This window comes from Glycomyces sp. MUSA5-2, assembly GCF_037034145.1.
Taxonomy (GTDB): Bacteria; Actinomycetota; Actinomycetes; order Mycobacteriales; family Micromonosporaceae; genus Glycomyces; species Glycomyces artemisiae.
This window is the reverse complement of sequence record NZ_JBAGKG010000007.1, coordinates 115344-227352: the sequence shown is the minus strand read 5'-3', so window position 1 is coordinate 227352 and position 112009 is coordinate 115344. Positions and strand designations below refer to the sequence as shown.

Annotated in this window: 104 protein-coding genes and 1 pseudogene (1 of these 105 running past the window's edge); 43 read left to right on the top strand and 62 right to left on the bottom strand. The window is 72.8% G+C overall.

All coding sequences use genetic code 11. From position 1 onward, the window contains the following. Both WA640_RS22040 and WA640_RS22035 read right to left on the bottom strand, forming a co-directional pair. A protein-coding gene (locus WA640_RS22040; RefSeq protein ID WP_335990573.1) for an aldo/keto reductase crosses the window boundary here: on the bottom strand, window positions 1–827 show its 5' portion. Its footprint begins 160 nt before the window's first position; 827 of the gene's 987 nt are visible here — the first part of the coding sequence; its start codon is at window positions 825–827; its stop codon lies off the left edge, out of view. Between the two features lie 45 nt (window positions 828–872). Then, window positions 873–1889, bottom strand: a complete 1017-nt coding sequence (locus WA640_RS22035) for a zinc-dependent alcohol dehydrogenase family protein (RefSeq protein ID WP_335990572.1) — start codon at window positions 1887–1889, stop codon at window positions 873–875. A gap of 151 nt (window positions 1890–2040) precedes the next feature. Between WA640_RS22035 and WA640_RS22030 the strand changes: the two genes are divergently transcribed. Beyond that, a complete protein-coding gene (locus tag WA640_RS22030; protein WP_335990570.1) occupies window positions 2041–3036 on the top strand; it encodes a helix-turn-helix transcriptional regulator in 996 nt (331 codons plus the stop codon). Here WA640_RS22030 and WA640_RS22025 read toward each other — a convergent pair. Then, a complete protein-coding gene (locus WA640_RS22025; protein WP_335990567.1) occupies window positions 2920–3588 on the bottom strand; it encodes a TetR/AcrR family transcriptional regulator in 669 nt (222 codons plus the stop codon). The genes WA640_RS22030 and WA640_RS22025 overlap by 117 nt on opposite strands. Before the next feature lie 85 nt (window positions 3589–3673). Between WA640_RS22025 and WA640_RS22020 the strand changes: the two genes are divergently transcribed. Genes WA640_RS22020 through WA640_RS22005 form a run of 4 tightly spaced genes read left to right on the top strand, consistent with a single transcriptional unit; the run spans window position 3674 to window position 8335 of the window. Beyond that, the gene (locus WA640_RS22020; protein ID WP_335990566.1) at window positions 3674–4633 is read left to right on the top strand and encodes an alpha/beta fold hydrolase; all 960 of its coding nucleotides are present in this window, start codon (window positions 3674–3676) and stop codon (window positions 4631–4633) included. Continuing rightward, entirely contained in the window at window positions 4630–6381 is a 1752-nt protein-coding gene (locus WA640_RS22015; protein WP_335990564.1) for a hypothetical protein, read from the top strand. Before WA640_RS22020 ends, WA640_RS22015 begins: the two co-directional genes overlap by 4 nt. 48 nt (window positions 6382–6429) lie before the next feature. Then, window positions 6430–7272: a class I SAM-dependent methyltransferase gene (locus tag WA640_RS22010; protein WP_335990563.1), complete on the top strand. Its 843-nt coding sequence runs from the start codon at window positions 6430–6432 to the stop codon at window positions 7270–7272. Between the two features lie 10 nt (window positions 7273–7282). Further along, window positions 7283–8335 (top strand): hypothetical protein, encoded by a 1053-nt coding sequence (locus tag WA640_RS22005; RefSeq protein ID WP_335990562.1) that lies wholly within the window; start codon window positions 7283–7285, stop codon window positions 8333–8335. Here WA640_RS22005 and WA640_RS22000 read toward each other — a convergent pair. Genes WA640_RS22000 through WA640_RS21985 form a run of 4 tightly spaced genes read right to left on the bottom strand, consistent with a single transcriptional unit; the run spans window position 8332 to window position 12581 of the window. Further along, a complete protein-coding gene (locus WA640_RS22000) occupies window positions 8332–9363 on the bottom strand; it encodes an SDR family NAD(P)-dependent oxidoreductase (protein ID WP_335990560.1) in 1032 nt (343 codons plus the stop codon). The two genes, WA640_RS22005 and WA640_RS22000, sit on opposite strands and share 4 nt — an antisense overlap. A 19-nt stretch (window positions 9364–9382) precedes the next feature. Next, window positions 9383–10660 (bottom strand): hypothetical protein, encoded by a 1278-nt coding sequence (locus WA640_RS21995; protein WP_335990559.1) that lies wholly within the window; start codon window positions 10658–10660, stop codon window positions 9383–9385. Beyond that, window positions 10657–11892: a sensor histidine kinase gene (locus WA640_RS21990; protein ID WP_335990556.1), complete on the bottom strand. Its 1236-nt coding sequence runs from the start codon at window positions 11890–11892 to the stop codon at window positions 10657–10659. Before WA640_RS21990 ends, WA640_RS21995 begins: the two co-directional genes overlap by 4 nt. Next, window positions 11892–12581, bottom strand: a complete 690-nt coding sequence (locus tag WA640_RS21985; protein WP_335990553.1) for a response regulator transcription factor — start codon at window positions 12579–12581, stop codon at window positions 11892–11894. The genes WA640_RS21990 and WA640_RS21985 overlap by 1 nt, the downstream gene beginning before the upstream one ends. A gap of 113 nt (window positions 12582–12694) precedes the next feature. Here WA640_RS21985 and WA640_RS21980 point away from each other — a divergent pair, with 113 nt between their 5' ends. From WA640_RS21980 to WA640_RS21965, 4 genes are read left to right on the top strand one after another with little or no spacing between them, the layout of a single operon-like run. Continuing rightward, window positions 12695–14002, top strand: a complete 1308-nt coding sequence (locus tag WA640_RS21980) for a DUF2064 domain-containing protein (RefSeq protein WP_335990551.1) — start codon at window positions 12695–12697, stop codon at window positions 14000–14002. Then, a complete protein-coding gene (locus tag WA640_RS21975) occupies window positions 13999–14778 on the top strand; it encodes an MTAP family purine nucleoside phosphorylase (RefSeq protein WP_335990549.1) in 780 nt (259 codons plus the stop codon). Before WA640_RS21980 ends, WA640_RS21975 begins: the two co-directional genes overlap by 4 nt. 47 nt (window positions 14779–14825) lie before the next feature. Then, the gene (locus WA640_RS21970; RefSeq protein ID WP_335990548.1) at window positions 14826–15971 is read left to right on the top strand and encodes a trans-sulfuration enzyme family protein; all 1146 of its coding nucleotides are present in this window, start codon (window positions 14826–14828) and stop codon (window positions 15969–15971) included. A 56-nt stretch (window positions 15972–16027) separates the two neighbouring features. Continuing rightward, window positions 16028–17530, top strand: coding sequence for a molybdopterin-dependent oxidoreductase (locus tag WA640_RS21965; protein ID WP_335990547.1), 1503 nt, complete (start codon window positions 16028–16030; stop codon window positions 17528–17530). A 64-nt stretch (window positions 17531–17594) separates the two neighbouring features. Here the strand turns inward: WA640_RS21965 and WA640_RS21960 are convergent, their stop codons facing one another. Then, window positions 17595–18266 carry an SRPBCC family protein gene (locus WA640_RS21960; protein ID WP_335990544.1) on the bottom strand — a complete coding sequence of 224 codons (672 nt, stop codon included), beginning with the start codon at window positions 18264–18266 and terminating at the stop codon, window positions 17595–17597. 82 nt (window positions 18267–18348) lie between these two features. Here WA640_RS21960 and WA640_RS21955 point away from each other — a divergent pair, with 82 nt between their 5' ends. Next, window positions 18349–19089 (top strand): TetR/AcrR family transcriptional regulator C-terminal domain-containing protein, encoded by a 741-nt coding sequence (locus WA640_RS21955; protein WP_335990542.1) that lies wholly within the window; start codon window positions 18349–18351, stop codon window positions 19087–19089. Between the two features lie 37 nt (window positions 19090–19126). Here the strand turns inward: WA640_RS21955 and WA640_RS21950 are convergent. From WA640_RS21950 to WA640_RS21915, 8 genes and pseudogenes are all read right to left on the bottom strand, one after another. Further along, a pseudogene (locus WA640_RS21950) lies at window positions 19127–19441 on the bottom strand (DoxX family protein); the annotation flags it as partial. A gap of 12 nt (window positions 19442–19453) precedes the next feature. Beyond that, window positions 19454–20338: an RNA polymerase sigma factor SigJ gene (gene sigJ / locus WA640_RS21945; RefSeq protein WP_335990540.1), complete on the bottom strand. Its 885-nt coding sequence runs from the start codon at window positions 20336–20338 to the stop codon at window positions 19454–19456. A gap of 141 nt (window positions 20339–20479) precedes the next feature. Beyond that, complete coding sequence (locus tag WA640_RS21940; RefSeq protein WP_335990539.1) at window positions 20480–23008, bottom strand: glycoside hydrolase family 2 protein; 2529 nt, start codon at window positions 23006–23008, stop codon at window positions 20480–20482. A 55-nt stretch (window positions 23009–23063) separates the two neighbouring features. Next, window positions 23064–23975, bottom strand: a complete 912-nt coding sequence (locus WA640_RS21935) for an ABC transporter ATP-binding protein (protein WP_335990536.1) — start codon at window positions 23973–23975, stop codon at window positions 23064–23066. Further along, a complete protein-coding gene (locus tag WA640_RS21930; RefSeq protein WP_335990534.1) occupies window positions 23972–24850 on the bottom strand; it encodes an ABC transporter ATP-binding protein in 879 nt (292 codons plus the stop codon). Before WA640_RS21930 ends, WA640_RS21935 begins: the two co-directional genes overlap by 4 nt. Beyond that, window positions 24847–25851 (bottom strand): ABC transporter permease, encoded by a 1005-nt coding sequence (locus WA640_RS21925; RefSeq protein WP_335990532.1) that lies wholly within the window; start codon window positions 25849–25851, stop codon window positions 24847–24849. The genes WA640_RS21930 and WA640_RS21925 overlap by 4 nt, the downstream gene beginning before the upstream one ends. 12 nt (window positions 25852–25863) lie before the next feature. Then, on the bottom strand, window positions 25864–26853 hold the full coding sequence (locus WA640_RS21920; RefSeq protein WP_106365507.1) for an ABC transporter permease: 990 nt from the start codon (window positions 26851–26853) through the stop codon (window positions 25864–25866). A 34-nt stretch (window positions 26854–26887) separates the two neighbouring features. Then, window positions 26888–28564: an ABC transporter substrate-binding protein gene (locus WA640_RS21915; protein WP_335990530.1), complete on the bottom strand. Its 1677-nt coding sequence runs from the start codon at window positions 28562–28564 to the stop codon at window positions 26888–26890. A gap of 139 nt (window positions 28565–28703) precedes the next feature. Between WA640_RS21915 and WA640_RS21910 the strand changes: the two genes are divergently transcribed. Together WA640_RS21910 and WA640_RS21905 are read left to right on the top strand one after the other, a co-directional pair. Further along, window positions 28704–29945, top strand: coding sequence for an ROK family transcriptional regulator (locus WA640_RS21910; RefSeq protein WP_335990528.1), 1242 nt, complete (start codon window positions 28704–28706; stop codon window positions 29943–29945). 39 nt (window positions 29946–29984) lie between these two features. After that, window positions 29985–31205 (top strand): ROK family transcriptional regulator, encoded by a 1221-nt coding sequence (locus WA640_RS21905; RefSeq protein WP_335990525.1) that lies wholly within the window; start codon window positions 29985–29987, stop codon window positions 31203–31205. Here WA640_RS21905 and WA640_RS21900 read toward each other — a convergent pair. The 6 genes from WA640_RS21900 to WA640_RS21875 all read right to left on the bottom strand — a co-directional run bounded on the left by WA640_RS21900 (window position 31187) and on the right by WA640_RS21875 (window position 38411). Beyond that, window positions 31187–32878, bottom strand: a complete 1692-nt coding sequence (locus WA640_RS21900) for a DUF2264 domain-containing protein (RefSeq protein ID WP_335990523.1) — start codon at window positions 32876–32878, stop codon at window positions 31187–31189. The genes WA640_RS21905 and WA640_RS21900 overlap by 19 nt on opposite strands. Before the next feature lie 45 nt (window positions 32879–32923). Continuing rightward, complete coding sequence (locus tag WA640_RS21895; RefSeq protein ID WP_335990522.1) at window positions 32924–33412, bottom strand: MarR family winged helix-turn-helix transcriptional regulator; 489 nt, start codon at window positions 33410–33412, stop codon at window positions 32924–32926. A gap of 108 nt (window positions 33413–33520) precedes the next feature. Then, on the bottom strand, window positions 33521–34228 hold the full coding sequence (locus WA640_RS21890; RefSeq protein ID WP_335990521.1) for a DedA family protein: 708 nt from the start codon (window positions 34226–34228) through the stop codon (window positions 33521–33523). Between the two features lie 71 nt (window positions 34229–34299). Beyond that, window positions 34300–36540, bottom strand: coding sequence for an MMPL family transporter (locus tag WA640_RS21885; RefSeq protein WP_335990519.1), 2241 nt, complete (start codon window positions 36538–36540; stop codon window positions 34300–34302). Between the two features lie 156 nt (window positions 36541–36696). After that, the gene (locus WA640_RS21880; RefSeq protein ID WP_335990517.1) at window positions 36697–37311 is read right to left on the bottom strand and encodes an acyl-CoA-like ligand-binding transcription factor; all 615 of its coding nucleotides are present in this window, start codon (window positions 37309–37311) and stop codon (window positions 36697–36699) included. Between the two features lie 71 nt (window positions 37312–37382). Further along, window positions 37383–38411, bottom strand: coding sequence for a lactonase family protein (locus WA640_RS21875; protein ID WP_335990514.1), 1029 nt, complete (start codon window positions 38409–38411; stop codon window positions 37383–37385). Between the two features lie 102 nt (window positions 38412–38513). On the opposite strand from WA640_RS21875, the gene msrB reads away from it, so the two are divergent. From msrB to hrpB, 3 genes are all read left to right on the top strand, one after another. Then, window positions 38514–38918, top strand: a complete 405-nt coding sequence (msrB, locus tag WA640_RS21870) for a peptide-methionine (R)-S-oxide reductase MsrB (protein WP_106365497.1) — start codon at window positions 38514–38516, stop codon at window positions 38916–38918. Window positions 38919–39051: 133 nt separating this feature from the next. Continuing rightward, on the top strand, window positions 39052–40617 hold the full coding sequence (locus WA640_RS21865; RefSeq protein WP_335990512.1) for a serine/threonine protein kinase: 1566 nt from the start codon (window positions 39052–39054) through the stop codon (window positions 40615–40617). Window positions 40618–40904: 287 nt separating this feature from the next. Continuing rightward, window positions 40905–43376, top strand: coding sequence for an ATP-dependent helicase HrpB (gene hrpB, locus WA640_RS21860; protein WP_335990510.1), 2472 nt, complete (start codon window positions 40905–40907; stop codon window positions 43374–43376). Here hrpB and WA640_RS21855 read toward each other — a convergent pair. After that, window positions 43373–44098: a M50 family metallopeptidase gene (locus tag WA640_RS21855; RefSeq protein WP_335990508.1), complete on the bottom strand. Its 726-nt coding sequence runs from the start codon at window positions 44096–44098 to the stop codon at window positions 43373–43375. The two genes, hrpB and WA640_RS21855, sit on opposite strands and share 4 nt — an antisense overlap. A 104-nt stretch (window positions 44099–44202) precedes the next feature. On the opposite strand from WA640_RS21855, the gene WA640_RS21850 reads away from it, so the two are divergent. The 6 genes from WA640_RS21850 (at window position 44203) to WA640_RS21825 (ending at window position 50626) form a co-directional block, all read left to right on the top strand. After that, a complete protein-coding gene (locus WA640_RS21850; RefSeq protein WP_335990507.1) occupies window positions 44203–44667 on the top strand; it encodes a hypothetical protein in 465 nt (154 codons plus the stop codon). Window positions 44668–44869: 202 nt separating this feature from the next. Beyond that, the gene (locus tag WA640_RS21845; protein ID WP_335990506.1) at window positions 44870–46285 is read left to right on the top strand and encodes a glycoside hydrolase family 16 protein; all 1416 of its coding nucleotides are present in this window, start codon (window positions 44870–44872) and stop codon (window positions 46283–46285) included. A 74-nt stretch (window positions 46286–46359) separates the two neighbouring features. After that, window positions 46360–47619, top strand: coding sequence for an ABC transporter substrate-binding protein (locus tag WA640_RS21840; protein ID WP_335990504.1), 1260 nt, complete (start codon window positions 46360–46362; stop codon window positions 47617–47619). A 72-nt stretch (window positions 47620–47691) separates the two neighbouring features. Beyond that, the gene (locus WA640_RS21835) at window positions 47692–48645 is read left to right on the top strand and encodes a carbohydrate ABC transporter permease (RefSeq protein ID WP_335990503.1); all 954 of its coding nucleotides are present in this window, start codon (window positions 47692–47694) and stop codon (window positions 48643–48645) included. Then, window positions 48642–49577, top strand: coding sequence for a carbohydrate ABC transporter permease (locus tag WA640_RS21830; RefSeq protein ID WP_245889064.1), 936 nt, complete (start codon window positions 48642–48644; stop codon window positions 49575–49577). The genes WA640_RS21835 and WA640_RS21830 overlap by 4 nt, the downstream gene beginning before the upstream one ends. A gap of 17 nt (window positions 49578–49594) precedes the next feature. Then, entirely contained in the window at window positions 49595–50626 is a 1032-nt protein-coding gene (locus tag WA640_RS21825) for a LacI family DNA-binding transcriptional regulator (protein WP_106366009.1), read from the top strand. Between the two features lies 1 nt (window position 50627). Here WA640_RS21825 and WA640_RS21820 read toward each other — a convergent pair whose 3' ends face one another. Then, window positions 50628–50771 carry a GPGG-motif small membrane protein gene (locus WA640_RS21820; protein ID WP_176953224.1) on the bottom strand — a complete coding sequence of 48 codons (144 nt, stop codon included), beginning with the start codon at window positions 50769–50771 and terminating at the stop codon, window positions 50628–50630. 89 nt (window positions 50772–50860) lie between these two features. Between WA640_RS21820 and WA640_RS21815 the strand changes: the two genes are divergently transcribed. After that, the gene (locus WA640_RS21815; RefSeq protein WP_335990501.1) at window positions 50861–52456 is read left to right on the top strand and encodes a bifunctional 3'-5' exonuclease/DNA polymerase; all 1596 of its coding nucleotides are present in this window, start codon (window positions 50861–50863) and stop codon (window positions 52454–52456) included. Between the two features lie 42 nt (window positions 52457–52498). Here WA640_RS21815 and WA640_RS21810 read toward each other — a convergent pair whose 3' ends face one another. Next, on the bottom strand, window positions 52499–54379 hold the full coding sequence (locus tag WA640_RS21810; RefSeq protein WP_335990498.1) for an N-acetylmuramoyl-L-alanine amidase: 1881 nt from the start codon (window positions 54377–54379) through the stop codon (window positions 52499–52501). Window positions 54380–54623: 244 nt separating this feature from the next. On the opposite strand from WA640_RS21810, the gene WA640_RS21805 reads away from it, so the two are divergent. From WA640_RS21805 to WA640_RS21790, 4 genes are read left to right on the top strand one after another with little or no spacing between them, the layout of a single operon-like run. Then, a complete protein-coding gene (locus WA640_RS21805; protein ID WP_106366007.1) occupies window positions 54624–55541 on the top strand; it encodes an ABC transporter ATP-binding protein in 918 nt (305 codons plus the stop codon). Further along, window positions 55541–56359, top strand: coding sequence for an ABC transporter permease subunit (locus WA640_RS21800; protein WP_335990495.1), 819 nt, complete (start codon window positions 55541–55543; stop codon window positions 56357–56359). The genes WA640_RS21805 and WA640_RS21800 overlap by 1 nt, the downstream gene beginning before the upstream one ends. Before the next feature lie 25 nt (window positions 56360–56384). Then, complete coding sequence (locus WA640_RS21795; protein WP_335990492.1) at window positions 56385–57587, top strand: sensor histidine kinase; 1203 nt, start codon at window positions 56385–56387, stop codon at window positions 57585–57587. Further along, entirely contained in the window at window positions 57584–58255 is a 672-nt protein-coding gene (locus WA640_RS21790) for a response regulator (protein ID WP_106366004.1), read from the top strand. Before WA640_RS21795 ends, WA640_RS21790 begins: the two co-directional genes overlap by 4 nt. Before the next feature lies 1 nt (window position 58256). Here WA640_RS21790 and WA640_RS21785 read toward each other — a convergent pair whose 3' ends face one another. Next, entirely contained in the window at window positions 58257–59024 is a 768-nt protein-coding gene (locus WA640_RS21785; RefSeq protein ID WP_335990488.1) for a class I SAM-dependent methyltransferase, read from the bottom strand. A gap of 28 nt (window positions 59025–59052) precedes the next feature. Next, window positions 59053–59577, bottom strand: coding sequence for a GNAT family N-acetyltransferase (locus WA640_RS21780; RefSeq protein ID WP_335990487.1), 525 nt, complete (start codon window positions 59575–59577; stop codon window positions 59053–59055). A gap of 142 nt (window positions 59578–59719) precedes the next feature. Here WA640_RS21780 and WA640_RS21775 point away from each other — a divergent pair, with 142 nt between their 5' ends. Beyond that, on the top strand, window positions 59720–60370 hold the full coding sequence (locus tag WA640_RS21775) for an HAD-IA family hydrolase (RefSeq protein ID WP_335990486.1): 651 nt from the start codon (window positions 59720–59722) through the stop codon (window positions 60368–60370). On the opposite strand, the gene WA640_RS21770 is transcribed toward WA640_RS21775, so the two are convergent. The 4 genes from WA640_RS21770 to WA640_RS21755 form a co-directional block, all read right to left on the bottom strand. Next, window positions 60347–61303 carry a serine hydrolase gene (locus tag WA640_RS21770; protein WP_335990485.1) on the bottom strand — a complete coding sequence of 319 codons (957 nt, stop codon included), beginning with the start codon at window positions 61301–61303 and terminating at the stop codon, window positions 60347–60349. The two genes, WA640_RS21775 and WA640_RS21770, sit on opposite strands and share 24 nt — an antisense overlap. 69 nt (window positions 61304–61372) lie before the next feature. Beyond that, the gene (locus WA640_RS21765; RefSeq protein WP_106366000.1) at window positions 61373–61948 is read right to left on the bottom strand and encodes an SWIM zinc finger family protein; all 576 of its coding nucleotides are present in this window, start codon (window positions 61946–61948) and stop codon (window positions 61373–61375) included. Next, entirely contained in the window at window positions 61945–63849 is a 1905-nt protein-coding gene (locus WA640_RS21760; protein ID WP_219926914.1) for a DEAD/DEAH box helicase, read from the bottom strand. The genes WA640_RS21765 and WA640_RS21760 overlap by 4 nt, the downstream gene beginning before the upstream one ends. A 362-nt stretch (window positions 63850–64211) precedes the next feature. Next, entirely contained in the window at window positions 64212–64613 is a 402-nt protein-coding gene (locus WA640_RS21755; RefSeq protein ID WP_335990483.1) for a hypothetical protein, read from the bottom strand. A gap of 122 nt (window positions 64614–64735) precedes the next feature. Here WA640_RS21755 and WA640_RS21750 point away from each other — a divergent pair, with 122 nt between their 5' ends. Continuing rightward, window positions 64736–65650: a sugar kinase gene (locus WA640_RS21750; protein WP_335990481.1), complete on the top strand. Its 915-nt coding sequence runs from the start codon at window positions 64736–64738 to the stop codon at window positions 65648–65650. Next, window positions 65647–66246, top strand: coding sequence for a bifunctional 4-hydroxy-2-oxoglutarate aldolase/2-dehydro-3-deoxy-phosphogluconate aldolase (locus WA640_RS21745; RefSeq protein ID WP_335990479.1), 600 nt, complete (start codon window positions 65647–65649; stop codon window positions 66244–66246). The genes WA640_RS21750 and WA640_RS21745 overlap by 4 nt, the downstream gene beginning before the upstream one ends. Before the next feature lie 115 nt (window positions 66247–66361). On the opposite strand, the gene WA640_RS21740 is transcribed toward WA640_RS21745, so the two are convergent. The 5 genes from WA640_RS21740 to WA640_RS21720 all read right to left on the bottom strand — a co-directional run bounded on the left by WA640_RS21740 (window position 66362) and on the right by WA640_RS21720 (window position 71524). Beyond that, the gene (locus tag WA640_RS21740) at window positions 66362–66877 is read right to left on the bottom strand and encodes an adenine phosphoribosyltransferase (RefSeq protein WP_335990477.1); all 516 of its coding nucleotides are present in this window, start codon (window positions 66875–66877) and stop codon (window positions 66362–66364) included. A gap of 65 nt (window positions 66878–66942) precedes the next feature. Then, window positions 66943–67818: a carbohydrate ABC transporter permease gene (locus WA640_RS21735; protein WP_335990475.1), complete on the bottom strand. Its 876-nt coding sequence runs from the start codon at window positions 67816–67818 to the stop codon at window positions 66943–66945. 2 nt (window positions 67819–67820) lie between these two features. Then, the gene (locus WA640_RS21730) at window positions 67821–68792 is read right to left on the bottom strand and encodes a carbohydrate ABC transporter permease (RefSeq protein WP_335990473.1); all 972 of its coding nucleotides are present in this window, start codon (window positions 68790–68792) and stop codon (window positions 67821–67823) included. An 11-nt stretch (window positions 68793–68803) separates the two neighbouring features. Then, the gene (locus WA640_RS21725) at window positions 68804–70102 is read right to left on the bottom strand and encodes an ABC transporter substrate-binding protein (protein ID WP_335990471.1); all 1299 of its coding nucleotides are present in this window, start codon (window positions 70100–70102) and stop codon (window positions 68804–68806) included. A gap of 216 nt (window positions 70103–70318) precedes the next feature. Beyond that, window positions 70319–71524 carry an ROK family transcriptional regulator gene (locus WA640_RS21720; protein ID WP_335990469.1) on the bottom strand — a complete coding sequence of 402 codons (1206 nt, stop codon included), beginning with the start codon at window positions 71522–71524 and terminating at the stop codon, window positions 70319–70321. Window positions 71525–71585: 61 nt separating this feature from the next. Between WA640_RS21720 and WA640_RS21715 the strand changes: the two genes are divergently transcribed. Continuing rightward, window positions 71586–72563: an aldo/keto reductase gene (locus WA640_RS21715; protein WP_335990468.1), complete on the top strand. Its 978-nt coding sequence runs from the start codon at window positions 71586–71588 to the stop codon at window positions 72561–72563. On the opposite strand, the gene WA640_RS21710 is transcribed toward WA640_RS21715, so the two are convergent. The 4 genes from WA640_RS21710 to pfkB all read right to left on the bottom strand — a co-directional run bounded on the left by WA640_RS21710 (window position 72535) and on the right by pfkB (window position 78054). Continuing rightward, the gene (locus WA640_RS21710) at window positions 72535–75828 is read right to left on the bottom strand and encodes a DUF4132 domain-containing protein (protein WP_335990467.1); all 3294 of its coding nucleotides are present in this window, start codon (window positions 75826–75828) and stop codon (window positions 72535–72537) included. The two genes, WA640_RS21715 and WA640_RS21710, sit on opposite strands and share 29 nt — an antisense overlap. A gap of 81 nt (window positions 75829–75909) precedes the next feature. Beyond that, entirely contained in the window at window positions 75910–76155 is a 246-nt protein-coding gene (locus WA640_RS21705) for a ribosomal protein L7/L12 (protein ID WP_335990466.1), read from the bottom strand. 33 nt (window positions 76156–76188) lie between these two features. Next, window positions 76189–77049 carry a GNAT family N-acetyltransferase gene (locus tag WA640_RS21700; protein ID WP_335990465.1) on the bottom strand — a complete coding sequence of 287 codons (861 nt, stop codon included), beginning with the start codon at window positions 77047–77049 and terminating at the stop codon, window positions 76189–76191. Window positions 77050–77109: 60 nt separating this feature from the next. Further along, complete coding sequence (gene pfkB, locus WA640_RS21695) at window positions 77110–78054, bottom strand: 1-phosphofructokinase (RefSeq protein WP_335990463.1); 945 nt, start codon at window positions 78052–78054, stop codon at window positions 77110–77112. A 69-nt stretch (window positions 78055–78123) separates the two neighbouring features. Between pfkB and WA640_RS21690 the strand changes: the two genes are divergently transcribed. Together WA640_RS21690 and WA640_RS21685 are read left to right on the top strand one after the other, a co-directional pair. Beyond that, window positions 78124–78630, top strand: coding sequence for an O-acetyl-ADP-ribose deacetylase (locus tag WA640_RS21690; protein ID WP_106365986.1), 507 nt, complete (start codon window positions 78124–78126; stop codon window positions 78628–78630). Window positions 78631–78685: 55 nt separating this feature from the next. After that, complete coding sequence (locus tag WA640_RS21685; RefSeq protein WP_335990461.1) at window positions 78686–79564, top strand: hypothetical protein; 879 nt, start codon at window positions 78686–78688, stop codon at window positions 79562–79564. Window positions 79565–79601: 37 nt separating this feature from the next. Here WA640_RS21685 and WA640_RS21680 read toward each other — a convergent pair whose 3' ends face one another. The 4 genes from WA640_RS21680 to WA640_RS21665 all read right to left on the bottom strand — a co-directional run bounded on the left by WA640_RS21680 (window position 79602) and on the right by WA640_RS21665 (window position 83546). Continuing rightward, window positions 79602–80240, bottom strand: coding sequence for a class I SAM-dependent methyltransferase (locus WA640_RS21680; protein ID WP_106365984.1), 639 nt, complete (start codon window positions 80238–80240; stop codon window positions 79602–79604). Between the two features lie 2 nt (window positions 80241–80242). Continuing rightward, entirely contained in the window at window positions 80243–80431 is a 189-nt protein-coding gene (locus WA640_RS21675) for a hypothetical protein (protein WP_106365983.1), read from the bottom strand. Window positions 80432–80459: 28 nt separating this feature from the next. Next, the gene (locus WA640_RS21670; RefSeq protein ID WP_335990460.1) at window positions 80460–82409 is read right to left on the bottom strand and encodes a hypothetical protein; all 1950 of its coding nucleotides are present in this window, start codon (window positions 82407–82409) and stop codon (window positions 80460–80462) included. Window positions 82410–82592: 183 nt separating this feature from the next. Next, window positions 82593–83546, bottom strand: a complete 954-nt coding sequence (locus WA640_RS21665) for a sulfite exporter TauE/SafE family protein (RefSeq protein WP_335990457.1) — start codon at window positions 83544–83546, stop codon at window positions 82593–82595. Window positions 83547–83807: 261 nt separating this feature from the next. Between WA640_RS21665 and WA640_RS21660 the strand changes: the two genes are divergently transcribed. Both WA640_RS21660 and WA640_RS21655 read left to right on the top strand, forming a co-directional pair. Further along, a complete protein-coding gene (locus WA640_RS21660) occupies window positions 83808–84311 on the top strand; it encodes a DUF1269 domain-containing protein (protein WP_106365980.1) in 504 nt (167 codons plus the stop codon). A 100-nt stretch (window positions 84312–84411) separates the two neighbouring features. Continuing rightward, window positions 84412–85581 carry a PP2C family protein-serine/threonine phosphatase gene (locus tag WA640_RS21655; protein ID WP_335990454.1) on the top strand — a complete coding sequence of 390 codons (1170 nt, stop codon included), beginning with the start codon at window positions 84412–84414 and terminating at the stop codon, window positions 85579–85581. 58 nt (window positions 85582–85639) lie between these two features. Here the strand turns inward: WA640_RS21655 and WA640_RS21650 are convergent, their stop codons facing one another. Together WA640_RS21650 and WA640_RS21645 are read right to left on the bottom strand one after the other, a co-directional pair. Next, complete coding sequence (locus tag WA640_RS21650; protein ID WP_335990452.1) at window positions 85640–86347, bottom strand: hypothetical protein; 708 nt, start codon at window positions 86345–86347, stop codon at window positions 85640–85642. 61 nt (window positions 86348–86408) lie between these two features. After that, window positions 86409–87995 carry a cation:proton antiporter gene (locus WA640_RS21645; RefSeq protein WP_335990450.1) on the bottom strand — a complete coding sequence of 529 codons (1587 nt, stop codon included), beginning with the start codon at window positions 87993–87995 and terminating at the stop codon, window positions 86409–86411. Between the two features lie 97 nt (window positions 87996–88092). Here WA640_RS21645 and WA640_RS21640 point away from each other — a divergent pair, with 97 nt between their 5' ends. Continuing rightward, window positions 88093–90159 carry an MDR family MFS transporter gene (locus tag WA640_RS21640; protein WP_335990449.1) on the top strand — a complete coding sequence of 689 codons (2067 nt, stop codon included), beginning with the start codon at window positions 88093–88095 and terminating at the stop codon, window positions 90157–90159. Window positions 90160–90218: 59 nt separating this feature from the next. Here WA640_RS21640 and WA640_RS21635 read toward each other — a convergent pair whose 3' ends face one another. Both WA640_RS21635 and WA640_RS21630 read right to left on the bottom strand, forming a co-directional pair. Continuing rightward, window positions 90219–92339 (bottom strand): alpha/beta hydrolase-fold protein, encoded by a 2121-nt coding sequence (locus WA640_RS21635; protein ID WP_335990447.1) that lies wholly within the window; start codon window positions 92337–92339, stop codon window positions 90219–90221. Window positions 92340–92473: 134 nt separating this feature from the next. After that, on the bottom strand, window positions 92474–93382 hold the full coding sequence (locus WA640_RS21630; protein WP_335990446.1) for an erythromycin esterase family protein: 909 nt from the start codon (window positions 93380–93382) through the stop codon (window positions 92474–92476). Window positions 93383–93462: 80 nt separating this feature from the next. Between WA640_RS21630 and WA640_RS21625 the strand changes: the two genes are divergently transcribed. Beyond that, on the top strand, window positions 93463–94155 hold the full coding sequence (locus WA640_RS21625; protein WP_335990444.1) for a TioE family transcriptional regulator: 693 nt from the start codon (window positions 93463–93465) through the stop codon (window positions 94153–94155). A 133-nt stretch (window positions 94156–94288) separates the two neighbouring features. Here the strand turns inward: WA640_RS21625 and WA640_RS21620 are convergent, their stop codons facing one another. From WA640_RS21620 to WA640_RS21600, 5 genes are all read right to left on the bottom strand, one after another. Next, the gene (locus tag WA640_RS21620) at window positions 94289–94945 is read right to left on the bottom strand and encodes an HAD family hydrolase (RefSeq protein WP_335990443.1); all 657 of its coding nucleotides are present in this window, start codon (window positions 94943–94945) and stop codon (window positions 94289–94291) included. After that, window positions 94942–96807 carry a glycoside hydrolase family 15 protein gene (locus WA640_RS21615; protein WP_335990441.1) on the bottom strand — a complete coding sequence of 622 codons (1866 nt, stop codon included), beginning with the start codon at window positions 96805–96807 and terminating at the stop codon, window positions 94942–94944. The genes WA640_RS21620 and WA640_RS21615 overlap by 4 nt, the downstream gene beginning before the upstream one ends. 226 nt (window positions 96808–97033) lie before the next feature. Beyond that, a complete protein-coding gene (locus tag WA640_RS21610; RefSeq protein ID WP_335990439.1) occupies window positions 97034–98113 on the bottom strand; it encodes an NADH:flavin oxidoreductase/NADH oxidase in 1080 nt (359 codons plus the stop codon). Window positions 98114–98195: 82 nt separating this feature from the next. Next, window positions 98196–98891, bottom strand: a complete 696-nt coding sequence (locus tag WA640_RS21605; RefSeq protein WP_335990438.1) for a type 1 glutamine amidotransferase domain-containing protein — start codon at window positions 98889–98891, stop codon at window positions 98196–98198. Window positions 98892–98918: 27 nt separating this feature from the next. Further along, window positions 98919–99794 carry an NAD(P)-dependent oxidoreductase gene (locus tag WA640_RS21600; RefSeq protein ID WP_335990437.1) on the bottom strand — a complete coding sequence of 292 codons (876 nt, stop codon included), beginning with the start codon at window positions 99792–99794 and terminating at the stop codon, window positions 98919–98921. A gap of 171 nt (window positions 99795–99965) precedes the next feature. Here WA640_RS21600 and WA640_RS21595 point away from each other — a divergent pair, with 171 nt between their 5' ends. Further along, window positions 99966–100415 (top strand): MarR family winged helix-turn-helix transcriptional regulator, encoded by a 450-nt coding sequence (locus WA640_RS21595; protein WP_442904798.1) that lies wholly within the window; start codon window positions 99966–99968, stop codon window positions 100413–100415. A 5-nt stretch (window positions 100416–100420) separates the two neighbouring features. On the opposite strand, the gene WA640_RS21590 is transcribed toward WA640_RS21595, so the two are convergent. After that, the gene (locus WA640_RS21590) at window positions 100421–101086 is read right to left on the bottom strand and encodes a TetR/AcrR family transcriptional regulator (protein ID WP_335990433.1); all 666 of its coding nucleotides are present in this window, start codon (window positions 101084–101086) and stop codon (window positions 100421–100423) included. A gap of 10 nt (window positions 101087–101096) precedes the next feature. Beyond that, on the bottom strand, window positions 101097–101399 hold the full coding sequence (locus WA640_RS21585; protein WP_335990431.1) for a hypothetical protein: 303 nt from the start codon (window positions 101397–101399) through the stop codon (window positions 101097–101099). A 230-nt stretch (window positions 101400–101629) separates the two neighbouring features. Between WA640_RS21585 and WA640_RS21580 the strand changes: the two genes are divergently transcribed. Beyond that, complete coding sequence (locus WA640_RS21580; RefSeq protein ID WP_335990429.1) at window positions 101630–101878, top strand: SCO4848 family membrane protein; 249 nt, start codon at window positions 101630–101632, stop codon at window positions 101876–101878. Between the two features lie 136 nt (window positions 101879–102014). Here WA640_RS21580 and WA640_RS21575 read toward each other — a convergent pair whose 3' ends face one another. Together WA640_RS21575 and WA640_RS21570 are read right to left on the bottom strand one after the other, a co-directional pair. Beyond that, window positions 102015–102929: an aminoglycoside phosphotransferase family protein gene (locus tag WA640_RS21575; RefSeq protein WP_335990427.1), complete on the bottom strand. Its 915-nt coding sequence runs from the start codon at window positions 102927–102929 to the stop codon at window positions 102015–102017. Window positions 102930–103023: 94 nt separating this feature from the next. After that, window positions 103024–103698, bottom strand: coding sequence for an NAD(P)-binding oxidoreductase (locus WA640_RS21570; RefSeq protein ID WP_335990425.1), 675 nt, complete (start codon window positions 103696–103698; stop codon window positions 103024–103026). Window positions 103699–103795: 97 nt separating this feature from the next. On the opposite strand from WA640_RS21570, the gene WA640_RS21565 reads away from it, so the two are divergent. Together WA640_RS21565 and WA640_RS21560 are read left to right on the top strand one after the other, a co-directional pair. Continuing rightward, entirely contained in the window at window positions 103796–104575 is a 780-nt protein-coding gene (locus tag WA640_RS21565; RefSeq protein ID WP_335990423.1) for a class I SAM-dependent methyltransferase, read from the top strand. Between the two features lie 9 nt (window positions 104576–104584). Beyond that, window positions 104585–105127: an AAA family ATPase gene (locus tag WA640_RS21560; RefSeq protein WP_335990421.1), complete on the top strand. Its 543-nt coding sequence runs from the start codon at window positions 104585–104587 to the stop codon at window positions 105125–105127. On the opposite strand, the gene WA640_RS21555 is transcribed toward WA640_RS21560, so the two are convergent. From WA640_RS21555 to WA640_RS21545, 3 genes are all read right to left on the bottom strand, one after another. Continuing rightward, window positions 105124–105357, bottom strand: coding sequence for a hypothetical protein (locus WA640_RS21555; RefSeq protein ID WP_335990420.1), 234 nt, complete (start codon window positions 105355–105357; stop codon window positions 105124–105126). The genes WA640_RS21560 and WA640_RS21555 overlap by 4 nt on opposite strands. 116 nt (window positions 105358–105473) lie before the next feature. Next, window positions 105474–106808 (bottom strand): M14 family zinc carboxypeptidase, encoded by a 1335-nt coding sequence (locus tag WA640_RS21550; protein WP_335990418.1) that lies wholly within the window; start codon window positions 106806–106808, stop codon window positions 105474–105476. Between the two features lie 144 nt (window positions 106809–106952). Beyond that, on the bottom strand, window positions 106953–107840 hold the full coding sequence (locus WA640_RS21545; RefSeq protein WP_335990417.1) for an HAD family hydrolase: 888 nt from the start codon (window positions 107838–107840) through the stop codon (window positions 106953–106955). Between the two features lie 100 nt (window positions 107841–107940). On the opposite strand from WA640_RS21545, the gene WA640_RS21540 reads away from it, so the two are divergent. The 3 genes from WA640_RS21540 to WA640_RS21530 all read left to right on the top strand — a co-directional run bounded on the left by WA640_RS21540 (window position 107941) and on the right by WA640_RS21530 (window position 110162). After that, complete coding sequence (locus WA640_RS21540) at window positions 107941–108516, top strand: TetR/AcrR family transcriptional regulator (protein WP_335990416.1); 576 nt, start codon at window positions 107941–107943, stop codon at window positions 108514–108516. Between the two features lie 91 nt (window positions 108517–108607). Then, complete coding sequence (locus tag WA640_RS21535; RefSeq protein WP_335990415.1) at window positions 108608–109396, top strand: oxidoreductase; 789 nt, start codon at window positions 108608–108610, stop codon at window positions 109394–109396. A 205-nt stretch (window positions 109397–109601) separates the two neighbouring features. Then, a complete protein-coding gene (locus tag WA640_RS21530; RefSeq protein ID WP_335990414.1) occupies window positions 109602–110162 on the top strand; it encodes a hypothetical protein in 561 nt (186 codons plus the stop codon). 20 nt (window positions 110163–110182) lie between these two features. On the opposite strand, the gene WA640_RS21525 is transcribed toward WA640_RS21530, so the two are convergent. Then, a complete protein-coding gene (locus tag WA640_RS21525; protein WP_335990413.1) occupies window positions 110183–111349 on the bottom strand; it encodes an NUDIX hydrolase in 1167 nt (388 codons plus the stop codon). Between the two features lie 30 nt (window positions 111350–111379). Next, window positions 111380–111916: a tetratricopeptide repeat protein gene (locus WA640_RS21520; RefSeq protein ID WP_335990412.1), complete on the bottom strand. Its 537-nt coding sequence runs from the start codon at window positions 111914–111916 to the stop codon at window positions 111380–111382. Window positions 111917–112009: the final 93 nt, after the last annotated feature.

The following is a 112009-nucleotide window of genomic DNA, read 5'->3' as shown; positions in this document are numbered from 1 at the left end:
ATCGGGGCGAGCGCTTCGCGCTGGGCGAGGAGCCAGGCGAGGGCGATCTGCGCGGTGGTCGCGCCCTTGGAGGCGGCGATCCCGGCGAGGAGGTCCACGAGGGCCCGGTTCGCTTCGCGCGCTTCGGCGCCGAAGCGCGGGATGGTGTTGCGGATGTCCCCTTCGGTGAAGGCCGTGCCCGCGTCGATGGCACCGGTGAGGAAGCCCTTGCCGAGCGGGCTGTAGGGCACGAGGCCGATGCCGAGCTCGTCGAGGACCGGCAGGACCTCGTCCTCGGGACGGCGCCACCACAGCGAGTACTCGCTCTGGACGGCGGCGACGGGCTGCACGGCGTGGGCGCGGCGGATCGTCGCCGCGGACGCCTCCGAGAGTCCGAAGTGGAGGACCTTGCCTGCGGCGATGAGGTCCTTGACGGCCCCGGCGACGTCCTCGATGGGGACGTCTGGGTCGACGCGGTGCTGGTAGTACAGGTCGATCCGGTCGGTGCCGAGCCGCCGCAGCGAGCCCTCGACGGCCTCGCGGATGTACTCGGGGCGCGAGTCGGTGCCGCGCCAGCCGCCTGCGGGGTCGATGTCGAACCCGAACTTGGTGGCGAGGACGACCCGGTCGCGCAGCGGCGCCAGCGCCTCGCCGACCAGCTCCTCGTTGACGTAGGGGCCGTAGACCTCGGCCGTGTCGAAGAAGGTCACGCCCTGGTCGACCGCGCTGCGGATGAGCGCGATGTGGTCCTCCCGGGTCCCCGAGGGGCCGTAGCTCTGGCTCATGCCCATGCAGCCCAGGCCGATCGCCGAGACCGTCAGGCCGTCGCCGAGTGCGCGCTCGTGCATCGCGGTTCCTTTCCGTTGCGGTTGTTCATCAGTCTTCGTCTCCGGCTATGGCTGGAGGAGGACCTTGATGGCGCGGCGCTCGTCCATGGCCTTGTAGCCCTCGGCGATCTGAGCGAGCGGGAGCGTGAGGTCGAAGACCTTGCCGGGCTCGATCTCGCGGCGCCAGATCAGGTCGATGAGGTCGGGCAGGTAGCGGCGCACCGGGGCGGGGCCGCCGTGGAGGTGGACGCCGGAGAAGAACAGCTCGTCGCCGGGCAGGGCGACGCCGTGGGCGACGCCCACGTAGCCGACGTGCCCGCCCGCGCGGGTCGCGTGGATGGCCTGCATCATCGACTCCTGCGTGCCCACGGCCTCGATGGTCGAGTGGGCGCCCAGGCCCCCAGTGAGCTCCTTGACCCGGGCGATGCCCTCCTCGCCGCGCTCGGTGACGATATCGGTGGCGCCGAATTCGAGCGCGAGCTTCTGGCGGTCGGCGTGGCGCGACATGGCGATGATCCGCTCGGCGCCCATCTGCTTCGCGGAGAGCACGCCGAGGAGCCCGACGGCGCCGTCGCCGACCACGGCCACGGTCTTCCCCGGTCCCGCCTGGGCGGCGTCGGCGGCGAACCAGCCGGTGCCGAGCACGTCGGAGGCGGCCAGCAGGTGCGGGATCAGGTCCGGGTCGGGCGTCCCGGGTGTGGCGACGAGCGTGCCGTCGGCGTTCGGGACGCGCGTCAGCTCGGCCTGGGCGGTGCCCATGAACTCGCGGTGCACGCAGTGGGACTGGTATCCGGCCTGGCAGATCTCGCAGGTGTTGTCGGAGGTGGCGAAGGAGCCGACGACGAAGTCGCCCACTGCCACATTCCGCACGTCCGCGCCGACCTGCTCGACGACGCCGACGTACTCGTGGCCCATCGGGTGCGGCTCGGCGACCGGCTCGACGCCCCGGTAGGGCCACAGGTCGGAGCCGCAGACGCAGGTCGCGGCCAGGCGGATCACGGCGTCGGTGGGCGCGGTGAGCGCGGCGTCGGGGCGCTCCTCGAAGCGGACGTCGCCGGGCGCGTGGATGACGGTGCCGTACATGTTCGATCTCCTCGGGTCTCGGATCGGGTCGGCCGCGGCCGACCCGCACATCATCGATCAAAGCGCGGCTGCGCGCCTGGTGGAACGCACTATCGAGAGGTGTACTGAGAGGGCACCTCTCGGCGGCGCGGGGCGGCGTAGCGTCGATCCCGTGGACTACCGGGACGAAGTGCGCGAGTTCCTGACCTCGCGGCGAGCGAAGCTCACCCCAGAGCAGGCGGGCCTGCCCGCCGGGTCGAACCGCCGCGTGCCCGGACTGCGGCGCGCCGAGGTCGCGGTGCTGGCGAACGTGAGCGTCGAGTACTACGCGCGCCTCGAACGCGGCGGCCTCGCCGGTGCTTCGGACACCGTCCTCGACTCGCTGGCGCGGGCGCTGCGGCTCGACGAGGCCGAGCGCTCGTACCTGTTCGACCTCGCGAAAGCGGCCGGGCGCGCCCCGCAGGCGCGGCCGCGGCGACGCGCGACCAAGAACTGGACGCCGCGGCAGAGCCTGGTCCAGCTGCTCGACACGATCGGGTCCCCGGCGATCGTCCGCAACGGACGGCTCGACATCGTCGCCGCCAATCGGCTCGGGCGGGCCTTCTACGACGACGTCTTCGCGAGCGCCGAGCACCCGCCGAACTTCGCGCGGTTCTGCTACCTCGACACCGAGCGGTCCCAGCGGTTCTATCCCGACTGGACGACCGCGGCGGACATCAACGTCGCGATGCTCCGCACTGAGGCGGGCCGCGACCCGCACGACAAGGGCCTCCAGGACCTCATCGGCGAACTGTCCACCCGCTCCGAGGAGTTCCGGACCCGCTGGGCCGCAAGGAACGTGCGCATCCACGGCAGCGGCCGCAAGCGCGTCCACCACGCCGTGGCGGGCGACCTCGACATGACGTACGAGGAGCTCGAAGTCATCGCCGAACCCGGCCTGGTGCTGCTCGTCTACACCGCCGAGCCCGCCTCGCCCTCGTACGAGCGACTGCAACTCCTCGCGAGCTGGACCGGCACCGAGGCGGAGCAGCAGGTGGAGGAGCAGGCCTCCTTAGTCGACCAGTCCGGAGAGGAGCTTGGCGAGCGCCGCGGTCCGCCGCTCCTCGGCGGACCCGGGGGGCTCGGCCAGGTCGCCCAGCAGCTGGGTGATGCGCGGGCGCTCCCCTGACGCGGCGACGTGCCCCAGGTAGGCGGCCGCGTGCCGGGCCCGGTTGCCGGCTGCGCGCTCGTTCATCGCGAAGGTGGCCACGACTGCGTTGAGCAGCGCGTAGACCTCCAGTTTGGCGCGGCCGTCTCCCGGCCGGTCGGCGAGCAGTCCGAGCACGTGGTCCAGGACCGCGACCGCGTTCGGGCCGAGCGAGGGGCGGGTGAGCACCAGCTCGGGCAGCCATTCGTGTCGGGTCATCACCTCGTGCAGGCCCTCCCCCACGGCCACGAGGTCGTCGACGAGGTTCCCGGTGGGCTCGGGCAGCTCGATCCCGGCGGCGGTGGCGTCGACCATGAGGTCGAGGAGGTCGTCGCGGCCGGAGACGTAGCGGTACAGCGAGGCCGCGCCGGTGCCCAGCTCCTCGGCGACGTTGCGCATCGAGACCGCGTCGAGCCCGCCCCGGTCGGCCACCGCCAGCGCGGCGGCGGTGATCTCCGGGCGGCTGCGCACGGCGGGCCGGCCGGTGGCGGCCCGTTCGGGACGGAGCCAGATCGGCTCGTCGTAGTCGGCCACATCACTCCTTCATCGTTTGCGAACAGTGTACCCGAAGGCTAGACTTTGGGAACACCGTTCGCGAACTCCACATCCAGGAGGAGCCATGAACCAGTCCCAGTCCCCCGCCCCCACCGGATACGCCGACAACGGCGGCGTCCGGATCGCCTACGAGGACCTCGGAGGGGCGGGCGGCGAGCCGCTCCTCCTCGTCATGGGCTCGGCGGTCACCAGGTTCTGGTGGCCCGAGGGCCTGGTGCGGGCCTTCATCGACCGCGGCTTCCACGTGGCGGCCTTCGACAACCGCGACTCGGGCCAGTCCACCCACTTCCCGGCCGCGAAGGCGAAGCCGGTGACCGCCCTGTTCCGCAAGGAGGTCCCGGCCTACACGGGCGAGGACGTGGCCGACGACGCCGCGGCGGTCCTCGACGCCCTCGGCTGGGACAGCGCGCACCTGTTCGGCCACTCCAACGGCGGCCTGCGCGCCCAGCGGATCGCCCTGCGCCACCCGGCCCGGGTCCGCAGCCTCGCCCTGTCGGCGAGCGTGTCCTCCGACGCGGGTAACCTGAAGCTCCTGCGCTACATCCACTTCGGGTTCGTCGCCAAGATGTCCAAGCTCAAGTTCCCCGACACTCCAGAGGGCGACCTCGCCCTGAGCATGGCCGTCTCCCGCGCCCTCGCCTCCCCCGGCTACCCCTTCGACGAGGCCGAGGCCCGCTCCCGCGTCGAGAAGGACACGGGCAGCCCCGTCCGCGACCCGAACTCGATGGGCCGCCAACTCGGCGCTCACTGGTCCGGGCCCGGGCTCGACGCGATCCACGTGCCCACAGTGGTCCTCCACGGGGACAGCGACCAGCTCCTGCGAACCAGCGCCGCGCGGGACCTCGCCGCATCGATCCCGCACGCCCGCCTGGTCCTGACCCCGGGAGTCGGCCACGACATCCCCGGCCCTATGTACGGCCGCTACGCGGAGGAGGTGAAGAAAAACGCGGATGAGGCCCGGTTGCATGCGGCGTTATACTCTGCGGCTATGGGATACAACGAAACGAGCCCCACCATCCGATGACGGCGACCGGCGAGCGCAATGCGCTCGACCCCGAGCCCATCCAGAGCCGCCTGCGGGCGCTGCTCGATCACCACCCCGACGGACCGCTCCCTGATGCGGCACTCCGCCAGATCCGCACCGAGGCGACCTTCAAACGGTCGCGACCGACGCAGACCGGCACACCGGAGGAACGGGCCCGACAGCGCGAAGCCGAGCGCACCGCTGCCCGAGCCGAACTCCTTCACCTGATCCGGACCGCCGACCCGAGTCCGAAGGGCCTGCGGGAGTTCAGCAGGCGTGTCAGGGCATCCGCAGTCTCACGCCTCCGAGTCTCCGAAATAGAGACGGCCGAGTTCGGAATGCCTGCAAGCGCCGTCAGAGCAGTCGCCGAGCACCTGCTCGACACCGGCATCATCGATGCTGAAATCCTCATCGGTCTGAACCTGCTCTCGCTCGTGCCTCGCGACGGGGACGGCGAACGCATCCGGATCTTCGCCCCGCTTGGTCGCAGGATCGAAGGGGCCGCGTTCAGGGTACTGGAGCGCATCGGACCTGCCGGGTCTCACCTGGTCTGGGCGGCTGAGCGCACACCGGCGTATCGCCGCTTGGGCGCGGTGCAGGCGATCCGGAAATTGCCGGAGCACGAATTCAGCAAGCTGCTCTGTGCTCTGCCGGTGAAGCAGTCCGCGGACCTGGTGCAGATGTTCAGCGCGCTCGACAGCAGACCCGAAGGGTTCCAAGGCGACCGGCAGTTCGCCCGCATCCTGCGCGACGCGGCCCGGCCGGGTGCACTCGGGGTCGAGCCGGAGGCGCTCGCGCTCGCGGCGCAGCTGTGGGACGAGGTGCGGTACGGCCGCTGCGCGCTGCTCGGGTTCGCGCCCGGGGAGCGGGAAGCGACTGCCGCGGGATTCCAGGCGCTGCTGGCGTCGCCGGAGGCGTCAGCTTCGGTCGATGCCGCACTGGCCGCCGAGCCGGAGGACCCTGACCTGGTCTGGTTGCGTACGCAGCTCAACCGGGCGGGGCACAGCGACCTGCCGCTGCCCCGGGGGTTGGCGGTGCGAGTGAGCGTGCCGCGGCCGAACACTACTGCCGAGCTGCGGACACACCTGCTGCTCGATGCCGTGCCGCTCGTGGAGGCGCACTTCCAGCGCGGTCACTCGGACAGGCCGGAGACGGTCCTGCACGACGGGCGCGGTCTGGAGGCGCTCGCGGAGCCGCGGGAGGTGAAGATCGGCGACACGGGCTGCGTCGAGGAGTGCTGTGGGGCATTCCGGGCGGTGATCAGTCGCCGTGGCGGCCTGGTGGAGTGGGAAGTCCGCGACACCGGATTGAAGGATCCACCGACGACCCGGTTCACCTTCGACGCAGACCAGTACGACGCCGAAGTCGCCAGGGCCACAGCTGATTTCGACTGGGAGTGGCCCGCGCGCCGCGCCGCCAGGCTCCTGCGTGAGCGGATCGAGGTCGAGCCGGAGCTGATGTCGCGCTGGCATTGCGAACTGGCGTGGACCGCTTCGTGGTCGCCGGACCGCTCCGCGATGTACTACTCGTTCTACTACCCGAAGCGGCCCTCAGGAGACGACGCCTATGTTCAGTTCTCGGCGGAGTGCGAGGTCCCGTATGTTCCGGTGCTGGACGACGCGGCGGTGACGGCGGTCGTGGACCGCATCATCGCGGACCTGAGAGCCACGGATCCGAAGTCGACGGCCCGCCTCTCCGGCGGCTCGAAGGAGTACGCCGAGGCGCTCGGCCTCCCTTGGCCGCCTTAGCGCCCTAATGCGATTGCCGCCGGGCCGGTGCCCGAGCAGACTGGCCCGGTGACGATCGCCTACGACCCGCCCGCGCTCGACGGGGAGACCCTCGACGCGCTGCTCTACGACCACCTCAACGAATGGGGCCCGAGCGACCAGTTCTACCTCGACCTGGTCATGGCCGCCGAACGCGTGCTCGACGTCGGGTGCGGCACGGAGACGATCCTGCGCCGCGCCCGCGCCGAGGGCCACACTGGCCGGTTGTGCGGGCTCGACCCCGACCCGGCGATGCTCGGGCAGGCGCAGGAGTCCGATGCCGCGGAGTGGGTCCTCTCGCCCGCTTCGGCGGCCGCCTGGGATGCGGAGTTCGATCTGGCGATCATGAGCGGCAACGCGTTCCAGTGCCTGCTGGACGACCGGGAGACGGTCGCGTCGCTGACCGCGGTCCGCCGGGCCCTCTCGGACGGCGGCCGGTTCGTCTTCGACACCCGCAACCCGGCGGCGAAGGCGTGGCGGACCTGGACGAGCGCCGAGCCGTACCGGTTCACCGATCTGCTCGGGGAGCCGATGAGCGTCGTGCAGGAGGCGGGCGAGCCCGACGGCGAGGGCGTGGTCCGGCTCGACGCGTACTTCAGCGCCTCATATTGGGATGAGCCGTTGCAAGCGAGCTGCGGCCTGCGGTTCACCGCCCCGGACCACCTCGACCGGCTCTTGGAGGCGGCGGGTCTCGCGGTCGAGGACCGCTTCGGGACCTTCAGCGGGGCCGCCTTCGACCCGGACTCCTCGGGTTCGATCATCACCGTGGCGACACCGTTCGGCCGCAAGGGGTTACGACTGCGGGCGGGCGCTGGCGGCGGGGCACTCGAAGTACGCTCAAGTCGGTCGAATCGCCCCACCGACACCCCTTGAGAGGGAAGCCTTGTCGCAGCAGCAGCTCCTCCCGCCCCCGGTCGACTGGATGCAGCTCAGGTACGGCGCCGTACCCGTGCCCGCAGGGCCGGGCGGCGCGTACGCACCGCCGGTGCCCGGCGGGTCGCCGCCGATGGCGTTCACCATGCGCAAGCCGCGCAACGTCGCGTGGGTGCAGACGCTCCTGTGGGTATTCGCGGCCGTCACCGCCGTCGTGGACCTCTTGACGGCGATCGTGATGACCCGCGACTTCCACCCGCTGAGCCTCGCCGGACTCGCCTACGCCCTGTACGCCACCATCCAATCGCTGGTCACCCCCATGCAGATCGGCCGCGGCAAGCGCTGGGCCTGGGTCTGGGCCCTCACCAGCGCCGTCATCGGATTCGTGCTGGCGGTCGGGACCACGATGGCGGGGATGACGCTGGTCCGCATGGCGCCGGGTGTGGTGCCGTTCGCGGCGGTCGTCGGCGTGCTCTACCTGGTGCTCATCCTGCTGCTGTGCTCGAAGCCGTTGCGCGAGTGGATGCTCATGCACCGCGCGCAGCGCGGTCAGGCCCGGATGGAGGGCGCGCCCGGGCCGGGCATGGCGCTCAGTGCCGTGTACCGGAGTCCTCGAAGGTCGGTCGAGCGGCCGCGCTCGCTCGGATGGGCGCAGGTCGTGTTCTGGATGGTCGCGCTCATGCCGCTGGCCTGGGCCGTGATGGGCATGTGGGCGGTCGCTGCGACCGCCGCGCTCGCGGCACTGGCGCTGACGTCGTCGATCGGCTTGAACCGGGGCCGGTTCTGGGCGCGCGTGTTCACGCTGATGTGGCTCAGCGCAGTAGGGATAGCGAGCGGCGGCGCGATCGTGCCGGGGGTGCTGCTGGCGACCGGCACGTTCGGAGTCGGCGGGGTCGAGATGCAGGCGGGCATGGCGGTGGCGCTGTCGTTCGGACTCGGGTTCGTGCTGGCGTGCATCGCGTTCGGGCTCATGTTCACGACCGGGGTGCGGCGCTGGACGCCGCCCGCGGAACTGGTACTGGTCTTCCGCGAGGCGGCGGTGCCGCAGCAGGCCGCGCGTTAGCGGAGCGGGGCGTGCGCGAAGGCGGCCATGCCTTCCGCGAAGCCGGTCTCGGCGCGGAAGCCGAGGCGGTCGGCGGCGAGGTCGGGTGAGGCGACGATGTGGCGGACGTCGCCGAGGCGGTAGTCGCCGGTCACGACAGGGGCCGGGGCGTCGGGGAAGCCCGCGGTGAGGGCGGCGGCCATGTCGGCGATGGTGTGGGGCTCGCCGGAGGCGATGTTGCAGGCGCCGGTCCAGTCGGAGTCGAGGGCGGCGAGGTTGGCGCGGGCGACGTCGTCGACGTGGACGAAGTCGCGGGTCTGGGCGCCGTCCTCGAAGACGCGCGGAGCCCGGCCGGATTCGAGGGCGCTGCGGAAGATGCTGGCGACCCCCGCGTAGGGGGTGTCGCGGGGCATGTGGGGTCCGTAGACGTTGTGGTAGCGCAGGGCGCAGACGGTGGCGCCCGATTCGCGGCCGTACAGGGTGGACAGGTGCTCGGTGTGGACCTTGGTGGCGGCGTAGACGTTCCGGGGGTCGAGCGGGGCGTCCTCGGTGACCGGGGCCCAGGCGAGGGCGGCGCCGCAGGCGGGGCAGCGGGGGTCGAAGCGGCCCGCGTCGAGGTCGGCGGCAGTACGGGGTGCGGCGCGGACGTCGCCGTGCGCGGGGCAGCGGTAGCGGCCCTCGCCGTAGACGACCATCGAGGAGGCGACGACGAGGCGGCCGGCGAAGGAGCGCCGCCACAGGGCCCGCAGGAGGTTCGCGGTGCCGCCGTCGTTGTCGGCGACGTAGGCGGCGACGTCGTCGAAGTCGACGCCGAGGCCGACGCGGGCGGCCTGGTGGCAGACCGCGTCGACGCCCTCGACGGCACGGCGGACGGCGTCCTCGTCGGCGAGGTCGCCGACGATCAGCTCCGCCGAGTCGGGCAGGTAGTCGGGGGTGTGCTTGTGGGCCGCAAGGGAATCGAGGACGACCACGTCGTCGCCGCGGGCGGCGAGGTGGCGGCAGACCGCTCCGCCGATGAATCCGGCGCCGCCGGTGACCAGTACGCGCATTGATGAGCCTTTCGGTGGTTCACCACTGCACGCGCAGTGCGGCGGCGAGGACGACGGCGACCCCGAGCTGGACCGCCAGCCACGCGCGGGGGCGCGGGAGGGCGCACCCGGCGAGGAGGACGAGGGGCATGAACGGCTGCCAGATCCGCTCGGTCTCGGCCGAGGACATGCCCGAGAGGTCCGCGACCGCGACGGCCGCGAGGCACGAGCCGACGACGATCCACATGCGGCGGTCGCGCAGCCGCGACAAGGCCACTGCGATTGCCGGGCCCAGCGCCAGCGCGAAGACCGCGAGGTTTGCGAGCAGGAAGTACCAGTACCCGCGGATCGCGGCCACGCCCGCGTAGTAGCGGACGCGCGTCGTCTGGAGCCCTTCGAGCCACCAGTACCCCCACAGCAGCGGCGCGAGGACCACTGCGGCCGCGAGCGCGCCGCCGCCGAGGAGCACGCCCCAGCGGCGGCGCCGGATGGCGACGACCAGGACCGGGAAGGCGAGCAGCGCGGCGGAGAACGACAGCATGAGGGCGGCTCCCGCGAGGAGCCCTCCGGCCGCGGTCAGGGCGGCGGCGCGGGGGCCGGTGCGGTTCGTGGCGAGGATCAGGCAGGCGACGGCGGCGAGCGTGACGCCCGCGAAGATGAGGTCGGCGGTGTTGTGCCAGTAGGCGGCCGGGGCGATGACGAGGAACGGGGCGGCGCGGCGGGCGAGGCGCTCGCCTGCGACGTCGCGGCCGATCGCCAGCGCGGCGAGGACCGCGGCGGCGACGCCGAGCTGGATCACGGTGTTCTGGAACAGAAGCCCGGAGAGGCCGAGTTTCTCTGCGCCCCAGAAGAAGAGGACGAGCCCGGGCGGGTGGGACTGGAGGTGGACCGGGTAGACGCCGTCGAGCTGGAGCTGCGTGTAGTGCGCGAGGAACGCGCCGGGGCCGCCCGCGTCGTCCACCAAGCGCGTGTTGCTCGCGTAGTGGTGGTCGAGGTCGGTCCAGGTGCGGGGGTGGGAGTGGGCGACGGTCAGGGAGAGGCTGAAGGCGACCGCGGCGAGGGCGGTCGCAAGCGCGGTCCACCGCCAGCGCCAGCGGGCCGCGGCGGCCGGGAGGAATGCGATGAGCAGGGCGCCCACGATGATCGGGGCGAGGAGGGTGGCGTCGAGGTGGGGTTCCCAGCTGCCGAACAGGGGCATCGCGCCGAGCTGGTGGCGGCCTTCGGTGACGTCGAGTTTCACTTGGCCGAGGACCCAGGCGAGGGCGAGGAGCAGGGCCCAGCCGGTGAGGACGGCGGCGGTCCGGGTCTTGGCCGTCACCGGCGCGCCCCGGCGGGGAGGCTGATCGTGAAGCGGCAGCCGCCCGAGGTGTTGGCGACGGTGACGGTGCCCGCGTGGGCTTCGATGAGGCCGCGGCTGATCGCGAGGCCGAGTCCGCCGCCGCGTTCGTCGCGGCGGCGGGCCTCGTCGCCGCGGAACGCGATGTCGAAGACGCGGGGCAGGTCGGCGTCGGGGATGCCGCCGCACTGGTCCTGGATGGACAGGACGGCGGCGCCGGGAGCGGCGGCGGCTTCGATGAGGATCGTCCCTCCGGCGGGGGTGTGGCGGATGGCGTTGTCGAAGAGGTTGTCGAGGGCGCGGCAGCATTCGCGGGCCGAGACCTCGGCGGCCGGGAGGGCCGCGAGGCGTTCGACGACGCGCACGCCTTTGAGGTCGGCGGCGGCGCTGGCCCCGGCGAGGGTGTCGGCGACGGCGTCGCGCAGGTCGACCTGCTCGCGGCCGAGCCGCAGGGAGCCGCTGTTGATGCGGGAGAGCTCGAAGAGGTCGTCGACGAGCGCGGAGAGCCGTTCGGCGTCGGTGCGGATCTGGGCGTGGTAGCGCTTGACGGCGGCGTCGTCGTCGACCACGCCGTCGTCGAGGGCCTCGGCCATGGCGCGGATGGTCGCGAGCGGGGCGCGCAGGTCGTGGGAGACCCAGGCGATGAGTTCGCGCCGTGAGGATTCGAGCGCGCGTTCGCGCCGCTGGGACTCGTCGAGGCGCCGGGAGACGTCGGCGAGTTCTCCTGCGAGCGCGGCGAGTTCGCCGGGGCCGGTGACCGCGGGGGCGAGGGCGGCGGCGGCGTGCCCGTCGCCGTCGACCATGGTGCGCGCGTAGGCGCCGACCTGCTCGGCGCCCGCGCCGATGTCGTCGCCGAGCTGCCAGGCGGCGCCGAACGCGACGCCGGAGGCGACGATGAGGACCACGAACAGCAGCACGAGGTCGTGGTAGGAGATGAACATCGCGAGCGCGGCGGTGACGACGCCGGTGGCGGCGACCAGGACCGAGGAGAGCGCGACGGTCATGGTCTGGACGCGGGCGCCCCGGCCGCGGAGCGCGCGGAGGACGACGCCGCCGACGGCCCCGGCGACCGCTGAGGCGACCGCGGCAGTGGCGACGAGGACGGCGATGTCGCGCGGCGGGAAGTCGAAGGCGACCGCGAGGGCGGTCGCGGCGGCGAGCGCCACCGCGAGGATCAGCAGCGAGCCCGCGCGCCGGTTCGTCAAGCGCCGCATCAGGGCTCCCACCGGTAGCCGACGCCGCGGACGGTGGTGAGGTGGCGGGGCGCGGAGGCGTCGTCCTCGATCTTCTCGCGCAGGCGCCGCACGTGGACGGTGACGGTGGAGGTGTCGCCGATGCTCCAGCCCCACACGGTTTCGAGCAGTTCCTCGCGGCGGAAGGCCCGCCCCGGGTTGGTCAGGAAGCACACGAGCAGGTCGTACTCCTTCGCGGTGAGGTCGAGTTCGGCGCCGCCGCGGACGGCGCGGTGGGCGACGGTGTCGACGGCGACGCCGCCGCCGGTGAGGACCGCGGGGGCCGGGGCCTGGGGCGCGGCGCGGCGCAGGACGGCGCGGACGCGGGCGGCGAGCTCGCCCGGGGAGAACGGCTTGGTCACGTAGTCGTCGGCGCCGAGGTCGAGGCCGGTGATGCGGTCGGTCTCCTCGCCGCGGGCGGTCAGCATGACCACGGGGATCGCGGTGGCCTCGCGCAGGCGCTTGCACACCTCGAAGCCGTCCATGCCCGGCATCATCAGGTCGAGGACGACCAGGTCGGGGAGGGTGGCGAGGGCCCGTTCGAGGCCGGTGGCGCCGTCGGGTGCGTAGTCGACGTCGAAGCCGTCGCGGCGCAGGTAGCGGGCGACGACCTCCGCGAGGGCGGGGTCGTCGTCGACGACGAGGACGCGCGGGTCCGCTCGGGAGGTCATGGTGCAACGATGCCCGATCGCGCGGCGGTCCGTCATGCGACCGGCCGAGACTTTCGCGAACCGTAAGGATCGAGCGGGCCTGGGAGGGCCCGCGCGCCACTAGCATCGGCCCCATGCAGCGGACCCATCTCCTCGTCGTGGCGAAGTCCCCGGTCCCGGGCCGGTCGAAGACCCGGCTTACGCCGCCGTTGACCCCCGAGGGGGCCGCGGAGGTGGCGGAGGCCGCGCTCGCGGACACGCTGGAGGCCGCCGCGGGGTGCGGGGCCGACCGGCTGCTGCTCGCGCTCGACGGCGGGCCCGGCCCGTGGCTGCCGCCGGGGTTCGAGGTGTTCGCGCAGGTCGACGGCACGTTCAACGAGCGGCTGGCGGCGGCGTGGGCGCACGTGGAGGGGCCGGGGCTCCAGATCGGCATGGACACCCCGCAGGTGACGCCGGATCTCCTGGACGCGGCGCTCGCGGTGGTCGCCGAGGGCGCGGACGCGGCGCTGGGCCTCGCGGAGGACGGCGGGTGGTGGGCGCTGGGCCTGGCCCGGCCGCACCCGGAGGCGTTCGCGGACGTGCCGATGAGCACCGGCGACACGGGCCGGCTCCAGCGCAAGCAGTTGGAGGCGCTCGGCCTGGAGGTCGCCGACCTGCCGGTGCTGCGCGACCTCGACGACGCCGGGGACGCCCGCGCGGTCGCCGCGCTCGCGCCGCGGACGCGCACGGCCGGGCGCGTCCGGGACCTGCTGGGCGCCAACGCAGTCGATGTGGTCCTGCCGGTCCTGGACGAACGGGACGCGATCCCGTGGGTGCTGGAGCGGATGCCCGAGGGGTACCGGCCGATCGTGGTCGACAACGGCTCGACGGACGGGTCCGCGGAGGTCGCCGCGAAGCTCGGCGCGCGGGTGGTGTCCGAGCCGCGCCGCGGCTTCGGCGCCGCGTGCTTCGCCGGACTCAATGCCGCGACCGCGCCGGTCGTGGCGTTCATGGACTGCGACGCGTCGCTGGACCCGAGGGACCTGCCCGCGGTGTGCGGGCCCGTCCTCAAGGGCGACGCCGACCTGGCATTGGGCGCAAGGAAAGCCAGCAGAGGCGCGATGCCCCTGCACGGGCGCCTCGCCAACCGGTACCTCGCGCGGCAGGTCCGGCGCACCTGCGGTGCCGCCGTCACCGACATCGGGCCGATGCGCGCGGCCCGCAGAGAAGACCTCCTCGCGCTCGGCACCGCCGACCGCCGCTCCGGCTGGCCCCTCGAAATGGTCCTGCGGGCCGGGCTCGACGGGTGGCGGATCGCCGAACTGCCGGTCCCGTACCGGCCCCGCACCGGCCGCAGCAAGGTCACCGGCACCGTCGGCGGGACCCTCCGCGCCGTCAGGGACATGCGCGCGCAACTGGCACGGGCCAGAGCCGCCGCGAACCCGAAGAGGAGTCACCAGTGAACGACCTGCCCCGCGCCGACATCGGCGTCTTCGGCGGATCCGGCTTCTACACCCTTGCGGCGCAGGCCGAGACGTGGGACATCGCGACCGACTGGGGCCCGCCCTCGGCCCCCGTCGCCATCGCGGAGACAGCCGGGGTCCGCGTCGCGTTCCTCCCCCGCCACGGCGCCGGGCACCGCCTCCCGCCCCACAAGGTCAACTACCGGGCTAATGTGGACGCCATGCGGCAGCTCGGCGTGCGGGCCCTCGTCTCGCCGTTCGCGGCCGGGTCGCTGCGGCCCGAGATCCGCCCCGGCGACTTCGTCGTCTGCGACCAGATCGTGGACCGCACCTGGGGGCGCGAGTCCACCTTCCATGACGAGTTCACGGACGGGCCCGTGCACATCCCGTTCGCCGAGCCGTACGACCCGCGCCTGCGCCGCGTCGTCCTCGACGCCGCCGCAGAGGTGGGCGTGACCGCGCACGACGGCGGCACCGTCGTGGTCGTCAACGGCCCGCGGTTCTCCAGCCGCGCCGAGTCGCGCTGGCACCGCGAGTCCGGCTGGCACGTCGTCAACATGACCCAGTGCCCCGAAGCGCCGCTCGCGATGGAGGCGGGCATCCCGTTCGTGGGGATCGCCCTGGTCACCGACTACGACGCCGGACTGGACGAGGACCCGGACATCGAGCCGGTCAGCCAGGACGCCGTGTTCGCGGTGTTCGAGGCGAACCTGCACAAGGTGAAGGAACTGCTCGACGCCGCGATCCCGGCGCTGGCGGACGTAAGCGAAACGTAAGGACGAATCGTGGAACTCAGGACGCCCGCGGCCGTAGCCTCAGCCGCATGAGCGACACACGAAGGTTCGCGACCCTCGCCGTCCACGGCGGCGAGCCGCGGCCCGCCGCGGGCGGTTCGGTGGTCTTCCCGGTCTTCCAGGGCACGGTCTTCGAGACCGACCCGGGCGGCGGCGTCGGCGACGCGCCCTATTCCAGGCTCGGCACCAACCCGACCCAGCGGCACCTGCACCGCAGGCTCGCCGCCCTCGAAGGCGCGGAGGCGGCCGTCGCGACCGCCTCGGGCATGGGCGCCATCACGACCGCGCTCCACAGCGTCCTCGCCACGGGCGACCACCTCATCGCCGCGGGCGACTTCTACGGCGGCACGCTCCAGTTCCTCACCGAGCACGCCGCGCGCCTCGGCTGGTCGTTCGACCTCGTCGACCCCGGCGACCCGGACGCGTGGCGCCGGGCCCTGCGCCCGTCCACGAAGGCGCTCCTCACCGAGTCGATCACCAACCCGCTCACCGCGGTCGGCGACCTCGCCGGGGCCGCCCGGTTCGCGCGCGAGCACGGCCTGACGTCCCTCATCGACAACACGCTCGCCACGCCGGTCGTGTTCCGGCCGCACGCGGTCGGCTTCGACCTGGTGTGCCACTCGGCGACCAAGGCGCTCAACGGCCACTCCGACCTCACCGCGGGCGCGGTCACCGGCTCGCGCGAGCGGATCGCGCACGTCGCCGCCGTGCTCGGCTCCTACGGCGCGAGCCTCGACCCGCACGCCGCGTTCCTCCTCGCGCGCGGCCTCAAGACGCTCGCGCTGCGCGTGAGCCGCCAGAACGAGAACGCCCAGGCCGTCGCCGAGCTCCTCGCCGCTCATGACGCGGTCGCCGCGGTCCGCTACCCGGGCCTGCCGCAGCACCCCGACCACCGCCGCGCGGCCGCGCTGTTCGACGGATTCGGGTCGGTCGTCACGTTCCGCCCGGTCGGCGGCGCGCCCGCCGCCGAGGCCATCGTCAAAGCGCTGCGGCTGCCGTACGCGGCGCCGAGCCTCGGCGGCGTCGAGTCGCTCGTGACCCGGCTCCGCCTCGACGGCGCGGCGCACGGCATGTCGGGCGAGGTCGTGCGCTTCTCCGCGGGGATCGAGGCCGCCGAGGACCTCGTGGAGGACTTCGCGCAGGCGCTCGCGCAGTCGCCCGCGGCCCTTGTTTAGCGGAACGTAAGCACCGCCGCCGGGCATCCGGGCCCGAAGCGGTTCAAGATGGAGGGGTGAACACCACGCATCACGCACCGCCGCGCTCCTGGGCCGCCGCCGGACTGCTCGCCACCGTCGCGGGCCTCGCAATCGGGCACCTCGCCGCCGCGCTCTACGAGCCGCGGTCGGCGCCCCTGTCGGCCCTGTCGGACGCGGTGGTCGCCGTGGTCCCCCTCGAAGTCTCGCACTGGTTCATCGAGCTGGTCGGCACCCTCGACAAGCCGCTGCTCATCGCCGGGCTGCTCGTCGGCATCGCCGTCGTCGGCGCGGGCGTCGGGGTCCTGTGGCGCACGCGCCCGTGGCCCGCGCGGATCGCGGTCGCCGTGCTCGCGCTCGTCGGCGCCGCGGCCGCGTTCACGCGGCCCGGCCTCGGGGTCGAAGCGGTCGTGCCGTCGCTGCTCGCCGGGGCCGTGACGATCCTCGGACTCCAGTTGTGGGGCGGCAGGTCCCAGGCCGAGGAGTCGGGGCGGCGCGGGTTCCTCATGGTGCTCGGGGGCGTGGCCGCGGCCGGGTTCGCGGCCTCGTGGTGGGCCGGGCGGTCCGGGCCCGCCGGGGTCGAGGCGCAGCGCGACGCCGTGAGGCTCCCCGAAGCCGACGTGCCCGCGGTCGAGCCGGGGCCGGTCGCCGACTTCAAAGTGGACGGACTCGCGCCGTACCGGGTCCCCAACGGCGACTTCTACCGCATCGACACCGCGATCACCGTCCCGCAAGTCGACGTCGACACCTGGACGCTGCGCGTCCACGGCATGGTCGACAAGGAGCTCACGTTCACGTTCGACGACCTCCTCGGCCGCGAGCTCATCGAACGGGACGTCACGCTCGCGTGCGTCTCGAACCCCGTGGGCGGCGACCTCGTCGGCAACGCCCGCTGGCTCGGCGTGTCCCTCGCCGACCTCCTCGCCGAGGCCGGGCCCGACCCCGCCGCCGACCAGCTCGTGTCCCGGTCCACCGACGGGTGGACCGCCGGGTCGCCGACGCAGCTCGTGTTCGACGGCCGCGACGCGATGATCGCCGTCGGCATGAACGGCCAGCCGCTTCCCCTCGACCACGGCTGGCCCGCGCGCCTGGTCATCCCCGGCCTGTACGGGTACGTCTCGGCCACCAAGTGGCTCACCGAACTCGAACTCACCACCTTCGACAGCTACGACGCGTACTGGATCACCCGCGGCTGGTCCGAGCCGCGCCCGATCAAGACCCAGTCGCGCATCGACACGCCCAAGAGCAAGGCGGGGACGGGCACCGTGGCCGTCGCCGGGGTCGCGTGGGCGCAGCACCGCGGCATCAGCGCCGTCGAGCTGAGGATCGACGGCGGCGAGTGGCTGCCGTGCGAGCTGTCCGACGTCGCCACCGGCGACACGTGGCGCCAGTGGCGCTACGAATGGGACGCGCCCGAAGGCGACCACACCCTCACCGTCAGGGCCACCGACGGCGAGGGCGAGGTCCAGACCAGCACCGTGCAGGGCGTCATACCCGACGGCGCCACCGGCCTCCACACCGTCGACGTCACGATCGGCTGAGCGGGGAGGCCGTCTCCCGCTCCGCGGCCGCGGTCCACGCGATCGCCGGGGCCCTCGACCCGGTCTAGCGGGACTCCGCGGCGGCCTTGAGGCCCGCGAGCCAGGAGTCCACGCCCGCTTGGAGGGCTGCGCTCGGCAGGAGCGCGGCGACGACCGGGCCGGAGAGGGTCTCCTTGCAGGACAGCAGGGTGCCGCCTACGGCGGGTTCGGTGCGGTAGACGTGCGTGAAGTGCGCGCCCGCGCTGGTGCTCACATAGGTGAGGAGCCGCCCGGGTTCGACGGCGCCGAACGTAGAGGTCACGCGGTTGGGTCCGGCGCTCCACGTGAAGGTCGCGCCGGGCGCCGCGGGACCGTCCGCTCGGACGTCGCCGACGTCGCCGCGGACCTGGGGCCAGCGCTCGACGTCGGCGAGGACGGACCAGACGGTCTCCGGCGCCGCGTCGACGTGGATCTCCCCCGCGGCCCGGGTCGGGGCGAGGTCGTCGGTACGGCCTTCGGCCACGGCGGCGAGGAGGTCGTCGGGGCCCGGTCCGGTGTAGAGGAGGGCGCCGAGCGGGACCGCGCCGGAGTCGAGCCAGCCCGCGGGGGCGTCGAGGAGGGCGATCCCGGCGGCGCCGGGGACGGCCGCGTCATCCGGGGCGGGGGTCTCGGTGAGGCGGGGCGCGGGGCCGGGCTCGATGGTGAGGACGCTGCGGCGGCCGTCGGCGCTCCAGCGCAGGAATCTGATGGCGGACATGGGGTTTCCCTTCGTTGCCGTACGTTGTACCGTACAAGGTACGTCAGCCGTACCGGGTACGGCAAGGCATTAGAATCGGCGCGTGAACTCGCAACGATGGCCTGATCCCGGTGCCGTACTGCCGCTGCTGTGGCGCACGGCGGAGCGTCCGAGCCGCGGGAGCGGGCTGACGGTGGGCGCCATCGCCGAGGCGGCGGTGGCTATTGCGGACGCCGACGGGATCGGGGCGGTGACGATGCGGAGCGTCGCCGAGCGGCTCGGGGCGGGCACGATGTCGCTGTACACGCATGTGCCGGGGAAGCGGGAGCTGTACGCGCTCATGCTCGACCACGTGTTCGCCGATGCGGCGCAGGCGCCTGCGGCGGAAGGCGACTGGCGGGAGCGGTGCGCGGCGATCGCGCGGCAGGACCGGGAGCGGTACCTGCGGCACCCGTGGCTGCTGGAGCTGCCCGCGGCGCGGCCCGCGTTCGGGCCCAACGTGACCGCGAAGTACGACCGGGACCTGGCGGCCCTGGAGGGGACGGGGCTCAGCGCCGCGGAGATGAACGCGGCGGTAATGGCGCTGACGAGCTTCGTCTCGGGCGCGGCGCGGTTCCAGCGGCAGGCCGAGAGCGACGAGCGGGCGGGGCGCACCGAGGAGCGGTTCTGGCAGGCGCACGAGCCGTTCCTGCACCTGGTGCTGGACCCGGAGCGGTTCCCGACCGCGCACCGGGTGGCCGAGGAGGCGCGGCACCACGGGGACGCCGACCACGACTCCTCGTTCGAGTTCGGGCTCGAACGGCTCCTCGTCGGGATCGGCGACCTCGTCGCGCGGAAGGGCTAGAGGGCGCCAGGCCGAGTGCGAGCGTGGCGGCGGCGAGGCCGAGGAACGAGAACGTCCCGACGGTCTCCTTGGGCCAGAAGTTCGCGAGGACGTGGGTGTGGACCGCGCAGGTCCAGAACAGGACCAGGCCCGCGGCGGAGGCGATGCCGAGCGGCGGGTAGGCGAGCCCGGCGATGAGGCCGAGGCCGCCCGCGATCTTGAGGACGCCGATCGGGAAGACGAGCATGGACTGCGGGACGTGCGCGCCGTCCATGAGCGGCAGGATGACCTTGAGGCGGGCGACGGCGCCGAGGCCGGAGCCGAGGTTGGCGAGGCCGCCGACGAGGACCAGGACGAGGTAGAGCGTGGACATTGCGGGCTCCGTTCAGTGGAGGCGGGTGAGTTTCTCGGGGTTGGTGACGGCGTAGACGCCGGTGACGGCCTCGCCGTGGAGGTCGAGCATGAGGACGCCGACGACGGCGCCGCCGCGGACCATGAGGGCCGAGGGGGAGCCGTTGACGGGCTGGAAGCCGACGGTCAGCCCCTCGCCGCGGCGGTAGAAGCGCCCGGCCAGGAACTCGGCGATGCGCTCGGGCCCGTGCATGGGGCGCGGCCCGGCCGCGGGGGCGAGGCCGCCGCCGTCGCAGGTGAGGACCACGTCGGGGGCCATCAGAGCGATGAGCGCATCGAGGTCGCCGCCGGAGACGGCGGCCATGAACCGCTCGGTGACCTGGCGGTGGACGGCCGGGTCGACCTCGTATTTCGGGCGGCGGGCCCGCACGTGGCCGCGGGCGCGGTGCGCGGTCTGGCGGACGGCCGCGGGGGTGCGCCCGAGCATCGCGGCGATCTCGTTGTGTCCGTAGCCGAAGACGTCGGCGAGCACGAACACGGCGCGCTCGGCGGGGGTCAGCGATTCGAGGACCACCATGAGCGCCAGGGACACCGATTCGGCGCGGACGGCGCGGTCGGCGCCGTCCGCTTCGGCGGGCCCGGTCGGGACGGGTTCGGGCAGCCACGGGCCGATGTAGGTCTCGCGGCGGCGGCGCACCGCGTCCTGGCGGGCCAGCGCGGCGTTGACGGCGACGCGCACGAGGTAGGCGCGGGGGTGCTCGATCGGGTCGCCGTGCGAGCGGGCCTCCCAGGAGAGCCAGGTCTCCTGGAGGACGTCCTCGGTGTCGGCGACGGTGCCGAGCATCGCGTAGACGATGCCGAAGAGCAGTTCGCGGTGGTCGGTGAACACCGCGGTGGCGGTGTCGGCGCCGGGGTCCATGGGGCCTCCTCGGTCGGCGGGTGCTGTTGCCGATCTGAGAGCCGGACGGGCACCTGTGGTGTGACAACCGTAGGAGGATTGTGACCGAAACCGCAGTAGAGGCGCGCCGCCCGGCCGCGAGGCCGGGCGGCGAGTCGTCGGCTAGAGCAGGTCGTTGGCGCAGCGCAGGGCGGCGGCGAACGCCTCGGGGGCGCCCCCTGCGGGGGTCTCGACGCGGATCACGGCGGTCTCCCCCGCGCGGAGGGTGACCATGCCCCGGTCGGCGCGGGCGTGCGGGTCGACGGTGTCGGCGTGGCAGAACACGTCCCGCGCCAGGGAGACGGCGGTGACGCGCAGTTCCACGATTCCTTCTGCCGCAGCGGCTTCGACGCGCAGCGGGTTCGGGTCGAGGCGCTGGTCGACGACCTCGGCGCCGTACCGGAACGCGGGCGCGAAGGCCCCGTCGTCGCAGGCGGCGACCACGGCTTCGGCGGCCGGGTCGCCGAAGGCGGCGACCTCGGCGGGCACGGTGACGGTGGCCGCGCCGCGCGCGGGCACTGCGACGTCCACGGCGGCCTTGGCGAGGACGGTCCCGTCGAAGGACTCGCGGACGAGCGTGAACGCGCCCTCGTAGTCCTCGCCGGTGTCGTTGACCAGGACCAGCGCGAGCGTGTCGAACTCGGGCACCAGGCCCTCCCACGCCTCGGCGAAGGCCTGCTCGGACGGGCGGGGCTGGAGCGTCGCCAGGCGCGGGGCGTACATGTCGCGCAGGGCGTGCCACAGCGGCTTGCGGTGCCCGGCGAAGTCGACCGCGGCCCAGGAGACCACGGGCCAGTTGTCGTTGAGCTGCCACAGGATCGTGCCGGTGTTGTGGGGCGTGAGGGACCGGAAGTGCTCGACGCCGAAGCGGATCGCGTGCGCCTGGTTCAGCTGCGTCGTCCAGTGCCAGTCCTCGATGGACCGCGGATCGGGCAGGTGGCCCTGCCAGCCGCGCTGGAGCTTCGCGTTGCCCTGGTTCGCCTTCTGGTGCACCAGCATCTGGTGGCCGAAGGGGTCCATGGGCTCGTCGTGGACGACCCCGGCGAGGGTGGACCACGCGGGCGGGGCCTGGAAGCCGAACTCGGAGACGAAGCGCGGCCGGTAGTCGGCGTACACGGTGTAGTCGACGCGGTTCCACACGTCCCAGATGTGCATCGTGCCGTAGCGCTCGTCGTTGGGGTGGCGGTAGTCGCCGAAGGAGTACGGGCTCGCGGGCGAGTACGGGCGGGTCGGGTCCAGTTCGGACACGATCGCGGGGAGGAGCTCCGTGTAGTAGGCGTCGCCCCAGCCGCGGCCGCCGAGGCGGTGCGCCCAGGACCAGTCGACCGAGCCCCACGTGTTCTCGTTGTTGCCGTTCCACAGCACCAGCGAGGGGTGCGGGGTCAGGCGGGCCACGTTCTCGCGGACCTCGGCCTCGACCTCCGAGCGCAGCGGGTCCTCCTCGCTGTAGGCGGCGCAGGCGAACAGGAAGTCCTGCCACATGAGCAGGCCGGTCTCGTCGGCGAGGTCGTAGAGGTCGTCGGACTCGTAGATCCCGCCGCCCCACACGCGCAGGAGGTTGACGTTCGCGTCGAGCGCGTCGGCCACGCGCCGGGCGTACCGGTCGCGGTCGATCTGGGTGAGGAACGCGTGGTCGGGGATCCAGTTGGCGCCGCGCACGAGGACGCGTTCGCCGTTGACGCGCAGGTCGAACGGGGCTCCGGCGGCGTCGGGGGCCGTGTCGAGCGCGACGGTGCGGAAGCCGACGCGGCCCCGCCAGGCGCCCTGGCCCGCCGCCACGTCGACGCCGTACAGCGGCTGGTCGCCGTGGCCGACGGGCCACCAGCGGCGCACGTCCTCGACCGTCATGTCGATGACCGCCGAAGTCGATCCGGCGGGGACGGTGGCGGCCGCTTCCAGCGGGAAGTCGTCGGGGTCGGTGACGACGGCGAGGACGTCCACGTCGCCGTCCCCTTGGGCGCGTTCGATGTCCACGTGGACGCGGAGGAGCCCGTCGTGGCCGCCGTCCTCGCGGGCGACGACGTCGACCAGGGGCCGCACGCCCGCGATGCGGGTCCCCGACCACGAGTCGAGGCCGATGGGCTTCCAGATCCCGGCGCCGGCCACGTCGATACCCCAGTCCCACCCGAAGGAGCAGGCCATCTTGCGCAGCTGGTTGTACGCGTGGTGGTTCGTGTGCGGCAGGGCCCCGTCGCGCTCGGCGCGCGCGGCGGCCTCGGGCACCGGGGCGGCGAAGACCACCGCGAGGGTGTTCTCCCCCTCGCGCAGCAGCCCGCGCACGTCCCAGCGGTAGGACCGGAACTGGTTCTGCGTGCGGCCCACCTCGGTTCCGTTCAGCTCCACCGCCGCCACGGTGTCGAGGCCGAGCGCCACCAGGTCTTGGCGCTCCGACCCGTCGTCCGTCCACGTGAACGCGGTCTCGTACCGCCAGGACGTGTCGCCGATCCACTGCTGCGCGGCCTCGTTGTCCCCGTCGAAGGGGTCGGCGATGAGCCCGGCGCGGCGCAGGTCCAGGTGCGCCTCGCCCGGGACGGCGGCCGGGACGCCCGCGGCCAGCGCCGCGGTGTCGACGGGCGCGTCCGCGGGGAGCGCGGCGGCGGTCAGGGTCCAGCCCTCGTGGAGCGGGCGGAACGTGTCGGGAAGGAAGGTCATATGGGTCCTCAATGGTCGGTGGTGGTCTCGCGGGAGCGCCGGTCCCGCGCGGTCGTCAGGTGCGGGCGACCGGCTTCGCGTCGGCGGCGGGGACGCCCGCTTCGCGCCATTCGCCCGCGAAGTGGTCGTAGCAGGCGGTGTTGTCGATCGCGTCGCGGTCGACCGGGGCGTCGGCGGTGACGCGGCCGGGCCGCTCGGGGTCGGGCGCGGCGGCGGCGAGGAGCTTCGTGTACTCGTGGTGCGGGTCGAGGATGACCGCGTCGGCGGGGCCGCGTTCGACGACGCGGCCGCGGTAGAGCACGGTGATCTCGTCGGAGAAGTGGCGGGCCGTGGCGAGGTCGTGGGTGATGTACAGGACCGCGAGCTCGTCCTCGCGCTGGAGGCGGCCCAGGAGGTTGAGCACGCCGAGGCGGATCGAGACATCCAGCATGGACACGGGCTCGTCGGCGATGAGCACTTTGGCGCCGGGGGCGAGCGCGCGGGCGATGGCGACGCGCTGGCGCTGCCCGCCCGAGAGCTCGTGGGGGCGCCGGGGCGCGATGCTCTCGGCGGGCGTGAGGTTGACGCGTTCGAGCATCTCCAGCACGCGCTGCCGGGTCTCCTCGCCTGCGGCCGTGCGGTTGTGGATGCGCAGGGGCCGCGCGATGTGGTGCTCGATGGAGTGGAACGGGTTGAGGGAGGCGAAGGGGTCCTGGAAGACCATCTGGACCTCGCGCCGGTAGGCGGCCTTCTCCACGTGCGTGCCGTCGTCGCGGACGACCTCGACCGCGCCGGAGGTCGGGGACTCCATGCGGGTGAGGATCTTCGCGATCGTGGACTTGCCGGACCCGGACTCGCCGACGAGGGCGACGGTGCGCCCGGGGGTGAGGTCGAGGCTGACGTGGTCGACGGCGCGCAGACGGGTCCGCTTGAGGCCGTTGCGGATGGTGTAGTCCTTCACCAGGTCGGTGACGTGCACGCCGGTCATGCCGGTTCTCCCGTCTGCGTGGTCTGGTCGACGCCGGTGCGGATGAAGGCGCCGCGGTCGCCCGAGAGGCTCGGGAAGGAGCCCAGGAGCTTCTGCGTGTACGGGTGCTTCGCGTCGCGGTAGAGCGAGGCGGCGGTGTCGAGCTCGACGATCTCGCCTTCGAGCATCACGGCGATGCGGTCGCTGATCTCCAGCAGCAGCGGCAGGTCGTGGGTGATGAAGACGACCGCGAAGTCGAGCTCGTCCCGCAGGCGCACGATCTCGCGGAGGATGTCGCGCTGCACGACCACGTCGAGCGCGGTGGTCGGCTCGTCCATGATCATGATCTGGGGTTCCAGGAGCATGGCCATGGCGATCATGACGCGCTGGCGCATGCCGCCGGACAGCTCGTGCGGGTAGGAGCCGAGGCGGCGGGGGTCGACGCCGACGCGGCGGAGCACGTCCTCGGAGCGGTCGCGGATCTCCTTGCGTCCCATCTGGGGCCGGTGCGCGCGGAGGGTGTCGGCGAGCTGGGCGCGGACGGTGCCGACCGGGTTGAGGGCGTTCATGGCGCCCTGGAAGACCATGGAGAGCTTGTCCCAGCGGAACGCGCGCAGTTCGCGGTCTTCGAGGGCGAGGATGTCGACGTCCTCGCCGCTGCGGTCGTGGAAGGTGATGCGGCCCGAGGCGATGCGCGCCGGGGGCCGGTGGAGCCGGTTGACGGCGTACGCGAGCGTGGTCTTGCCGCAGCCGGACTCGCCCGCGAGGCCGAGGATCTCGCCGCGGTGCAGCGTGAGGTCGGCGTTGCGCACCGCCGTGACGGGTTCGTCCACTTCGTACACGACGGTGAGGTCTTCGACGGTGAGCACCGGCGGCGCGGTCGGGGCGGTCGTCATCGGTCGGTCTCCTTGGTGCGGCGCGCGAGCTCCCGCTCCAGGCGCAGGGCCCGGCGGGCGCGCTTGCGGTGCTGGCGCAGGTTCTTCAGCTTGGGGTTGATGACCTCGTCGATCGAGAAGTTCACGAGCGACAGGCCCATGCCGAACAGGGCGATCATCAGGCCCGGCGGCACGAACCACCACCAGGCGCCGAGCGAGAGCGCGAACCCGTTCTGCGCGTAGAAGAGCATCGTGCCGAGCGTCGCGGAGTTGGAGGCGCCCAGGCCGATGTAGGAGAGCCCGGCCTCGCCGAGGATCGCGGCGATCACGGCGAACACGAACTGGGAGGCGATGACCGGCAGCAGGTTCGGGAGGATCTCCACCACGATGACCCGCCACGGGCGCTCGCCCGAGACCTGGGAGGCGGCCACGTAGTCGCGCTGGCGCACCGAGAGGGTCTGGGCGTGGAGGACGCGCGCGGAGGCGGCCCAGCCGGTCACGGCCAGGACCACCGCGATCGTCCACAGTCCGCGGCTCTCGCGGGGCACGAACCCGGAGATGACGATGACCAGCGGCAGGCCCGGGATCACCAGGAACACGTTGGTGAACAAGGAGAACGCGTCGTCGAGGAACTTGCCGCGGTAGGCGCCGTAGATCCCGAAGAACGCCGAGAGCACGGTGGCGAGGACGCCCACGAGCAGGCCGATCTGGAGGGAGCCGCGGGTCGCGTAGGCGAGCTGCGCGAGCACGTCCTGCCCGGTCTGGGTGGTGCCGAGCCAGAACTCCGCCGACGGCGGGGTCAGGCCCTGGTCGCGGATCTGCTGCGGGTCGCCCACGAACAGGGGCCCGAGGAGCCCGAACAGGCCGATCCCGGCGACGAGGACGAGGCCGATCGCGAGCCACGGGGTCATGGTCGGCAGGAGGGAGCGCCAGCCGGAGCGGGCGCGGGCGGCGGGGGCCGCCGGGTCCGCGGCCGCGGCGTCGGCGACGGGGGTGGTGTTGGCGGGCTTGAGGTTCGTCATGGTCGCCGCTCCTTACGTCCGCGCCCGGGTGCGGGGGTCGATGAGGCCGTAGAGGAGGTCGACCAGGAGGTTCGCGCCCAGCACGGCGAGGGTGATGAACAGGAACACGCCCTGCATGAGCGCGTAGTCGTTGTTGGTGACCGCGCCCAGGAGGCGCCCGCCGATCCCGGGGTAGGAGAAGACCTGCTCGGTGATGACCGAGCCGGAGACGACGAACCCGAGGGAGATCGCGAAGCCCGCCACGGACGGCAGCACGGCGTTGCGGGAGGCGTAGGAGCGCAGGATCTTCCGCGGCGACAGACCCTTGGCCTCGGCGGTGAGGATGTAGTCCTCCGAGAGCGTCGAGACCATCATGTTGCGCATGCCCAGGAGCCAGCCGCCGACCGAGGCGAGCACGATCGTCAGCGCCGGCAGGAACCCGTACTGGATCGCCGAGCCGATGAACTCGGCGTTCCAGCCGGGGGTGAGGACCACGTCGTAGCCGCCCTGGAGCGGGAACCAGCCGAGGACGCGGGCCAGCAGGTAGGCGAGGATGAGCGCCAGCCAGAAGTACGGGACGGCCGCCAGGAGCGTGGTCGACGGGACGAGCGAGTCCAGCCACGTCCCGGGCTTCCAGCCGACGACCGCGCCGAGCAGGACCCCGAGGACCGCCGCGAGGATCGTGGCGATCCCGACCAGCACCACCGTCCAGGGCAGCGACGTGAGGATCACGTCGGAGACCTTGGCCGGGTAGTAGCTGACCGAGACGCCCAGATCGCCCTTGGCGAGGTTCTTCAGGTAGTCCCAGTACTGGATCCACAGGGGATCGGACGAGTCGCCCCCGAGGAGGAGCGCGTACGCCTTGCGGGTCTCCGGGGTCACCGTCTCGCCGCGCTGCTGGAGCTTGGCCAGCAGGATGTCGACGGGGTTGCCCGGCAGCAGCCGCGGAATGGCGAAGTTCAGCGTCAGCGCCGCCCACAGGGCCACGGCGTAGAAGCTCAGTTTGCGCAGGAAGTAGTTCACTGTGTCTCGACTCCTCCTCGGGGGCGAAGGCCCGCTAGCCCTTCGGTTCGAGGTGCTTGAAGATCTCGGCGCAGTCCCAGGCGGACCAGACCGCCGGGAACGCGTAGAGGTCCTCGTCCGAGGGCCAGCCGGTGAACTCGGCGGTGTTCCACACGCTCGTGGTGCCGCCGGTCATGATCGGCACGTACGGCATGTCCTCCCAGATCGCGGCCTGGATGGTGTCGAAGTACGGCTGGCGGGCTGCCACGTCGTCGAGCGGCAGCGAGGAGAGCGAGGCGAGCGCGGCGTCCACCTCGGGGTCGCTGAAGCGGGCGTAGTTGTTGCCCGCGGACTCCCCGACCTGCGTGGTCGCGGTGGAGACGAAGAAGTAGTTGTACAGGTAGTACGGGTCGGCCGTCGGGCCCTGCCACAGCGAGTCGATCGCGAGCTGGAACTCGCCCTTGAGGCGCTGGTCGGTCCACTCGTTCCAGGAGGACTGGGCGGCGGTGAGCTCGATGCCGGCCTCCTTGGCCTGCGAGGCCATGGTGTCGACGGCGGTGATGTAGTCGGTCCAGCCGGTGACGACCTCGATCGTGAGCGAGAGGCGCTCGCCGTCCTTCTCGTAGATGCCGTCCGAGCCCTTCACCCAGCCGGCCTCCTCCAGGATCTGGGTGGCGGTGTCGGCCTGCGCGGTCTGCGGCGCGGTCTTCTCCTCGATCGAGGCGGAGACGAACTGGTCCTGGCTCGGGGTCAGGGTGAACACCGGCGAGACCTCGTTCGCGGTGTCCATGAACGCCAGCGAGTTCAGCTGGTCGCGGTCGATCGCGTAGTACAGGGCCTTGCGCACCGCCGGGTCGGTCTGCGGGCCCTCGCAGCCGAGGTCCGGGTTGGAGCAGGTCCCGAGGACCATCTGGTTCTGCCACTGCGTGTACGCGTCGTAGTTCGGGAAGTTCTGGTGCGTGTTCTGGATGTCGGGGATCGGCCCGGTCTGCCAGTCGATGGTCCCCGCGGCGATGGCGTCGGCCCCGGCCTGGTTGCCCGACAGGGACAGGTACCGGATCTCCTTGATCTTCGGCTCGCCGCCCCAGTAGTCGGGGTTGGCCGCGAGCGTGTACGCCTGCGGCTTGAACTCCTTGAGCGTGAACGCGCCGGTGCCCACGGGCTCCTCGACGACGTCGGCGGTCGGGTCGACGTCGGCCCACAGGTGCTCGGGCACGATCGGGGTGCTCAGCAGGTCGGGGCCCTTGGTGAACATCGGGGTCTCGAAGGTGAGGGTGACGTGCGTGTCGTCGACGGCCGCGGCCGTGCCGTCGTAGCCGCCGCCGTTGATCGCGGGGGTGGCCTTGAGCAGGTCGAAGGTGAAGACCACGTCGTCGGCGGTGAACGCCTCGCCGTCGCTCCACGTGACGTCGTCGCGGAGGGTCACGGACAGGACGGTGCCGTCCTCGTTCCAGGCCTCCTCGGTGCCCAGCAGCGGGACCGGGTCCTGGACCTGGGCCTTGTTGAAGAAGAAGAGGGATTCGTAGATCGTCCCCATGCCGCCGATCTTGGTGGGCGAGAAGGGGTTGAAGTTGATCTGGTAGTCGCCGGCCTGTCCGGTGTAGACCACGAGGGTGTCGCTGGAGGAGGAGCTGCCGGAGCCCCCTGAGCAAGCGGTGAGCGCGAGGCCGAGCACGGCCGCGCCCGCGAGGGCGGCGGCGGCGCGGCGCCGCAGTCCGTTGTTGGGTGACATCGTCGTCCTTTCGGGTCCGGGGCGCCGTCGCCCGCGGAACTGGAGGGGGTGCGCCCGCTCGGGCATCGGGCTAATTATTAACCTGTTAAATTTAAGGTGTCAAGAATAAGATCCGATGAACTTCCGAGGGAGGCCGCCGATGCTCCACCGGGGCGGAGCCCGCGCGAACGCGGCCCGACGCGTCCTCGACCTCCTGCGGACCGAGGGCACGATCAGCCGCGTCGAGCTCGCCGAGCGGACCGGGCTCACCGCCGCCACCATCACGAACACCGTGCGGCCGCTCATCGCCGACGGGCTCGTGCGCGAGAGCGGGCGCGACCCGCAGCCCGGCCGCGGCCAGCCCCGGCGGCTCCTCCAGCTCGTCGCCGACGCCTGGTACGCCGTCGGCGTCCAGATCGACCGCACCACCACCACGATCGAGGTCCTCGACTTCGCCGGGGGCCGCATCGCCGCAGCGGACCTCCCGGGCACCGGCGGCAGCGGCCCCGACGAGACGATCGCGGCGCTCGCCGGGCACGTCGGCGCGCTGCTCGACCGCGCCGGGGTGCCGCGCGAGCGCGTCCTGGGCACCGGGCTGGTGACCCACGGGCCGCAGGACCTCGACCGGGGCGTGCTGCTCACCGCCCAGCCCGGCCCCGACTGGCTGGAGTACCCGCTCACCGGCGCGCTCGCCGACCGGCTCGGCCTGCCGGTGCTGCTGGAGAACGACGCGACCGCCGCGGCGGTCGGCGAGCTGTGGGCGGGCGAGGCGCGGACCGACACGTTCGGCCTGGTGTACATGGCCGCGGGGATCGGCGGCGGCGTCATCGTCGACGGCGAGGTCTACCGGGGCCGGGCCTCGAACGCCGTCGAGATCGGGCACGTGCCGCTCGCGGGCGGGGCGACGCCGTGCGTGTGCGGCGGCGCGGGCTGCGTGCAGGCCGAGGCCGCGCCCCAGGCGGTCGTCGCGCGGGCCCTCGACGACCCCGATCTGGCCGAGCGGTTCGGACTGGTCGGGGCGCGGGACGGCGCGCTCGCGGACTTCGACCGGATCGCCCGCGCCTGGCGCGCGGGCGATCCCGAGGCCGCGGCGATCCTGGAGCGGTCGGCGTCCTGGATCGGCCGGGCCGCGGTCACGCTCGTGAACCTGTTCGACCTCGACACCGTGGTCCTCGCGGGACCGGCGTTCACCGTGGCCGGGGCCCTCTACCGCGACCGGGTCGCGGCCGAGTTGGAGCGGCTCGCACTGAGCCGGACCCTGAGCCGCCCCGAGGTGCTCGTCTCGGCCGACACCGGGACGGCGGCGGCGCTCGGCGGGGCCCTCCACGTGCTGCGGACCATGCAGGGGGCGCCCGCACCGCCCGTCGTTTTCTCCGCGTCCCCGGCCGGACCTGTCCAGTAAGGTGATACCCGCCCGTGCACCCCGAGTAAGGAGCCCGCATTGCGCTCGTTCGGCGCCGACACCCGCCTGCCCACGCTGGCGGTGGTGCTCGACCTCATCCGCGAGCGCGGGGCCGCCAGCCGCGTCGAGCTGGCCGAGGCCACCGGGATGACGCAGGCGACCATGACGCACGCGGTCCGCAAGCTCACCGCACTCGGCCTGGTCCACGAGGTCGGCACCGTGCCCGCCAACCGCGGCACCCCCAGGCGCCTCATCGGCATCCGCGACGACGCCTGCTACATGGTCGGCGTCCAGCTCGACCAGTTCGCGGCCGTGGCCGTCGTGGTCGACCTGGCCGGGCGGGTCGTGGTGCGCCACGACATGCCCGGGTCCGGGAAGCGGCCGCTCGCGACGGTCGTCGCCGACCTGGCCGGGCACGTGCGGGCGATGCTGGAGGACGCGGCGGTGCCGCGCGACAAGGTCCTCGGCATCGGCCTGGCGACGTACGGCCCGCAGGACCGCGAGGCGGGCGTGGTCATCACGCCGCACCCGACGCCGGAGTGGACCGGCTACCCGCTGGCCGAGACCCTCGCGGCGGCGACGGGTCTCCCTGTGGCCCTTGAGAACGACGCGACCGCCGCAGGGATCGGCGTGCAGACCCTCGGCGGGTCGGGGTCGAGCTTCGCGGTCGTGTTCATGTCGGGCGGCATCGGCGGCGGCGTCATCCTCGACGGCCACCCGTACCGGGGCGTGACCTCGAACGGCGTCGAGCTGGGCCACATCTCGGTCGACGCTCTCGGCGAGGACTGCTCGTGCGGCAACCGCGGCTGCCTCGACCCCGTGGCCGGGCCGCGCCCCGTCGTGGAGCGCGCTATGGAGGACCCGCAGCTCGCGGCCCGGCTCGGCCTGGGCACCGACACGCTCACCGATTTCAACCGGGTCGGCCGCGCCGCCCGCGAGGGCGACCCGGCCGCGGCCGCGCTCATCGCCGACTCCGCGCAGCGCCTCGCGGTCGCCACGGTCACGCTCGTGAACATGTTCGACGTGGGCCGGGTGGTGCTCGCCGGGAAGGCGTTCGCCGAGTCGGGGCAGGCCTACCGGGACGTGCTGGACGAGTGGCTGAACCGGTCGGTGTTCATGCGGCACGTCCACACCGTGGAGGTCGAGCTCGCCGGGGACGTCGCGCAGGCCGCGGCGCTCGGCGGCGCCGCGGTGGTCCTGCGCAACCTCCTGGAGTCACCGAACCCGGAGTTGCCGACCGCTCACTCCGTGCCGAGGTAGATCAGGGACTTCAGCACGTACTTCCCCGGTTCGAGGACGCCCCGCAGGACCGGCAGGACCGTCGCGGGCCAGTACAGGTGCGTGCCGGGCATCGGCTCGATGAGGCCCGCCTCGCGGCCGGTCCCCGAGTCGATGATCTCCGTGCGCAGGCCCTGGCTGGTGACGAGGACCTTCGACTCGCCGACCTGGGCGACGTGCCCCGATTTCGGGACGCACCAGCCGCCTTCGCCGGTGTAGAGCAGCCGCCCGGTGTCGACGACGTGGACGCGGGCGTGCCAGCCGTCCACGGCCGCTTCGAGGGAGGTCGTGATCGACACGTCCTCCCACGGCTGCCAGTCGACGGTGAGGACGCCGTTCTCGTCGATCACGCCGTCGTCGGAGTCCTCGCGGCCCCGCCAGTGCCGCCCGTCCTCCGAGAGGTGCAGGGCCCCGTCGGGGACGGCCGCTTCGAGGCCGGGCCCGGCGACGGCGTGGGAGAACGCCGCGAGCGTCGAGTACGCGAACTTCCCGTACGCCGCCTGGCCGCCCCGGGCCCACGGGTGCCAGGCCTGGCCGTTCAGGCGCGTCACGTGCCCGGCGCGGTCGCGCACGTGGACGGCGCGGGCGGCCTTGTGCGGCTCGATCACCGGGCCGGGGACGGCCTCGTCGGCGGTCCAGAACGGGTGCGCGGGCCCGGCGAGGAGCCCGATGAACGCCTTCGTGGCCCACCACGGGGACCCGGCGGTGAGGTACTGCTCGACGACGGCGTCGTTGGGGTAGGAGTAGCCGACCGTGAGGCGCCCTTCGGGGTCGAGCATCGGGCGGCGCCACCACCAGTCGAGGTGGCGGCGGGCGTGCCCGGCGGCCTCGGCCCACGGGACGGCCTCGACGTCGGCGGCGGCCAGCGCGCCCCACAACGAGGACTGGGCGAAGCGGTAGCCGAGGCTGCGGCCGTAGGGCACGGCGGCGCCGTCGGCGGCGAACCAGGAGCCGAAGCGCTTCGCGAAGGCCGCCGCGTTGGCCACGTAGCGGTCGTCGCCGGAGAGCCTGTAGTGCAGGAGCGCGTAGGTGTGGAACGCGAAGGGGTTGTAGTAGTCGACGCGGCCGCCGGGGCCGTCCTCGAAGACCGAGTCGCCGAGGAGCATCTCCCCCATGCGCTCCAGGTGGGCGCGGGCGACGGCCGGGTCGGTCTCGACGCCGACGGCGTTGAGGCCGTGCCCGGCGAAGACCGGGAAGTAGTGCCAGTTGGTGTCGGCGACCTCGGCGGTGTACGCCCGGCCGAGCCAGGCGGCGACCTTGTCCTTCGCCTTGGGGGCGAGGGGTTCCCAGAGCTTCTCGGGGGCGGCGGCGAGGCCCCAGCCGACGGAGGCGGCCTCGACGATGCGCTGGCCGCCTCGGGCGGCGTCGCCGATGTACCAGTCGTCCTCGTCGTCGAGGGCGCGGGCGAGGGCCGCGGCGAGGGGCTCCCACACGGTGTCGGGGACGTGGTCCTTGGCGGCGGTGAGGCCCCACAGGGGGCGGGTGAGGAGTTCGAACCAGTTCTCGCGGTGGGAGTGGTTCGACATGGTGACGGGCATCGCGCCCGGGCCCTGCACGGCCAGTTCGACGGCGGGCCTTCCTATCGCCAGCGCCGCGGCGCCCCATCCGGCGTGGGTCTGGTCCAAGGGCCCGAACGTGCGCTGCGGTGAAGTCACGCTGGCAGACGCTATCAACGCGCGGGCGGTCCTGCAACCCCGGTGTCAGTCCTCCTGGCAGGCGCCGAGGTTGTGTTCGAGGCGGGCGAGGACGGCGGCGAGGCGGTCGCGGTCGGCGTCGTCGAATCCGGCGCAGGTGATCTCGTCGAGGCGCCGCCAGCAGTCCTCGATGCGGTCGAGGAGGTCGCGGCCCTTGGCGGTGATGGCGACGACGGAGACGCGCCGGTCGGCGGGGTCGGGGCGGCGCTCGACGAGGCCGGTGCGTTCGAGGCGCTGGAGCATCTTGGTGACGGTGGAGGGGTCGATGCCGAGTTCGAGGACGAGGCGGGACTGGCGGGTGTCGCCGTGGTCGGCGAGGCGGCCGAGCATGACCTCCTGGCCGGGGTAGAGGCCGATCTCGCGCAGGAGGCGGCCCGCGGTGGCGCGGTGGGCGCGGGAGACGCGGAAGAGGGCGTGGCCGATCCGCCCGGCGCGCTGCTCGTCGCCGCGCGCGTCGGCGCCGGGCGTCCCGGCGGGGGTGCGGACGGGTTCCATCCGGGGAGCGTATCAATCGTTGGCCGGCCAACAGTATTGTTGGCCGGCCACACTCCACAGAGCACACTGCGGGCCCGTCCGTCAGGACCGGCCCGCAGGGCTCACGCGTCACGCGGCCTTCGCCGGAGGGCACTCCCCCGGCTCGGCCTCCGCGGTGAACGCGACCGTCCCGGGCTCTGCCGCCGGGGCCGCCTCGATCGCAAGCGGCGCTTCGGGTTCGGCCTCGTCCGCGTGGGACTGCTGCCAGTGCCTGGCGACCCAGCCGAGGATGAGGCCGACCGCGAGCACGGTGAGGACCGACCCCAGCAGCGACTGGAGGCCAGGGCCGGCGATCCACGCGATGAGCAGGCCCAGGCTGACGGTGTACACCGCCCACAGGACGCCGCCGAGCGCGGCCATGCGCCCGTACGGCGCCCCGCCCGCGCCCGCCGCGATCCACGCGAGCGTCGTGCGCCCCGCCGGGAGGAAGCGCGCGATGATCGTCGTGCGGTAGGGGTGCTTCGCCACGCTGCCCTGGAGCAGCTTCTCCAGCTTCAGCACCGCTCCCATCACGGAGCGCTCCGCGAGGCGCGCGACGAACCGGGGCGGGCGCCGCCGCAGCCCGGCCCGCACCGCGCGGAACACCTTGTAGCCCATGAACTCGCCGAACCACGACGAGGACGCCGCGCCCACCAGGAGCACGCCGATCAGCCACGGGTTCCCGAACACGAGCCCCGCCGCCGCCGTCACCAGCGTCGCGCTCGGGAGCACGGGTGCGAAGAAGTCCGCGGTGATCATGCCGATGAGGATCAGCAGCGCCAAGAAGAAGACCGTCATGGGGTCCCCCGTTCACCGACACCCGCGGGGACCCGGGCCGGGGGTCGGCCCGAGTCCCCTCCGGGCTTCGGCTACTTGGACGCTCCGACGAGCTCGCGCTCGTCATCGGGCGCGTCGGAGGCGAGCCGCTGCTGGAGCCGCTCCCCCTCGACGTCCACGTTCGGCAGGATCCGGTCCAGCCACTTCGGGAGCCACCAGGCGCCGCGGCCCACCAGGGCCATGACCGCCGGGATGATCGCCATGCGGACCACGAACGCGTCGAACACGACCGCCGCGGCCAGCGCGAAGCCCATCGAGGCGATGAGCGACTCGGCGCTGAAGATGAACGCCGCGAACACCGAGATCATGATGAGCGCCGCCGCCACGACGACCCGCGAGGAGTGCCCGTAGCCCTCCACGATGGCCTCCTTGGGGCTCGCGCCGTGCACGTACGCCTCGCGGACGCGCGTGACCAGGAAGATCTGGTAGTCCATGGCGAGGCCGAACACGAGGCCGATCATGAGGATCGGCATCATCGACATGATCGGGCCCGGCTGGTCCACGTTGAACAGCTCCGCGCCCCAGCCCCACTGGAAGACCGCGACGAGCGCGCCCAGGGCCGCGAACACGCTGAGCATGAACCCGAGCGTCGCCAGCACCGGCACCAGCAGCGAGCGGAACACCAGCAGCAGGATCAGCGCGGCCAGGCCCACGACGATGAGCATGTACGGCAGCAGCGCGTCGTTCAGGTTGTCGGAGATGTCGATGTTCAGCGCGGTCGCGCCGGTCACCGACCAGTCCGCGTCCGCGTCGTCGGCGAGGACGCCGCGGATGTCGTGCACGAGCTGGTTCGTGGCCTCGTCCGCGGGCGCGGTCTCGGGGATCACGGTGACCAGGAGCGTGTCGCCGGCCTGGTTGGGGACGGCCTGGCCGACCATCGCGATGCCGTCGATCTCGTTCAGCTCCGCGGTGACGTCGGCGGCGGCGGTGGCCGCGTCGACCCCGTCGTCGAGGTCGCCCACGATCATGAGCTGGCCGTTGAAGCCCGCGCCGAAGCCCTCGCTGATGAGGTCGTACGCCTGCCGCTGCGTGGTGTCCTCCGAGGAGGAGCCCGCGTCGGGCAGGCCCAGCTCCAGGTCGGTCGCCGGGTAGGCGAGCGCGCCGAGGCCCACGATGCCGACCAGGGCCACCAGGACCGGGTGGCGGGTGATGAACCCGGCCCAGCGCTTGCCGCCGTTCGGCTTCGAGCCGTGCACGCCCTCGGCGATGCGGCGCCGCTGGCGCTTGGTGAAGATCCGCTTCCCGGCGAACCCGGCGAACGCGGGCAGCAGGGTCACGGCGATGACCACGGCGATGAGGACGGTGACCGCGGCGGCCACGGCCATCTCGGTGAGGAACGGGATGTTCACGACCGACAGGCCCAGGAGCGCGATGATCACGGTGAGGCCCGCGAAGAACACGGCCGACCCGGCGGTGCCGACGGCGCGGCCCATGGCCTCGGCGCGGGCCCGCTTGTCCTCGACGCGGCCGTCCTTGGCGAGTTCGCCGCGGTAGCGCGAGAGGATGAACAGCGCGTAGTCGATGCCCACGGCGAGGCCGATCATCGACGCGAGCGTGCCGGTGGACTCGCTGACGTTCATGAACGACGTCGCGGCGAGGATGCCCGCGGTGGTGAGCATGACGCCCAGGACCGCGGTGATGATCGGGAGCCCGGCGGCCAGGAGCGCGCCGAACGTGATGACCAGGACGATGAGGGCCACGCCGATGCCGATGAGCTCGGTGGCGCTGGTCTCGGGCATCGCCTGGAGGACGTCGCCGCCCACTTCCACGCGGATGCCCTGGTCCTCGGCGTCGGCGACCGCGTCCTCAAGGTAGGTCACGGTGTCCTCGTCGAGCTCCATGGAGGGCTCGGCGTAGGTCACCTGCATGACGCCGATGGTCTGGTCCTCGGCCGAGAGCATCCCGATCGGGGTCCCGTCGGGGCCGGTGGCGAGGGGGCTGGTCACGGACGCGACCTGCGGGGAGTCCTCCATGACGGCGGCGAGGTCGGCGATGGCCGCCGCGTTCGCCTCCGCGGTGAGGGCCTGCCCGTCCTCGGACTGGATGACGATCTGCGCGGACCCGCCGTCGGCGTCCATCTCGGGGAAGCGCTCTTCGAGGAGGTCGAACGCCTCCTGCGACTCGGTGCCGGGGAGCACGAACTCGGGGTTCGTCTCCTGCTGAAGGGTGGCGGCTGCGGCGCCGACGCCGGCTACGACGAGGACCCAGACGGCGAGGGCGAGCCAGCGCAGTCGATAGGACCCTCTGCCGAGACGGTAGAGGAAGGTGGCCACGGTCGGGTGCTCCAATCGGATGATTGGCCGGCCCCGCCAACGAGGTTGGGTGTGTGGCGGCGGGACCGGTCGGGTGGTGTTCGCCGACGGCGTCGTCGGCGGCGGGTTTCCTGGTGTTGCCTGTCTTCAGTTGTGCTCTGGGGTCCGCGGGCGGTGTCAGTTCCCTTGGACGGGCGGCCGGGTGATGCCGCGTTCGAGGACGGCGAAGCCCTCGGCGATGGCCTCGGGGAGGGTCCGGCCCTCAGGGTCGGCCAGCCAGTGCTCGGTCGTGGTCTTGATGCAGACCAGGGCGCTGCCGAGCACGAGGCGGGGGTACAGGTCGTCGACGGAGGTGCCGGTCGCGTCGGCGACGATCCCGATCGCCTCCTTGAACAGGGCCATGAACTGGCCCGACTGCTCCTTGATGAGCGAGGGCGACTCGTGGATGAGCTGCTCGCGGCAGCGCATCATCTCGACGTCGAACTTCTCGTCGAAGTGCATGGCGATGGCCGAGTCGCGGATCGCGTCCCAGACCGGCTGGGCCTTCACGCGCTCGCGCAGGTCGGCGAGGAGCGCGCTGGTGGTCTCCTGGAAGTCGTGGAGGAGCGCGGCTTCCTTGGAGGGGAAGTAGTTGTGGAAGGTGCGGGTCGAGACGCCGGCGTCCGCGGCGATCTCGTCGGCCGTGACGTTCCCGATGCCGTTCTTCGCGATCGCGAGCCGGAAGGTCGCCGCGGAGAGGGCCGCCTTGGTGGCGGCCTTCTTGCGTTCGCGGAGCCCGGTCGGTGCGGTCATGGGGTAACCCTAACCGGGGTGCTCAGTGTTTACAAGATTCCCGACGTGAAATTTTGCAGATCATGCAGATTTCAGGAGAGGGGGGCCACGCAAGTGACGCCGGGCACGGACCACTCGGTCACCGGGGGCTTCTCGCCGGTCGGGTCCACCCGCGTGACGGTGCCGCTGTGCTGGCACGCCACGAGCAGCGTCCCGTCCGCGGTGAGGACCGCGTCCCGCGGCCAGGCACCGCCGACCGGGACCGAGCGCACCAGCGCGCTCGCGGCCGGGTCGACGACGGCGAGCTGGTCGGGGCCGCGCACGGTGATGTAGACGAGCCCGCGCTCGGGGTCGGGGACGACGGCCGCCGGGAGCGCCTCGGGGGCGGCCTCGTCGAGGCCGATGTCCGGCATGGCCGCGTAGTCGACGGCCTCGCCGCTGGGGAGCGGCACGGCCGGGCCGAAGGAGAACGTCGCGGCGCGCGGGTCCCAGGAGCCGACGGCGAACGCGTTCGCGAGCTCCCCGGCGATGACGGCGCGGTCGCCGACGAACGCGAGGTGCCGCGGGCCGAAGCCGGGTTCGAGCTGCGTGGTCGCGGCGGGGGTGAGCTTCCCGTCCTCGCCGAGGTCGAGCGCGTGGATGCGGTCCGAGCCGAGGTCGACGACGAGGACGCGCGAGTCGTGGCACACCACCTGGTGCGCGTGCGGGCCGGTCTGGCGGTCGGGGTGCGGGCCGGTCCCGGAGAGGCGGAACTCGTCGGCGGCCTCGCCGAGCGTGCCGTCCTCGCCGATCGGCAGGACCGCGACCGAGGCGCCCGAGCCGTCCCCGGCGCCGTAGTTGGCGACCAGGAGCCAGCGCCCCGACGGGTCGACCGTGGCGTGGCAGGGGTTGTTGCCGCCGGTGGAGCGGCCCTGCCCGGCGCGGTCGAGCGCGAAGTCGTCGCCGATGCGCCAGGCCCCGGCGAAACCGGGCTCGGTCTCGGTGAGGGTGTAGACCGCTTCGGGGCCGACGTGGACCCACGAGGGGTTCACCACCATCGCCGGCTCGCCGAGCCCGTCGGGCCCGGCCGCGACGAGGCCCGGGCCGCCTTCAGTGGTGTAGTCGCCAAGGAGGTACCGCATGGGCCCGATCCTAGCGGCCCCGCCGGGCGGCGGCGCGGGCTCGGGCTCCGGGTGTCGCGCGTCCCGGGCCGACACGGATTCCACGGCCTAGACTTGGGTCGCATGGGACGTGAGGACGACGCGCAGTGGCGCGAGAAGCTGACCCGCGAGGAGTACAAGGTGCTGCGCCAGGGCGGCACCGAGGCGCCGTGGACCGGCGAGTACGTCGACGAGAAGCGCCGCGGCGTGTACCGGTGCCGGGCGTGCGGCTCCGAGCTGTTCGCCTCCGAGACGAAGTTCGACTCCCGCTGCGGCTGGCCCTCGTTCTGGACCCCGCTCGCGGGCGACAAGGTGAAGCTCCTGGAGGACAACACGCTCGGCATGCGCCGCACCGAGGTGCGCTGCGCGAACTGCGACTCCCACCTGGGGCACGTGTTCTACGGCGAGGGCTGGGACAACCCCGACGACGCCCGCTTCTGCATCAACTCGATCAGCCTGACCCTGGAGCCCGCGGAGGACCAGGCGTAGGAGGACCGTTCGTCTTCGGCGCCAACGGGATCCATCCTCCGTTCAGGCGCCCCCGGCCGCGTGCGGGCGGGGAGGCGGCGCACGACTAAGCTCACCTTCGTGCCCTGCTCCCGATGAACGAAAGAGGCCGAGGGTGGAACCCGGGAACCTGATCGCTGGCCGTTACCGCCTAGAGCAACGCCTCGCCGCGGGCGGCATGGGCGAGGTGTGGCGCGGCACCGACACCCGGCTCAACCGCGTCGTCGCCGTCAAACTGCTCCACTCCGGACTGTCGGGCAACGACCGCTTCCGGGCCCGCTTCCACCAGGAGGCCCAGGCCGTCGCCCAGCTCCAGTCGCCCGGGATCGTCGCGCTCTACGACTACGGCGAGGAGCACGCCCCCGAGGGGCTCGTGTCGTACCTCATCATGGAGCTCGTGCGCGGGAAGGCCCTCGACAACGTCCTGCGCGAGCGCAGGCGCCTGTCCCCCAATGAGACCCTGAAGATCATGGCCTCCGCGGCCGAGGCCCTCGACGTCGCGCACCAGGCCCACATCATCCACCGCGACATCAAGCCCGGCAACCTCCTGGTCGACACCGACGGGTCGGTGAAGATCGTCGACTTCGGCATCGCCGCCGCGAAGGGCGGCGCCGGGCTCACCGAGACCGGCACCGTCATGGGCACCCTCGCGTACGCCTCCCCCGAACAGCTCCAGGGCGCGCAGCTCACCGGCGCGACCGACCTGTACTCGCTCGGCATCGTCGGCTACGAGGCCCTGGCCGGGCGGCCCCCGTTCGCCGGGAACGAGCCGACCGCGGCCATCGCCGGGCACCTGACCGGCACGCCCGCGCCGCTGCCTCCCGACGTCCCGCCGCCGGTCGCGAACATCATCATGCGCTGCCTCGCGAAGGACCCGCGCCAGCGCTTCGCGTCCGCGGCCGAACTGGCCCGCGTGTGCCGCGCCGGAGGCACGGGCGGCGGCACCACCGCTATCCTCGCCTCTCCCCCGCCCCCGCCGCCCGCCCAGTCCACCCGCGTGATGACCCCGGCCGCGGGCGGCGCGGCCATGGGCGCCGGCGTCGTCGCCGCGCACACCAGCCCCATGCAGCAGCAGTCGTTCCAGGACGACTACGGCCCCGGCGCGGGCACCGGCCAGTACCGCACCGGCGGCGCCCCCGAGCGGCCCCTGCCGCCCCCGCGCGACATGGAGCAGGCCAAGCGCAACCCGACCGGCCCGATCCTCATCGTCACCGCGGGCCTGGCCGTGATCCTCATCGCCGTCCTCCTCTGGGCCCCTTGGAAGGGCGACCAGGACGACCCGGCAGGCGCCGCGGAGAACACGACCACCACGGCGGAGGCCTCGGAGGAGGACTCCCCCGAGGAGACCACCGCCGAAGAAGAGGACAATTCAGGCAACAACGACGAGGACCAGGAAGAGGAGCAGTCGACCGAGGAGGAGGAGTCCACGGAGGAGGAGCCCGACACCGTCGAGCTCGACGACTTCCGCGGCTGGGACGTCAACGAGGCCCTCGACCAGCTCGCGAGCGACGGCTTCCCGAACGCCTCGGCCGAGCCGACCGCCCCCGAGAGCTCCGGCCACGACACCTGCGAAGTCCTCTACCAGGAGCCCGAGAGCGGCGAGGACATCACCTACGACACCCCGATCGTGCTCGCCTACGTCGCCAACGACGACTCCTGCCCCGACGGCAACCTGGGCTGAGCCCCGACCACCGCAACGGCCGCGACCTGCCTCGCAGGTCGCGGCCGTTGTCGCACCCCCCTGGCACCGTTGAACCGGGGGCACCTCCGCGCGCCCGGTTTGCCCGGGAACCTCCGTTCACATTCGGCGCCGCGCCATGCTCGGCCCGAACGTCGCACCCTCGTGGCACCGTTGAACCGGGGGCAGCTTCGGATGCCCGATTTATCCAGAACCTCCGTTCACATTGCGCCGCACACACCTCCCGACCGCGGCCCGCCGCCGCGAAGGGCTCGGCGAGAATGGGCGGCATGCCGCAACCGCCCGTCCTGCCCGACCTGCCCATCCGGGCGTCGCTGCCCGCGCTGCTCGATGCCGTGGCGCGCACCGGGACCGCGGTGCTCGCCGCGCCGCCCGGGACCGGGAAGACCACGCTCGCGCCGCTCGCGCTCGCCGGGCTCATCGGGGACGGGCCGCCGCGGCGCGTGCTCGTCGCCGAGCCCAGGCGGCTCGCGACCCGCGCCGCGGCCGCGCGGATGGCGTCGCTCCTCGGCGAGCGGACCGGCGAACGCGTCGGGTTCCAGATCCGCGGCGAGACGCGCCGGTCCGCGAAGACCCGCGTCGAGGTCGTGACCACCGGGGTCCTGCTCAACCGGCTCCTCGCCGACCCCGAGCTGCCCGGGACCGACCTCGTCGTCCTCGACGAATGCCATGAGCGGCACCTCGAAACCGACACCGCCTGCGCGTTCCTCATCGAGTCCCGCCAGGTCCTGCGCCCCGACCTCGGCCTCGTCGCCGCCTCCGCGACCGCCGACGTGGACCTGTGGACCGGCCTCCTCGCCGGGGACGCCGGCCCCGCGCCCGCCGTCGCCTCCGAGCCCATGCGCCACCCCGTCGCCATGCACTGGGAGCCCCCGCGCGAGCGCCTGAAGCCCCCGGACGGTATGCGCGTCGACCCGCGGTTCCTCGCCCACGTCGCGCACCTCGTGGACCGGGCCCTCGCCGCCGACGACGGCGACGCCCTCGTGTTCCTCCCCGGCGCCGCCGAGATCCGCCGCGTCGCGGAGCGACTCGGTCACCTCGATGCCGATATACATCAATTGCACGGCTCGGTGCCGCCCGCGGAGCAGGACCGGGCCATGCGCGCGGGCGACCGCCGCCGCGTCGTCCTCGCCACCGACATCGCCGAGTCGAGCCTCACGGTCCCCGGCGTGCGGATCGTCGTCGACGCCGGGCTGGTGCGCCGCCCCGTCGTCGACCACGCCCGCGGCCTCCCCGGACTGACCACGGCGCCCGCCTCGCGCGCCGCCGCCGACCAGCGCGCGGGCCGCGCCGGGCGCGAAGGACCCGGCGCCGTGTGGCGGGCCTGGGGCGAGGCCGAGCACCTGCGCCGCGCCGCCCAGCCCGTCCCTGACGTGGCCGCTGCGGACCTCACCGCGTTCCGGCTCCAGGCCGCGTGCTGGGGCACCGCGGTGGACGACCTCGCGCTGCCGGGCAAGCCCCCGGCGGGGGCGGTCGAGGCCGCCGAGGCCACATTGACCGCCTTGGGGGCCATCGACAGCGAAGGTAACGCGACCGATCGCGGGCGGGTCCTCGCCAAGGCCGGCCTGCACCCGCGGCTCGCGCGGGCGCTCGTCGACGGCGCCGCCCGCGTCGGCTCCGCGAAGGCCGCCGAAGTGGCCGCGCTCCTCGGACTCGACAAGCGGGGCAAGGGGGACGACCTCCTCGCGCAGTGGCGGCAGCTGCGCAGCGGCCGGGACCGGCAGTGGGAGCAGGAGGTGAAGCGCCTCGCCCGCGCCGTCCCGAACATCGACCGGCACGTGGGCGACGACGAGGCGGCGGCCACGGTGGTCGCCCTCGCGTTCCCCGAGCGGGTCGCCAAGCGCAGCGGCGGCCAGTGGCTCACCGCCGGAGGCACCGGCGCCGTCGCCGCCGAGGGCTCCTCGCTCACCGGCAGCGAATGGCTCGCCATCGCCGACGCCGACCGCTCCCCCGGCCGCGCCGCCGCGGTGATCCGCGCGGCCGTCCCGATCGACGGCGGCCTGGCCCGTGAACTCGTCGGCGAGGAACTGGTGGAACGGGTCGAGTGGGACCCCGAACGGCGGGACGTGGCCGCGCGGTCGGTCCGCATGGTCGGCGCCATCGAGGACGCCTCGGAACCGGTGCGGGACCCCGACCCGGCGCTGGTGCGCGCCGCGCTCCTCGAAGGGCTGCGGCGCGAAGGGCTCAGGCTGCTCCAGTGGTCCGAAGGGGCGCGGTGGATGAGGGAGCGGATGGTGTTCTGCCGCAAGGAGATCGGCGACCCGTGGCCCGACGTGTCCGACGCGGCCCTGCTCGCGGGCACCGACTGGCTCGAACCGTGGTGGGACCGGGCGCGGCGCCGCCGCGACCTGGAGCGGATCGACACCGCGGCCGCGCTGCGGAACCTCGTGCCATGGTCCGAGGACCTCGACCGGACCGCGCCGGTCCGGCTGCGCCTCGCCAACGGCTCCGAGGCCGCCGTCGACTACACGAGCGGCACGCCGGTCCTCAAGATGAAGCTCCAGCTGTTCTTCGGCGCCAAGGAGATCCCGCGGATCGCTGGCGTCCAGGTGCAGGCGCACCTGCTCGACCCGGCCGGGCGTCCCCTCGCGGTGACCTCCGACCTGGCGTCGTTCTGGGCGGGACCGTACGCGCAGGTCCGCGGCGAGATGCGCGGCCGCTACCCGAAGCACCCGTGGCCCGAGGACCCGGCGGCCGCAGAGCCGACCGCCTGGACGAACCGGCGCCTGCGCGGCGCTTAAGCGAGCCATTCGCCGATCGGCAGGAGCATCCAGGTGCCGCCGAACGCCGCGGCGACCGTGGCGAGGGTGAACAGGAAGATCCAGAACGCGGCCGGGAACGGGGTGATCCCCGCGAGCTGGTCGGCGTCCGACTGGCCCGAGCCGCGGCCGCCGCGGCGGCGCGTGCCCAGCTCCAGGACCGGCTTGACGGCGCCGAAGAGGAGCAGCCACACGCCTACATAGGCGGCGACGGTCTGCACTATGGCGTTCCCGTACCAGGTCGCGGCGAACACGCCGGCGCCGACGACGATGAGCGCCAGCGCGCCGTACCAGTTGCGGATGAACACGAGCATGACGGCCAGGAGCACCAGGGTGATCCACAGGAGCAGGACGATCCGGCCCTGGCCGACGAGGGCCGCCGCGCCGAGGCCGAGGAGCGCGGGGGCGGTGTACCCGGCGAAGAGGGTCATGGCGGCGCCGAAGCCGGTGGGCTTGCCGCGGGAGAAGGTGAGGCCGGAGGTGTCGGCATGGAGGCGGATGCCGGTGAGGCGCCGTCGCATGAGGACCGCCATGAGGGCGTGCCCGCCCTCGTGGGCGATGGTGACCAGGCCGCGGCTCCAGCGCCAGACCGGCGCGTAGAGGACGGCGGCCGCGGCCGCTGCGAGGCACGCGATCGCGACCCAGACCGGCGGGGCGGTCTGGGTCTGGGTGAGGGTGTCGATGACGGACTCGAACGGTGCCACAGGACCTCGTCTTCGGGGTGAAACGGACGCGCGGTGAAGGATGATCCTAGCGGCGGGCATATGGTAGAGGAGGAAGAGGCACCTCCTCGTGGAAGGACGGCCCCATGGGCACCGACGACCGCTTCGACCCGCACCTGGGCCTCCTTGAGACCACGGACCGGCTGGTGGAGGAGCTGACGATGCACAACCTGAAGGCGCGCGAGCGCCTCAGGGAGGGGATCGCCTGGCTGGAGGCGCGCCGGGAGGGCGCCGACGACGCCGAGCACGCCGACATCGAGATCCTCATCGCGCAGTGCCACGACGCGCTCAAGCGGATGGAGTCGCTGCGGGGCGCCTACCAGGACGTGCGGGCGATCAACGCGGCCGCGCACGCCGAGCACGTGGAGTGGCTGGAGAAGCGGATGCTCGGCGGGACCGAGTCGCCGCAGGAGCGCCGCGAGCGCGCGGAGCGGCTGGAGCGGCTCCGGGTGGAGCGGCAGGCGCGCATGGGCGAGCTGCGGCGCCGGGCCGAGGAGGCGGGGCGTCCGCCGCAGATCGAGGGCGAGGACGGGTCCCGCGGCGCTGGTTGATCGGTAACCTCCTGGGCTGCAAGGGCTTACATCGGCCGGCGGGGCCGATCCGGGTAACGTTTCGGCCACGACCCATTGACATGTTCCTATCCGTTCGGTACGAATGGGTTTCTGGACCACGTGAGAGAGCGCTCTCTCAAGATCGCCATTTCCATGGTCATCATGCAGAGAGCGGTCTCTCCACCCCGGCAGAGGAGCCTTCATGGCAGACGTTCAGACCCATGTACCCACGAGAAACCGGCGGCGCCTGGCCCGCGCGATCGGCGCCGTCACCGCAGGTGCGGCGCTCCTCGCGAGCGTCGGCCTCGCCATCGTCAACGCGAACGCGCAGACCGACGTCGGCGCCGCCCAGACCTGGGACCTGGTGTGGGCCGACGAGTTCAACGGGTCGGCCGGGCAGCTGCCCTCGACCCAGAACTGGCAGTTCGACCTCGGCCACTCCTATCCCGGCGGCCCCGCGAACTGGGGCACCGGCGAGATCGCCGCCCACACGGACAACCCCGCGAACGTCTCGATGGACGGCAGCGGGAACCTCAAGATCACGGCCCTGCGCGACGGCGCGGGCGCGTGGACCTCCGCGCGCATCGAGACCGTCCGCTCCGACTTCAAGGCGCCCTCGGGCGGGACCCTCGCCATCGAGGGCCGCCTCCAGCTCCCCCAGGTCAGCGGCGACGCCGCGCTCGGGTACTGGCCCGCGTTCTGGGCCCTGGGCTCGCCGTTCCGCGGGAACTACTGGAACTGGCCGGGCATCGGCGAGTTCGACATCATGGAGAACGTCAACGGGCAGGCCAATGCCCACGGCGTGCTCCACTGCGGCGTCGCCCCCGGCGGCCCCTGCAACGAGTTCAACGGCCTCGGCGCGACCACCCAGTGCGGCGGGTCCTGCCACAACGGCTTCCACACCTACCGGTTCGAGTGGGACGACTCGGGCGCCTCGGGCCAGCTGCGCTGGTACGCCGACGGGCAGCTGTTCCACACGGTCAACGAGAGCGCGCTCCCGGCGGACACCTGGACCCAGATGACGAACCACGCCGGGTACTTCGTGCTGCTGAACCTGGCGATGGGCGGGGCGTTCCCCGACGGGGTCGCCGGATTCGCGACGCCCACGGCCGCAACGCAGCCGGGCGCCTCGATGCTCGTGGACTACGTGCGCGTCTACACCGCGGGCGGCTCCGGCGAGCCCACGGGCGAGCCGACCACCACCCCCGGCGGGGGCGGCGGGACCCGCGACGCCTACGCCTCGGTGGAGGCGACCTCCTTCGACGGGTCCTCGACGGGCCTGCCGGTCTCCGGCGGGGCGATCGGCCCGCTCGGCAACGGCGACTGGGTGCGCTACGACGACGTGGTCTTCGGGTCGTCGAGCCCGCTCGACTTCGTCGCCCGCGTCGCATCCGGGGCCGCGGGCGGGGTGAGCGGGCTCGTCGAGGTGCGGATCGACTCGCGCACGGCCGCGCCGATCGGGTCGTTCGCCGTCGCGAACACCGGCGGGTGGACCTCCTGGCGGGACGTCCCCGGCAACGTCGCGTCCGTGACGGGCACGCACGACGTGTACCTGACCTTCACCTCCGGCCAGTCCCAGGACTTCGTGTCCGTGGACCAGTTCTACTTCCGGCACTGAGAGGCGCCGGCCGCGCGGGCGGGCGCCCGTCCGCCCGCGCACCCCTCATCCGACGACACAACGGAGAACCAGTGATGACAACCAGACCGACCCGCGCGATCGCCGTCGCCGCGGCCCTCGTCACCGCGGCGGGCCTCGCCGCCTGCTCGGGCGGGGACGACGACGGCAAGATCACCCTGAGCGTGGGCCTGTTCGGCGACTTCGGCTTCGGCCCCCTCTACGAGGAGTACTCGAAGCTCCACCCCGACATCGAGTTCGAGGAGCGCATCTCCGAATTCGCCGACCACCACACGAACCTGACCACGCACCTCGCGACCGGCTCGGGGGCGGCCGACATCGAGGCCGTGGAGGTCGGCTACATCTCGCAGTACACCGCCGAGCCCGACCGCTTCCACAACCTCCTCGACCTCGGCGCCGACGAGCTCGAAGGCCAGTGGCTCGACTGGAAGTGGCAGCAGGCCCTCTCGGCCGACGGCGAGTCCCTCATCGGGCTCGGCACCGACGTCGGCGGCATGGCGATGTGCTACCGCCGCGACCTGTTCGAGGCCGCCGGGCTCCCCGTCGAGCGCGACGAGGTCTCGGCCCTGTGGGCCGGGTCCTGGGAGGACTACGTGGCGGTGGGCGAGCAGTACACCGCCGACACCGGCGGGTACTGGTTCGAGTCCTCCGGGAACATGTTCCGCGCCATGGTCGAGCAGGCCGACGAGGGCGTGTACGACCGCGAGGACAACTTGATCGTCGAGTCCAACCCGGCGATCGGCGCCGCGTGGGACCTCACCGTCGAGGCCATCGAGGCCGACATGTCGAACCGGCTGACCGCGTGGACCCCGGAGTGGAACGCCGGGTTCAACGAGGGCACGTTCGCGACGATCATCTGCCCCGCGTGGATGACCTCCTACATCGAGACGAACGCGCCCGACGCGGCCGGCCTGTGGGACATCGCGACCGTGCCCGGCGGGGCCGGGAACATGGGCGGCTCGCACCTCGTGCTGCCCGCGCAGGGCGAGCACCCGGAGGAGGCGTACGAGTTCATCGAGTGGCTCACCGCGCCCGAGCAGCAGCTCAAGGTGTTCGAGGCGACCGGGAACTTCCCGTCCACCCCTGAGCTGTACGAGGACCCGGCGCTCACCGGCCTGAGCAAGGCGTACTTCAACGACGCGCCCGTCGGCGAGATCTTCACCGCCGCCGCCACGGCCGTGCAGCCCCAGTACCAGGGCCCGCTCCAAGGCGACGTGCTCGCCACGATCGGCCAGGGCCTGGGCCGCATCGAGGACGGCAGCCAGTCCCCCGAGGACGCGTGGAGCCAGGTGCTCTCGGACCTCGAATCGTTCTAGCCGAATCGTTCCAGCCCCAGAGCGGGGCGGCGGGCCGTGCGGCCCGCCGCCCCTTGAGTGGAAAGCCACCCGATGACCATCGCCGCCAAGGGGTCCGGCGCGCGCAGCGGCACGAAGGGCCTGCTGCGCTACCGCCTCGACCTCAAAGCCTCCCCGTACCTGTACATCGCCCCGTTCTTCGTGCTGTTCGCCGCGTTCGGGCTGTTCCCGCTGGCGTTCACCGCGTGGGTGTCCACCCACGAGTGGAGCCTCCTGTCGGACGAGCACGTGTTCGTGGGCTTCGGGAACTACGAGGCGCTCCTGACCGACCCGTACTTCTGGAACGCCCTCGGCAACACCCTCTCGATCCTCGTGCTCGCCACCGTCCCGCAGCTGCTCGCCGCGCTCCTGCTCGCGCACGTGCTCACCCTGCGGCTGCGCGCGCAGACGTTCTGGCGCATGGGGATGCTCCTGCCGAACGTCGCGTCCGTGGTCGCCGTCGCCGTCATCTTCAGCCAGCTGTTCGGCCGCGACTTCGGGCTCGTCAACTGGGTCCTCGAAGCGCTCGGCGCCGGCCGGATCGACTGGCAGGCCGGGACCGCGTCCTCGCACGTCGCCATCGCGGTCATGGTGGCGTGGAAGTGGACCGGGTACAACGCGCTCATCTACCTCGCCGCCATGCAGGCCGTGCCGCGCGAGGTCTACGAGGCCGCGCACCTCGACGGCGCCTCGCGGATGCAGCAGCTGTTCCACGTCACCGTCCCGATGATCCGCCCGACCATCGTGTTCACGGTGATCGTCTCGACGATCTACGGGCTCCAGATCTTCGCCGAGCCGCAGCTGTTCGGCGGCGGCGGGCAGAACGGCGTCACCGGCGGCGCCTCCCGCCAGTTCCAGACCCTCACGCTGTACCTGTACGAGCACGGCTTCAACCGCGGCTTCGAGTTCGGGTACGCCTCGGCCGTCGCCTGGACGATGTTCGCCGTGATCGTCCTCGTCGCCCTCCTCAACTACCTGTTCATCCGCCGCATCAGGAGCGCCTCGTGACCGCCGCCGACCTCGACACCGTCGCCGCACCGCCCGCGAACTCCCGGCGGCCGGGCCGCACAGCCTTGCCGGGCCGGCCCGACCGCCGGGCCCGGGCCCGCCTGCGCGCCCTGCGCGAGCAGCCCGGCCGCCTCGCGTACCTCACGCTCGTCGCCGTCCTGTTCTTCTCCGGGTTCCCGCTGTACTACAGCTTCGTGGTGGCTTCGCGCGACAACTCCGCGCTCGCCACGGTCCCGCCGCCGGTGCTGCCGGGCGCGAACCTCGTCGAGAACGTGCAGCGCGTGTTCGACACCGTCCCGTTCGGGACGGCGCTGCTCAACTCGGTCCTGGTGAGCGGCAGCGTCACCGCGTCGGTGGTGTTCTTCTCGACACTCGCGGGCTTCGCATTCGCGAAGCTGGAGTTCAAGGGCGCCAAGGTGCTCCTGGTGTCGGTCGTGGCGACCATGATGGTGCCCGTGCAGCTCGGCGTCATCCCGCTGTTCATGCTCATGGTGGAGCTGGAGTGGACCGACACGCTGTGGGCGGTGATCGCGCCGGGCCTGGTCAGCGCGTTCGGGGTGTTCTTCATGACCCAGTACCTGCGGGGCGCGCTGCCCGGCTCGCTCATCGAGTCGGCGCGCATCGACGGGGCCTCGACGTTCCGGATCTTCTGGCAGATCGTCATGCCCGCGGCCCGGCCCGCGGCCGTCGTCCTCGGGGTGCTCACGTTCCTGACCGCGTGGAACGACTACTTCTGGCCGCTCATCGTGCTCTCCAGCCCCGAGCACCAGACGGTCCAGGTGGCGCTGTCCACGCTCTCGGGCGGGTACGTCACCGACCAGTCGCTCGTGCTCACCGGGACGATGCTGGCTACGCTTCCTCTGCTGGCGGTGTTCGCGCTCTTGGGCAAGTACATGATCAGCGGGATCATGCAGGGCGCGGTCAAAGGCTGAACGGGACGGAGGACGCGATGGCGCGTGCGGATGCGGGGCCGGTGCGGGGGCCCCGCCAGGGGCGGCCGACGCTGGAGGAGGTCGCCGAGCGGGCGGGCGTGTCGCGCGCGACGGTCTCCCGCGTGGTGAACGGCCAGACCACGGTGAACGAGGACCTGCGGCGGGCCGTGGAGGCCGCGGCCGACGAGCTCGGGTACGTGCCCCACGCCGCCGCCCGGTCCCTCGTGACGCACCGGACCGACTCGGTCGCGCTCATCCTCCCCGAGTCGCCGAACCGCGTGTTCTCCGACGACCAGTTCTTCCCCAGCGTCATCCGCGGCGTCGCCACCGAGCTCGACGCGGCCGGGAAGCTCCTGGTGCTCATGACGACCGGGTCCGCGGAGGCCCGCAAGCGCGCCGAGCGGTACGCCGTCGGCGGGCACGTCGACGGCGTCATGTTCGCGTCGCTCCACGACGCGGACCTGCTGCCGGAGCTGATGATGCGCCGCGGCGTACCGGTGGTGTGCAACGGGCTGCCGCAGCTGGACGCGCCGTGCATCGACGTCGACCACCTCGGCGGCGTGCGGGCGGCCGTGGACTACCTGATCGCCCAGGGGCGCAGGCGGATCGCGACGATCGCGGGCCCGCTGGACATGGTCGCGGGCCGGGCCCGGCTCGACGGGTACCGGGCGGCGCTCGCGGCCGCAGACCGGCGGGCGATCGTCGCCGTCGGCGACTTCACCGCCGAGTCCGGGCAGGCCGCGATGCGCCAGCTCCTGGCCGACGAGCCGGACCTGGACGCGGTGTTCGTGGCCTCGGACCTGATGGCGCACGGGGCGCTCCAGGCGCTGCGCGAGGCCGGGAGGCGGGTGCCGGACGACGTCGCCGTGGTCGGCTTCGACGACATCGCCCTGGCGACCTATTCGGACCCGCCGCTGACGACGGTGCGCCAGCCGATCGCGCGGATCGGGCGCACCATGGCGCGGACAATGCTGCGGCTCCTGGAAGGCCACGACGTCGAGCCGATGACGATCCTGCCGACGGAGCTGGTGGTCCGCGAGTCGGCGTGAGCTAGGTGAAGACGCTCACGCCGCCGGGCCCGACGAGGAGCCCGACGATGATCACCACGATCCCGAGGAGTACCTGACCTCGGAAGATCATGTAGATGCCGTAGACGACGAGGAGGACCGCGAGGATCCAGAGTATGAGTGCCATGCGGTCCGGATACCCATAGGCGCGGTGAATATGTCTGGAATCGACGGCGGCGCGGCCCGGATGTCGGTGGTGCGTGGTCCACTTGGGGCGTGGAGGTCGCACTGGTGCCCGGGAGGGCCGGAGAGGGCTGGACGATGGCCCTGCCCGGCGGCGACCCCGCGTACCACAGGGACCTCGCCGCGGCCGTCCGCGAGGCCGAGGCGGCGGGCCCGCTGCGGTGGGTCGTCGCCGACGTGGCGCGGGACTACCCGGCGCTGATGGAGGCGGGCGCGCGGCTCGACCGGGCCCGCGACCTGCGGCTCGCCGAGCGCATCCTCTCGCGGGTGGAGGCGCACGACCCGCCCGCGCACGTGGTCGCGTCCGACCCCGACGCCGGGACGCTGTTCGAACGCGAGCCCGAGCCCGTGGACGGCCCCGCGGAGCTGACGCGGCTCCAGGCGGCGTGGCTGGACCAGCGGCGGCGCACCGCGAACGCCGCGATCCCGGGGCTCGGGACGCTGCTGGCGGCCGAGTCCGCGGGGGCGCTGGTCGCGGCCGAGATGGGGCGCACGGGCGTGCCGTTCGACCGGGAGGTCCACGACCGGCTGCTGCGGGACCTGCTGGGCCCGCGCCCGTCGAAGGGCCTGCGGCCGCGCAAGCTCCAGGCGCTCGCCGACAAGGTCACCGAGGCGTTCGGGCACCAGTTGAACCCGGACTCCACGAAGCAGGTGCTCGCGGCGTTCCACGCGGCGGGCGTCGACGTGAAGACCACGCACGCGTGGGAGCTGCACTCGGTCGACCACCCGGCCGTGGAGGCGCTGAAGGCGTACCGCGAGCACGCCCGCGTGTGGGGCGCGTTCGGGTGGAACTGGGCCGACGCGTGGGTGCACGACGCGGTGGACCGGGAGACCGGGCGCACGGCGAGCCGGTTCCGGCCGGTGTACATCGTCGGCGGCGCCGACACCGGCCGGTGGGGCACCGACGGCGGCGGGGCGCTGCAACTCCCCCACTCGGTGCGCGAGGCGATCCGCCCCGACCCCGGCTGGAAGCTCGTTGCCGCGGACGCGGCGCAGCTGGAGCCGCGGCTGCTGGCCGCGATCAGCGGCGACAGGGCGATGATCGCGGCCACAGCCGCCGACGACCTGTACACGGAGCTCGCGCCGCGCCTCGGCGGCGAGCGCGGGAAGGCGAAGATCGCGCTGATCTCGGCGATGTACGGGGGGACGGCGGGCGACGCGCGCCAGCTCGTGCAGCTCATGCGGGACCGGTTCCCGGCCGCGTTCGAGCGGGTCGAGTCGGCGGCGCGCACGGGCGAGAAGGGCGGGCTCGTGCGCACCTGGCTGGGCCGGACCGTCCCGGCGCCCTCGGAGCGGTGGTGGCGGCAGCTCAACTCCGAGGACGGCGTGAAGTCGTCGGCGTCGCGGGGCCGGTTCACGCGGAACTTCATCGTGCAGGGCACGGCCGCGGAATGGGCGCTGGTGCTGCTCGCGCTGCTGCGGCGCGAACTCCACGAGCAGGGCCTCGGCGAACTGGTGTTCTTCCTGCACGACGAGGTGATGGTCCACTGCCCCGCCGAGCACGCGGCGGCGGTGTCGGCGGCGATCGAGCGGTGCGCCGAGCAGGCCACGCGGACGCTGTTCGGGGACGTGCCGGTGCGGATACCGCTCCGGCCGAAGGTCGTCGACAGTTATGCGGAGGCGAAGTGAGGGGCCCGCGGCGCTGCCGCGGGCCCCCTTTTCTGTTGAGTGTCAGACCGTTTCGAGGGCGACGTCGGCGGCGTTCACGTAGCCGATCCGGTGGCCGATCTGGATCTGGTAGAACACGGTCTCGCCGGTGACGACGAACGTCGGCGTGTTGAAGGTCTTGGCCCACAGCGCCTGCGACCGGAGCTCCTCGCCCATGACGTAGGACTGGTCGGTGTCGATGGTGGTGACGACGGCGTTGGGCCGGTACGTGGCGCCGGTGCCCTCATAGGCCTCGGCCTCGGGGTAGGTGTCGCGCCAGACCGTGACGTCGTCGCGGAGCGGGACGACGACCTGCGCCTGGGCCGGCGCGAGGACCGGGTTGTCCTCGGGGTTGAGGATCCAGGCCTTGTTGCCCAGGTACCAGACGGCGACCCAGTCGCCCCGGACCTCGGCGACGGCGAAGCGCTGGCCGTACCCGGCGCGGGCGCCGAGGTCGTCGACGGAGTTGGAGGCGCCGTTCGCCAGCGGCGCGTCGAGGCTCGGCTCGGAGTAGAGCAGGACCGTGGAGGCGCCGCGGACCGGGCAGGGGGCCGCGTCGTCGCTCGTGTCGCAGCCGGTCAGGACCGGGCGGTTGTCCTCGAAGTCGGGGGCGATGGTGACGGCGCCGCCGGTGATGCCCGCCGCGGCGTGTTCGAGCGGCTGGCCCAGGAGCTGGAAGTAGTGGCCCCAGTCCCAGTAGGGGCCCGGGTCCCAGTGGTCGGACTGGGGCACGTTGTCGTGGCCGAGGATGTGGGCGCGGTCGATCGGGACGTCGTACTTCTCGGCGAGGAAGGAGACGAGCTCGGCGGAGTTGCGGTAGAGGATCTCGGTGTACCAGGTGCCGCTGGCGGCGAAGCCCTCGTGCTCGATGCCGAGGGAGCGCATGTTCACGGCCCAGTTCCCGGCCTGCCAGCCGACGTTCTTGTGGTCGAGGTGCTCGGCGATGTGGCCGTCGGCGGAGCGGATCGTGTAGTTCCAGGAGATCCGGGTCGGGTCCTGGACGACGTCGAGCGTGCCGTCGTAGTAGCCCTCGGTGTCGTGGATGACGATCGCGTTGATGTCGATGTCGGTCTCTCGGTCGGCGAGGTCGTGGTTGCCGTACTGGCTCGCGCTCGTGCCCCACTGCTCGTAGGGGGCGGGGATCCACTCGCATCCGAGCGACTCCGGGCAGGTCGTGTTCGCCGTGTCGAGCGCGGCGAGGCCGAGGGCGCCGAGGGTGCTCTCGTCGGGGTCGACGCTGCTGGAGGCGAGCTCGACGGGGCCGTCGTCGGTGTCGGCGGCGGCGCCGGTGGCGATGAGCCCGTAGACCTCGTCGGCGAAGCGGGCGGCGGTGGGCTCGTCCGCCGCGCCGGAGTAGCGGGCGACGGCGGCGTACCAGTCGGCCGGGTCGTCGGAGTCGATGCCGAGGTCGGCCTGGTAGTCGGCGAGGAGCGCGGCGCCGCCCGCGATGTTCGCGGCCGGGTCGGTGCGCAGGGACTCCTCCGAGGCGCCCGTGAGGGCGGCGGCGTCGTCGATGGTGAGCGGCCCGGGGGTGCCGACCGGCTCTTCTTCCTCGGCGGGCTCGTCCATGGGGCGGAGGTCGTCGCCGCGGGCGTCGCCGTCGTGGTGCTCCCCGGCGCCGTTGAGGGTCTCGACCTCGGCGGTCAGGTGCATGGGGCCGAACCCGCCGGCGGTGCTCGGCTCGCCGCCGTGGTCGGTCCACCGGGACTGCAGGTAGGAGACGCCGAGGAGGACCTCCTCGGGGACGCCGTACTCGGCGGCGGCCGCGGCGTACTCGCCCTGGCGGCCGGTGGGCTCGGGCGGTTCGGCGTCGGCGCGGGTGGCCGCGACGACGGCGGCGGCCGCCGCGAGCGCGGCCGCGCCGGCGACCGCGGCGCGGATGCGGCCCTTGCGGGAGATGCTCATGCTGCTCCAAGAGATGGATGGGAAGGTTCGCCGAGATTACGGGCACACGGACCGTATCCGGCTGAATGCCCCTTCTGATATGGGAAGTCGCACATGCGAAGTCGGAGGTCCGAGGCAACCTCATGGAGGAGACCGCGCAGCACTTCCCCCGCCGCGAGTCGTAGTACCCGGGTACCACTCGCGTCCCTGAAGATCGATCCCGAAACCGATGAACGCGCCCCGCGCTGGCCGTAGATTTCGGGGCATGATCGAGATCGAGCACTTGACGAAGCGCTACGGCAAGAAGACGGCCGTGGACGATCTGACGTTCGCCGTCAAGCCCGGCGTCGTCACCGGGTTCCTGGGGCCGAACGGCGCCGGGAAGTCCACCACGATGCGCGCCATCGTGGGCCTGGACGCCCCGACCAGCGGGCTCGCCCGCGTCAACGGGCAGCACTACTCGCAGTTCAAGTCGCCGCTGACCGAGGTCGGCGCGCTGCTGGAGGCGAAGTCGGTGCACGCCGGGCGCAGCGCGTACAAGCACCTGCTGGCGCTCGCCCGCACCCACGGCATCCCCGCCAAGCGCGTCCACGAGGTCATCGACCTCGTCGGCCTCCACGAGGTGGCCGGGAAGCGCGTGGGCGGGTTCAGCCTCGGCATGGGCCAGCGCCTGGGCATCGCGGTCGCGCTCCTGGGCGACCCGGCCGTGCTGATCCTGGACGAGCCGGTGAACGGCCTCGACCCCGACGGCGTGAAGTGGATCCGCCTGCTGCTCAAGGGCCTGGCGTCCGAGGGCCGCACGGTGTTCCTGTCCTCCCACCTGATGAGCGAGCTGGCGCAGACCGCCGAGCACCTCATCGTGATCGGGCAGGGGAAGCTCCTGGCCGACACCACGGTGGACGACTTCGTGAACGGGAGCGGGAAGGCCCGGGTGCGGGTCGTCTCCCCCGACGCGGCGCGGCTCGCCGAGCACCTCGCGGGCCCGGGCATCACGATCGCCAGCCCCGAGCGGGGCGTCCTGGAGGTCTCCGGGACCGAGGCCGCGGTGGTGGGCCAGACGGCCGCCGCGCACGGCCTGGTCCTGCACGAGCTGCGGACCGACCGCGGCTCCCTTGAGGACGCGTTCATGCAGTTGACCGCCGATTCGGTGGAGTACCGACAGACCGTGGAAGGGGCGAAGTGATGACCGCCGCCGCAATGACCGAACGACCGGCCGCTTACGTGCCGAAGGGCGGCTACAGGCTGACCGGCGCGGGGCTGCTGCGCTCGGAGTGGACGAAGCTGTGGTCGCTGCGCTCGACGTGGATCGTGCTGCTGTGCGCGGTCGTGTTCGCGGCGGGCCTGGGGGCCCTGATCTCCGCGAGCGTCCCGTCCGACCAGGGGCTCGCCGGTGCCGACATGGCGCTGAACTTCGCGATGGCGGGCGTCTCGATGAGCTCGGTGTTCATCGCGGTGCTCGGCATCCTCACCGTCACCGGCGAGTACACGACCGGGTCGATCCGGTCGACGATGTCGGCCGCGCCCAAGCGCCTCGGGGTGCTGGCGGCGAAGGCAGCCGTGTACGGCGCGGTGGTGGCGGTCCTGTTCTCCGCCATGGTGTTCGTGACGTTCTTCCTGTCACAGGCCCTGCTCGACGACCCCGCGCTGTCGGTGTCGCTGGGCGACGACGGCGTGCTGCGGGCCCTGTTCGGGTACGTCGCGATGATCGTGTACCTGGCGCTGCTGGCGATCGCGCTCGGCTCGATCCTGCGCAACTCGGCCGGGTCGATCGCGTTCTACATCGGCGTGATCATGATCCTGCCGCAGCTGGCGACGATCCTGCCGTGGGACTGGGTCGCCGACGTGGTCCCGTACGCGCCGGGCAACGTCGCGAACACGCTGATCCTCGTGGACACCTCGCAGTCGACGCTGGGCGTGGGCGAGTCGTGGCTGTGGATGGGGATCTGGCTGGTCGTGGCCTACGGGCTGGCGGGCGTGCTGCTCAAGCGCCGGGACGTGTGACAATCCCACGTGTGAAGGTCCAGTAGTGGCGCAGGCCGTGAACCTCCCCCGCAAGCGGGGTCTGTGGCAGCGGGTGTCGGAGTTCGACTCCAGGCACCCGCTGCTTTGGAATCTGTTCCCCATCTTCCTGTACTCGTTCTTCGGCTGCATCGGGGCGATCGCGGCCGCGGTCGGGCAGATGGAGTTCGCGCACCCCTGGGCGCAGGCGGTGGCGACGCTGCTGTTCCTGGTGCCGACGATCTGGCGGCGCCGGTACCCGTTCACGGTGCTGGCGAGCCAGGCCGTGCCGATGGCGATCACGATCCCGCTGGGGATCACCGCGAGCGGCGAGGGCTTCGTGAGCATCGCGGCGGGCCTGGCGTACACGGTGGCGCTGTACAACGTGGTGCTGCGGCGGCCCCTGAAGCTGCTGTGGTGGGCCGCGCTGGTGACGACGGTGCCGTCGCTGATCGACTGGCTGGTGAACCGGCCGTCGCCGGGGCTCATCGGGTTCACCGTGTCGGGGGTGACGTACTTCGCGTTCGTCGTGGCGATCGGGATGCTGGTGCGCACGCGGCGCGAGTTCCAGAGCTCCCAGCGCGACCAGGCGACCCGCGAGGCCGTCTCGGACGAGCGCAACCGGATCGCGCGGGAGATGCACGACATCATCGGGCACAACCTGGCGGTCATCAACGCGCTCGCCGACGGCGGCGCGTACGCGGCGACCGCGTCGCCGGAGAAGGCGAAGGAGGCCCTGGAGGTCATCGGGCGCACCAGCCGGGAGGCGCTCGGGGAGCTGCGGCGGGTCCTGTCGGTGCTCAAGGCCGAGGACCCGCAGGAGGTCGAGCTCGCGCCGCAACCGGGTCTGTCCGATGTGGACGCACTGGTGGAGCGGGTGCGGGAGGCGGGCCTGCCGGTGGTGCTGCGGTCGTCCGGGGAGCACTGGGAGCTGTCGGAGAACCAGCAGCTCGCCGTGTACCGGACGATCCAGGAGTCGCTGACGAACGTCCTCAAGCACGCGAAGGGCCCGCGGCGGGCCGAGGTGTCCCTTGAGTACCGGGAGTCGGGGCTCGCGGTGACCGTGTCGAACACCGGGAACCGGGTCGACGAGGCGGGCACGTCGCGGGGCCTGGCGGGGCTGGCCGAGCGCGCGGCCGCGTTCGGCGGCACAATGGTGGCCGGACCCGAGGCCCGCGGCGGCTGGCGGGTCGCGCTGTGGATGCCCGTCGACGGAAGGGAACGCCGGTGACCTCGCTGCTCATCGTTGATGACCACCCCTTGCAGCGCATGGGGTTCCGGATGCTCGTGGAGAGCCAGCCGGACCTGGTGGTGCTCGGCGAGGCCGGGAACGGCGCCGACGCGGTGCGCCGCGCCACCGAGCTGGGGCCCGACGTGGTCCTCATGGACGTGCGCATGCCCGGCGTCGACGGCATCGAGGCGACCCGGCGGATCATCGCCGCGGGCGGGCGCAGCCGGGTCCTGGTGCTCACCACGTTCGACCTCGACGAGTACGCGTACGCGGCGCTACGCGCCGGCGCGAGCGGGTTCCTCGTCAAGGACGCCCAGCCCGAGGAGCTGCTCGCCGGCATCAGGGTCGTGGCCGCGGGCGACGCGGTCGTCGCCCCGAAGCTCACGCGCCGCCTCCTCGACCGCTTCGCCGACCAGTTCCCCGTCGAGGGCGAGGAGGAGGCGAACCTGAGCGCCCAGCTCGACGTGCTCACCGAGCGGGAGCGGGAGGTGCTCACGGCGATCGGCAAGGGCTGGAACAACACCGAGATCGCGACGCGGTTCCACCTGGCCGAGTCGACGGTGAAGACCCACGTGGGGCGCATCCTCGCGAAGATCGGCGCCCGCGACCGGGTCCAGGCGGTCATCTTCGCCTACAACACGGGCCTGGTCGCCCCCGACGGGCGCTGACTCAGCGGCGGGTGAACGCCAGCAGGTCGCATTCGGCCTCCACCGGCTGCGGGACGGTCTCCCGCTCGGCGTCGGCGGCCAGCGCGGCCAGGCCGTCCCGGTACTCCTCGTCCGTGAGGTGCTCGTACACCGACAGGGCGCGCATGCGCTGGCGCTCGGTGTACTCGGCGAGGCTGTCGGCCGAGCGGTGGTGGACCTCGACGAGCCCGGCGGGCGCGAAGCCCGCGTCGCGGAAGACCGCCTCGGTCTCGGGCAGCGTCGGGAACACGTGGGCGTCGATGTCCCGGGTGCGCGGGAAGTACCGGTAGAGCAGCAGGTCCTTGAGGCGGTCGGCGAGGGTCGTGGCGATGAGCAGCCGCGCGCCGGGCGCGAGGACCCGCGCGAGTTCGCGGGCGGCGGCGGGCCGGTCGGGCACGTGGTGCCACACCAGGAACATGAGGGCGAGGTCGGCGCTGGCGTCGTCCAGGGGCAGGTCGGCGGCGCTGCCGGGGACGTAGGTGACGAGCGGGTGCGCCGACTCGGCGAGGGCGACCTCGCGCATCCGCTCGGAGGGCTCGACGCCGATGGTCTCGGCCCCGAACTCGTCGGCGAGCGCGGGCGTGAACCTGCCGGTGCCGGAGCCGACGTCGGCGACGCGGGCGATGCGGCGGTCCCCGGCGAGGGACCGGAACGCCCGGGTCCAGGCGCGGCGGCTCGACGGGAGGAGCCTGCGGCCCTTGGCGTATCCGGCGTGCTGGGTCCGGTCGTAGTCGACGCGTTCGATCCTCATCGGCTCCTCCTCGGTCAGACGGGCTTCGCTAGTCGGCGGCGGTGGGCACCCAGAACCGCAGCTTGTCGCCGCGGCGGTCTTCGAGTACCCCGCCGTTGCGCTCGATCACCTTGCGGGAGGTGGTGTTGTCGGCGTCGCAGGTGAGCAGGGCCTTCTCGATGCCGAGGGCGGCGGCGACGGGGAGGCCGGCGGCGAGCATGGCGGTGGCGTGGCCGCGGCGGCGCGCGGAGGGGCGCACGTCGTAGCCGATGTGCCCGCCGACGTCGAGGAGGTGCGCGTTGAGGACGTGCCGGATCGCGAGGCGCCCCAGGTAGGTGTCGCCGTCGACCCACCAGAGGGTCGTGAACGGGACGAAGCCGGGCGGGGCGGTGGTGCGCCAGGCGAGGACGTCGGCGACGTACTCGGCGGCCCATTCGTCGCCGGGGCGCAGGTAGTTGCGGATGATCGAGTCGGTCCCGGAGTCGCCGGTGCCGCCTCCTTCCGCGATGAACTCGTGCAGCGCCTCGGTGAAGGAGGCGGTGAGCCGCACGGTCGGGTCGATGAGTTCTGGCACGGTTTCGACGCTAAAGGACCGGTCGGAGGGCCGCAACCGCATTCCCGCGGCGCACGGCGTGTTCGCGCCTCGGCGCGCGGAATGTAGCGCGTCCGTCATCTTGCGTTGGTACCGTTGCGGGTCGGTTCTAGGGAGGTACGTCATGGGCGGTTCGGTGCTGGCGGCTTCGGTGCTGCTGTTCGACATGGACGGGACGCTGGTCGACTCGACGGCGTCGGTGGAGCGGGCGTGGACCCGGTTCGCGGGGCGCCACGGCCTGGAGGCGTCGGCGATCCTCGCGGTCGCGCACGGGCGGCCCACGATCGAGGTGGTCGCGGAGTTCGCGCCGCACGGCGTGGACGTGGTCGCCGAGACCGACCGGATCGAGGCCGAGGAGATCGACCGCACCGACGGCATCAGCGAGATCCCCGGCGCGGCCGCGCTCCTGGGGTCCCTCGACCCGGCCCGCTGGGCCGTCGTCACCTCCGCGACCCGCGCCCTCACTTTGCGCCGCCTCGCCGCGGTCGGCATCCCCCTCCCGAAGATCCTCATCGCCGCCGACGACGTCACCAAGGGCAAGCCCCACCCCCAGCCGTACATGCTCGCCGCCCGCGCGCTCGGCGCCGACGCGACCGACGCGGTCGCGTTCGAGGACGCCCCCGCGGGCCTCACCTCCGCTTCATCGGCGGGCGCCGCCACCGTCGTGGTCGGCGCCTACGACGGCGAAGCGGCGCAAGGACTCCCCCGAATCCCCGACCTCACCGGCGTCACCGTCGCCCAGGAGGGCCCGTCATTGGAGGTCCGGCTGCCGTAAGCCGCCGTCGAGGGTCGTGCGGGCGAGGGCCGCGAGGGATTCGACGAGGGCGATGCCGTCGGCGTGGCTCGCGGCGCCGCTGGTGAGGACCGCGATGCGGATCGGGTCGTCGGTGTCTCCGGCGAGGACGCCGATGGAGTTGACGACCCAGCGGCCGCCCAGGGCGGTGCGGGTGTCCCAGCCGTTCTTGAGCCAGACGGCCTCGCCGTCGGCCGCGGCGGCGGAGACGCCCCAGCGCTGGGAGGCGGTGACCGAGGACATGAGGTCGCGGGCGTAGGCGGTCTGGTCGGCGTCGAGGAGGCCTTCGTAGAGGGCGTGGCCGAGCAGGGTCAGTTGGTCGGGGGCGGTGGTGTCGGTGAGGCCCCAGGCGTCCTCGCGGGGTTCGGTGCCGGTCATGCCGAAGTCGGTGCACGCCTGGGCGAGTGCGTCGGCGCCGCCGAGGGCGTCGTAGACGGCGGTCGCGGCGTCGTTGTCGGAGGCGGTGATCATGGCGCGCAGCCGCGCGTCGGGGGCGTCGGCGACGGTCCCGTAGTGGCGCAGGGCCATGACGAGGAGCTGGGCTTTGACGATCGAGGCGGTGTCGTGCTGGAGGTCCGGCCGATGGGCGATCTGGAGGGCGCCGCGGGAGGCGGCGACGGAGACGTCGGCGCCGGAGTCGGCCGCCAGTTCCTCGGCGCGTTCGGCGAGGAGCGCGTCGAGCCGGTCAGCGTAGGTGGTCTCGGCGGCGGTGGCGCGGGTGGCCGTGCCCGCGCCGAGGCTGCCGGGATCGCCTGCGGGCGTGGTGGTGTCGGCGGCGGCGGAGCCGCCGGGGTCGCCGTCCACGAGGGACGGGAGCGCCGCGGCCGCCGCGGCGGCGGCCGCGAGCGGGACGGCGAGGCGCAGCAGGGTGCGGCGGTGCAGTCGCGCCATGCCGGTGTCGCGCTGGTTCGGCATGGCCGGGACGTTAGGGGCGCAACCTCAACACCGGATGGCGCCCGGGTTAGGAAACGATGAGAGCACGCCTCACGCGGCCGGCTGGGCGGCCTCCATGCTGGCGAGGCGGGCGGCGCGCAGGCGCCCGGCGAGGTCGCGGGTGGGGCCGCCGCGGACGAGGAGGACCAGCCACGGGTCGTCGTCCATGCGGGCGGCGCTGACGAGGGCGAGGGCCATGATGTGGGCGCAGACCTCGCGGGTGTCGGCGCAACCGCAGGAGGTGGTGATGCGGTTGTGGTCCTCGGTGATGAACTTCTTGGGCAGCAGGCGCATCCCGGCCTCGGCGAGCACGTCGTCGATGCGCTTGGGCAGGCGCCCGGCGAGGAGCCCGGCGACGCACGAGGGCGACAGCGACAGGGCCGACAGCCCCGCGGTCCAGGCGGACTTGCTGTAGACGGGGATGGTGATCTCGGCGTCGTAGACGCCGGGGCCGTCCGCCACGGTGCCCGAGACGCGGCCCGGCTCGATCGAGAGGCCGGTGACGGCGCCGCGCCCGGCGATGGCGCGGCCCTTGACGATGCGCTGGTCGGGGTAGTTCAGGCCGATGGTCTCCAGGGCCCGCCACCACTTGCGGCCCCACCAGGTCCGGCCGTACGGGTCGCTCACAGGCGGCCTCCCTCGTCGTCGAGTTCGATGAGCTTGCGGAGCTGGGAGTCGTCGAGCTCGCCGAGCCAGTCCTCGCCGGAGCCGACCACCGCTTCGGCGATGGCCCGCTTGCGGGCGAGCAGCTCGTCCACGCGCTCTTCGAGGGACCCGGCGGTCACCAGCTTGTGGACGTGCACGGTCTGGGTCTGCCCGATGCGGTGCGCCCGGTCGGTGGCCTGGTCCTCGACGGCGGGGTTCCACCAGCGGTCGTAGTGGACGACGTGCGAGGCGCCCGTGAGGTTGAGGCCGGTGCCGCCCGCGCGCAGCGAGACCAGGAGGATCGCGGGGCCCTCGCCGGTCTGGAACTCGTCGACGAGCTTGTCGCGGGCGGGCTGGTCGAGGCCGCCGTGGAGGAACGGCGCGGCGACGCCGAGCTCGGCCTCCAGGTGGCGCGACAGCAGCTCCCCCATCTGCCGGTACTGCGTGAAGATGAGGGTCTTGTCGCCCTCCTCGACGACCTCGGTGAGCATCTCCGTGACGCGGTCGAGCTTCCCGGAGCGCTCGGCGAGGTCGCCGTCCCCGACGCCCACGTACTGGGCGGGGTGGTTGCAGATCTGCTTGAGGCGGGTGAGGAGCTTGAGGACGCGGCCGCGGCGGGTGATGCCGTCGCCCAGGCCCTCGTCGAACGCCTCGCGGATGGCCTCGCGGTAGAGCCCGGCCTGCTCGTCGGTCATCGTGCAGGCCACGACGGACTCGATCTTCGGAGGCAGGTCGGCGGCCACGTCCTCCTTCATGCGGCGCAGCACGACCGGGTCGATGCGGGCGCGGAGCGTCGCGGCGGCCACGGGGTCGCGGCCGATCTCGATGGGGTCGGCGAAGCGGCGCTTGAAGTCGGCCTGGATGCCGAGCATCCCGGGGTTGACGAACTCGGAGATCGACCACAGCTCGGCGAGGTGGTTCTCCACGGGCGTGCCCGTCAGGGCGATGCGGACGCGGCCGGTGAGGTCGCGGACGGCCCCGGCGGTGCGCGAGCGGTGGTTCTTGATCGCCTGGGCCTCGTCGATGACGATCGTGTCCCAGCCGATGGAGCGCAGCAGTTTGATGTCGCGCAAGGCGATCGAGTACGAGGTGACGACCACGTCGGTGTCGGTGAGCGGCGCCGCGGACTTCGTGCGGGCCGGGCCGTGGTGCAGGTGCACCGACAGCTGCGGCGCGAAGCGGGCGATCTCGCGCTGCCAGTTGCCGACCAGGGACGTCGGGCAGACCACCAGGTGCGGCGCGATCCCGGCGCGGCGCACGAGCAGGCCGATCGACTGGAGGGTCTTGCCCAGGCCCATGTCGTCGGCGAGGATCACGCCCGCACCGCCGTCGGCCGCGGCTTCGAGCCAGGCGATGCCGTGCGACTGGTACTTGCGCAGGTCGGCGTTGACGCGGACCTCGCCGGGGTCGGCGTGCTGGGCGGTGATGAGCCGCAGGTTGAGCCCCGAGTCGGAGCGCAGCAACTCGGTGTAGGACTCGACGAAGGCGCCCACCAGGGCCTTCGCGGTCCACACGTGGCCCTCCGAGTGCGGGGCGCTGTGGCCCTCGGCAGGGAGCTCGCCCGCGATGCGGTCGAGGTCGTCGAACTTGTCGTCGTCCACGGCGTTCGCGATGCGCGCCCACACGGCCACCGACTCGGTGATGTCGGGCCGGGACGCGATGCGGGTGAGCGCGGGCAGGACCGGCCGGACCGGCGTCGCGACGCCCTCGACCTCCGCCAGCTCGCCGCCGAGGTACAGCTCGGCCGCGACCGGGTCGCCCGGGGGCAGTCCGAGCTCGGCCACCGCGGCCTCCGGCCGCCCGCCCCCGAAGAACAGGAGCCGCCCGTCGGCCGGGGAGGCGTGGTCGGGCAGGAAGGTGGCGTGCAGTTCGCTGGGTGGCAACGAGGCTCCTACGGTGGGAAGGCAGACGTGCCATTTTGCCACAAGCACGGGCCCGGACCCAAACGCTCGGACCGGTATAGGCGGTTTTGGGGGCTTCTCGGGGGAATGGGAGGACGAAAACGGGGCGGGTCCGCCCGCGGCCGCCGCCGCGGTCTCCCGCGTCGGCTTCGGCTCCGGACGGCCCCGCCCCGTCAACCCCAGAGCAAAGTCCGCGGGAGGGCCGCCGCGCGGCCCGCGCGAGCGCGGCACCGCGTCCCTCCACATTGAGGTCGAGTGGGCATCCTTCGGACAGAAGGCTGTGCAAACGTGTCGAAGTTAGCGGTAATTTCGAACACTGTCAATGCCTGTTCCGCATCGCGGATTCACGACAGCGGGCAGCGCAGCGCCAGGTCGAAGGCCGCGGAGTCCTGGTACTGGGCGATCGCGCCTTCGAGGTCCTCGGGCGCGGTGCCCGCGGCGAGGTCCTGCACCTGCGAGACGTAGACCGCAGTGAGCGACTTGAGGTCGGGGTCCTCGATCTCGTTGCCGAGGGCCTCCATCTGGTCGACCACGGTCTCCACGTCGCCGCCCGCGGCCTCCGAGGCGAGGTCGAGCGCCTGCCACGCGCGGTCGCAGTCCGCGGCGTACTGCTCCGAGTCGCGCTGGAGGTCCTCGTTGTCCTCGTCCGCCTCGTCGGCGCCGCCCATGCACTCCGCGAGCATCCACAGGACCAGCAGGATCCCGATGGTCCACGCGAAGAGCTTCACCAGGCGCACGTCGATCATGTTCGCCCCCATCGCGAGCGGTCCGTCGATCCAGTCTACGCGGGACGCCGCGCGCCGCGGCTTTGTGAATGCGCTTTCCGGTCGGTAGGCTGGGCCCGTCCCCCATCCCGAAGGGAGCCCCCTTGGACGTCCTGTGCCTCGGCGAGTCGATGTGCGTCTTCGCGCCCGCGACCGCCGGACCCCTGCGCACGGCGGTCGAACTCCACGCCGGCGTCGCCGGGGCCGAGTCGAACGTCGCCGTCGCGCTCGCCCGGCTCGGCGCCCGCGCCGCCTGGCACGGCAAGGTCGGCGACGACCCGTTCGGCCTGCGCATCAAGGACGTCCTGGAGGACGCGGGCGTCGACTGCGCCGGCATCGCCACCGACCCCGCCCGCCCCACGGGCGTCTACTTCAAGGACCCCGGCCCGGACGGCACCGTCGTCCACTACTACCGGCGCGGCTCCGCGGCCTCGACCATGGCCCCCGGGCACCTCGCGGGCCTGGAGCCGCCCCGCATCCTGCACCTCTCCGGGATCACCCCGGCCCTGTCCGCGACCTGCGCGGCCCTCGTCGAGGAGCTCCTGGTCGACCGCGCCCTCGCCCCCGCCACCGTCAGCTTCGACGTGAACTACCGCCCGGCCCTGTGGCCGGTCGAGGAAGCCGGGCCCGCGCTCGCGCGCCTCGCCGATGCCGCCGACATCGCGTTCGTCGGCCTCGACGAGGCCCAGACCCTGTGGGGCGTCAAGACCCCCGAGGACGTGCGCGAGCACGTGCCGAACGCCCCCGTCCTCGTCGTCAAGGACGGCGGGAACGGCGTCACCGCGTTCGACGGCGGCGAGCGGCACTACGCCCCCGCCGAACCGGTCGACGTGGTCGAGCCCGTCGGCGCCGGGGACGCCTTCGCCGCCGGCTTCCTCTACGGCCGCTTGCAGGACGCGTCCGTCGCCGCCGCGATGCGCCTGGGCCACCGGCTCGCCGCCGGGGCCCTCCAGACCGTCGGGGACCTCGCGCCCCCGCCCGCACCAGAGACCGTTCGAGCCCTCCTGGAGGACCAGTGACCGTTGACCAAGGCGCCTTCTTCGACCGCCTCTTCGCCGACCAGCGCGTCATGGCGATCTGGCGGGGCCTGCCCGCCGACGAGACCGTCGCGCTCTCCGAGCGGCTGTGGGACGCCGGGATCGACCTCGTCGAGGTCCCGATCGGGCAGCCCGGCCAGGAGGAGGCGCTCGCCGCGGCCGTGAAGGCCGCCGAACCGCGCGGGCACCTCGTGGGCGCCGGGACCGTGGTCACCGCCGGGCACGTCGAGCGCGCCGCCGCCGCGGGCGCGGCCTACACGATCGCGCCGGGCCTGAACCCGGCCGTCCTGGCGGCCTCGCACGCCGCGGGCCTGCCGCACCTGCCGGGCGTGGCGACCGCGAGCGAGGTCGGCCTCGCGCGGGAGCTGGGCTGCACGTGGGTGAAGGTCTTCCCCGCATCGTCGCTGGGCAGGGACTGGTTCAAGGCGATGAGCGGGCCGTTCCCCGACGTCAAGTACGTGGCCACGGGCGGTGTCGGGCCCGACGAGGTCGACGCGTACCGCAAGGCGGGCGCGTCGGTGATCGGCATGGGGTCGGCGCTGGCGGACCCGGCCAACATCGAGAAGCTGCTGGGCTGAGGGCGGACGGGCCCGGTGGTATGTGACGCATTACCGCTGGGTCCCCTGCACAACCCTGCCGCGGAGGTACGACAGTGCGCGGAGTCCGAGGACTCCGCGCATTCGCTTGCGCCGCTTAGAGCTTGCCGAGGAGCGAGACGACCGGGTACCCGTCGAGGCGGCCGCGGCCGCCGAGGGCGGCGATCTCCAGGAGGGCCGCGCAGGCGGCGACGGTGCCGCCGAGGCCTTCGACGAGGCGGACCCCGGCGGCCATGGACTCGCCGGTGGCGATGACGTCGTCGACAAGGAGGATGCGGTCGCCCTCGTTCACGGCGTCGGCGTGGAGCTCGACGCGGACCTCGGCGTACTCGCCGCGGTAGGTCTCGACGGCGGCGCGGCGGGGCAGCTTGCCGGCCTTGCGGATCGGCAGGAGCGGCTTCCCTGCGCGGTCGGCGAGCGGGGCGGCCCAGAGGAACCCGCGGGCGTCGAACGCGGCGATCGAGTCGTACGGGTACGGCTCGCAGGCCTCCTGGAGGAGGTCGATCGAGGCGCGGAACGCGTCGGGGGCGGCGAGCAGCGGCGTGATGTCGCGGAAGCCGACCCCGGGTTCGGGGAAGTCGGGGACGACGGGCACGTATTCGGTCAGGTCCACGACGGCAACATTAGCGGGCGGGCCGGGCGGCTTCAGGCCCCCGGCCGGAGCCGGGGGCCCGCGTCTCAGCCCTTGAGGCCGGTCTGGGCGACGCCCTGGACCAGGAAGCGCTGGAGGAACAGGAACACGAACACCAGCGGCAGGATCGCCACGAGCGCGGCGGCGAACAGCTGCGAGAGGCTCACCGTCTGCGCCGTCAGGAACGTCGAGAGGGCGACCTGCACGGTCCACGAGTCCGGGGAGCGGCCGATGACCAGGGGCCACAGGAACGAGTTCCACGCGCCCACGAACGTGATCACCGCGATGGCCGCGAGGAAGCTCCCGGAGTTGGGGATCACGATGCGCCAGAACGCGCCCCAGTGGCTCAGGCCGTCGACGCGGGCGGCCTCCTCCAGCTCCCGCGGGAAGCCCAGGAAGTACTGGCGGCACAGGAACGCTGCGAAGCCCGAGAACAGGCCGGGGATGATGAGGCCCCGGTAGTCGGAGAGCCAGCCGAGGCTGGAGACCATGACGAAGCTCGGCACGAACGTGATCGCGCCGGGGATCATGAGGGTCGCCAGGACCAGGTAGAACACCTTGTTCGCGTGCCGCCAGGGGACGCGGGCGAGCCCGTACCCGGCGGTGGTGCACAGGAACAGGGTGCCCGCGGTGGTGAGCACGGCGACGACCGCGGAGTTGAACAGCGACCGGGCCATCGGCACTGAAGGGTCGTTGAACAGGCGCGAGAGGTTGTCCCAGGCGGGGTCGGACGAGAACCACATCCAGCCGGGGGCGGTGATCTCCTGGTCGGTGGCGAAGGCGTTCCGCAGGATCAGGTAGAACGGGATGAGGAACAGGAGCGCGAGCACGGCGAGGACGATGAAGACCGCGACGTTCGCGCCCTTCGAGCCGATCCCGGGCCGGTAGCCGACCGGCTTGGCGCGCAAGGGTCTCGATGCCATGGCTACTTCTCCTCCGCGTTGCCGAATCCGAGGAACCTGCCCTGGAGGACCGTCACGATCGCGATGATGAGCGCCAGGATCAGCGCCCCCGCGGAGCCGCGACCCAGGTCCTGCTGGGTCCCGAGCGCGGTCGTGTACAGGTACATCAGGGGCGGCCGGGCGTAGGCCTGGTTTCCGATGAGGTTGTAGAACTCGTCGAACGCCTGGTAGGCGGCGATGAGGATGAGCATGAGGACCGCCACGGACGTGGCCCGCAGCTGCGGGAGCGTGATGTGCCAGAACGTCTGCCAGCCGGGCTTGGCGCCGTCCACGTAGGCGGCCTCGTAGAGGTGCTCGGGGATCTGCTGGAGCGCGGCGATGAACAGGATCATGTAGAAGCCGCACTGGATCCACAGGCGCAGCGTGACGATGACGAGCCAGTACCAGGGCGGGTTCGGGTCGAACAGCCACGGCACGTCCTCGATGCCGAACAGGTCGAGGATCGAGTTCGCCATGCCGTACCGCACGCCGTTGAAGATCGACATCTTCCACACCAGCGAGGCGACCACGTAGGAGCACGCGAACGGCAGGAAGAACACCGAGCGGAAGAACGCCCGCATGAGCCGGACCCGGTTGAGCAGCAGCGCCAGCGCGAGCGAGCACGCGAACGTGAGCGGGACGATGAAGGCCGCGAACACGGTGAACGTGACGAGGCTGTCGGTGAACGCCGCGTCCTGGAGCATCCGGACGTAGTTGCCGAAGCCCACGAAGTCCTCGGGCAGGGGCGTCACGGTGTTGCGCGCGTCGAAGAACGACAGGTACGCGCTCCAGACGACGGGGATGTAGGTGAAGACGAGGAGCCCGATGAAGAAGGGCCCCACGAAGTACCAGAAGGTGAGTGCGGTCCGCCAACCGCCCGTGCGGCGGCGGGCCCGGGGGGCTCGGCCCCCGGTGCCCGCCGTCCCGGGCGCGGCGGTCTCGGTCGAGACGGCCACGGTGCCCCCGGTCAGCCGAAGATCGAGTCGAGCTCGGTCTGGATGGTCTGGGCGGCGGTGTCGAACTCGGCCGACGGGTCGGCGCCTTCGAGGACGATGTGGGTCATCATGTCGTCGACGGCGGTCTCCATGGTGGGCGTCCAGTTGGGGTCGTCGCCCCAGCCGAAGTCCTGGGAGATCTGGACGGCGGTGGCGGCGGGGCCCTCGGCGAGGGCGTCGGCGTTGGCGGCCATGGACTTGCGCGGCGGGATGTGGAAGCCGTAGGAGAGGCACCAGTCCTGAATGTACTCCTCGTTGTCGATCCACAGCCACTTGGCGAAGGCCTTGGCCTCGTCGACGTGCTCGGACTTGGCGTTGACGAAGGTGGACCAGCCGCCGTTGTAGACGGTCTGGGCGCCGCCGCCGAAGCCGGGGAACGGCATGACGGCGATGTCGTCGCCGTAGGTGTCGATGATCTGCGGGAGGGCCCACAGGCCGCACCACTGGATGGCGCACAGGCCCTGGATGATCGAGGACGGGTCCCAGGCCTCGGTGGGGGCGCCGATGAGGAGGGAGTTCGACTCGTGGAGGGCCTTCACCTGGAGGGCGCCGGCGATGACGGTGTCCTTGTCGAAGCCGATCTGGTGGTCCTCGGTGAGGAGGGTCTGCCCGGCGGAGAACACGATGGGCTGGAACAGCTTCGTGGCGGAGTCGTCGTTGCCGAGGAAGAGGCCCTTGACGTCGCCGGTGGTGAGTTCGGCGGCGGCGGCCATGAGGTCGTCGAAGGTGGCCGGCTCGGTGATCCCGGCGTCGGAGAACAGGGACGGCCGGTAGTAGAGGAACTGCGGGTCGTCGATCATCTGGATCCCGTAGACCTTGCCGTCGATCGAGTTGCGCTTGACGTCGATGTCGGTGAAGTCGTCGAGGACGCCGTCGAAGAGGTCGTCGAGGGGCACGATCTGCCCTGAGTCGACCATGGAGCGGTTGAGGTGGCTCTCGAAGACGTCGGGGTAGTCGCCGGGTTTGTCGGCGAGGAGTCCGGAGGAGAGGGCGGTGTCGTAGTCGCCGGGGACCCAGTTGATGGTGACGGTGGCGTCTTCGTATGCGGCGGCGTACTTCTCGGCGGCCTGCTGGGTTCCTGCCTCGCCGTACTGGTGGTACCACTGGTAGAGGTTGACGCCGTCGCCGCCGTCGCCGCGGCCGGTGTTGGAGCCGCACGCGCCCAGTGCGCCCGCTCCGGCGGCGAGGCCGCCGAGCGCGAGCATGCGGCGACGGTTGAACGCCAGGCCGGCAAGCGCCTGCTTGGACGGACGGTCAGTGCTGAAGGCCATTTCTAGCTCCTCGCTACGTTGAGAGGTCGGAAGGGCTCCCGCGCGACTCCGGGTCATGGTCGACGCCGCAGCGGAGATTCGACATCCGTCGATTCGCCTCTCAGTGTTGCGAGGGTCACTCACTTTGTCAATGGGTTGAAGTAAGCCTCGTGGTAACGATTCGTGCGCGGTTCCGTTGAAAGCGCTCGGTTTTTGTGGGATGACCGGCCGATCGGGTCAGCGGCGGCTGCGGGACCCGACGGTGTTCAGCCGGTTCAGGTGGCCCTCCAGGGCGAGCGCGGCCGCGCCGAGGGCGACCATGTTGCGCTCCTGCGTGTTCCGCTTCAGGCGGGCGGCCTTGAGCGGAGCCTCCATGGCGTGGGAGGCGAGGCGGCGCTCGAACTCGGGGACGAGCGCGTCGCCGAGGGCCCAGGTGACCCAGCCGTCGAGGACGACCAGGTCGGGGTTGACGAGGTTGAGGAGGTTCGCGACCCCGGCCGCGAGGGACTCGGCGACGGTCTCGACGGTGCGGACCGCGGAGGGCTCCCCCGCCTCCCAGGCGGCGGCGAGCGCGGCCATGGCCTCGGTCTGGGAGCCTTCGGCGGCGCGGCCGTCGAGCTGGGCCCACTGCCACAGGATCGCGGGCGCTCCTACGTAGGCTTCGATGCATCCCTTTGCGCCGCAGCGGCACTGCGGCCCGCCGGGGTTGATGGTGGTGTGGCCCCACTCCCCCGCGGAGTTGGTGGCGCCGCGGTAGAGCTGCCCGCCGAAGGCGAGCCCGGCGCCCACGCCGGTGCCGAGGATGAGCACGGCCAGGCGGTCGACGCCGCGACCGTCGCCGAACCAGAGCTCGCCGACGGTGATCGTCTTCAGGGGATTGTCCAGGTAGACGGGGACGTCGAGCTGAAGGCGCTCGGTCAGAAGGCGCCGGAAGGGCACGTCGTGCCAGTTCCAGTTGGGCGCGAACCCGGAGACGCCCCAGGCGACGTCGACCTGCCCGGGGAGGCTCACGCCGACACCGAGGATCGAGCGGTCGCCGAGGCGGGAGCGGACCTGGTCCATCGCGGAGGCGATGTGGCCGATGACCTGGTCGGGGCTGTTCTCGCTGGCCTCCATGCGCTCCTCGACCCGGTCCACCACCGTCAGGGCCAGGTCGTAGACTTCCAGCTGCACGTACGTCTCGGCGACGTCGACGCCGATCATGACGCCGCCGCCCGCGTTCGGGGCCAGGAGCGCCCGGGGGCGTCCGCCGCCGGAGTCCTCGCGTCCCACCTCCACGACGACGCCCAGTTCGATGAGGTCGGTGACCAGGTTCGACACCGTCGCCACCGACAGGTCGGTCTCGCGGGCGAGGATCTGGCGGGAGGTCGGGGCGTCCGCGATGAGGTGCCGCAGCACTGCGAAGCAGTTGCGCAGGCGGATATCGCGCGAGGTGGACTTCATGGCTGAATGCTACGGCGGGTGCGCCACTTTGTAAATGGGTTAGTTGAAGGGGGCCGTTCCAGTGGAGACACGGACGTTGGGCAGGACGGGCGCGAGCGTCGGGGTCGTGGGCTTCGGCGCGTGGCAGATCGGCGCGGACTGGAGCGAGGTCGGCGAGGACGACGCGACCGCGGCCCTGGAGGCCGCCGCCGATGCGGGCGTGACCTTCTACGACACCGCCGACGTGTACGGCGACGGGCGCTCCGAGCGCCTCGTCGGCGCGTTCCGGAAGCGGCACCCGGGGGTGTTCGTCGCGACGAAGATGGGCCGCCGCGCCGAGCAGGTCCACGGGAACTACAGCGAGCAGCACTTCCTGGCCTGGAACGACGACTCGCGCGAGCGCCTCGGCATGGACACGCTCGACCTGGTGCAGCTCCACTGCCCGCCCGCGAGCGTCTACGGCGACGACGCCGTCTTCGAGGTGCTCGACGCGATGGTCGCCGACGGACGCATCGCGCACTACGGCGTCAGCGTCGAGACCTGCGACGAGGCCCTCGCGGCCATCGCGCGGCCCGGCGTCGCCACGGTCCAGATCATCCTGAACCCGTTCCGGCAGAAGCCCCTCGATCGGGTCCTCCCGGCCGCCGCGGAGGCGGGCGTGGGGATCATCGCGCGCGTCCCCCTCGCTTCGGGCCTCCTGTCGGGCAAGTACACCGCCGACACCCATTTTGCACCCGACGACCACCGCAACTACAACCGCAAGGGCGAGGCGTTCGACGTCGGCGAGACCTTCGCCGGCGTCGACTACGCGACGGGCCTCGAAGCGGTCGAGCGCCTCCGGCCGCTCGTGCCCGCGGGGATGACCATGGCGCAGTTCGCTCTCCGCTGGATCCTCGACCAGCCCGGCGTCACCGTCGTCATCCCCGGGGCCCGCAACGCCGAGCAGGCCGCGGCGAACGCGGCGGCCGCCGCGTTCGCGCCCCTCGACGCGGACCTCCACACCGAAGTCCGCGCCGTCTACGACGACCTCATCAGGCCGCAGGTCCACCACCGCTGGTAGTCAGCCGCTCCAGCCGCGCCAGGATCTCCGAGGCCGTCACCGGGTCGAGGTCCACCGGGCGCGGCGGGCGCCGCTCGTCGAACCACCAGCACGGCTCGCCGCGCGAGACCACGGCGCTCCTGACGGTCTGGTCCGGCGACTGCGTCGCCGCGCCCGCCCAGATCCCCGGCTCCAGTGCCACGGCGACCGTGAGGCCGCCGCCGGGCGACCAGGTGAGGCCCGGTTCGACCCCGGCGTCCTCGGGCTTGGCGCGCTGCCAGCCCTGACCCGTGGCGCCGAGGACCCGCACGGCCTCGATGACGGCGCCTTCGGCGCGGGCGAGGCGGCCCGTGGCGCGCTCCTCGTCGGTGAGCGCCAGCGCCGGACGCGCGAGCTGGTCGAACGGCTGGAGGAGCTCGTAGTCGGCGAACAGTGCGATCCAGTCGCCCGTGCGCTCCCCCAGGAGGACCGGGTGGGCGAGGCGGACCCGGGCGTCCGCGGGCAGCGCGACCCGGGCGTCGTCGGCGTCGGCGTAGCTGCCGTCCTCGGCGATGCGGAGTCCCGCTGCGGCGCTGCCGGTCCCGGTCCACCAGACCAGGCGCCGGGCGAGGCGGCGGTTGAGCGGGTGGCCCGCGATCAGCGCTTCGAACTCGGGGACGGACCAGGTGCGGGCCGCGACCATGGCCGCTTCGAGGCGGCGGACCTGGTCCCCTGCGACGGTGCGGAGGTCCTTCTTGAGCGCGGTGTAGCGCCGGTACGCCTCGCCCGCGATCTCGGCGTCGTCCTTGGCGCCGGGCTTCGGGAGTGCCTTGAGGACCTTCCCGGTGCCGTCGGTGACGCGCAGCGCCAGGTGCTCGTCGGCCTCCACGGTGAACGTGCGGGGGCCGTAGTCGAGGACGATCGGCGCGCCGAGCCCCAGGTCCGGGACGAGCCGGTCGGCGAGCTGCTCGCGGCGCAGCCCCAGCCGCTTGGCGGCCGCGGTGAGCCGGCGGCCCGCTTCGTCCTTGAGCCCCTTGAACTTCAGCTTCTCTGAGAGTCCGTGGAGGGCCCGGAGGGCGGCCTCGGTGCCCATCGAGCCGAGCACGGCCAGGCCCGCGGCGGCCCGCTTGTGCTTGTTCGCCTCGGGCCATGCGCGCACCAGTTCGGCGAGGCGCGCCGCGGCGGCGTCGCTCGGGAAGTGCGCGAGCTGCGTGAGCGCCCAGCCGTCCTTCGCTGGGGCGCCCGCTGCGCACCACTGCTCGAACAGGGCGAGGCCGAAGGCGGCGAGGGAGTCCCGGTCGCAGGTCTCGGCGACCACCGCGAGGCCCGGGTAGGGGTAGTCCGGGGTCGCCAGCGCGAGCACGGTGGCGAGGTGGCCGACCGCGTCGATCGGGAGCGCGCGGTCGCGGCCTGCGGTGAGGACCTGCGGGAGCGCGGAGGGCACGAACCATGCGCCGGGCTTGGGGACTTTGACGCTCGGGGTCAGGGGGTTGTCGCCGAGAAGGGGCCGGAGCGCCTGGGCCGCTTCGGGTCCGTACGGTGCGGCCGACACCACGGCGTCGGTGCCGTGGCGTGTGGCGAGATGGGTGAGGGCGGCCGCGGCGCAGCGGCGGAGGTCGTTGTCTGCGCCGAGGGCGTCGGGGACGAGGTAGGGGACGGCGGCGAGGCCGTGGCGGTCGAGCCAGCGGTGCGCGTGGGCCCGGTCGGGGGTGTCGAGCCGCGCGGCGGTCAGGCGGGCGGCGGTGAGGCTGAGGATCGGGCCGGGGAGTTCGGGGCCGGGTGCCTGGAGGAGGACGCGGTCGAGGACCTGCTCGCCGAAGCGGGCGAGGATGCGCCGGAGGTCGCCGGGGTGGTCGGGCGGTTCGGTGCCGGTCCAGTCGGCGAGGCGGGGCGCGGCCTGCTCCATGTCGCCGTAGGCGAGGAACGGGGTCAGGCGCCAGTCGTAGGCGTCGAGGCCGGGGAGTTCACCGAAGCTGCGGAGCCAGAACGCGTTGTGGTCGTCGGGGTCGGGGAGGGCGTTCCAGGCGTCCCGTTCGCCCTCGGCCCAGACCAGGCGGGCCTCGGCCGGGGGTTCGAGGCCGTCGATCACGATCGCCTTGGGGCGCTTGCGGGTCCAGGGCGGGGAGGTGAGCAGCGGGGGCAGGTCGTCGGCGTCGGGGACGCGGCCGGTCGCGGCGGCGAGGCGGTCGAGGGCGGCGCGCTCGGCGTCGGTGAGGTGGACTCGGAGCGCGGGGTCGGGCAGGGCGGCGATGGCCGCGAGCTCGGCGGGTTCCGGGATGCCGGTGGCGAGGCGCGCGGCGGCGCGGAGGGTGCGCAGCGGGAAGGCGGCGGCGACCTTCGTGGCGGCCTTGAACGCCGAGGGCCTGTCGAGGCGGGTGAGGAGGTGCGCGGCGGCGTCGTCGCTGGGGAGCATCGCGATGGCGTGCATGAGGTCGCCGCGGCCGTGGTAGTCGGGGTAGGCGTCGCCGACGGGTCCGGTGAGGACCGGGAGGGCGTCGGTGCCGAGGGTGGCGACGAGGGTGAGCAGGGCGTTGTAGCCGAGCCACGGGTCGTCGGCGTCGGCGAGGCCGACGGCGGCGATCTGGTCGGCGCTAGCGAAGGAGAGCCACAGGAAGTCGTCGTTGTAGGAGTGCTCGCGGGCCTGCATGAAGTCGGCTCCGGCTTCGAGGAGCCACGCGGGCTCGTCGGGCAGGAGGACCATGGCGGCGATGCGCTTGGCGGGGGTGTCGCGATGCGCGGCGACGGCGGCGACCGCGGCCGCGTACTCGTCGTCGGAGGCGGCGGCGAGGAGGGCCCGGACGGCGGGGACGCCGTGGTCGATCTCGCGGTCGAGGACTTCGAGGTGCCCTGCGGGGGTCTCGGCGAGGACGCGCCGGTGCAGCGGCGGCAGGTCGAGGTAGGTCTCGGTCTGCTCCTTGACCACGAGGAACTCGACGGCCGCGGCGGCGGCGAACGGCAGGCCGTGGTCGCTCACCCAGGCGTCGAACGCGGGCCGGAGCCACGAGCTCCCGTACAGCTGATCGGGTTCGGTGAGGAGCGCGGCGACGGCGGCCGCGCCGCGGGGGTCGGGGGCGCCGTCCAGATGGGCGCGTCCGGCGGCGGCGTACGGGGCGTTCCCGGCGAGGTCGAGCGCGGCCCGCAGCTCGCCGTCGCGGTCGGCGCGCTCGCGGGCGAGGTCGGCGCGGACCTTCGCGTCGGCGAGCTCCACGGGCTTCTTGGCGGGGCGCCCCCGGCGGGGCATCACCCGGGTGGCCCAGGAGGCCGGGATCTTCAGCTTGTCCTCTTGCGGCACACGGGGTTTCGTCATCTGCGTCCTTCGCTCGGCCGGGAATACCGCACCGAGGATAGACAATCGGTGCGACATTCCCGTTCCGTCACGAATCGCGCACTAGTAGCCCTTCGCCATGCGCTCTACGGCGTCCTTGGCCTCTTTCAGGCCCAAGCCGGTGTGCTCGCGGTAGACCTTGATCGCCTGGATGGTGCGGCCGGAGCGGATCTCGGAGCGGACCTGGGCGAGCCAGGGCTCCTCGGGCGGGGCGGACTGGGGGATGCCCAGGTGGGCCATGATCATGTCGAGCTTGTACTCGATGCGGGACAGCGCCTGCATCGTGATGTAGTCGCGCGGTTGGGCCATGCGGTGTGCTCCTTCCTCAGGGCGCACATTGTGTCACTCGGCGGGGCGGCTCAGGTCGCGGCGCTCGGCGCCGGGCGCGAAGCCCGCGGACCGGTAGGTGGCGACGGCGCCGGGGAGGTCGGAGGGGGTGACCACCTCGACGCTGGAGGCGCCGAGCTCGCGGAGGACCGCGGCCCCGGCGGTCGTGATCGCGCGGCCGAGTCCCTTGCCGCGGTGGGCGGGGGCGACGCCGAGGGGTTCGACGAGGCCGGGCCGGCCGGGCCCGGCGGACCACACGGTGATCGCCGCGGCGGGCAGGCCCGCGTCGTAGGCGAGCAGGCTGCGGGCGTCGGCGTAGCCGGCCTGGGAGGCGAGGGCGCGCCAGCGGTCCGCGTTGAACCTGGAGCCCTTGAAGGAGGCGCGCACGATGGCCGCGTAGGCGTCGGCGGTGCGGGTGCCGACGGTCTCGACGCGGATGCCGGGGTCCGCGACGGGCTCGGTGAGACTGCGGTGGAGCGGGGTCCACGCCTCGCCGGGGGCCCAGCCGCGGGAGGCGAGGACGTCGCGCAGGAGCGCGTCGGCAGGGGCCTCGACGTCGGCGCCGCCCTCGGGGAGGACGCCGCGGGCGGGGTCGGTGAGGTCGTCGGCGAGCCGCGCGGCGAGTTCCTCGTCTTGGCGCGCTTCGGGATCGGTCGCGATGCGGGCGAGGCCGGGGCCGTCGAGGAGGGCGGCGGCGAGGATCGTCCCGCCGCGGCTCCAGGTGCGCAGGGCGGCGGCGGTCTCGTCGGCGCCGAAGCGGAAGTACCAGCCGACGTCGCCGGGGTGGAGCTGGACCGGGAGGCCCTCGCGCTGCCAGTCGCGGAGGGCGGCGAGGACGGGGGCGGCGTCCTCGGGCGTGTCGAGTCGGATCGTCATACCGGTGATCGAACCATCGCGGGCGCGCGGTGCGCCACCGGTTTACCGCGGGACACTGCTCTACCGGAGAACCCAGTCCGTCTCAGGGGTCGCGGTGAGCTCCACGATGCCGAGGTCGATGTCGCCGGGGCCGGGCATGACGCTGCCGGGAAGGGCGACGGTGGCGGCGCCCCAGGCGACGGCCGCGGCGAGCGCCTCGGGCCCGGAGCCGCCGTGGGCGAGGAAGCCCGCGAGGGTGGCGTCCCCGGCGCCGACGGCGCTGACGAGGGGCCGCGGGCGCGGGACGTGGGCGTGGTGGACCCCGGTGCCGTCCACCAGGATCGCGCCGTCGGGGCCGAGGCTGGCGAGGACCGCTCCGGCGCCCGCGGCGCGCAGGGCCTGCGCGGCGTCGACGGCGTCGCCGAGGGTCGCGACGGCCGTCCCGGCGGCTTCGGCGAGCTCCTCGCGATTGGGTTTGACGAGGTCGGGCCGGGCGCGCAGGCTCGCGGCGAGGGCCGGGCCGGAGGTGTCGACGGCGGCGCGGGCGCCCGCGTCGCGGGTGCGCTCGACGAGCACGGCGTAGAAGTCGGCGTCGACGCCGGGCGGGAGGCTCCCGCACCCGGCGATCCAGGAGGCGCTGCGGTCCAGTGTGGGCGTGATGGCGGCGATGAGGAGTTCTTCGATCTCGGTGGGCCGCATCACGGGGCCGGTCTCGTTGAGCTTGGTGACCGTGCCGTCGGCTTCGGCGATGGCGAGGTTGGAGCGGATCGCCTGGGAGACGGGCACCTCCTCGACGGCGACGCCGGCCTCGCTGAGGAGGTCGAGCAGTTCGGCCCCGGCGTGGCCGCCGGTGGTGAGGACCGCGCAGGTGCGGTGGCCGTTGGCGACCAGCGCGCGGGAGACGTTGACGCCCTTGCCTCCCGGGTCCACGCGGTCGCCGGTGGCCCGGTGGATCTCGCCGCGCAGGAGCCGGTCGACCGCGATGGTGCGGTCGAGGCTGGGGTTGGCGGTGACCGTGACGATCATGCGGACCTCCGATTCGCTTCGGTGCAACGCTACCGGGAACCGCGGGCCGATCCGTGCTTGAATGCGGGCATGGGCATCTCGATCCTCAGAGGCGACATCACGAAGCAGGCCGTCGACGCGATCGTCAACGCCGCGAACTCGTCCCTCATGGGCGGCGGCGGGGTCGACGGCGCGATCCACCGGGCGGGCGGCCCCGCGATCCTGGACGAGTGCCGGGACCTGCGGGCGTCGCGGTACGGGCGGGGCCTGCCGACCGGGCAGGCCGTCGCGACGACCGCCGGGAACCTCAACGCCCGCTGGGTGATCCACACGGTCGGCCCCGTCTACTCCGAGTCCGAGGACCGCAGTGCGCTCCTGGCCTCGTGCTACCGGGAGTCGCTGCGGGTAGCCGACGAGCTGGGGGCGGCGTCGGTCGCGTTTCCCGCGGTCTCGGCGGGGGTATACGGCTGGCCCGCCGAGTCGGCCGCGCGGATCGCCGTGGCGACCGTGCGCGAGACGGACACCCGGGTGGACGACGTGAGGTTCGTCCTGTTCAACGACGAGGTCTACGCGGCCTTCGAGCGGGCCATGGGCTGAGCTGTCGTACCCCGGCGGTACCGTCGGACGCCCGCCACCGACCGAAGGGGACCGCATGAAGACCCTCGACCCTGACGCGTTCGCCGCCGCCGAGCGGTACCTGGAACTGCACGCCAGACTCGTCGACCGGCTCCGGTTCGCGCACGCGTTCCGCAGCGCGCCGGGCGAGCTGGTGCGCAACGCCGTCGCCGCCTACCAGAATCTCGACGGCGGCTTCGGCCACGCGATCGAGCCCGACCTGCGCGGGGCGGGCGGGCAGCCGCAGGGCGCGGAGATCGCCTTCGGGATGCTCGAAGGGATCGCGGCGTCCGACGAGCCGCTGCTCCTGCGCGCCTGCGACTGGCTCGCCGAGCATTCCACTGAGGAGGGCGGGGTGCCGTGGGTGCTCCCGAGCGTCCTCGACGACCCGCGCGGGCCCTGGTGGCAGCCGCAGGGCGAGAAGCCCCCGGCCGCGCTCAACCCGACCGCGCCCCTCGCCGGGCTGCTCCACGCGTTCGGCGTCGACCACCCGTGGCTCGGGCCCGCGACCGAGTACTGCTGGAAGGCGATCGCCGAGGCCGGCGAGATCGGCGCGTACGACGCGCTGTGCATCCTGAACTTCCTCGAACGCGTCCCCGACCGCGACCGCGCCGAAGCCGAGTTCCAGCGCCTGCGCGGCCCGCTGCGCGACAGCGCCGCGCTCGACCCTGACGCGCCCGGGCACGTCCACTCCCCCGTCGACCTCGCCCCGCGGCCCGATCTGATGGCGCGGCGGCTGTTCAGCGACGAGGAGATCGACCTCCACCTGGACCGGATCGTCGAGGACCAGGGCGAGGACGGCGGCTGGGCCCCGAACTTCACGATGTGGACGCCCGTGGTGGTCCACGAGTGGGGCGGGTACCTGACGCTCGCGCGGCTGAAGACCCTGAAGGCGTACGGCCGCATCGAGCAGTGAGACGGCCCCGCCTCGCGAGGCGGGGCCGGTCGCGGCGCTAAGCGGGTTTGCGGGCCTCGCCCGCGAGGTGGGGGCTGACCTTGAGGGGGTAGGGCAGGAACGGGAGCCGCTGGGGTTCGAGGCCGGACGTGTCGAACCCGGCGGCGGCGAGGTTCGCGCCGGTGTCGCGGGAGGTGTGGCAGCCGCCGAACACGTGCGACCAGAACACCACGTCGAAGAGGTATTCGAGCGCGCGGATGTTGCGGTTGGCGGAGGCGACGTGCTCCAGGAGCACGAGGCGGCCGCCGGGCTTGAGGACCCGGTGGATCTCGGCGAGCGCCCGGCCCTGGTCCTCCACTGAGCACAGCACCAGGGTGGCGACGACGGCGTCGAACGAGTCGTTCTCGAACGAGAGCTTCTCAGCCTGCCCTTCGAGCACGACGGCCTTGCGGCCCAGCTCCTCGGCGCGGGCGGCGGCGAGGTCCCGCAGGGCCTCTTCGGGTTCGACCGCGACCAGGTCGGTCACGGCCTCGGGGTAGTGCGTGAAGTTCGCGCCGTGGCCGCAGCCGACCTCCAGCACGCGTCCGCTCAGTCCTGCCAGGAGCCGCGCCCGCTGCGCGCCGAGTCCGCGGTCCTCGATGGACTCGGCGGCCTTGGGGTACCAGCGGGCGAAGAGGCGGTGGCTCCTTCGTGCCATGTCTACTCCTCGTCGTTCTGCGACCGGGCCAGGAGGACGACGGCGACCACGATGACGACGAGCAGGATCACGGCCACGAGGAAGGTGTCCACCGCGAACAGGGCGTTGAGGCCCCACGCGAAGAACGGGGCCATGACGACGAGCACCGCAGTCAGGGCGATCCACCGCGCGTTGCGGCTCATGAAGTCCATCGGCGCTCCTCCCGGGTTCCCCCCGAGCCTACGGGAGCGCCTCGCTGAGCGGGGTCGGGCCTAAGTTGGTGCGCGTGTTGGGCAGGTGGTCGCCGAGGTAGCCGATCCAGACCTTCCCGGTGGCGCCGCCCGCGTCGTCGAGGAAGTGCAGGCGCGGCGCGGGCGAGCCGATCGGCTGGAGCTTGATGTGGGCGGGCATGTAGACGCGGCCCGAGGGGTCCAGCTCGGTCGGGACGCGGAAGACCCGGGCCCGGTAGAACTTCGGGTTCCCCGACACCGAGTCGGACTCCTTCATGGACACCATGGTCGGGATGATGTGCGGCTCGCCGGGGAGCGGGCGCGAGCACCAGTCGTAGAACCCGCCGGTGAAGCGGTCCTCGGCGCGGGCGGCGGCGTAGGCGTCGAGGGCGCGCAGGGCGTCCCAGGCGCGGGCGGTCCAGCGGCGCCGCTGCCGCGGGTAGGTGACGTCGAGGCGCGAGACCTCGGTGTCGAGCGTGTCGGGCAGGTCGAGGCGGTGGAGCCGCTTGCGGGCGCGCTGCACGACGTCCATGAGGCACTCGGCGTCCCAGGGACCTTCGGGGCCGTCGTCCTGGACGCCGTAGACGGGGTCGGCGTGCTCGGCGAGGCGGCCTTCGAGCCAGCGGATGCGGTCCTGCGCTTTGCGTTCGTGCTCTTGGAGTTCGACGTAGTCCATCTCCAGCCGGTCGTATTCGCGGCGGAGCCGTTCGAGCTCGTCGCCGCGCCCGCGCCGCCCGAGCAGGCCGGTGGTCTCGACGGCGCGGGTGAGGGCCTGGAGGTGCGCGGACATGGTCTTGATGAGCGCGGTGGTCTCGGAGTCGCCGCCGCGGGCCATGTCGACGAGCGCTTCGAGGACGGCGTCGTCGAGGTGGTCGGCGAGCCGCGCGGCGATGGCGGCCGCGAGGCCGCCGTCGTTGGCGGGCGCGTCGTCGTTCGCTGGGGCGTCGTCGTTCGCTGAGGCGCCGTCGGGGACGGGAGGATCGAGGGCCGGAGCCACTGCTTCGGCGGGTTCGGGCGCGGGCGGTTCCGGCTCGGGGTCGGCGGGGGCGGCCTGCTTGGGGATCTTCGGCGGGCGCGGGACGGCGATGGCCGCGGGGCTCGGCGGGGCCGCGTGCAGGTCGGCGGGGTCGAGCGCGCCGGACAAGACCCGGGCGACCCGCGGTTCGACCTGGCGGACGTCGGTGGGGACCTGGCGGTGCGCCGACAGCTCGACGACGCCGGTGACGACCACGTCGAGCGCGGCGGTGCCGTGCTGGCGGATCGCGTTGCCGCCGCGCGGCTGGTGGCGCATCGCGTACGACTCCTCGCCAGGCCGCACGCCCGGCAGGTAGGTGCGCAGGCCGCCGCCGAAGACGCTCAGGTCGGGGCCGAGCCAGGCGTTCAGGTCCTCCTGGGTCTTCGTGTCGTAGAGGCGCGCCACGGACGCGACGCCCGCGAGCGCCTCGGCCAGGTGGTCGGCGCAGGCCGCGGCCACGGCGGGGTCGGTGCGGTCGACGGTGAGGACGATGAGCGGCACGGCCCGGTTCCGGTTCGCCAGCCGCAGAGTGAGGTCCTTGACCTCCTCGGGGCCGACGAGGTGCGCGCCAGCCTCGACCGGGACGGCCCCGTCGGTGGCCCGGCCCGTGGCGAGGTACGCGGGCATGAAACCGGGGGCGCGGACCGGCTCGGCCGTGGGCGACAGGTCGCCCTCAACGGTGACGAGGACCCAGGAGCGATCGGGGCGGCGCCCGGCGGCCCAGGTCGCGGTGGTGCGCAGGCGCCCGGCGCCGGTCGGCACGTCGAGGACGTACCGGCCGCAGACCTCCGTGTCCGCCAACGTGGCGCGGGTGCGGCCGCGGGAGTGCTCCAGCAGCGGCGACCCGTCGTCCTCGACGCGCGCCCACGCGGCGAAGCACCGCCGCAGCCGGGGCCCGAGCCGTTGCCCGCCGTCGCGGAGCACTGCCTGGTAGAACAGCGTCACTGTGCCTCCAGCGGTCCCTCGGCGGCCGTAATGAGGGAACATGCTACTGGAGCGCGGGCCCCGCGTCGTCCCCCAAATCCGATAGGGACGGTCCGAGCGGGAATGCGGAACGGGCCCGCATCCTCCAGGATGCGGGCCCGCACGGCTTGACGGAGTCCGGTGAAACCGCTGTTCGGAAGCGGCTCAGGCGGTCTCGGCGGCCGGTTCGTCCTTCTCCAGGGCCGGTTCCGGCGCCGGGTTGTTGGCCTTGTCGAGGACCGGCCCGCCCACGTCGCGCTCGGCGAGGTGGCGGCGCACCGAGTACCAGACCGCGGCGATCCACACGACCGCGATGGCGATGTAGGCGATGACCTGGACGGTGTTCGAGGCGGCGATCCAGTCCGAGCGCAGGAGGGTGCGCGTGTTCGTCAGGATGATGACGCCGCCGACGGCCGAGCCGAGGACGCGCGGCGGGATGTGCCGCACCAGCCAGGCCGCGATCGGCGCGGCGATGAGCCCGCCGAGCAGGAGCACGCCGACCCACGCGAAGTCGATGCCCTGGCTGCCGAGCGCGAACAGGAAGCCCAGCGAGGCGGCCAGCGCGACGAGGAACTCCGAGGTGTCGATCGAGCCGATGACCTTGCGGGGCTCGATGCGGCCGCTGGCGAGGAGCGCGGGCGTGCCGACCGGGCCCCAGCCCCCGCCGCCGGTGGCGTCGAGGAAGCCGCCGACGAGGCCGAGCGGGGCGAGGAACCGCTTGCGCAGGGGCTTGCCGAGGTTGCGGCTGTCGAGGCCGCGGAGGGTGAAGCGGATGAGCAGGTAGAGGCCGAGGCCGAGCAGGATGAGCGACATGACCGGGGCGGCGAGCTCGGTGGAGAGCCAGGAGAGGAAGGTGGCGCCCGCGAAGGCGCCGACGGCGCCGGGGATGCCGATCTTGAGGACGACCTTCCAGTCGACGTTGCCGAAGCGCCAGTGGGAGGCGCCGGAGGCGAGGGTGGTGCCGATCTCGGCGAGGTGGACGGTGGCGGAGGCGGAGGCGGGGTTGGTGCCGATCGCGAGCAGCAGCGTGGTCGACGTGACGCCGTAGGCCATGCCGAGGCTGCCGTCGACGAGCTGGGCCACCAGGCCGACGATCCCAAGGAGGACGAGGGTTTTCACGGGGTTGCCTTCCGAGACGGTAACCGGGCAAAGATCTCTACCAAATCTATGGGAAATATAGACAGGTTGCGGGTGAACGTCAACCGCCGGTCCCGAAACGCGGGATCGCGCGGCGCATCCTGGGATCAGCGTGGCGGGAGTGGTCCGGCGGGTCGCCCGTTCCGGGATTTCCGCCCGATCGCCGGACACGGCCCCGCACGGGGGCCAGAATCGGCCCGAGAAGCCGCCGCCCGGCGGCGCATCGCAGGAAGGAAGGCGCCCATGAGTCAACTCATCGCCGTGGCCTACCCGGACGTCCCCACCGCACAGACGGTCCTCGGCAAGCTCGCGGACATGCAGAAGCGCGAGCTCATCAAGCTCGCCGACGCGGTGGTCGTCGAGCGCCGCGAGGACGGCAAGGTGAAGCTGCACCAGTCGACGTCCCTGGTCGGCGTCTCCGCCGCGGGCGGGGCGCTGTGGGGCGGCCTCATCGGCCTGCTGTTCTTCGCCCCCCTGCTCGGGATGGCGGTCGGCGCGGCCGCGGGGGCCGCGGGCGGCGCGCTCACCGACATCGGCGTGGACGACTCGTTCATGAAGCAGCTCGGGACCGAGCTGGCCCCCGGGACCGCCGCGCTGGTCCTCCTGGTCGTCTCGGCCACGGAGGACAAGGTCGTGCAGGAGCTCGGCGGCCAGTACCAGGGCAAGCTGCTCCAGACGAACCTCTCCGCCGAAGAGGAGGAGCGGCTGCGCGAGACCATCGACGCGGTCCAGGCTCAGCGCGCCTGACAAGATCGAGGGAACGGCGGGCGGCGGCTCCCAGCGCCGCCCGCCGTCCGTTTTCCCTGTTGAGAACTCTTCAAGCCCCGGTTCTGATTAGGCTCTCGGCATGCGCAGGGGGTCGGAGGGGGCGGAGATGCAGGGCTACAAGCGGTCCTATGTCGCCCCCAACACCGTGTGGGCCCGGATCTCCTCGGGCCACCCGGGATCGGCCCTGCTCCTGCGGCTGCTGCCGCTGATCCTCCTGGCGGCGACGATGCCGCTCGCGTTCGTGGTCCCCGAGATGGCGCCGTTCGCGGACTACGCGCTCGTGTTCCTGCCCGCGTTCACCGCGCTGGTGAACGGGCCGGTCGCGACGGCGGCGGCGACGCTGGCGGTGGTCGCGATCGTCAGCGCGGGCGGCGACGCCATGGGGTTCCTGCCCTATCCGCAGTCGGCGTGGAGCGACCTGCCGCCGATCATCGCGGTCGGCGTGCTGTGCACGGTCCTGGCGTGGGCGAGGAACCGGATCGTGGCGCGGCTGCTCGACATGACGCTGGTGGCCGAGACGGTGCAGGGCGCGATCCTCCCCGACGTGCCGCCGGTGGTCGGCGGCGTGAAGGTGGCGGTGGCGTACCGGACGCACGACGGCAGTCCGGGCCTGGTCGGCGGGGACTTCTACGACGTGCAGGAGACGGACGCGGGGATCAGGGCGGTCGTGGGCGACGTCCAGGGGCACGGCCTGAACACGGTGCACCTGACGGAGGCGCTGCTGGGGACGTTCCGGGAGCGGGCGCTCGACGACCCGGACCTGGCGACGCTGACCGCGCGCATGGAGCGGCGGGTGCGGCTGCACAACCGGGGGCTCGACGAGTGGGAGCAGTCGTTCGCGACGGCGGTGCTCATCGAGATCACGCCGCGGCGGGACACGATCCGGGTAGTGCTGTGCGGGCATCCGGCGCCGCTGCTGGTGCGGGGCACGGCAGAGCCGATCTCGGCGCGGCCGATGCCGCCGCTGGGGCTGACGGACTTCGGGTTGCAGCGCACCGTGGTGCGGGAGGCGGCGCTCATGCCCGGCGACGTGATCGTGGCGTTCACCGACGGGTTCATCGAGGGCCGCAACGCCGATGGGCAGATGTTCCCGCTCATCTCGATGCTCAACGCCCATGTCGCCGCGGGCATCCGGGACCCGGACCGGCTGCACCGCAAGCTGAAGGCGGACTTCCAGGGCGGCGGGTACGTGCGCACCGACGACCTCACGGTCCTCATCATGCAGCTGCCGGGCTCGCAGGCCCGGTGAGCGCGGCGACGGCGGCCCCGCTGGTGCGGGGCCGCCGTCGATGCCGTTGCGGCCGTTGTTATTCGGCGGCGTGCTCGCCCGGGTCGCCGAAGTAGGAGCGCTCCGGGGAGACGTCGGGGTCGCCCACGGGGACGGCGATCGTGGCGGACTCGCCGTTGGAGAACGTGAAGACGAGCGTGACGCTCGTTCCCATGTCCACGTCCTTCTTCAGGCCTTCCAGGAGCAGGAACGAACCGGCCGTGGGCGCCAGGCGCATGATCTCGCCCGGCGCGAACTCCAGGGTGAAGTCGCGCTCGCCGACGAGTTCGTCGACGACCTCCTCCTCGGTCCCGGGGCTCGCGGAGGCGTCGGCGCTCGGGGACGCCGAGGCGTCCGGGGAGGCCTCGCCGCTCGGGCTCTCCGAGGCCGCGTCGGTCGGGCTCTCGGTCTCCTCGACCGCGACGACCTCGGTCGCGAGCGTCACGGCCTCGGCGTCCGGGCTCGTCACCGACTCCAGGGTCACGGCGGTCTCGTACTTGTTGCCGATCCAGACCCGCAGGGGCGCCTGGCCGCCCTCGGGGTAGGAGCCGTTGACCCCGAAGTCGATCTGGACGTTGCGCAGGACCATCTTCCCGGCGTCCGCGTCGATCCCGGAAATGGCCGTCTGCATCTTGCTGGTCTCGGCGTGCTGGCCTGCGCCGCACCCGGTCAGGGCCAGTGCGAGGGCCGCGGCCCCGATCGCCGCGGCCGCCGCGCGCCGGGCCGCGCTCGCATCTCGTCTCTCCACAAGCGCCACCGTACGGGCGGACGGGCGCCGGTCCCGGCAGCGACATACCGGTTGGCGAGGATCACGCGCCGCGGCTGCGGCCCACGGCCCGGTGGTCGAGGGCGGCGAGGACCCGGTCGATGAGCGCCGGGTCGTGGCCGGGCGAGGACCGCATCTGGAGGAGCCGGGCCGTGGACGCGGCGATCATCTCGCCTTCGATGCGCTGCATGGCGTCGAAGCGCTCCACGATCCGCTCGGTCTCGGGGTCCTCGCGGTCCTCGACGAGCGCGGCGATCTTCTCGGCGCGGCGGTCGTACCACTGCTCCATGCGGGCGGCGACCTCGTCGTCCACCTCGCCTTCGCTGCGAAGCTGCCGCAGCCGCCGGGTGGCGGCCTTCCCGGCCTCGGCCATGATGCCGCGCACCGCCTCGGTTTCCTTGTCGGTGTCGGCCTTGACGCCGAGGAACGCGATGAGGCCGGGCAGGGTGAGGCCCTGCGCGAGGAGCGTCGCGATGACCACGACCACCGACAGGAACTGGATCTGCTCGCGGCCGGGGAACGGGGAGCCGTCGGCGATCGTCTCCGGGAGGGCCAGCGCGGTCACGATCGTGACGACGCCGCGCATCCCGGCCCAGGCGGTGACGACGGCGAGCCGCGGGTGCTCCCCCAGCTGCTTCCAGCCGATGCCGGTGCGGCCCAGGACGATCGCGAGGCCGAGCCACAGGGCCCGGACGGCGATCACGGCGCCCGCGACGGCGAGGGCCTTCCACAGCAGCTCGTCGACGCCGTCGCCCACCGCTTGGATGATGTCGACCAGCTCCATGCCGACGAGCGCGAACGTGAGGGCGTTCAGGGCGGTCTCCAGGACCTCCCACACCGAGCCCTGCACGAGGCGGCCCTCGTAGTCCTCGGGGTCGTTGGAGCGGGCGACGAGGTAGAACGCGGCGCAGATGACGGCGAGGACGCCGGAGGCCTTGACGCCGTCGGCGAGGAGGTAGGCGATGTAGGGGCCGGTGAGGCCGAGGGCGGTGACGACGCGGCTGTCGTCCACGAGGGACCCGAGTTTGACGAGGATCCAGCCGACGCCGAGGCCGATCGCGACCGCGGCGGCCGCTGAGTAGGCGAACAAGCCCGCGGACCAGATCGCGGAGACCGAGCCGGTGACGACGCCGAGGACGGCGACGTTGTAGAGGGTCAGGGCGGTGACGTCGTTGAACAGGCCCTCGCCTTCGAGGATGGTGACGAGGCGGCGGGGCAGGCCGAGCCGGTCGGCTATGGCGCTGACTGCGGCCGCGTCGGGCGGGGCGCAGATCGCGCCGAGGACGATCGCGGCGGTGACGGGCAGGACGGGGCTGATGGTGGCGGCAACGAGGGCGACCGCGGCTGCGGTGACGAAGACGAGGACCACCGCGAGGAAGATGATGGGCCGCCAGTTCGCGGCGAAGTGCCGCCACGAGTACTTGCGGGCCGCGGCCCACAGCAGGGGCGGGAGGAGCACCGGGAGGAGGTGCTCCGGATTCAGTTGCAGCGCCGGCATGCCGGGGACGAGGCCGAGCGCGAGCCCGTAGAGGCATATGAGCACGGGCGCGGGGACGCGCATCCACTCGGCGGCGGCGGTGAGGAGCAGCCCGCCCACGGTGAGGGCGAACAGGATCGCCACCAGTTCCATCCGGCCTCCGGTTCGGTTGTGCCTGGAGCGATCTTAGGCCGCGTCAACGGCGCTGGAACCTGCATTTATGGGATGGTTTGCCGCTATCGTTCCGCCTATGAGCACTGTCGACACCGCCGAGCGCCCTGCCGCGGCGGAGCCCGCGCCGCCGGTCCTGAGCAAGTCCCGCAGGAACCTCGTGTTCACCACGATCATGCTCGGCATGCTCATGGCGGCCCTGGACCAGACGATCGTGTCGACGGCGCTGCCGACGATCGTCGCGGACCTCGGCGGGGCCGGGCACATGGCGTGGGTCGTCACGTCGTACCTGCTGGCGGAGGCGATCGCGTCGGCCGTGGTCGGCAAGTTCGGCGACATGTTCGGGCGCAAGGCGATCTTCCAGATCAGCGCGGTCGTGTTCGTCGGCGGCTCGGCGCTCGCCGGGTTCAGCGACGACATGGTGTTCCTCATCGTCGCCCGCGCGGTGCAGGGCCTGGGGGCGGGCGGCCTCATGGTCACCGCGATGGCGCTCATCGCCGACGTGATCCCGCTGCGCGAGCGCGGGAAGTACCAGGGCGCCATGGGCGCGGTGTTCGGCGTGACCACCGTGCTCGGGCCGACCCTCGGCGGGCTGTTCACCGACCACCTGTCGTGGCGGTGGTGCTTCTACGTGAACGTGCCGATCGCGGTGGTCATGATCGCGATGGCCGCGGCCACGGTGCCGCGCGTGCGGTCCGCGGTGAAGCCGATCATCGACTACTGGGGGCTGATCTTCGTCGCGATCGGCACGTCGCTGCTGATCCTCGCACTGGAGTGGGGCGGCGACGAGTACGCGTGGGACTCGACGACGATCCTCGGGATGTTCGCGGGCGCGGCCGTTGCGCTGACGGTGTTCGTGTTCATCGAGCGGCGGGCCGCCGAGCCGATCCTCCCCATGTGGCTCTTCGGGAACCCGGTGTTCACGGTGTGCTCGATCCTCAGCTTCATCGTCGGGTTCGCGATGCTCGGCGCGATGACGTTCCTGCCGACGTACCTCCAGTACGTGGACGGCGTCTCGGCCACGGTCTCGGGCTACCGGACGCTGCCGATGGTCGCGGGCATGCTCACGACCTCGATCCTCTCGGGCGCGTTCGTCAGCCGCACCGGGCGGTACAAGGCGTTCCCGATCGCGGGCACCGCGTTCATGGCCGTCGGCCTGTACCTGATGTCCACGATGGGGCCGGGCACGAGCATCTGGCTGGAGTCGCTGTACATGCTGGTCCTGGGCCTCGGGCTGGGCCTGGCGATGCAGGTGCTCACGATCGCGGTGCAGAACACGGTCCCCTACGCGCAGATGGGCGCCGCGACCTCGGGCGTGACGTTCTTCCGGACCGTGGGCTCGACGTTCGGGACGGCGATCTTCGGGACCATGTTCTCCAACCACCTGACGCCGCTGCTGGCGACCGCGTACGCCGAGTCCGGGATCGACCCGGCCGCGGCCGCCAGTCCCGCTGCGCTGCACCAACTCCCCGACAATGTGATCGCGCCGGTCGTGAACGCCTACGCCGACTCGATCAACTTCGTGTTCTTCTGGACCGTGCCCGTCGCGGTCCTCGGGTTCCTCGTGGCGTGGTTCCTCCAGGAGCGGCCCCTGCACGACGCGGCACGCGGCCGCGCGGTCGACATGGGCGAGGGCTTCGCCGCCCCCGACCCGTCCCCGTCGGAGGAGCGGCTCGCGCGCATGGTCGCCGACGTGATGCGCCGGGAGCGGCGCACCGTCTACACCGAGGTGTACGAGGCGGCGTCGGGCGCGAGCGCGCTCGACCGGGCCGGGTCGTGGGCGCTGCGGCAGGTCTACATGAGGCAGACCGCCGGGTTCGACGCGACGCTCCCGAAGATCGCCGCAGCCCACCGGCTCCCGCCGCAGGTGCTGCAACCGGTGTTCGTGCAGGCCGTGCGGGACGGGTTCCTCGCCGTGGACGCCGGGCGCCTCAGCCTGACGCCGCGCGGGCGCGCCGAGTTCGAGCTGTTCGTCTCGGCCTGGAAGCGCTGGCTCGACCGGCACCTGGACGACTGGAACCTGGCCGACCCGCAGGACCGCGAGGTCTTCAACCGGTCCGTCGCGCACCTCGCACGGGACATCGCCGAGCAGGAGTCGTTCCAGGAGACCGACGGCCGCGAGTCCAAGGCGGAGGCGAGCGCCTAGGGCCCGTGCGGAGCTCGCGAGGCGGTCCGGGGCCGTTCGGCCCCGGACGGCCCGCTCCGCTAGTGCGCGGCCTTGAACAGGCGCGGCAGGAGGTCGATCAGCGCCCGCTGCCACACGTCCCAGCCGTGCGGGCCGGGGATGATCGGCGCGAACTCGTGCTCGACCCCGCTGCGCTCCATGGCGGCGATCAGGTCGAGCGTCGGCTCGTATGTGAAGTCCTGGCGGTCGCCGGAGTACACCCGGAGCAGTTCGGTGCCGGCGTTGACGGCGGCGGTGTCCGTCCCTTCGGGAGGACCGCCGAACGCCGACATGGCGCCGATGTAGGCGAACGCGCCGGGATGGGCCCACAGGGTGCTGAGCGTCTGCCCCGAACCCATCGACAGGCCCGCCAGCGCGCGCCGCCGCGGGTCCGCGCTCACGCGGTAGCGCTCCTCGGCGGCCGGGGCGATGCGCGTGGTGATCTCGGTCGGGAAGTCGACGCCGTTGCCGTTCGCCATGACCACGACCATGGGCACCGTGGTGCCGTTCCGGTGGTGGTTGTCGAGGATGCGGTCGGCGTAGCCGACTTCGATCCAGTCGGACCGCGTCTGGCCCCCGCCGTGCTGGAGGTAGAGCACGGGGTACGGCTCGGCGCGGGCGGGGTCGTAGCCCGGGGGCGTCCACACGTGCGCCGAGCGGTCCGGATCGGCCGCGGTGCTGTTGTAGGCCATGACGTCGACCTCGCCGCGCGCACCGGCGGGGACCGGTGCGGTGTAGCGGCCCCTGAGGGTGTCGCCGGGGACGGCGAAGGTGCTCCAGGCGGGTTCGGAGCGCACCGAGGTCGGGTTGCGCGGGTCCTTGCGGCCTGCGCCGTCGACCTCGAACTTGTAGTGGTAGGTGCCGCCTTCGAGCGGCATCGAGAGGCGCCACGAGCCGTCGTCTTGCCGGGTCATGGGCGTGCGGGGCCAGCTTCCCGCGGGGCCGAAGTTGCCCCAGACGGCGACGCGCGAGGCGGCGGCGAACTCGGGGCCGGCCTCGAAGGTGACGACGCCGTCGGCGTCGGTCCACGGGGTGGGCGCCGTGCCGGGCGCGGGGGGCTCGTGCGCGGTGAAGGGCGGGTGGCCCTCGCTCGGGCCGTGGTCGGCGACCGGCCGGAACAGGCGCTGGGCGAAGTCGCGCAGGGCCGCCCGCCAGGTCCTCCAGGTGCCGCCGGAGGCGGGGTGAGAGCCGTCGGACTCGAATGCGACGCCGGCGGCGGTCAGCACGGCCTCCAGCGCCCCGACTTCGTCGTAGGCGGAGTCGGTGACGTTGCCGCCGTAAACGCGGATGAGCGCGGTGCGGTCGCCGACCCGGCGCAGCGTGTCGGGGCCGGTGTCCGGGCCGAGGCCGCCCGAGAGCGCGCCGACGCCGGTGAACGCCGCCGCGGCGGCCGCCTCCAGTGCCGTCGACGCGCCTCGGCCGATGCCGGCGACGGCGCGGTCGGCGGCGACGTGGAACGCCGCCTCGACGGCGGGAACGAGGCCCTCGACGAGGTCTTTCGCCGTTGAGGAGCCGTCGGCCGCCACGACGACCATCGGCTCGGCGTCGCCGTCGAGCACGAGGCGGGCGAGGATCTGCGCGAGGCGGCCCGGCTCCGCCCATTCGCGATGGCTGCGGCCCGCGTCCGGAAGGAGGTAGAGCGCGGGGTACGGCGCGGCGCGGGCGGCGTCGTAGCCCGGCGGGGTCCACACGAGCGCCTCGGACGCCGCGCCGCCGCCGTACTCGACCGTGTCGAGCGCGCCGCCGTCGGCGGTGTCCGCCAGCCAGTCGGCGCCCGGGCCGTGCACGAACAGGGTGCCGAGGCGCGGCCGTGCGGTCTCCGGATCGCGGAACGGGACGGCCTCGGCGTCCGGGGCGGGCCGGACCACGTACCGGTAGCAGTACAGGCCCGGGTCGAGCGGGCCGAGGGTGGCGACGCGGTCGGCGTCGCCGTCGGCGTGGAACTCGGTCCAGGTCCCGCCCGGCCCGAAGTCGCCCTGCACGGCGACCTGGCCGTCCTCGACGCCGGTCGCCTCGCGCACGGCCCTGGCGGGCACGGTGAAGCGGTACACGTCCCGCACCGGGTTGTCCGGCACCTCGGCGACCCACGGGTCGCCTGCGGCGGACTGCGCTGCGGGCCCCGGGGGGACGGGGACCGTCCGGGGCGCGTGGGACTCGTTCATCGGCTTCCTCCTCTGGAGCACGGCTTCTCGACCGGCCGGGAGGGGCGGCAGGTGCGAACGTCCGTACCAGGTTGGTATATCGATAAAGCGATGTCAAGCGCGGAGGCCGAGCGGGTCCGGGACCTCGGCAGGGGTCAGTCTTCGTCGGCGATGAAGGCGTACTTCGGGCCGAGGAGGGCCGCGATGATGGCGCCGGTCCCGGCCCAGACGAGGTTCATGCCGGCCATCTCCATGCGGCTCTCGGTGGTCTGCAAGTGGACGTTGTGGGCGAGGACGACCGTGGGCCCGCGGCCCGCTTCAAGGGCGCGGATGTCGAGCAGGTGCTCGGCCATGAGTGCGTCGCGAACGCCGGAGAGGCGGCTCCACCGGTGGGCTTCGGGGAGCGGCTGCGCGGCCTGGCGGTGGTAGCGCAGGAGTCCGGCGGCGGTGGCGGCGTTGACCCTCGCGCGGTGCCAGTCGGTCAGCGAGGTCGAGGCTATGCGCTCCGGCGCGGCGGCGTAGAGCGCGGCGTGCAGGTCGTCGGCGATGATGCGGAGCGCTCGGGCCGGAGGGGTGTCGCCGGGGGATGCGGCCGGGTCGGTGACGGCCTCCATGCGGCTCCAGGTCTCGTCGTCGCCGGTGAGCGCGGCGATGTCGAGGTCGCGGCCGAGGTAGTCGCGGACGTGTTCGAGGTAGGCGCGCGGGCTGGCGGCGGTGAATTCGAGGGGCGCGTCCATGCCGTGGAAGGCGACCCGGTCGGCCGGGTCGCGGCCCTCGTTCCATGCGCGCAGTCGGGCGACGAGGCGGCGGTTGACGGCGAACGCGCCGAACCCGTGGGTGAAGCCCTCCCCCATCGCGGTGTCGAGCGAATCCGTGCGGCCCTGCACGTAGTCGTCCACGGCGAAGGCGGCGACCCGGTCGGACTCGAACACGATCGAGCGGGCGCCGTGCCCGAGGAGGCGGAGCGCGAGGTCGGCGCGGGCCTCCGCTTGGGGCGAGTCGCCGTGGGCGCGCTCGCCGAGGCCGATGACGTCATGGGACGCGGTGATCTGGTCGGTGTTCATGGCTTGAAACGTATCGTTGAAAGAACGGTTGAGACTTCGATCGGGTCTGGCGTTGGACCACTGCGGTAAAGTCTCAAACCGTGGTGAAACTGCGTCCCTCCGACCTGGCGCGCGAGCACGGACTCACGGCCCAGGCCGTCCGCAACTACGAGCGCGAAGGGTTCCTCCCGGCCGCCGAGCGCACCCCGAGCGGCTACCGGGTCTACACGGAGGCGCACGCGGCGGCGCTCCGCGCGTTCCTGGCGCTGGTGCGCGCGTACGGGCACGGTGTGGCGGGCGAGGCCATGCACGCGGTCCACAGCGGACGGATCGACGAGGTGCTCATGGTGATCGACCGCGGCCACGAGCAGCTGCTCCGGGACCGGGCCACGCTCGACGCGGTCACCGCCTCGGTGGCGCGGCTGGCCGAGCCGGAGGTCCCGGAGCGCTTCGCGCCCTACACGGTCGGCGAACTCGCGTACCGGCTGCGGGTCACGCCCGCGACACTGCGGAACTGGGAGCGGGCCGGGATCCTCTCCCCCGCGCGCGAGCGCGCGACCGGGTACCGGCGGTTCGAGTGGGAGGACGTGCGGGACGCCGAGCTCGCGCACCTGCTGCGCCGCGGCGGCTACCCGCTGGAGCACATCGCGGCGGTCGTGCAGCAGGTGCGGACCGCGGGCGGCACCGAGGCGCTGGCGCAGTCCCTTGCGGACTGGCGGGGGCGGCTGACGAAGCGGGGGCTGGCGATGCTCGACGCGGCCGCGCAGCTGAGCGCGTACCTCGCCATTCGCTGAGCGCCAAGCGGCCGCAGGCTTGCGCCCGCGGCCGCTGCACGGTCACCGCCGGTGCATCGGTGGGCCGTTCACACCCACGCTAGCTAGCGCGGCGGGCAGCTTGAGGGGCTTTCGCGATGCGGCCGAGACGGATTCACGACAGTCGCGGGGCGTTCGCGGCGTGGTCGATGGCCTCCACGATGGAGTCGGCGGTGTGCGTGGGCCGGTAGTCGGCGGCGGTCCAGTCGCGGCCGAGGTGGAGCCAGACGCTGGGGACGCCGAGGCGGTGGGCGCCGAGGATGTCGGCGTCGTCCCGGTCGCCGATCATCCACGCGTCCTCTAGCGAGCCGTCGACGGCGGCCGCGGCGGCGCGGAACGGCGCCGGGTCGGGCTTGTCGGCGCCCACGGCCCCGCTGATCGTCCACGCGTCGACGAGCCGGTCGAGCCCGGCGTTGCGGATCTTCCCGAACTGGCCCTCGACGGGCCCGTTGGTGACGATGACGACGCGGTGGCCCGCACCGCGGGCCCGGCCGATCGCGTCGGCGGTCGCGGGGTCGAGCCGGGCGTTGTCGCGCGAGCCGCGGTAGAGCGCGTCGATGAGCTCGTCCTCGGTGAGGTCGAAGTCGAGCCGGTCGAACATGGCCTGCGCGACGACCGGGCGGGGCGCATAACCGCAGTCGTCCACGGCCATGATCCAGTCGACGTGGTCGGCGGCGTGGCCGTGGGCGGCGAGGAGCGCAGTCAGGCCGGTGCGGAAGCCCGCGTCGCGGTCGATAAGGGTGTTGTCGAGGTCGATCATCAAGAGCGTCACGGCACTGAGGGTAACCGCCCGGGCCGGGAACGGCGAGCGTCGCGGATCGCGATGGCGGCGTTGATGAGCCCGATGTGGCTGAACGCCTGCGGGAAGTTCCCGAGCATCGCGCCCGTCGCGGTGTCGACCTCCTCGGAGAGCAGGCCGAGGTCGTTCGCGCAGTCCGCGGCCAGCGCGAAGGCCGCCTCCGCGCGGTCGGGGCGGCCGGTGAGCGCCAGTGCCTGGGCGAGCCAGAACGTGCACATGACGAACGAGCCCTCGGTGCCGTCGAGGCCGTCGGTGCCGGTCTCGTAGCGGCGCAGGAGGCCCCGGGCGTCGCGCAGCTTCGCGTCGATGACGTCCACGGTGGACTTGAGGCGCTCGTCGGTGCCGGGCAGGAACCCGGAGGCGGGCATGGCGAGGACCGAGGCGTCCAGGTCGTCGTCGCCGAAGGCCGCGCAGAACGCGCCGATGCGGGGGTTCCAGCCGCGGGTCTCGATGGCCTCGCGGACGCGGTCGCGCTCGGCGGCCCAGGTACCGACGCGGTCGGCGGCGACGTCGAGCCGGTCGGCGAACATGACGGCCCGGTCGAGGGCGGTCCAGCACATGAGCTTGGAGTACAGGTAGTGGCGCGGTGCGCCGCGGGACTCCCAGATGCCCTGGTCGGGCTGCTCCCACTGGTCGGCGGCGGCGTCGGCCATGCCGGAGAGGAACTGCCGGGCGGGCTCGTCGAGGCCTTGGAGGTGGCCGCGCAGATGCCATGCGGCGTCGAGGAGTTCGCCGTAGACGTCGAGCTGCGGCTGGAGCCAGGCGGCGTTGCCGACCCGCACGGGCCGGGAGCCGCGCCAGCCCGCGAGGTGGCCGAGTTCGCGTTCGGAGAGGTCGTGCTCGCCGCCGATGCCGAACATGATCTGGAGGGGCTGCTCGGGCTGGTAGTGGGCGGCGGCGCGGGTCATGAACTCGAAGAACTCGACGGCCTCGCCGTGGCAACCGGCTTCGGCGAGGGCCTGGACGGTGAAGCTGGCGTCGCGCACCCACGAGTAGCGGTAGTCCCAGTTGCGGCCCGCGCCGACGGCTTCGGGGAGGGAGGTGGTGGGAGCGGCGACGATCGCGCCGGTGGGCTGGTAGCGGAGCGCTTCGAGGACGAGGACCGAGCGTTTGACGAGGGGCGCGAGGGGCCCGTCCCAGTCGGGGTGGGCGTCGTGCCAGTCCTGCCAGCCGATGAGGGTCTCGTCGAGGGCGGCTTCGACGGCTTCGGGGGTCCACGCGGGCAGCGGGTCCTGGGCGAGGTCGGCGGTCTGGACGCAGAAGTGGAGCTTCGTTCCTTCGCGGAGGCTGAGGCGGGCGGTGGCGCCGTCGTCGCCGAAGTCGAGGCGGACGGGGCTGGTGAGGACGAAGCGGGCGGGGCCGCCGGTGGCGAGGACGCCGCCGGGGATGCGGGTGAAGATCGGGTTGACGAGGCCGTATTCGGGGCGGGGGCGGAACGCGAAGTCGACGTCGAGTTCGCCTGCGGTGCATTCGATCGTGCGGAGGGTGGCGATAGGGGCGCGGGAGGCGAGGCGGATGCGGCCGCGGTCGGTGGCGGGGCCGAGCGCGAGCGCGTCGGTAAGGACGGCGGTGCCGGTGCCAGTGGTGAAGACGGTGCGCAGGACGAAGGTCTCGCCGACGTAGGCGCGTTCGGTGCGGTAGGGCGCGGCGGGGGTGAGGGACCAGTGGCCCGCGTCGGGGTCGAGGAGGCGGCCGAGGACGGCGGGGCTGTCGAAGCGGGGGCGGCAGAGCCAGTCGATGGAGCCGTCGGTGCCGACGAGGGCGGCGGTGTGGCGGTCGGAGAGGAGGGCGTAGTCCTCGATGGGGCGTCCGCCCTCCGGTCGCGGGTCCGTCATGGTGCGCTCCTCTCCGCCTGGGCGGGAGCGTACTCCGGTCCGGGCCGCGACGTGCGGCGGTCCTCGATGCGCGCGGGGTGGTCCTGGTTCCGCACCGGCCGGTGCGGTCGCCGTACGGTCCGGTTGCCGGAATTGCACCGTTCCGGTCTATTGAGGAGCGGCGCTGGTGGACGGTCCTTTGGGGACGCCGCCGGCTCCCGGCGCGGGCCGGGAGCCGGCGGGGCCGTCAGGAGCGGCGGTACTGGGCGGGCTTGTAGGCCTCGTCGCCGAGCTCGGCGGCGGCGTGGCGGGCCCAGTAGGGGTCGCGCAGGAGCTCGCGGCCGATGAGGACCGCGTCGGCCTCGCCGTCGGCGAGGATCTTCTCGGCCTGGCGCGCTTCGGTGATGAGGCCGACCGCGCCCGCGGGCAGGCCGGCCTCGCTGCGCACGCGGGCGGCGAACGGGACCTGGTAGCCGGGGCCGGTGGGGACGGCGGCGTTCGGGAGGGAGCCGCCGGAGGAGACGTCGAGGAGGTCGATGCCGTGCTCGCGCAGGACCGCGGCGAGGCGCACGGTCTCGTCGGCGGTCCAGCCCTCGGGCTCGATCCAGTCGGTGGCGGAGACGCGGAAGAACACGGGGACGGTCTCGCCGACGGCGGCGCGGACGGCGTCGGTGACCTCGACGGCGAGGCGGGTGCGGTTCTCGAAGGACCCGCCGTACTCGTCGTCGCGGCGGTTGGAGACGGGCGAGAGGAACTCGTGGAGGAGGTAGCCGTGGGCGCCGTGGATCTCGACGACCTCGTATCCGGCGGCGAGGGCGCGGCGCGCGGCGGCGGCGAACGCGGCGACGACGTCCTGGATCTCCTCGCGGGTGAGGGCGTGCGGCACGGGCCGGGACTCGCTGAAGGCGACGGCGCTGGGGGCGACGGGGACCCAGCCGCCTTCGTCGGGGGCAAGGGCGCGGCCGCCGTTGAACTCCAGGTCGGAGGTGGCCTTGCGGCCCGCGTGGGCGAGCTGGACGCCGGGGACGGTGCCGTGGGCGCGCATGAGATCGGTGAGGCGGCGGTGGGCGGGGACCTGGTCGTCGCTCCAGATGCCGAGGTCGCCGATGCTGATGCGGCCTTCGGCGGTGACGGCGGTGGCCTCGACGAGGATGAGGCCGGTGCCGCCGACGGCGCGGGAGCCGTAGTGCTGGACGTGCCAGTCGTTGGGGGCGCCGGTGCCGGGACCGGTCGTGTCGGCGCTGTACTGGCACATCGGGGCCATCCAGGCGCGGTTGGGGAACTCAGTGCCCCGGATGGTGAGCGGCGTGAACAGGTTGCTGGTCATGGTTCCTTCAGTGTGTGCGGGCGGTTCCTGGGGGGCGGCTTCGGGGGGCGGGGCCGCCGGCCCGGCGGCCCCAAGGGTACGTCTATCCGATGAGTTTCAGCAGCTCGTCGGCCGCGGTCTGCGAGGACTGCGGGTTCTGGCCGGTGACGACGTTCCGGTCGACCTCGACGTGGGAGGCGAACGGCTCCCCGGCCTGGAAGTCGATCCCGGCCTGTTCGAGGCGGGTCTGGAGCAGCCACGGGGCCTTGTCGCCGAACGCGCCGAGGTGCTCTTCGCGGTCGGTGAACCCGGTGATGCGGTAGGCGGCGAACGGGTTGACGCCGTCCGGTTCCGTGGCGGGCAGGAGCGCGGCGAGGCCGTGGCAGACGAGGCCCACGGGCTTGCCCGAGGCGAGCGCGTCGGCCAGGAGCGCCCCGGCGTGCGGGTCGCCGGAGAGGTCCTCCATGGGGCCGTGGCCGCCGGGGACGTAGACGGCGTCGAAGCCGGTGAGGTCGACCGCGGCGAGGTCGACGGGCGCGCCGAACTCGGGCGCGGTGGCGACGGCGTCGCGGAAGCGGGCGGCGGCCTCGTCGCCTCCGGCGAGGCCGGGGTCGAGGCTGACCGGGTCGGCGGGCGGCACGACGCCGCCGGGCGTGGCGACGGTGACGGCGTGCCCAGCGTCCTTGAACGCCTGGAGCGGGACGACGGCCTCTTCGGCCCAGTAGCCGGTGGTGTGCCTGGTGCCGTCGTTCAGCGTCCACTCGTCGGAACCGGTCATGATGAACAGGATCTTCGCCATGGTTTCTCCCCCTGTGGTTCGGTCTGGTTACTCGTCGAAGCTCGCGAAGTAGGTCGCGGCCATGTCCTCGTCGCCGTGGCCCTGCGCGGAGGCGCGGCGGAAGCGCTCGGCGCCGGCCTCGGCGAGGTCGAGGCGGACGCCGTTCGCGGCGGCGGCCTCGACGATGAGCCTGGTGTCCTTGAGCGCGGTGTCGAGGCCGAAGCTGGCCTGGTCGGTGGCGCCGTCGAGGATGAGCGCGCCCTTGGCGTGGGCGTATCCGGCGTCGAGCGGGCCGCCCTGGATGAGGTCGTAGAAGCCCTGCGGGTCGACGCCGAGGCCCTTGGCGAGGGCGAGGACCTCGCCGATGCCGTGGGTGAGGACGAGGACCCAGCTGTTGGCGACGAGCTTGAGGCGGGAGGCGCTGCCGTCGGCCCCGTCGGCGCCGGTCCACACGGTCTTGGCGCCGATCGCGTCGAAGACGGCGTTCGCGACCGGGTCGTCGGCGGGCCCGGAGGCGAGGACGGTGAGCTGCCCGGCCTCGGCGGGGGCCCTGGTGCCGAGGACGGGGGCGTCGAAGAACACGAGGCCGTGCTCGTCGGCGACGGCCGCGAGCGCGCTCGCGCCGTCGAGGCCCGCGGTGGTGGACTGGATCCAGCGGACGCCGGGCTTGAGGGCGGGCGCGGCCTGGGCCATGACCTCCTGGACGGCGGGGCCGTCGTAGAGGATGGTGAGGACCGCGTCGGCGTCCGCGACGGCCTCGGCGGGGGTGTCGGCGACACTGACCCCGTCGGCGGCGAGGGGCGCGGCCTTGTCGCGGCTGCGGTTCCAGGCGGTGACGGCGTGTCCGGCGCGGGCGAGGTTGCGGGCCATGGCGGCCCCCATGATGCCGGTGCCGAGCACGGTGACGTGCAGCTGTTCGCTCATCGGTTCTCCTTCGGTTCGCGGCGTCGAGTCTGCCGAACTCCGGGGCCGCGGGTGCCCCGTTCCGCCGCCAACGATACTTGCAGACGCGGGCTAATTGCAAGCGGTGGTATTTGTTGCATGGCTTATACCGTCGTGCGCTACGATGAGGTACCGTTCCGGCCCCGAGGGAGGATGACCGTGACCGCGGCCCCGGAGACCACGACCGCGCTGGCGCAGCACTGGTGCGCGCTGTCGGTCCTGCACGAGCGCATCGCCGACCGCATCGGGCGGCGGCTCGAAGCCGAGCACGGGCTGAGCGTGCGCGAGCTGTCGCTGCTCACCGTGCTCGACCGCCAGAGCGAGGGCAGGCACCTCCAGATGCGGCAGGTCGCCGACGCGATCGTGCTGAGCCAGAGCGCGACCACGCGCCTGGTGACCCGCATGGAGGACCGCGGGCTCCTCGCCCGCACGATCTGCAAGGACGACCGGCGCGGGATCTACACCGACGTCACCGCCGCGGGCCGCGAGCTCCTCGCCGAGGCGGCGCCGACCCATGACGCGGCGCTGCGCGAGGCGCTCGACGAGGCCCGCTCGGACCCGGACTTCAAGCCGCTCGTGGAGGCGCTGGAGCGGCTCGGCTGATCCCGTCAGCCGTTGGGGCCCTTGACGGAGGCCCAGATCCGCTCGGGCAGGTAGGTGAAGGCCTCGGCGATGTCGTCGGCGCCGGGCACGCCCACGAGCCAGCGCGTCACCGCCTCGGTCACCGGTCCGATGAGGAGGCAGCCCAGGAGGCTGTCGGGGACGTCGACGATCCGCCCGGCCTCCACGTGCGGCGCGATCCACGCGAGGATCGCCGCGAGCTGCGGCGCGGTCTCGGCGAGCATCGCCTCGGTGGGGCCGACCAGGTGCGCCTGGTAGGGCATGCCGAGCAGGAAGTGCGCTTTCGCGCGGTGCTCGGTGCACCAGGCGAGGTAGGCGGTGACGCAGGCCTGGACGCCGGTGCGGGCAGTGCGGCGCGGTTCGACGGCCGCGACGAGCCGGTCGAGGAGTTCGCCGCTGAGGCGCGCGTAGAGCGCGGCGGTGAGCCCGTTGAAGGACCCGAAGTGGTGGTAGAGGCTGCCGACGCTGACGCCGCTGGCGTTGATGACGCCGGTCATCGTGTAGCCCTCGGGGCCGTTGCGCTCGTAGAGGTCGAGGGCGGCGGACAGGAGCCGCTCGACGGTCTCCCGCCCGCGGGCCTGCTTGGCGGCCATGGGCTTGACGGCCGGGTGCCTGACGGTCGCAGGCTTGACGGCCACGGGTTCGACGGCCATGGCGGCGGGGTCAGGACTTCCAGAACTTGGCGGCGATGTGGGCGAGCCCGTCGCGCTGCGTGCGGCTCTTGAGGACGGCCTCGAACTTGTGGTTGAGGTAGAGGCCGGGCAGGGCGGCGTCGATGCGGAAGACGTTGCCGAGCCAGCGGGTCGGGTGGCCGCCGTCGAGCTCCCACAGCTCGACGATGCGGTCGTTGGGCTTGATCGTCATTCTGATGTGGACTCCGAGGTATTCGATGTCGGCGGTGCGAAGCCAGCCCAGGGCCTCGGCGTCGGGATACCCGTCGGGCATCGGGTTCTCAGGTCCGCTCATTCCGGGCCCGCCATTCCATGCATTGATGACAATCCGGTCTCCATCATCGCAGACCACGGTATGCACGCAACTGCCGCACAGAGTGACACCGGGTCTCCAATGCCCAGGATAGTAGGCGCACCAGACGGGTCGGTCGGCGGAAGCGGGCCGCGGAGGGCCGGGACGTGACCGGCGACCGGTGGGGCGCGCCCGGAATGTCCGGGCCCTTGCGGTGCGCCGATACTGGGCGGATGAAGCTCAGTCGCGGCGTCTCCGTGTTCCTCCTCGCGTTCGGCGTGTGGTCGCTGATCGTATGGTCGACCTTCGTAAAGAATCTGTTCAAGGACGTCAGCGGCCTCGCGTTCGACGCCGCGGGTGATCCGACGGGCTATTTCTGGGTGCACCTCGCGCTCGCCGCGACCTCGTTCGGGCTCGGCGTCGCGATCGGGGTGATCGGCCTGCGGGGGCTCCTGGCGAGCCGCCGCGCAGGCCGCGACTGAATCCTGAAGGGACGTTCCGACCCGTTGGCGACTCGCCGCGGAGTCGGGAATCCGACGCGGATCTTTTTCACCCGATCGGGCCGGAAAGCGCTCTATTCCGAAGACGCGCCGCCGCACCGGGGCCCGGCGGCCCCGGTCAGGCGTCCTCCAGCTCCCGCATCGCCTTCGACACCTCGTCGAGCTCGCGCTCGTCGGCGTCGTGGGCGAGGTGGGCGGCGAAGCGCAGCAGCGCCCAGGCCTTGACGCGCTCGGCGTCGGCGCCGAGGCCGTCGGCGACCGCGCGGAGCAGGTCGCGGCCGCTGTGCGGGCCGTACAGCTCCTGCGTGAACAGGAAGTACCCGCCGTCGAAGGCGCGCTCGGCGAGGTAGGGCTTCGGGTCGATGACGAGCCACGGCTCCCGTTCGGCCGACACGATGTTCGTCAAGTGGGTGTCGCGGTTGCCGATGCCGGTCTCGGGCGCGTCCGCGAGGTCGTCGCAGCGGGCCAGCGCCTCGCGGAGCCGGTCGTCGCCGAGGCGGCGGCGCACGTCCGCGTCGGGCTCGCGGTACTCCGCGCGCCAGGCGTCCAGCATCTCGGTGGCGGCGGGCAGGTCCGGGAAGCCCTCCGCGGGTTCGTAAGGGCGCCAGAGGCGCCGGTACAGGCCGGTGGCGATCCCGATGCGGCGCCAGGCGGCCGCCGGCGTCTTGTGGCCGAAGAAGCGGGTGGACTTGAGCCGGTTGCCGGGGACGGCCTTCTCCATGAGCATTGCGCCGGTCGCGGCGTCGTAGTCGTACAGCTCGACGGCGCCGTCCCCCTGGTACCGGTGCAGCGCAGTCGGTTCGCCCCGGTTCTCGTCGTCGAGGTAGATCACTTTGAGGACGGCCGGGGAGTCGTCCTCGCGGCGCACCGGGACCACGTACGAGTGCGACCCGCCGTCGTAGGGCGGCCCGTCCATGCGGAGGGACCATGTGCGCTTGAGGCTCCAGACCGTCCTGGGGAGGTCGTCGAGCCACGCGCGGCCCGACTCGCCGTGCCAGTTGAGGACGTCGCGGCGGACAGAGGAAGGAACCACACCAAATCGCATCGGTACAGTATCGAGCACTCGGATTCGCCGACGCAATCCGCATATGCGTTTGCAGGCGGGAATCAGACCACTGCGGACGGTGTCAGGACGCGAAGGCGGACACGGCGTCCGGCACGGCGTCGTCGCCGCCGCGCAGTTCGAGCACGCGTCGCGTCACCAACGGGGTCTTGAGGATCTCGGCGAGCACCGCGGCGACGTCCGCGCGCGTCACCTCGCCGCGTCCCGCGGGCGGGTCGGCGAGCAGGACCCTGCCAGTGGGCGGGTCGTTGGTGAGCGCGCCGGGCCGCACGATGACCCAGTCGAGGTCCCTCGATTTGAGGTCCTCCTCGGCGGCGGTCTTCGCCTCGATGTAGGCGGTCCAGACCTCGTCGCGCGACGGGTCGGGGTCCTTCCCCGCGCCCATGCTGGAGATCTGGAGGAAGCGGCGCACGCCCGCCGCGACCGCGGCGTCGGCGAGGAGCACCGAGGCGGCCCGGTCGACGGTCTCCTTGCGCGCGGCCCCGCTCCCGGGCCCGGCGCCCGCGGCGAACACGACCGCGTCGACGGCCCCTTCGGTCTCGGAGGCGAGGAGCCCCGCGAGGTGCTCGGCGTCGGCCTGTTCGAGGTCGAGGACGATCGGGCGCCCGCCGATCGCGGCGATGTCCTCGGCCTGCTCCGGCTTGCGGATCAGCCCGGTGACGGAATGTCCTTCTGCGGCCAGGATCTCGGTCAGGAGCAGCGCGATCTGTCCGTGCCCTCCGGCGATGACGACATGCATACGGCCCACCCTAACCCGCCCCGCGCCGCCCCGCAGCAGTTGCGGCCCCCGGAGCCGCGCGGTACTCTCGTCGGCTCCACTCGCGAAGGGACACTGCATGGTCGTCGATGTCGAGCGCACGATGGAGAACTACCGGGACGCCGGGAACCTGAAGACCCGCATCAGCATCTACCAGTACCGGCGGGAGGCGTTCGACCCCGTCGAGCACGCTGCGGGGCTTCTCCCCCGCGGACTGGACCTGATCCTCGATGTCGGCGCCGGGTTCGGTCGTTACACCCGGCGGCTGCGCGAGGACCGGCCCGAGGCGACCGTGGTCGCGGTCGACAAGGCTCCGGGGATGCTCGCCGAGGTCCCCGAACCGGCGATGGTCGCCGACGCGCAGGCGATCCCGTACCCCGATGGCGGTGTCGACGGGGTGCTGGCGCTGCACATGCTCTACCACGTGCCCGATGTCGCCAAGGCCGTCGCGGAGTTCCGCCGCATCCTCAAGCCCGGCGGCGTCCTGTTGGCCGCCACCAACGCCGCCGACGACATGGGTGCGCTGTACGACCTGTGGCGCAAGGCGATCGAAACGCTGCCGGAAGCCGACCGCTACGACCCGCGCGGCCCGCTGCCGAACTTCGACTCCGCGAACGCGCCGGCGCTCCTCAAGGCCCGCTTCGACACCGTCGAGGCATTCGAGGACACCGGGCTCGTCTCGGTGCCCGAACCGGAGCCGCTCCTCGCCTACCTGCGCTCCGCGCGATCGCTCATGGATTGCGGCGACGAGGTGTACGAGGCGTCGATGCTCGCGACCGGGCGGCTGCTCGACGAGTATTTCGCGGCGCACGGCACGTTCGACTTCGAGAAGCGGCTCGTCTTCTACCGCTGCCGTTAAGGTCGCCGCATGCCTCGCCTGATCCTGCTCAACGGCGCCCCGGCGGTCGGGAAGTCGACGCTCGCGCGGCGGTACGCCGCGGACCGGCCGCTGGCGCTCGTGCTCGACCTGGACCAGTTGCGCCGCACGCTGGGGCGCTGGCGGGACGATCCGGGCGGGGCCGGGCTGCGGGCCCGGTCGATCGCGGTCGCGATGGTGCGCGAGCACCTCGCGGCCGGGTACGACGCGGTGGTGCCGCAGCTGGTGGGTCGGGTGGAGTTCATCGAGCGGCTCGCGGCCGCGGCCGCGGAGTCGGGCGCGGGGTTCGACGAGGTGTACCTCCGCGACGACGCCGACCGGCTCGTGCGCCGGTTCGCCGAGCGGGCTCAAGCGGCGGTGGACCCGGTGCATGTCGAGGCGCGGGAGATCCTGGACGGCGGCGAAGCGCGGCTGCGGGAGTACCACGAGCGCATGGAGGCGCTGGTTCGGGAACGGCCGCAGGCGATCGGGGTGGAGAGCGTGCCGGGCGACGTCGAGGCGACGTACCGGCGGCTGCTGGCGGCGATCGGCTAGGCGTTCTTCTTCGCGGAGCGGCGGCGGAGGAGGGCGCCGACGGCCCAGCCTGCGATGAAGATGATGGCGAACATGATCCACATGGGCGTCTCGACGCGGACGACCCACAGCTTGACGCCGACGGTCTCGGTGTTGGCGAGGATGAACCAGACGGCCAGCGCGATGATGACGACCGCCGTGATGAGGCGGCGCAGTCCCCTGCCGCTCTTGCCGTCGCCTGCGTCGGCCATCGCCCGCTCCTCGCCTCGTGCCGGTGTCCGGTCAGTATGGGCGGGTCGGCGGGGCGCGGCGGCGGTTCGGGGAAATCGGGGCGTCCCGGCGGGCCGGAGCCCGCCGGGACGCGTGTTCAGCCTGCGTAAGGCGCGGCCGCGGCCTGGGCCGCGGTCATGATGGCGCCCTCGTTCTCGGGCCAGAGGGTCTCCTCGACGCACGAGAACGCGGGGAAGAACCCGCCGCAGTTCCCGAAGTCGGGGCCGACCTCGAAGGTGAACGAGGCGACGCCGAGTTCGCCGTAGGCCATGTCGTCGGTGGTGCCGCTGGTGCTGTAGCCGACGGTGTCGTCGTTGGTGCCGACGAGGTAGCCGTTGGACTCGGACATGTCGGCGCCGAGGGCGCGCAGGGCCGCGTCGTTCGGCGCGGCGTCGGAGGTGAAGCCCCACGGGACGATGATGTACTCGCCGTAGGAGTGGAGGGTGAGGAAGACGTCGCGGGCGTCGTCGGGGGCCGCGTCGTTCTGGCCCTCGCCGCGCTGGTCGGGGTGGAGGGCGCGGAGCCAGTCCTCGATCGCCTGCGTCTCGGGCTCGGAGGCGCCGGAGGCGCCCTGGTAGGTCTCGGAGCACGGGTTGGTCGAGTCGGCACCCCACTCGAACGACGAGTTGCGGTTGAGGTCGATGCCGGCGCTGGAGCCGCAGTTGCCCGCGGAGTCGTTGACGTTCTTGCGCTGGAGGACCGGGTCGTCGCCGCCGGAGGAGACGACGTCGACGCCGTCGGGGTTGACGACGGGCACGACCCACACTTCGGTGGTGTCGAGGAGGTCGGTGACCTCAGCGTCGGTGCCGTAGCCCGCGACGAGCTTGTCGATCCAGCGGAGGGCGATCTCGCCGGTGGCGATCTCGCGGGCGTGGATCTGGGCGATCAGGGAGAAGCGGGGCTTCGCCGAGTCGGGGTTCTGCTCGCAGTCGCCGTCGGCGACGGCGGTGACGCAGATGGCGTAGATGTCGTGGCCGCCGTCGTTCTGGGTCTTGAGCCAGGAGTCGCCGATGTCGTACAGGCGGGTGAGCGACGGGTTGGCGTCGGCCACCTCCTGGAGGTGGGACTCGATGGCGTCGACGGTGCGGTAGCCGCCGTAGTAGGTGCCCTCCTGCTGCGCGGTGGCGCCGAGCTCCTTGTAGACGGTGTCGAAGAACTCGGGGTCGTGGCCGAGGGCGCGGAGGTCGTCCGCGACGCTCTCGTCGCCGATGATCTGGGCCTCGCCGCCGTGCTCGGCGGCGATGTCGAAGCCGAGGGCTTCGAGTTCGGCGACGTCGTCGGCGGTGAGGCCGTCGACGGTCCAGGTGACGGGTTCGGTTGAGGTGGACGGACCGGCGGGGTCGGCCTGCGCGGTGTACGCGGCGGCGCCGGTGGCCGCCGCGGCGACCCCCAGGGCGGCGCCGGCCGCGGCGAGCCTTCGCTTCATGTGCATGTGTCCGTTCCTTTCTCGGCGCGGCGATCGTGACGCCGCGCCGAAGGGGAGGCCAAAGGGAGTCTAATCATACAATTGACCGACAAGTCCCGATACTTCCGACAATTTCGGACACAGTGGATTCGGTTGTGGACGTTGGGTTCTCTAGGCCGCGGCGGCGGTGTCACCTGCGAGGAGGGCTTCGATGACCTGTGCGACGCCGTCTTCGGCGCTGGTGGCGGTGCGGTCGGTCGCGGCCTCGACGGCCTCGGGGTGGGCGTCGCCCATCGCGTAGGAGCGCCCGGCCCAGGCGAGCATGGGGACGTCGTTCGGCATGTCCCCGAAGGCCACTACTTCGTCGGGCCCGATGCGGCGCTCCTTGCACCAGGAGGCGAGGCCGAAGGCCTTGTCGGCGCCGCGGGCGTTGAAGTCGAGCATCCCGAAGTCGCCCCAGTGGCACATGGAGAGCCCGCCCAGGTCGGCGGTGGCGACGGCGGCGGCCATCTCCTCGCCGGTGCGCTCGGCGCAGTAGACCTTGAGCTTGACGGCCCGCTTGGCGCGCTTGAAGACCGCGTCGACACCGGTGGCGAAGTCCCAGTTCGTGGAGCCCACGAGCGGGCGGTAGGCCTCCTCGCCGATGATGCCGGTGCCGGTCTCGACGGCGAAGACGGCGTCGGGCAGGCGCTCGGCGACGGCCGCGGCGGCGCGGCGGGCGGCGCCGAGGCGGATCGCGCGCAGGACGCGGATGCGGCCGGTCGCGGGGGCGTAGTCGATGGCGCCGTTGGCGCAGATCGCGCCGTCGAGGAGGGGCAGGAGGTCGGTGAGCACGTCGACGCCGTAAGGGGTGCGGGCGGTGACGGCGACGATCGCGACGCCCTCGGCGCGGGCGGCCGCGAGTGCGTCGCGGGTCCGCTCGGAGAGGATGCCGCCGGGGGCGAGCAGCGTACCGTCCAGATCGGAGGCGATGGCTAGGGGTTTGAGCACCGCTCTAGTATCGCCCGGCCCGGCAAGCGCGGCAACCGCCGCGTCGGGGAGCCGACACGCGGTGTTCATCAGGGCTCATCCCGTTGGGGCCCAAAGGGTTGCGAAATTCCAGTGATCGGGAGCATGTTTTTGTTGACCTTCAAGTCAAGAACAGGTTAGGCTTCTCCGCATGGGCAGGCCGAAGGAATTCCATCCGGACGCGGTCGTCGCGCAGGCGATGGAGGCGTTCTGGACCGGCGGGTACGCGGGGACCTCCCCCGCCGACCTCGCCGAGGCCACCGGCGTGGGCAAGGGCAGCCTGTACCACGCGTTCGGGTCCAAGCGCGAGCTGTTCGGCAAGGCGCTGGAGATGTACGGCCGCGGCGGCGACGAGCTGACGCAGGCGTACCTGAACGAGCCGGGGACCGCCAAGGAGCGCATCCGGGCCTACCTGGAGTTCCTGGTGGACACCGACCTGGACGCCCCGGTGCGGCGCGGCTGCCTCGCGGCGAACACCGCGCTGGAGCTGGGCGGCCGGGACGCCGAGGCCACCGAAGCGGTGCTGCGCATGACGAACCGGACCATCGAGCTGCTCACCGAGCGGCTGCGGCGCGGCCAGCGCGACGGCGACGTCGCGGCCGAGGTCGATCCGGAGGCGCAGGCGCTGCTGCTCATGAACACGATCGTCGGGCTGCGCGTCATGGCCCGCACGTACGACGGCCCCGTGCTGCACGGGATCATCGAGTCCGCCCTGGCGGGCTTCTAGCTCGAACCGCGCCCTCGCGAGAGGGCGTTTTTCTCACCCTGATTTTTGACCTGTAGTTCAAGAATAAGTTCGACCACTGAGAGGCGACACCATGGAACTGGGACTCAACGGCAAGACCGCGCTCGTCACCGGGGCGAGCCGCGGCATCGGCCTCGCGATCACCGAAGCCCTTGCGGCCGAAGGCGTCCGGGTCGTGGGCGCGGCCCGCACGGTCACGCCGGAACTGGAGAAGGCCGCGGCGGCGGCCGTCGCGGCGGACCTGTCGACCCGCGAAGGGGCCGAGGGGATCGTGGCCGAGGCCGTGCAGGCGGTCGGCGGGATCGACTTCCTGGTCAACAACGTCGGCGGCGGCGACGCCGACCGGATGGTCATCGGCGGGTTCCTCGACATCCCCGACGAGCAGTGGGCGGAGGTGTTCGGGCTCAACCTGTTCAGCGCGGTGCGCACCACTCGCGCGGCGCTGCCGGGGATCATCGAGCGGCGCGGGGCGATCGTGAACATCTCGTCGGGGAGCGCGCGGGTGCCGACCGGCTCGCCGGTCGCGTACGCCGAGGCGAAGGCCGCGCTGACGCTGTTCTCGAAGCGCCTCAGCGAGGAGGTCGCGCCACTGGGCGTGCGCGTCAACACGGTGTCGCCGGGCGTCATCGGGTCGCCGCTGTGGCGCGACGAGGAGCGGTTCGGCGGCAAGGTGGCCGAGGCGTTCGGCGTGCCGCACGCGGACCTGCTGGCGGGCATCCCGTCGCAGTTCGGGATCGCGTCGGGCCGCATCGGCGAGCCCGAGGAGGTCGCCGACCTGGTGGCGTTCCTGCTCTCGGACCGGGCGCTGAACATCCACGGCGCCGACCACGTGATCGACGGCGGGACCCTCAAGGCCGCGTAGCGGAGTGCGGGCGCGGTCACGGCCGCGCCCGCTCCGGCGCGGGTCCTCGCGGGGGTGTGCGAGAAAGGGACTGTCGGACCCCTGTGTCACGGTTGCATCACGGGTGCAACCGCGGCGCACGAGCGGTCGTCGGACCACCGGCGACCGTCCCGGTTCGCACCGCCGTCCTACGGTGGACGGACAACACCCGTCGAAGGAGCCCGTCATGACGTACAACCCGCCCCCGCACTACAGCCTCGGCGACGGCGAGCCCCAGCAGCCGCAGAGCGCCCCGCCCGGGTACTCGCAGCCCCAGAGCGCCCCGCCGGCCTACTCCCCCGCCGCTCAGCCCGCCGCCCCCGGGTACGTGCCCACCCAGCCGGTGCCGATGCAGCCCGGCTTCTCGCAGCCGCTCACCCAGCCCCTGCTCGCGCCCGGACCGCCGCCGCAGCGGCGCTCCGCGATGGTGCCCGTCCTCGCCGTGGTGGCGGTGATCGGGTTCGCGGGCGCGGCCCTGTCGCTGGCGCTGTGGCTGCGCACCAGCGGGGACCTCGACGACGTGTCCGCGCAGATCGAGGACCGCGAAGCCGAGATCGCGCAGCTCCAGGAGGACCTGGAGGCCGCCGAGACGCAGGTGGGCGACCTCGAAGTGCAGGCCGCCGACGCGGAGTCCATGCGGGCGTGCCTGGACGACCTCAACTGGTACTACGCGACCGAGGCCGAGTCCGAGGAGGAGGCCCAGGCCGAGCTGGCGCTCCAGGAGTCGTGCGCGACCTGGCTCTGGTAGCAGCGCTGCTCCGGCAGTCCTTACCGCTCGCCGCGGTGGCGGGCGAACGCCGCGGGGATGCGGAGTTCATGTCCTCGGAAGAGGTCCATGGCTCCGGCCTCCTCGCGGGTGATCCAGCGGGCGTCGGACGCTTCGAGTTCGGCGAGGCGCAGCGGCTGCTCCGGGTCGAGGGCGGCCGCGGTGAAGCTCATGATCATCGGCATGCGGGAGTCGCCGAGTTTGGTGTCCCGCTTGTCGAACGCCCACGACAGTCCCGTCAGCTCGACGTCGAGGCCGGTCTCCTCGAATGCCTCGCGGACCGCGGCGAGGCCGACCGGCTCGCCGACCTCCGCGGCGCCGCCGGGCACGGCCCACTGGCCGGTGTCGGTGCGCTGGATGACGAGCAGGCGGCCGGTCTCGTCGAAGATCGCGGCGTCGGCGCCGGTGGCGACGCAGTCGGCGGCGAGGTCGCCGCAGTCGATGCGCGGGTAGTCGACGTCGGCGGCGACGGCCGAGTCGCAGAGGGACAGGACCCGCTGCTGCCGTTCGCGCTCGTAGAAGTTGTCGCTCACCGCCAGGGACTCCTTGGCGAGCGCGGCGGCCGCGTCGAGGAGCTGGCGCACGACCGGGCCGACCGCGAGCGGTCCGTGGTCCGGCTCCTGCGCGGATGCCGAGGGGTTCAGGCTCGGCACGTCCCCTTCGAGGTCGGGCTCGGTCGGTTCGAGGAGGGCCGCCGCGGCGGCCGCGTCGAGGTGGGTCTCCAGCTCGTACACGAGCAGGAACGTGTGCGGGCACGGCAGGCCCGCGAGGTCGGTGTCCGCGATGGCGACCGGCTCGGCGGGGGCGCGGGTCCGCAGGGCCGCGGCCACGGTCTCCAGGCGCTGGCCGAGGGTGCCGGAGGTGTGGCTGAGGCGGCGGCGCCGCACCAGGCGCGTGCCGTCGGCGCAGTCGATGCGCAGCTCGGTGCCGGGGATGGGGGTGCGCAGGCCCGTGTCGGCCCGGTAGACGGCGAGGATCGCCTCGTAGGGGCGGTGGTCGATCTGGGCGAGGAGCGCGGCGGCGAGTTCGCGCAGGCGGTGCAGGCGGGCCTCCTCGTCGGGTCCGGCGCCCCAGAAGAGGCCGTTGGCGGCCTCGGCGCGGAGGATCCCCGAGAGGCGGGCGAGGCCGTTGGCGGCCTTGAGGTTCGCGTCTGCGGTGTCGGCGGGCATGGTGCTCCTTCGCTTCGGTTCGCGGCGCGGTCAGATCGTACGCTGCCCGACGGCCGCGCGGGCGAGGCTCAGCGCGTCCTGTGTCGAGGCGATCAGCGCGGGGTCGCCGAGCCGCTCGCGGATCTGGAGGACCTCGGTGAGGACGTCGACGGCGAGGTGCGGGCGGCGGGCGTCGATGAGGTGCTTGCCGTAGTGCTGGAGCGTGAAGTGGACGAGCTCGGGGCAGCGGGTGCGGGCGAGTTCGATGGCGCGGCGGTAGACCGGTTCGGCGGCGTCGAGGGCGCCGGGGTAGCGGTGGGCGTCGCCGAGGTTGACGAGGGCGGCGACCTCCTGGTTCGGGGTCTCGGCGCGCTCGACGGCGGCGGCGAGGACCCGCTGCGCGGCGGCGTAGTCGCCGAGGGCGACGAGCCCGACCCCGGCGAGCCGCAGCTCCGGCTGCGGCAGGCGGGGTTCGCGGGCGAGCTCGAAGTGCACGAGGCGGCGGAGCTTGTCCGGCTCGGTCGCGTACATGCGGCCGTCCTTGCCGGTCGCGACGAGTTCGGCGATCTGGTGGCGCTCAGCTGACAACGCGCATCCCCCTTCCGGGCCCTGGGGCCGCGCCGAGGCGGCCTGAGCCGAGGATAGAGCCGGATCGGCGCCCTTGCCCAGACCCGAATGCGT

Bases quoted from the DNA above. Each gene is read 5' to 3' on its own strand.
- WA640_RS21530 (WP_335990414.1), top strand. From the start codon at position 109,602: ATGACGTACAACCCGCCCCCGCACTACAGCCTCGGCGACGGCGAGCCC.
- WA640_RS22015 (WP_335990564.1), top strand. From the start codon at position 4,630: ATGACGGCGACCGGCGAGCGCAATGCGCTCGACCCCGAGCCCATCCAG.
- WA640_RS21835 (WP_335990503.1), top strand. From the start codon at position 47,692: ATGACCATCGCCGCCAAGGGGTCCGGCGCGCGCAGCGGCACGAAGGGC.
- WA640_RS21550 (WP_335990418.1), bottom strand. From the start codon at position 106,808: ATGCACATGAAGCGAAGGCTCGCCGCGGCCGGCGCCGCCCTGGGGGTC.
- WA640_RS21555 (WP_335990420.1), bottom strand. From the start codon at position 105,357: ATGGCCGACGCAGGCGACGGCAAGAGCGGCAGGGGACTGCGCCGCCTC.
- WA640_RS21605 (WP_335990438.1), bottom strand. From the start codon at position 98,891: ATGGCGAAGATCCTGTTCATCATGACCGGTTCCGACGAGTGGACGCTG.
- WA640_RS21800 (WP_335990495.1), top strand. From the start codon at position 55,541: ATGACCGCCGCCGCAATGACCGAACGACCGGCCGCTTACGTGCCGAAG.
- WA640_RS21980 (WP_335990551.1), top strand. From the start codon at position 12,695: ATGCAGCGGACCCATCTCCTCGTCGTGGCGAAGTCCCCGGTCCCGGGC.
- WA640_RS21735 (WP_335990475.1), bottom strand. From the start codon at position 67,818: ATGGCATCGAGACCCTTGCGCGCCAAGCCGGTCGGCTACCGGCCCGGG.
- WA640_RS21915 (WP_335990530.1), bottom strand. From the start codon at position 28,564: ATGTCACCCAACAACGGACTGCGGCGCCGCGCCGCCGCCGCCCTCGCG.
- WA640_RS21875 (WP_335990514.1), bottom strand. From the start codon at position 38,411: ATGCGGTACCTCCTTGGCGACTACACCACTGAAGGCGGCCCGGGCCTC.
- WA640_RS21840 (WP_335990504.1), top strand. From the start codon at position 46,360: ATGACAACCAGACCGACCCGCGCGATCGCCGTCGCCGCGGCCCTCGTC.
- WA640_RS21925 (WP_335990532.1), bottom strand. From the start codon at position 25,851: ATGACGAACCTCAAGCCCGCCAACACCACCCCCGTCGCCGACGCCGCG.
- WA640_RS21755 (WP_335990483.1), bottom strand. From the start codon at position 64,613: ATGATCGACGTGCGCCTGGTGAAGCTCTTCGCGTGGACCATCGGGATC.
- WA640_RS22020 (WP_335990566.1), top strand. From the start codon at position 3,674: ATGAACCAGTCCCAGTCCCCCGCCCCCACCGGATACGCCGACAACGGC.
- WA640_RS21775 (WP_335990486.1), top strand. From the start codon at position 59,720: ATGGGCGGTTCGGTGCTGGCGGCTTCGGTGCTGCTGTTCGACATGGAC.
- WA640_RS21660 (WP_106365980.1), top strand. From the start codon at position 83,808: ATGAGTCAACTCATCGCCGTGGCCTACCCGGACGTCCCCACCGCACAG.
- WA640_RS21675 (WP_106365983.1), bottom strand. From the start codon at position 80,431: ATGGACTTCATGAGCCGCAACGCGCGGTGGATCGCCCTGACTGCGGTG.
- WA640_RS21785 (WP_335990488.1), bottom strand. From the start codon at position 59,024: ATGAGGATCGAACGCGTCGACTACGACCGGACCCAGCACGCCGGATAC.
- WA640_RS21935 (WP_335990536.1), bottom strand. From the start codon at position 23,975: ATGACCGGCGTGCACGTCACCGACCTGGTGAAGGACTACACCATCCGC.
- WA640_RS21565 (WP_335990423.1), top strand. From the start codon at position 103,796: ATGGTCGTCGATGTCGAGCGCACGATGGAGAACTACCGGGACGCCGGG.
- WA640_RS21890 (WP_335990521.1), bottom strand. From the start codon at position 34,228: ATGACGGTCTTCTTCTTGGCGCTGCTGATCCTCATCGGCATGATCACC.
- pfkB (WP_335990463.1), bottom strand. From the start codon at position 78,054: ATGATCGTCACGGTCACCGCCAACCCCAGCCTCGACCGCACCATCGCG.
- WA640_RS21615 (WP_335990441.1), bottom strand. From the start codon at position 96,807: ATGACGGACCCGCGACCGGAGGGCGGACGCCCCATCGAGGACTACGCC.
- WA640_RS21610 (WP_335990439.1), bottom strand. From the start codon at position 98,113: ATGACCAGCAACCTGTTCACGCCGCTCACCATCCGGGGCACTGAGTTC.
- WA640_RS21880 (WP_335990517.1), bottom strand. From the start codon at position 37,311: ATGACCGCACCGACCGGGCTCCGCGAACGCAAGAAGGCCGCCACCAAG.
- WA640_RS21825 (WP_106366009.1), top strand. From the start codon at position 49,595: ATGGCGCGTGCGGATGCGGGGCCGGTGCGGGGGCCCCGCCAGGGGCGG.
- WA640_RS21895 (WP_335990522.1), bottom strand. From the start codon at position 33,412: ATGGAACCCGTCCGCACCCCCGCCGGGACGCCCGGCGCCGACGCGCGC.
- WA640_RS21590 (WP_335990433.1), bottom strand. From the start codon at position 101,086: ATGGCCGTCGAACCCGTGGCCGTCAAGCCTGCGACCGTCAGGCACCCG.
- WA640_RS21850 (WP_335990507.1), top strand. From the start codon at position 44,203: ATGGGCACCGACGACCGCTTCGACCCGCACCTGGGCCTCCTTGAGACC.
- sigJ (WP_335990540.1), bottom strand. From the start codon at position 20,338: ATGGACCCCGGCGCCGACACCGCCACCGCGGTGTTCACCGACCACCGC.
- hrpB (WP_335990510.1), top strand. From the start codon at position 40,905: ATGCCGCAACCGCCCGTCCTGCCCGACCTGCCCATCCGGGCGTCGCTG.
- WA640_RS21690 (WP_106365986.1), top strand. From the start codon at position 78,124: ATGGGCATCTCGATCCTCAGAGGCGACATCACGAAGCAGGCCGTCGAC.
- WA640_RS21990 (WP_335990556.1), bottom strand. From the start codon at position 11,892: ATGCGGCGCTTGACGAACCGGCGCGCGGGCTCGCTGCTGATCCTCGCG.
- WA640_RS21545 (WP_335990417.1), bottom strand. From the start codon at position 107,840: ATGAACACCGCGTGTCGGCTCCCCGACGCGGCGGTTGCCGCGCTTGCC.
- WA640_RS21580 (WP_335990429.1), top strand. From the start codon at position 101,630: ATGAAGCTCAGTCGCGGCGTCTCCGTGTTCCTCCTCGCGTTCGGCGTG.
- WA640_RS21655 (WP_335990454.1), top strand. From the start codon at position 84,412: ATGCGCAGGGGGTCGGAGGGGGCGGAGATGCAGGGCTACAAGCGGTCC.
- WA640_RS21845 (WP_335990506.1), top strand. From the start codon at position 44,870: ATGGCAGACGTTCAGACCCATGTACCCACGAGAAACCGGCGGCGCCTG.
- WA640_RS21635 (WP_335990447.1), bottom strand. From the start codon at position 92,339: ATGAACGAGTCCCACGCGCCCCGGACGGTCCCCGTCCCCCCGGGGCCC.
- WA640_RS21910 (WP_335990528.1), top strand. From the start codon at position 28,704: ATGCTCCACCGGGGCGGAGCCCGCGCGAACGCGGCCCGACGCGTCCTC.
- WA640_RS21540 (WP_335990416.1), top strand. From the start codon at position 107,941: ATGGGCAGGCCGAAGGAATTCCATCCGGACGCGGTCGTCGCGCAGGCG.
- WA640_RS21940 (WP_335990539.1), bottom strand. From the start codon at position 23,008: ATGACCTTCCTTCCCGACACGTTCCGCCCGCTCCACGAGGGCTGGACC.
- WA640_RS21700 (WP_335990465.1), bottom strand. From the start codon at position 77,049: ATGACGATCCGACTCGACACGCCCGAGGACGCCGCCCCCGTCCTCGCC.
- WA640_RS21535 (WP_335990415.1), top strand. From the start codon at position 108,608: ATGGAACTGGGACTCAACGGCAAGACCGCGCTCGTCACCGGGGCGAGC.
- WA640_RS21710 (WP_335990467.1), bottom strand. From the start codon at position 75,828: ATGACGAAACCCCGTGTGCCGCAAGAGGACAAGCTGAAGATCCCGGCC.
- WA640_RS21640 (WP_335990449.1), top strand. From the start codon at position 88,093: ATGAGCACTGTCGACACCGCCGAGCGCCCTGCCGCGGCGGAGCCCGCG.
- WA640_RS21720 (WP_335990469.1), bottom strand. From the start codon at position 71,524: ATGAAGTCCACCTCGCGCGATATCCGCCTGCGCAACTGCTTCGCAGTG.
- WA640_RS21570 (WP_335990425.1), bottom strand. From the start codon at position 103,698: ATGCATGTCGTCATCGCCGGAGGGCACGGACAGATCGCGCTGCTCCTG.
- WA640_RS21525 (WP_335990413.1), bottom strand. From the start codon at position 111,349: ATGCCCGCCGACACCGCAGACGCGAACCTCAAGGCCGCCAACGGCCTC.
- WA640_RS21595 (WP_442904798.1), top strand. From the start codon at position 99,966: ATGACCGTGACCGCGGCCCCGGAGACCACGACCGCGCTGGCGCAGCAC.
- WA640_RS21725 (WP_335990471.1), bottom strand. From the start codon at position 70,102: ATGGCCTTCAGCACTGACCGTCCGTCCAAGCAGGCGCTTGCCGGCCTG.
- WA640_RS21770 (WP_335990485.1), bottom strand. From the start codon at position 61,303: ATGCCGAACCAGCGCGACACCGGCATGGCGCGACTGCACCGCCGCACC.
- WA640_RS22035 (WP_335990572.1), bottom strand. From the start codon at position 1,889: ATGTACGGCACCGTCATCCACGCGCCCGGCGACGTCCGCTTCGAGGAG.
- WA640_RS21560 (WP_335990421.1), top strand. From the start codon at position 104,585: ATGCCTCGCCTGATCCTGCTCAACGGCGCCCCGGCGGTCGGGAAGTCG.
- WA640_RS21805 (WP_106366007.1), top strand. From the start codon at position 54,624: ATGATCGAGATCGAGCACTTGACGAAGCGCTACGGCAAGAAGACGGCC.
- WA640_RS21820 (WP_176953224.1), bottom strand. From the start codon at position 50,771: ATGGCACTCATACTCTGGATCCTCGCGGTCCTCCTCGTCGTCTACGGC.
- WA640_RS21930 (WP_335990534.1), bottom strand. From the start codon at position 24,850: ATGACGACCGCCCCGACCGCGCCGCCGGTGCTCACCGTCGAAGACCTC.
- WA640_RS21685 (WP_335990461.1), top strand. From the start codon at position 78,686: ATGAAGACCCTCGACCCTGACGCGTTCGCCGCCGCCGAGCGGTACCTG.
- WA640_RS22000 (WP_335990560.1), bottom strand. From the start codon at position 9,363: ATGCGCGTACTGGTCACCGGCGGCGCCGGATTCATCGGCGGAGCGGTC.
- WA640_RS21810 (WP_335990498.1), bottom strand. From the start codon at position 54,379: ATGAGCATCTCCCGCAAGGGCCGCATCCGCGCCGCGGTCGCCGGCGCG.
- WA640_RS21680 (WP_106365984.1), bottom strand. From the start codon at position 80,240: ATGGCACGAAGGAGCCACCGCCTCTTCGCCCGCTGGTACCCCAAGGCC.
- WA640_RS21960 (WP_335990544.1), bottom strand. From the start codon at position 18,266: ATGTCCGCCATCAGATTCCTGCGCTGGAGCGCCGACGGCCGCCGCAGC.
- WA640_RS21985 (WP_335990553.1), bottom strand. From the start codon at position 12,581: ATGACCTCCCGAGCGGACCCGCGCGTCCTCGTCGTCGACGACGACCCC.
- WA640_RS21600 (WP_335990437.1), bottom strand. From the start codon at position 99,794: ATGAGCGAACAGCTGCACGTCACCGTGCTCGGCACCGGCATCATGGGG.
- WA640_RS21585 (WP_335990431.1), bottom strand. From the start codon at position 101,399: ATGAGCGGACCTGAGAACCCGATGCCCGACGGGTATCCCGACGCCGAG.
- WA640_RS21645 (WP_335990450.1), bottom strand. From the start codon at position 87,995: ATGGAACTGGTGGCGATCCTGTTCGCCCTCACCGTGGGCGGGCTGCTC.
- msrB (WP_106365497.1), top strand. From the start codon at position 38,514: ATGGGACGTGAGGACGACGCGCAGTGGCGCGAGAAGCTGACCCGCGAG.
- WA640_RS21630 (WP_335990446.1), bottom strand. From the start codon at position 93,382: ATGAACACCGACCAGATCACCGCGTCCCATGACGTCATCGGCCTCGGC.
- WA640_RS21970 (WP_335990548.1), top strand. From the start codon at position 14,826: ATGAGCGACACACGAAGGTTCGCGACCCTCGCCGTCCACGGCGGCGAG.
- WA640_RS21705 (WP_335990466.1), bottom strand. From the start codon at position 76,155: ATGGCCCAACCGCGCGACTACATCACGATGCAGGCGCTGTCCCGCATC.